This window comes from Aeromonas sp. TECH754, from assembly GCF_056279295.1.
In genome coordinates this window covers 4443515-4556469 of the sequence record NZ_JBWBRA010000001.1, presented here as the reverse complement: position 1 = coordinate 4556469, position 112955 = coordinate 4443515, and the positions used below count along the sequence as shown (strand labels likewise).

The following is a 112955-nucleotide window of genomic DNA, read 5'->3' as shown; positions in this document are numbered from 1 at the left end:
CATTGTGTTCAATTGTTACATTGACATGCTTTGCACCTGAATCAAAGCCATTGGCAATTAGCTCAATAATTGATTGAAACGGATCTTTCCTCCATTTAGTAAAATGCTTTTTAATACCCTCATGAGTAATATCAGCAGTACCACTTATTTTCACGTTACCCATTATTTAGTCCATTATGGCTAGTAGGTTCGATTAGCGAAGCGTAATCGGACGTTCGCGAAGGGATCATATTATATTGAGGAGAACGCTTCCGCTATAGATTTTTGAAAGGTGGTGCGGTGTCAACCACTTTCACTACATAGCTATATTTGAGCGGATTGATATGGGCATAATCCAAATGACAGAGGTTATCCACTTGCTCCCGGATCAGATGTAATCAGAAATCATACTGGTCAGAACCCCAGTTATCACGCTCGTCGTATGTGTGTTAGTTTCTGTTCTCGGCTTGGAATACCAAGAAAAATCGCACGAACGGGTGGCCAATAAAAAACGGCAACCATTGGTTGCCGTTTTGTCTTCTATCTATCACGAATAGACCCGGTGCGGTATCAACCTGCCCGCTTGGCCAGACAGGCTTCGGCGGCGCCGAGGGCCGCATCCACCAGCTCGCGGGCGACGCCGCCCTTGGCGACCCGCTTGGCCAGGGTGGCTTCCAGCTCCAGGTTCGGGTAGACATCCTCTCCAACCACTGGGCTGAAGCGTTGGAACTCGGTCAGGGACAGCTCCTCCAGCGGCTTTTTCAGCGCGATGGCATGAACCACCACCTCGCCGACGATATGGTGCGCCTCACGGAACGGGATGCCCTTGGCCACCAGATAATCCGCCAGCTCGGTTGCGTTGGCATAGCCCCCCTGAGCGGCAGCCTTGGTGCGTTCGACATTGACCTTGAGATCGATCAGTACCAGCGCCGCCATGTCGAGGCAGTCGTGCCAAGTATCGAGCGCGTCGAACAGCCCCTCTTTGTCTTCCTGCATGTCCTTGTTGTAGGCCAGCGGCAGCGCCTTGAGGCTCATCAACATGCCCATCTGGGCGCCGACCACTCGGCCAGTCTTGCCACGAATAAGCTCCAGCGCGTCCGGGTTCTTCTTCTGCGGCATCAGGGAGGAGCCCGAGGTGACCGCATCAGACAGTTCGACGAAGCCCGCCTCACCGGTGTTGTAGAAGATGAGATCTTCGGCAAAGCGCGACAGGTGAGCCATGGACAAGGACGCCACGTGCATCAGCTCCACCACGTGATCCCGGTCCGACACCGAATCCAGGCTGTTGCGGGTGGCGCCGCTGAAGCCCATGTCCAGCGCCAGCGCCTCGCGGTCAATGGCGTAGGCAGTGCCCGCCAGGGCGCCGCAGCCGAGTGGACTGGTGTCGAGGCGCTTGAGCGCATCCTGCAGACGGGAATAGTCCCGCTCCAGCATCTCCACATAGGCCAAGGCCCAGTGGGCGAAGGTGACCGGCTGGGCACGCTGCAGGTGGGTGTAACCCGGCAGCACAGCGGCCTGATTGGCACGGGCAGAGGCGACCAGCCCCTGTTGCAGCGCAGTGATGGAGCCGAGCAGCAGCTCCCCCTGTGCCTTGCACCAGAGTTTGAGGTCGGTGGCGACCTGATCGTTGCGCGAGCGGCCGGTGTGCAGCTTCTTGCCGAGCGTCCCCACGGCATCGATGAGCTTGCCCTCGACCCAGGAGTGGATGTCTTCCGCATCCGAGCTCAGGATCTGCTGCGGATCCTGCTGCACCGAGGCCAATAGCTCGGCCATCGCCTGTTGCAGCTGCGCCTGCTCGTCACTGGTCAATACGCCGACCTTGACCAGGGCGCGGGCCCAGGCCATGGAGCCCTGGATATCCTGCTCCGCCAGCCGGTAATCGAAGCGCAACGAGTCGTTGAACTGCTTGAATCTGCTGTCTGCGCCCTGACTGAAGCGTCCACCCCAAAGTGCCATGCTGCTCTCCTTGAATGCGTTGCCGGCGGCGCCTTTGCGCCTGCCGTACTCGCGCGACCCCTGGCCTGCGCGACTGAATTCTGCCTTGTTATCTGCTGCGTGGTTATCTCACAGCCGCGGCCAAGGCGCTGCCGCTTTCGTCACATCCCGCCGCTTATAAGTGAGGGGGCCAAGCCCCCTCACCGGTTTTCTGCGGCTTGACACCTCAAGGCTTAGCCGTGGGTGTGGTCGCCACCGATGGCCTGATGCTGCTCCTTCATGGCGCGGATCCGGCTCGCCAGGGTGTAGAGGCGGATGAAGCCTTCGGCGTGGCTCTGGTCATACACTTCGTCGGCACCGAAAGTGGCGAAGTCTTCGGAGTAGAGGCTGTTGGGCGACTTCTTCTGCACCGCGGTGACCTGACCCTTGTACATCTTCAGGATCACTTCGCCGTCGAGATCCTCGGCGATGGCGTTGGCGGAGGCGACAATGGCCTTGCACAGCGGGGTGAACCAGCGACCGTCATAGACCAGATGGGAGAACTCGGCCCCCAGCTTCTCGCGCCATGCGCGGGTCGGCCTGTCCAGCACCAGCTCTTCCACGGCACGCAGTGCGGCGACCATGACGGTACCACCCGGAGTCTCGTAGCAACCACGGGACTTCATGCCCACCATGCGGTTCTCGGTGATGTCGATGCGGCCCACGCCGTGCTTGCCGGCACGCTCGTTCAGGGTGGTCAGGATCTGGTGCGGGGTCAGCGGCTGGTCGTCAACGGCGACAACTTCCCCTTGAGCCACGGTCAGCTTGACGTATTCCGGCTCGTTCGGTGCCTGCTCGGCGGAGACAGTCCATTGCCAGACCGCTTCGGACGGCTCGTTCCAGGTGCTCTCCAGCTCGCCACCCTCGGTGGAGATGTGCCAGGCGTTGGCATCGCGGCTGTAGATCTTCTTCAGGGTTGCCTTGCAGGGGATGTCGCGGGCTTCCAGATAGGCCAGCAGATCTTCACGGGAGCGCATGTCCCACAGACGCCAGGGGGCGATCACTTTCAGTTGCGGGGCCAGGGCCGCCACGGCGCCTTCGAAGCGCACCTGATCGTTGCCCTTGCCGGTACAACCGTGGGAGATGGCATCGGCCCCTTCCGCCAGGGCCGCTTCCACCATGGCTTTGGCGATGATGGGACGGGCCATGGAGGTGCCCAGCAGATAGGTGCCTTCGTAGACGGCGCCGGTCTTCAGGGTCGGGTAGACGTACTCTTTGACGAACTCTTCGCGCAGATCCTTGACGATGCACTTGCTGGCGCCGGAGGCGATGGCTTTGTGCTCGATCCCTTCCAGATCGTCACGCTCCTGGCCGACGTCGGCGACGAAGGCGATGATTTCCGCGTCATAGTTCTCTTTCAGCCAGGGAATGATGGCCGAGGTATCCAGTCCGCCCGAGTAAGCCAGTACGATCTTGTTGATTCCGCTCATTTACTTCTCTCCATGATGATTCGATAAGGTGTTTGATTCAGGCTCGGTTGCCGCGTCACTTGTGCCCAAGCAGGGTCAGCAGCACGGCGTTCTGGATATGCATCCGGTTTTCTGCCTCATCCATGATGAGGGAGGCTGGGCCGTCCATGACCTCCGAGGTGATCTCCAGCTCCCGGTGCGCCGGTTGGCAATGCAGCACGTGCTGGATGCCGGTCCGGTCGAGCAGGGCTTGGTTGATCTGATAAGGCATGAAGATATCTTTTACCTGCTCCATTGGCGTGTTGTCACCCATGGAAACCCAGGTGTCGGTATAAACCACGTCAAACCCTTCGATATCTCCGACATCGTCGCTGATGTGGATGGTGGCGCCGGAATCGGCCGCCAGCGCCTGGGCCTGCAGGAAGATCTGGGTATCCGGGCCGTGACCCTTGGGGCAGATCAGGGTCACGTCGGTGCCCAGAGTTGCCCCCAAGAGCAGCAGGGAGTGGCTGACGTTGTTGCCATCGCCGAGGTAGGCGAGCTTCACCTTCGACAGATCGTCATAGTGTTCGCTAATGGTCATAAAGTCGGCCAGCCCCTGGCAGGGGTGGTAGAGGTTGCACAGGCTGTTCACCACCGGCACGCTGCCGTGCTCCGCCAACCCCACCAGGGTCTGATGGTCGAACACTCTAGCGACGATGGCGTCACACCAGCGCGACAGGTTGGCGGCGAAATCCTGCACCGATTCGCGCTTGCCGAGTGCGCCATTCTGCTGATCCAGGTAGACGCTGTGGCCGCCGAGCCGGGCGATGCCGATGTCGAAGGTGACCCGGGTGCGCAGGGAGGGCTTCTCGAACAGGGTGACCACGCTCTTGCCCGCCAGTGCCTGGCCGTACTTCTTGGGATCGGCCTTGACCGATTTGCCGAGCGCGATCAGCGCCTCGATCTGGGCCTTGCTTAAATCGCTGTCTTTCAGAAGGTGTTGCATCGGATTGTCCTTTTCCCGGTGAATATCAGTGCGAGCCGTTGGGGGCACTCGTGACCTGCGTGCCCACGGCGCCGCCCGCCAGCAGCTTGAGCAGCTGATCCGGGTAGCGCCAGCTGGCGACACAAACTGGCTTGCCCAGGGTCTGGGCGGCGTGCAGCGCGGCCTTCACCTTGACCGCCATGCCGTCGCGGATAACGCCCTTCTCCATCAGGTCCAACGCGCTCTGCTTGTCCAGTTGCGGCACCAGCTTGCCCTTGCCATCCAGGATGCCACTCACGTCCGACAGCATCACCAGATCGGCGCCCAGGGTCTCGGCAATGGCGGTGGCCGCCTGATCCGCGTTGACGTTCATCAGCTGGCCGTCGGCGGTGATGCCGATGGAGCTCACCACCGGCAGGAAGCCCTGGGCCAGGATGCCCGCCACCAGTGCCGGGTTGCCCTGCTGGCAGTCACCGACCGCACCGAGCTCGGGATCGAGCGGGGTCACCTGACAGAGGCCGCCGTCGGCCAGGCAGAGCCCCACCGCCGGGATGCCGGTGGCGATGGCCTTGGCCATCATCATCTTGTTGGCGGTGCCAGCCAGCGCCCCGGCGATGAAGGGGATCTGCTCGAACGGGGTCACCCGCAGGCCGTTCTTCTTGGTGGAGGTCAGTCCCAGCCCCTTGAGCAGATCGTCCACCAGGCAGCCGCCGCCGTGCACCAGCACCAGGGGTCTGTGTTGCTCGTCCAAAAAGCTCTTGAGGGTGGCGAACAGGGCAGTCAGCGCCTCGTCATTCTCGATCAGGGCGCCGCCCAACTTGATTACCAGTGTCTGCTTGTCCATCTCTCGATCCTTCCTTAAATCAGGCCGCTGGCCGGTTCAAACCCAAACTTGATATTTATGCACTGAATGGCCTGGGAGGCAGCCCCCTTGAGCAGGTTGTCGATGGCGGAAACCACCACCAGCATGTTGCCCTGCTGCTGCCAGGCCAGATCGCAATAAGGAGTGTTCGCCACCCCGCGGATGGAGGGCATCTGGCCGGTGAGACGCACCAGCGGCTTGCCTTCGTAAGCCTTGAGATAGGCCTGATCCACCTGGGCCTGCGTCACGCCGTCCGCCAGCTGCACATAGAGGGTGGCCAGGATGCCGCGCACATAGTTGCCAAGGTGAGGCTGGAACAGCACCTCCTTGCCGAGGTGGTGGCTGATCTCCGGCTGATGCCTGTGGTTGAAGGTGCCATAAGGGCTGAGGCTCACTTCGCAGAAGCTGGTACCGATGGCCGCCTTGCGGCCGGCCCCGGAGACGCCGGAGACCGCATTGATGATGGGCTGCCAGCCGTTGGCGATGAGACCGGCCTGCTGCAGCGGCTTGAGAGCGCACAGGGAGGCAGTCGGGTAGCAGCCGGGCACCGCGATCAGCTGGGCGGCCTGGATGGCATCGGCATTCCACTCCGCCAGGCCGTAGGCGGCCTTGTCCAGCCACTGCTCGCTCTGGTGGGTGAAGCCGTAGAAGGAGGAATAGAACTGCTGATCCTTGACCCGGAAGGCGCCGGAGAGATCGAACACCGGCAGCCCCTTGGCCAGGAACTTGGGCGCGAGCTCCGCACTCACCTCGTGGGCGGTGGCCAGCAGCACCAGATCGGCCTGGGTCAGGATCCGGCTCATGCCGTCCTTGTCCAGGGGCAGCAGCGGCTGATCCAGCGCGCCGACCCACTGGGGATGCAGGGAGGAGAAGCGCTTGTGCGCATCCTGACTGCCCGCCGACACATAGAGGCCGGCCAGCTTGAGGTGTGGATGGTTCTGGACCAGTGCGGCCAGTTCGGCTCCCGCGTAGCCACTGGCACCGACGATAACGGTGTTAAGCATTGTTGAATATTCCAAGTCTGGGTTCGAAGTTCACAGCATGGTGCTGTGGTGCAAGGGGTGATCTATCGCCCCTTTGACGCAGCGTGTGCGGAGGGGCAATCAGGCGGGTGTGTGTCGTCGGTTACAGATCAGGTGACAGAACATTAACTTTCCCTTACAACTAGAAGCCTTGTCGATGAGCGCCTGAAAAGAATATTCATGCACTCACTTTGCATTTGTATTTTCTAACAGAAACATTCCGGGGACGCAAGGAGCAGCTGATGGCCAATCTGGATTTTTTTTCACTTTATAAGAATATTATTGCGATTCCCTCGATCAGCAGCACCGATCCCCGCTGGGATCAGAGTAATGAGGCGGTGATCCGGCTGCTGGCGGACTGGTTCGGCCAGCTCGGCTTTCACTGCGAGGTGACGGCGCTGCCGGACTTGCCCGGCAAGTTCAACCTGGTGGCGACGATCGGTCAGGGGGAAGGCGGCCTGCTGCTGGCGGGTCACACCGACACTGTGCCCTTCGATGAGGGGGGCTGGAGCAAGGATCCCTTCAAGGTGACCGAGCAGGGCAACCGCCTGTACGGGCTTGGCACCATCGACATGAAGGGCTTCTTCGCCTTCATCGTGGAGGCGCTCAAGGAGATCGATCTCAAGACGCTCAGCAAGCCGCTGCGCATCCTGGCCACCGCCGACGAGGAGACCACCATGGCCGGCGCCCGCGCCATCGCCGCAGCGGCCGAGATCAAGCCGGACTACGCGGTGATCGGCGAGCCGACCGGGCTGGTGCCCGTGGTGGCCCACAAGGGACACATGTCCGAGGCCATCCGCATCACGGGCAAGAGCGGCCACAGCTCGGATCCCGCCAACGGCGTCAATGCGCTGGAGATCATGCACCAGGCCATGGGCCAGGTGCTCAAGCTGCAGCACAGCCTGAAGGAGCAGTACGCCGACCACCGATTCGCGGTGCCCCAGCCGACCCTGAACCTGGGTTACATCCAGGGGGGCGACAGTCCGAACCGCATCTGCGGCTGCTGCGAGCTGCACATCGACATGAGACCCACTCCGCAGGTGGGGCCGGACGAGCTGATGGGCATGCTGAAAGAAGCGCTCTCCCCCATCGAGATCCACCAGCCGGGCTGCCTGCACCTGCAACACCTTCATGAACCGATCCCCGCCTACGCCTGCGCGGACGACTCGGATCTGGTGCGGGAAGCCGAGTTGGCGAGTGGCCGGGCGGCCGAATCCGTGAACTATTGCACCGAGGCCCCCTTCATCCAGCTGCTCGGCTGTGAAACCATAGTGCTGGGACCCGGCCACATCGCCCAGGCGCACCAGCCGGACGAGTATCTGGATCTGTCGTTCGTCAAACCGACCACGGCGGTGTTGCAGCATCTGATCCGGCGTTTCTGTGTTTAGGACGAGGGGATTGTAAGTAAGTTACATGACATGCCGGGGCGGGACAGGTGAAGGAAATACATGTTCTGAATCGGCTTGTTATTTGACCTTGCGCAGACAATCTGGCTAGATTGTCCCCCTAAGATGACGGAGCATATGTTGTAATCGCACAACAATAAGTGAGGCTGCCTCTCACCGAGGAAGGTTGAGGCACCAACAAAAATAAGGATGTGGAATGAACGAAAAGTACGCCGCGCTACGCGCCAACGTAGGCATGCTGGGCCAACTGCTGGGCAAGTCCATCAAGGATCATCAGGGACAGGCCTTCCTCGACAAGATCGAGACCATTCGTCAGCTGGCCAAATCCTCCCGCAAGGGCAATGAAGCAGACAGGGAACGCTTGCTCGAGACCCTGCGCACCCTCTCCGATGACGAGTTGCTGCCCGTGGCACGCGCCTTCAGCCAGTTCCTCAACCTGGCCAACGTGGCGGAGCAGTTCCATACCATCTCCCGCCGCTGCGAAGAACAGGTCTGCACCCCGGATCCGCTGGAGCAGATGTTCGCCAAGCTCGAAGCCTCCAACCTGTCCAAAGAGGCCATCATCCAGGCCGTGCGCGAGCTGGACATCGATCTGGTGCTGACCGCTCACCCCACCGAGGTGACCCGCCGCACCCTGATCCACAAGCACGTGCAGCTCAACGACTGCCTGGAAGCGCTGGAGCTGTCCGATCTGCTGCCCCGCGAGCGGGACAAGATCCTCAATCGCATCGAACAGCTGGTCAATCAGGCCTGGCATACCAACGAGATCCGCGAGCAGCGGCCGACCCCGGTAGACGAAGCCAAGTGGGGCTTCGCCGTGGTGGAAAACAGCCTCTGGCCCGCCATTCCCGAATTCATGCGCAACCTGGACGAGCGCCTGCAACACCATCTGGGTGTGCGGCTGCCGCTGGATGCCGCGCCGGTCAAGTTCACCTCCTGGATGGGGGGTGACCGTGACGGCAACCCCTTCGTCACCGCCAAGGTGACCGCCGAGGTGCTGGAGCTGGGCCGCTGGATGGCGGTGAGCCTGTTCAACAAAGACATCCGGGAGCTCACCTCCGAGCTTTCGATGGCCGACTGTACCCCCGAGCTGCGCGAGCGGGTCGGCGACAACCCCGAGCCCTACCGCGCCCTGGTGCGCGAGCTGCGCGAGCAACTGCGCGAGACCCAGGAATACCTGACCGCCAAGGTGCAGGGACAGGTGAGCGAGAGCCGGGATCTCATCAAGACCACGGCCCAGCTGCGTGAGCCGCTCGAGCTCTGTTACCACAGCCTGCACGCCTGCGGCATGGGCAACATCGCCGACGGCATGCTCTTGGACGTACTGCGCAAGCTGGCCTGCTTCGGCATCCATCTGGTCAAGCTCGACATCCGCCAGGACGGCGAGCGCCACGGCCAGGTCTTCTCCGAGCTGACCCGTTACCTCGGCATGGGTGACTACGCCGAGTGGAGCGAGGACGACAAGCAGGCCTTCCTGCTCAATGAACTGAACTCCCGCCGCCCGCTGATCCCGACCGACTGGGAACCGAGTGCCGAGACGCGCGAGACCATCGACACCTGCCGGGTGATCGCCGAGCACGACCCGGATGCATTCGGTATCTACATCATCTCCATGGCCGGCGCCCCGTCCGACGTGCTGGCGGTGCAGTTGCTGCTCAAAGAGGCCGGTTGCAAGTTCCGCATGCCGGTCGCACCGCTGTTCGAAACCCAGGAAGATCTGATGGCGGGCACCGCCGTCATGGAACGCCTGCTGTCGGTGGACTGGTATCGCGGCTACATCCAGGGCCGCCAGTACGTGATGATCGGCTACTCGGATTCGGCCAAGGATGCGGGCATGATGGCCGCTGGCTGGGCCCAGTACGCCGCCATGGAATCCCTGGTGGCGCTGGCCGAGGCCAACAACCTGCGCCTCACCCTGTTCCACGGCCGCGGTGGCACCGTCGGTCGCGGTGGCGCCCCCGCCCATCAGGCGATCCTGTCCCAACCACCGGGATCCCTGCGCGGCGGCCTGCGGGTGACCGAACAGGGCGAGATGATCCGTTTCAAGTTTGGACTGCCCAAGGTCGCCCTCAACAGCCTGAACCTCTACACCAGCGCCGTGCTGGAGGGGAATCTGCTGCCACCGCCGAAACCGAAAGAGAGCTGGCGCGCCGTGATCGAACAGGTGGCCGAGGCCTCCTGCGAACACTATCGCAGCATAGTGCGCGGCCATCCTGACTTCGTGCCCTACTTCCGCGCCGCCACCCCGGAGATGGAGCTTGGCAAGCTGCCGCTCGGCTCCCGTCCCGCCAAGCGCAAGCCGAACGGCGGCGTCGAGAGCCTGCGCGCCATCCCCTGGATCTTCGCCTGGACCCAGAACCGGCTGATGCTGCCGGCCTGGCTCGGCGCCAACAAGGGCCTGCAGCAGGCCATCGACGATGGCCACAAGGCCGTGCTGGACGAGATGAGCCGTCAATGGCCCTTCTTCCGCACCCGTCTCGAGATGCTGGAGATGGTGTTCCTCAAGGCCGACCTCTGGCTGGCGGAGTACTATGATACCCGTCTGGTGCCGCGAGAGCTGTGGGCGCTCGGCACCCAGCTGCGTCAGGAGCTCTCCGACTCCATCCGGGTAGTGCTGGAGCTGCGCCCGCAGGGCGACCTGCTCGATGACCAGCCCTGGATCCAGGAGTCCATCAAACTGCGCAACCCCTACACGGATCCGCTCAACGTGTTGCAGGTCGAGTTGCTCGGTCGCTCGCGCAACCACGCCGAGACCCTGCACCCCGAGCTGGATCAGGCGCTGATGGTCACCATCGCCGGCATTGCGGCAGGCATGCGCAATACCGGTTGATCGCTGGCTCGTATCAGACGCAAAAAGGGCGCCACTGTGGCGCCCTTTTTATTTCCGTGCATATCCCCACCCAATGCCCGACAAGTCTTAGGCGATGCGGTTGCGGCCGAGACGTTTGGCCTCGTAGAGGCGCAGGTCGACGCATTGCAACCAGTCATCCACCCGTTGGTAGTCCGGCTGATAGAGGCTGATCCCCACGCTGATGGTGACGGTGATTTCCCGCTCCTGATACAGGAAGGGATGGCACTCTATCTGCTGGCGGATGTGATCCATCAGGGCGTGAGCATCGTCGAGGGTAACGCCGCGCAGCAGCATGATGAACTCCTCCCCACCGAAGCGCGCCACCAGATCGCTGCCGCGCATCGCCTGCATCAGCAACTGGGCCAGCGTCTCCAGCACCACATCCCCGGCGAGATGGCCATGTTCGTCGTTGATCTGCTTGAAGAAGTCGATGTCGATCAGGGCCAGACAGCAAGTTTCCCCTTCGGCCGGATGCTGCAGAAAACGTGCGAGCAGGAGATTGGCCTGGCTGAAGAAGTGACTGCGATTCGGCAGCTTGGTGAGGAAGTCGTGCTCGGCGTTGAAGCGCAGCACCAGCTCCATCCGGCTGCGCTCATCCTCCAGGTTGCGGGCGTGGACCAGAGTGCCGAGGGCCGTGGTGAGCGGCTCAAGCAGGGTCACCAGGGTCTCGTCGAAACCACCCGGGCGATTGGCCAGGGCGATCATGCCGATGGCCTCCCCCTTGTGGCGCAGCGGGATGCCGAGGAAGCAGTCCAGATGGGGATGACCGCGGGGGGAGGTGCCACGGCTCGCCGGATGGTGCGGCAGATCGTTGCAGCACACCAGGGTGTTGTGGGTCACCACATGGCCGAACAGGTTGTCGAGTTTGCTGAAGATGAGCCCGCCCCGGCTCTGGCGCTGCTGTTCATACCAGGCGTGGGTGGCCTCGTCCCAGGAGAGATTGGAGATGGAGGGAACGTAGAGGCTGGGCTGCCCGTCTTCGTACTGGACGATGCCGATGAAGCCATAGGCACTCCGGCTGACGCTGAGCAACCGCTCGAACACGGTATCGCAGGCGGAGGCGAGGTTGCGATCGAGCAGAAAGCCCTGATGGGCGGCGACTATGATGTCGAACAGCTGGCCCTGCTGCTCGACGCGCTGCTCGGCCAGCACCTCGGGGGTGATGTCGTGGGCCAGCTTGATCACCCCGAGCAGGGTGCCCGCCTCGTCGGTGATCGGGGTGTAGGTGGCGTGGATCCAGACGCTCCTGCCACCACGGGCGACACGCAAAAAGGCACCGGTCTGGATCTCGCCGCAGAGTACCCCCTGCCAGAAAGCATCGTGCTCCCCATGCAGCTCGGGAGGGAGCAGCAGCAGGTGGGACTGACCGATCAACGCCTCGGGCTGATAGTCGAGGATGGTGCAGAACAGCGAGTTGACCGAGACGATGCGGCCAGCGAGGTCGAACTCGGCGATGCCATAGGCGCGATCGAGGGCGGTCAATCGGGCGAGGGCGTCATAACGGCCGAGAGCGTCAATATCGAGAGTGCTGAACACTGGGGTATTCATGGCTACGATTCCTTTCGTATCGCCAACAGATAGCCACATCCAGTGTAGACATGCGGGATCAAGATCTCCGCTCATCGGTACGTGCATTTTCAGCCGCGCTCGGAAAATCATGCCTCACACGCAAGCCGGATCGGGGCGCCTCTTGCCACGCCAGTGGACTGGGCGCAGACTGTCTGGCCTTGTTCCGGCTCGAGGAAATCTGATGACACCCGCTATCAACCTGCTGAAAAAACTCAAGATCCCCCACAAGCTCTACCCCTACGAGTGCGAGGCCCACGACGATTTCGGCAAACATGCCGCGACCCAACTGGGCCTGCCTGAGGCGCAGGTGTTCAAGACCCTGATCGCCCATCACGACAAACAGGCGGTGGTGGCCATAGTGCCGTCATCGGGCCTGTGCAGCCTGAAGCAGCTCGCCAAGGCGGCGGGGCTCAAGAAGGTGGAGATGATGAAACCGGCGGAGGCCGAGAAGCTGACCGGTTACAAGGTGGGGGGCATCAGCCCGCTGGCCCAGAAGAAGCTGCTGCCGACCGTGCTGGACGACTCCGCCATGGCCTTCGACGAGATCCTGGTAAGCGGCGGCAAGCGCGGCCTCTCGGTCGGGGTGGCGCCGCAAGACATGCTCACCTTGATGAAGTGGATTGCCGCCCCCATTGGCGAGCACCATGACTAGGCAGCAGAGTGAATAGAAAGAGGCCCCGCAATTCGGGGCCTCTTTCGTTTTAGCTAGCCTCACCAGCCATGGCGCCGACCGACGATCCGGGCATTTAGTCTGCCTGAGCGCGGCAGGCGGCGGTGAGATCGGAGAGCCGCAACCGCTGGCGCCCCTGCCCATCGAAGTTCTCATCCGCCAACCAGCGCTCGAAGCTGGCACGCAGCGCGGGCCACTCGCCATCGATCACCGAAAACCAGGCGGTATCCCGATTGCGGCCCTTGTCCACCCGCGCCTGACGGAAAGTACCCTCGTAGCTGAAACCGAGCCGCAGCGCCGCATGGCGCGAGGGCCAGTTGAGCGCGTTGCACTTCCACTCGTAGCGGCGGTAGCCGAGCCCGAAGGCATTGTCCATCATCAGCGCCATGGCCGCAGTTGAGAGCCGGGTCCGCTGCATGGCCGGCGAGAAGTGCAACCAGCCCACCTCTATGCTGCCGGCGGCAGGGTCGATGCGCAGATAGCTGGCGAGCCCCAGCGCCTGGCCGCTCGCCTCATCGACAATGGCATAGAACTGGGGATCGGCCTTGGCGGCGCACTGCTGCAACCAAGCCAGCATGGCCGCCTCATCCTCGAAGGGACCGCTGGTGAGATAGGTCCACATGGCCCCGCTGTCGGCAGCAAACGCCTGCCAGAGCGCGGCGCTGTGGCGCTCGGGATTGAGCGGTTCCAGCCGGCAGCCCCAGCCATTCAGCTCGCGATGGGGAGGAAACTCGGCACCGCGCCAATCCGGCACGGGAACCCCTGTGGGTTGGCCAAATTCATTGATGATTTCAACAGGCACAGGCAACCCCCCCTTCCAGCAAGACACCGGCCTCACTGCCGGTGGCCACGGCGAAGCCGTCCTGGCGCCACCAGTGCAGGCCGCCGATCAGCTCCTTCACCCGAAAGCCCAGCGCCGCCAATTTGCAGGCCCCCTGGGTCGAGCCGTTGCAGCCGATGCCATCGCAATAGCAGACATAGACCTTGTCTCTCGACAGGGCCGCGGTGCTGGCCGGGCTCATGGTGCGATGGGGGAAGCTGATGGCCCCCGGGATATGGCCCTCGGCGTAGTGCGCGGGGGAGCGGGTGTCGATGACCACTATCCCTTCCTCCCCGCTCAGCAGATCGGCAGCCAGATCCGCCGGATCCGTGCGAAAGGCCAGCTGGGCCTCGAAGAAGGCGCTGGCCTCGACGGGGCTCGCCACGCCTGTGCTCAATACCTGACTCATGTGAGATCTCCTTGTGATTAAGCCACGACTTCCGTGGTGACGACTGTCCTGACCGAGTTCGCGATGAAACACTCCTCATGGGCCTGATGGTGCAGCCGCTCCAGCTCCACCAGGCCTGGCTGGCGTTCACCGCCAAACAATACCTGAGGACGCAGGGTGACGCGGGTGATTGACTGGCGACCCCGCTCGTCCGCCTCCATGACGCCGACCGCCTCGTCCCGGTAGCTCTCCACCCGATAGCCCGCCCTGGCCACCAGCCAGAGGAAGGTCAGCATGTGGCAGCTGGAGAGGGAAGCGACAAAGGCCTCCTCCGGATCGACGTGCTCCGCCACCGAATAGGGCAAGGGCACCACGTGGGGAGAGGAGGAGGCGGGCACCCGCACGCCACCGTCAAATTCCCAGCGATGGGCCCGACTGTAACGCTGATCCACGAAGGGCTCGTCGCTCCCCCGCTGCCAGCTGATCACCGCACCAAACTCCGACATCCCGACTCCTTGTGATGGACAATATCTGCTCCGTTCACTCAATGTAGCGAGAAAATGGCCTTGCCACGCCAACCAATTTCGCCAAGATAGACAGACCAATTATGTGACCCCAGTTAGCCCCGGAGAGAACCATGACCGCCCTGCCGACCCTCTTCGCCGACCAGCAGCAAAACGACCTGCCCCTGCACGAGCAACTGGTGCGGACCTTGCGCGGCGCCATGCTGATGGGGGGTCATCTGCCCCAGTCCACTCGGAGGCTGCCATGACCGCCCTGCCGACGCTCTTTGCCGCCCAGCAGCAAAGCGAACTGCCCCTGCACGAGCAACTGGTGCGGACCTTGCGCGGCGCCATCGCCATGCTGATGGGGGGTCATCTGCCCCAGTCCACTTGGAGGCTGCCATGACCGCCCTGCCCACCCTCTTCGCCGACCAGCAGCAAACCGATCTGCCTCTCCATGAACAGCTGGTCCGCACCTTGCGCGGCGCCATACTCGCGGGTCACCTGCCCCAGCACAGCCGCTTGCCCGCGAGCCGCATGCTGGCGCGGGATCTCGGCATCTCCCGCAGCACGGTGGAGCTGGCCTACGGTCGGCTGGAGGCGGAGGGCTATCTGGTGCGCAAGGTGGGGGCCGGCAGCTTCGTGGCGCTGGCGGCAGTGCGCCCGACCCGGCGGCCACCCCAGTCGGCGGCGGGACTCTCCCGTCGTGGTCAGGAAATGGCGGCGGGGGGCGCCTGTCACGACGTGCCGCAAGTTGGCAGCTCGTTCGCCTCCAGCCAGCCGGATCCCCGCCTCTTCCCCCAGGCCATCTGGGGTCGGCTGATGCAGCAGCAGTGGCGCCAGAATGCCGGTGACTGGATGAACTACGGGGATCCCCAGGGGCTGGAAGCCCTGCGCAGCGCCATCGCCAGCTATCTGGTGCAATCGCGCGGGGTGCAGTGCGAGCCGGAGCAGATCCTGATCCTCACCAGCTCCCAGCAGGGGATCATGCTGGCGACCCAACTGCTGATCGATGCCGGTGATACGGTCTGGGTAGAGGAGCCGGGCTATCCGGGGGGGCGCACCGCCATGGAGAGCGCCGGTGCTCGCCTTCATCCGGTAGCGGTGGATGAAGAGGGAATGGATCCCATCGGCGACCACCCGAAGCCACGCCTCATCTACTGCACCCCGGCCCACCAGTATCCCCTCGGGGTGCCCATGAGCCTGCCGCGCCGGATGGCCTTGCTGGCCGAGGCCGAGCGCCACGGCGCCTGGATTTTGGAAGACGATTACGACGGGGAATATCAATACGATCAACGCCCCCTGCCCGCCCTGCAGGGGCTCGACAGCCAGGGCAGGGTCATCTACGTGGGCACCTTCAGCAAGGTGCTGTTTGGTTCCTTGCGTCTCGCCTATCTGGTGCTGCCACGCCCCCTGATGGAGGCCTTCAGCCGAGCCCGCGCCGCCGTCGACGGTCACAGCAACCAGTTGCAGCAGGCAGTCACGGCGGACTTCATCCGGGCCGGCCACTTCGCCGCCCACCTGCGCCAGAGCCGGCTGATCTACCAGAGCCGGCGGGACCTGCTGCTGGCCGAGCTGGCCCTGCACTGCCCCGAGCTTACCCCCATTCACAGCGGCGCCGGCCTGCAGTGTGCCGTGCTGCTGCCCCCCGGCGGCGAGGCGCGCTGGACGGATGGCGCCAACGCCCTGGGGTTGGGGCTGCGCCCCCTCGGCCAGTTCTACCTTGGCACGCCGACCCGGGAGGGCTGGCTGCTGGGCTTTGGCTGCCTCGACAACCAGACCCTGCGCCGACTCTGCCGCCAGCTGGGGGAGCTGATGAGGAGCTAGCCGCCCGACCCCGCATTGTCAGGTTCGGAGGGATCCGGCGAGGGCATGCCCAGGCTCTCCCGGCACAGCGCGAGCCAGGCCTCTGCGGTGCGGGAGAGGTAGCGCTGGCCCGGCCAGATCACCCCTAGCCGCCAGCTCAGTTCGGGCAGCAATGGCCGCAACACCAGACCATCCGGGGTCAGCCGCCGGCAGATGGGCTCGGGCAGGAAGGCGACCCCCATGCCACTGCGCACCATGGCGGTGAGAAAGTCCCACTGGCTGCTGCGCGCCGCCACCTGGGGGGTGAAGCCCGCCTGTTGGCACGCCTGCTCCAGCCGCTCGCTCAGGGTGAAGGCCTGGGTGTAGAGCAGGAAGGGCTCCTCTCGCAGATCCTCCAGCCGGATATCGGCGCAGGCCCGCCAGCGCGGCAGATCCGGCAGCACCACCTGGATCGGGTACTGATCCAGCTCCAGCGCACTCAAGGCTCCTTCTTCTTTGGTCGGCAGCATGGTGATGGCGAGATCCAGCTCCCCCTCCAGCACCGCCTGCTCGATGCGCCGTCCGCCGTATTCGACGATGGAGAGCTCCACCCTGGGATAGCGGCTGCGGTAGGTGCGGATGAGATCCGCATAGACGTGCCCCACCATGGGCGGGATACCGAGGGCGAGGCGCCCGTGCTGCAGGCTCTGCAAGTCGGCGAGCTCGGCCTCCAGTTGCTGCATCTGGGCCAGGATGAGCTGACCGCGGGCGAACAGCACCTGGCCGCTGTCGGTCAGGGTGAAGCTGTGCCCCGATCGGTTGAGCAGGGGCTGGCCGAGCTCCTCCTCCATGCTGCGGATCATCTTGCTGATGGTGGGTTGGGTGACGAACAGCTTCTCGGAGGCGCGGGTGAAGCTCTGCTCCCGCACCAGTTCGACGAAGTAACGCAGGGCTCGGATGTCCATGGCGGGGCTCGTGGTGGTGGAATTTAAATAATGCCAAATTGGCATATTTTTCATAATTTAAATTCATTTTTTGCAGGTTTGCCAGCCTCCTATACTGTGACCAGATTCACAGAAAGACCTGCATCATGAAAACCTTCTGCCTGCGCTGGCTACAGACTCCCTTCCAAATCGTCCTGCTCTCCGCCATCTGGCTGCTGGCGGACACAGCGGTACGCACCTTCCACCTGCCCCTGCCCGCCAACCTGACCGGCATGCTGTTGCTGCTCGCCTGCATCCTGCTCGGGGTGGTCAAGGTCCGCTGGTTCAGCGCCGGTGCCCGCTGGCTGCTGGCGGAGATGCTGCTGTTTTTCGTGCCCGCCGTGGTGGCCGTGATCAACTACCAGGATCTGCTGCTGCAAGACGGGTGGCGCATCATGTTGGTGCTGGTGATTAGCACAATCTTGGTGCTTGGTACTACCGCACTGGTGGTGGACAGAGTCTATCGCTTCGAACTGATGCTGGCTCGCCGGAGCCGTCGCCATGTCTGACACCCTGCTCGGCCTGCTCTGCTTCGCCCTCACCCTGCTGTTCTACTACGCCAGCAAGTGGCTCTATGGCCGCAAGCGCATACTGCCGCTGATGCCGCTGCTGCTGGCCCCGGCCCTGCTGGTGGCGGTGGTACTGCTGTTCCACATCCCCTACCACGACTACATGGCCCAGTCCCACTGGCTGCTCTGGTTGCTGGGGCCGGCCACCGTCGCCTTCGCGGTACCGGTCTACGAGAACCGTCAGCTGATGCGCCGCCACTGGTTGTCGCTCTCGGTGGGGGTCATCGCCTCGGTGGTGATGGCGGTGGGCAGTACCGTGCTGCTGGCGCGCTGGCTGCACCTGCCCGATCTGCTGCAGCGCAGCATGGCCATGCGATCCATTACCACCCCCTTCGCGGTGGAGGCGACCCGCTCGGTCGGCGGCAATGCCGATCTCACCGCCCTGTTCGTGGTGCTGACCGGGGTGATCGGCATGGCGGTCGGCGAGAGCGTGCTGACGGTGCTCGCCATCCGCAGCCGGCTCGGCAAGGGGGCGGGCTTTGGCGCCTCGGCCCACGGTGCCGGCACCGCCAGGGCCTACCAGATGGGCAACGAGGAGGGGGTGGTCTCCAGCATGGTGATGATGGTAGCCGGCATGGCCACCGTGCTGCTTGCCCCCCTGCTGGGCCAGCTGTTCTGGTAACGTACTGCTGCCATTTGATCTGCCACACAAGCAGAAGAGGCGCCCTAGGGCGCCTCTTCTCATTTTCTGCCGCAATCCAGCCTACAGGCTGGCGCAGATCTGCCACAGATCGTACTGGATCGCCGCCGCCGTCACCTCGCGACCCGCCCCCGGTCCCTGGATCACCAGCGGATTGGTGCGATAGCTGTCGCTCTCGATGGCAAACACGTTGTCACAGGGCAGCAAATTGGCGAATGGGTGGTGGGGCTCCAGCGCCTCCAGCCCGACCCGCGCCTTGCCGTCGTGCTCGAAGCGGGCGACGTAGCGCAGCACCTTGCCGACCCGGCGTGCCCCCTCGAACGCGGTCTGGATGGGATCATCCAGCGCGTTGAGGCGGTCCATGAACTGATCCGTGGTGACCTTGCGCAGGGGCACCGGCACCAGGTTTTCCAGCTCGATGTCGGCGGAATCCAGCTCGAAACCCGCTTCCCGCGCCAAGATCAGCAGCTTGCGACGCACGTCCTGACCGGAGAGATCCTCGCGGGGATCCGGCTCGGTCAGGCCGTGCTGCCAGGCCTCGTCCACCAGCTCGGAGAAGGGGCGGCTGCCGTCGTACTGCTGGAACAGCCAGGAGAGGGTGCCGGAGAAGATGCCGGAGACCCCCTGGATGCGATCGCCGCTCTGGCGCAGCATCTGGATGCTGGACTGGATGGGCAGGCCCGCCCCCACGGTGGCGTTGTAACGCCACTGCACCTGATGATCGCGACACGTCTGTTTGATACGCAGGTAAAACTCGCTCTCGGCGGCGCCGGCAAACTTGTTGGCGGCGATGATGTGAATGCCGAGTTGGGCGAAGTCCGGGTAGTAGCGGCTCACCGTTTCGCTGGCGGTCATGTCGAGGGCGATCAGGGTATCAAAGCTGTGTTGCTCCAGCTGGGACAGCAGCTCGGGCCAGATCAGCGGCCTGGGATCGAACCTGTCCCGCACCTTGAGGGGATCCAGCCCCTCCTCGTCCAGCAGGCCGCCCTTGGAGTCGAACACCCCGTACAGGGTGAGCGCCAGATTGAGCTCGTGCTCGAGGCGTGCCTTCTCGCGGCCATAGAGGCTGAGCCAGTGGCCGCCGATGTTGCCCTTGCCAAACACCACCAGACCGACCCGGGTCGGGCGGCTGAACAGGGCGCTGTGCAGGGCGATGAGCAGGGGTTCCAGCACCACCTGGCGCAGCACGGCCACCAGGCTCAGGCCATCTCTGGCCACCTGCACGAACGCCAGGGGTTGATCCGCCAGCAGCTGATAGAAGCGGTGGCACTGTTCGGCGTTGTCAGTCACCCCGGCGCCGACCAGAGCCACCAGGCTGAAGCCCTCCTTCTGAATGAGGCCGGTGAAGCTGCCCTGCAGCTGGAAGTCTCGCAGCACCTCGAAGGCCCCTTCCGCTACCTCGAGGGTGTAGGCCAGGCGCAGCACCCGCCGATCCGGCTGGCGTTGCAGGGTGAGCGGGTGGAGGCGATGACGGGCCAGATGGGCCTCTATGGTCGCCACCGTCTGCTCATAGCTGGTCTGGGGCAGCACTTTGAGCTCAATCAGCGCAATCTGATCCACCGAGGAGACGATGCGGGCGCCGCCGGAGCGCGGTGCCCGGCGCAGTATGTGGGTGCAACCCTCGTCCGGGTTGTAGCTGCAGCGCAGGGTGAGGCGCTGGCGGCTGTCGGCCACCGGCTGCAGGGTGCGCGAATGCAGCACCGAGGAGCCGAGGCGAGCGAGCTCGTTGGCCTCCGCCAGGCTCAGCCGCTCCAGCAGGCGCGCCTCCTTCACCCGGCGCGGATCCGCGCTGTAGACCCCGGCCACGTCGCTCCAGATGGTGGTGGACTCGCCGTCCGCCAGCGCCGCCAAGAGGCTCGCGCTGTAGTCTGAACCGTTGCGACCGAGCAGCAAGGAGCGCCCTTCCAGATCCGCGGCGATGAAGCCGGTCACCACGATGCGGCCGGGGTGCTCCGCCAGACGGGCCTTGAGCAACTCGCTGGAGATGGCGGTATTGACCTTGACCAGAGCGCCGTCCTCGGCACGCAGGAAGCTGCGGGCATCGAGCCAGATGGCGGGCTCACCGCGGCTGCTGAGCAGGGCGGCCAGCAGCCGTGCCGACCACACCTCACCGAAGGCGAGCAGGCCGTTGCGCGCGAAGCGATCGAACTGCCCCTCCAGGGTCTTGGCAATCAGCTGGGTGTCGTCGGCGAGCTGCTTGCTCAAGTCGAGCTGCAGTTCCCCCTCCAGCAGACCGTCGATCAGGCTCTGCTGATAGGCGTGCAGGGCGGTGATGGCCTCACCGGCGGCTTCGTCCCCCGCCTCGGCCAGCTCCACCAGCTGGATCAGCCGGTTGGTGGTCTTGCCGGCGGCGGAGACAACGATGAGCTCCTGTCCGCCGACCTGCTGCTCGACAATCGCCGCGACCCGACGATAACAGACCGGATCCGCCAGACTGCTGCCGCCAAACTTGTGCACATGGCGCCGTTTCAACCCTGCTTCTGTCGCCACCGCTCTCTCTCCTTGCTGCTGTTCCATTTCCTTCACCACCTGTTCCTGCATCTTGCTGCCGGCAGCCCGCCCGATCTGGCGTCGGTGAGCGGCTGCCGTGCCGTTGACTAGTTTGCCTGTTGCGCCAACTGCGCCTGCTCAAACCCGTTGGCCAAATCGGCCACCAGGTCTTCGCCGTGTTCTATGCCTACCGACAGGCGCAGCAACTGGGCGCTGATGCCCGCCGCCTGCTGCGCCTCCGGGGTCATGGCCCTGTGGGTCATGCTGGCCGGATGGGCCACCAGACTCTCCACCCCACCGAGGGATTCCGCCACCGAGAAGAGGCTCAGCGCTCCGAGGAAGGCGCGCAGGCCCGCCTCGTCACAATCGAGTTCAAAACTTAGCATGGCGCCGAAGCCGGACTGTTGACGGCGCGCAATCTCGTGACCCGGATGGTTCGGCAGGCTGGGGTGATAGATTTTTTTCACCAGCGGTTGCTGCTGCAGGAAGGCGAGGATCCTGTCCGTGTTCTCCTGATGGGTGCGCAGGCGCGGCGCCAGGGTGCGCAACCCGCGCAGGGTGAGGTAGGAGTCGAAGGCACCCGAGGTCAGCCCCAGGCAATTCGCCCACCACACCAGGGAGTCGGCCAGTGCGGCTTCCTTGGCAATCGCCACCCCGCCCACCACGTCGGAGTGGCCGTTGATGTACTTGGTGGTGGAGTGCACCACCACGTCGGCGCCAAGGGCCAGCGGTTGCTGCAGCAGTGGCGAGAGGAAGGTATTGTCCACCGCTACCTGGGCGCCCACCTCGTGGGCCGCGGCGGCGATGGCGGCCACGTCCACCACCCGCAGCAGCGGGTTGGAGGGCGTCTCGACCCACACCAGCGCCGGTTTCTGCGACAGCGCCTCGGCCAGGGCGGCTTCATCCCCCTGATCGACGAACTGCACCCGGTAGTGGCCCTTGGCCGCCAGATATTCGAACAGGCGCCAGGTGCCACCGTAGCAGTCGTGGGGGGCGATCAGCAGATCGCCGGCCTTGAGCAGGGCGGTGGTCACCAGATGGACGGCGCCCATGCCGGTGCCGGTCACCACCGCGCCCGCCCCCCCTTCCAGCACGGCCAGCGCATCCGCCAGGTTGGTGCGGGTCGGGTTGCCGGAGCGGGCATAATCGTATTGACGGGGTTCGCCAAAATCGGCAAAGGTGTAGTTGCTGGAGAGGTAGATGGGCGGCACCACTGCGCCGTGCTGCGTATCTGTCTCAATCCCGGTGCGAACCGCCAGGGTGGCCTTGTGGGTCATGTCTCTCTCCTTGATCTGTCGCTGGACGGTGGCCACTGTTGCCCTGCCACACCCGCCTTCTGCCATTGCTGGCCCATGGTGCACCACCTTACGCCAGCCCAAAAAAGCCGTCAACACTTCTAGACGTCTAAATGGCTTTGCTGTTGGATTGCCATCTAATTCCGTAAGGGTTAAAATCCGCGCTCACGGCAAAATGAGAACAGGTGAATCATGGGTACAGAGTGGAACGGCGACTACGTCAGCCCCTATGCGGAACACGGCAAGAAGAGCGAACAGGTCAAGAAGATTACTGTCTCGATTCCGCTCAAGGTGCTGAAGGTGCTGACCGATGAGCGCACCCGTCGTCAGGTGAACAACCTGCGTCATGCGACCAACAGCGAGCTGCTCTGCGAAGCCTTCCTGCACGCCTTCACCGGCCAGCCGCTGCCCGGTGACGACGACCTGCGCAAGGATCACCCGGACAGCGTCCCTGCCGAGGCGCGCGCCATCATGGAAGCGCTCGGCAAGGAAATCGAAGATTTCGACGCAGAATAACCCTGGCAGCATTGCCTATGCCCAATAGCAATCTTCCTTCGATGACGCGGCCCGGTGCCGCGTCATCGCTATCTGCTCCCCCGTCGGCACCCACGCCCTCGTTCAGCCTGCGCCGCTATCAGCGCGACATCAGCAGTCACAGTCACGACTTCAGCCAGCTGGTTGTTCCTCTCGATGGCCCCATCGAGATCGAGGTGCAGGGCCAGGCTCGTCGCCTGTTACCCGGTTTCGCCTGCGTCATCGCCCCCGGCGAGCGCCACGACTTCGCGGCCGATCCGGCCCTCTCCTTCCTGGTACAGGAGAGTCACTGGTTGCCCGAGGCGCTGGGTGAGCGCCCCTTCATCGAGCTGGACGAGTCCCAGCGTCATTACCTCGCCTTCCTGCGCCAGATGGTGGCCGAGGGTCGCCAGGTGGCCGGCATGGAGCAGGTCTGGCTGAGCCTGCTGGCGGAGGGTCAGGGCATGGGCCCCGCCATCGCCCCCCGCATCGCCCGAGTGCAGCGCCATATCGAGGCCCACCTCGCCGAGCCCCTCACCAACGAGCGCCTAGCCGCCATCGCCTGCCTCGGCCAGAGTCAGTTCAAGCATGTCTTTCGCCAGCAGTTGGGCATGAGCGTCTCCCACTATGTCAGGGCGCGGCGCATGGCGTTGGCCCGCACCCTGCTGACCCAGACCATCTTGCCCATCGGCGAGCTGGCCTGCCGGGTTGGCTACCAGGATCAGGGGGCCTTCGCCGAGCGCTTCCTGGCCGAGACGGGGCTGACTCCCTCACGCTGGCGTCAACAACACGGCCAGTTGCCCTAACCCATCGGCTCCTCACCGAAGACAAGACAGGCACTTGTCGGGCATGCTGGTGATCAGACACAGCATGCAGATTAGAGGAGCAAAGATGCAGACCATAAGCTGGCAGGAATTCGAGATGGTGGAGCTCAGGGTGGGCACCCTGGTGCGGGTCGAGCCCTTCCCCGAGGCGCGCAAGCCCGCCTACAAGCTGTGGGCGGATTTTGGCCCCGAGCTTGGCGTGCGCAAGAGTAGCGCCCAGATCACCGACCTCTATGACGCCGAGGCACTGGTGGGCCGCCAGATAGTCGCAGTGGTGAACTTTCCCCCCAAGCAGATTGGCCCCATCCAGTCGGAGTTTCTGCTGACCGGTTTCTACCGGGCGGACGGCGCCGTGGTGATGGCCATCCCGGAGCAGGCGGTGGAGAACGGCGCCAAGCTGAGCTGAGCCAGCGGCTAGCACGAAAAGCGCAGGCGGCTAAAACAAGAGAGGCGACCCCCGGGTCGCCTCTTTGCGTTCACGCATGCCCGAGCGGCTTATTTCAGCAGGCTGAACAGCAGCGCCGAGACCGCCAGGGCGCCGGTCAGCAGGATGAAGCCATTGGTCCAGCCCTGACGGAAACGGGCCAGCGCCTCCACCTTGTAGATGGCCACCACCGGCATGATGAACAGGATCATGGCGATGACCGGGCCGGAGAGGGTCTCCATCAACCCGAGGATGCCGGGGTTGATCACCGCCGCGCCCCAGATGGCGAAGAACATCAGGGCGATCCCCAGCCTGTCGGAGCTTGCCAACGACAGACCGGTGGGCTTGGCGATCAGACTCTTGAGGCTTTCCCGCGCCCCCAGGAAATGGCCGAGGAAGGAGGAGCTGATGGCGATGAAGGCGATGAGCGGCCCCAGAGTGATGATCACCGGATTGTCTGTGATGTTGGCGAGATAGGAGAGCACAGAGACGTTCTGGGCCTTGGCCTCGGCCAACTGCGCCGGGGAGAGACTCAGCACGCAGGAGAAGACGAAGAACAGCACGAAGCCCACCAGCATGACGGTGGTATTGCGCAGGATCAGACCGCTCCTGGCCTCCGCCTGCTCGCCATATTCACGGCGTTGTACATTGGCAAAGCCCGAGATGGCGGCGGCATGGCTGAAGGCAAATACCGTCACCGGCAGCGCCAGCCAGAGCGTATTGAAGAAACTGCCCCCCTCGAACGCAACCATTTCGGGCCACTGCCACTGGGGGATCAAATAAAAGGAGAGCGCCGCCAGAATGGCCGCCAGGGGGTAGACCATGACGGCGAAGGCACGCAACATCGCCTTCTCGCCGGCCATCATCACGGCGATCATGGCGAACACCAGCACGCCGGAGAGCATCACCCGATTCGGTGCCGCCATGCCGAGCTGATTGATCATGAAGCTCTCCACCGTGTTGGTCAGCCCCACCCCGTAGATCAGCAGGATCGGGAAGATGGAGAGGAAGTAGAGCGCCGAGATGAGGCGACCGGCCATCTTGCCGAAGTGCTCCTCCGCCACCTCGGTGAAGTCGGCATGGGGACGGGAGGAGGAAAGCACGAAACGCGCCAGGCCACGGTGGGCCAGGAAGGTCATGGGGCCGGCCAGCACGGCGACGATGATCAGCGGCCAGATACCGCCGAGCCCCAGGTTGATGGGCAGAAACAGGATGCCGGCGCCGACGGCGGTGCCAAACAGGCTGATGACCCAGTGGGTGTCGTGACGGCGCCAGCCGGTGTGGGCGATGACGGATGGGGAACCGGACAGCTCCCGTGTGACCTCTGCAGATAAACTCATCGTTAATTCACTTTTTGTCAGTATTTAAATCTGAGATTATTGTGCTATTTCAGCATTTAATTCTCAAAAGTCGACACTGGCAGATCCCACTGCCAAAGCCCGGCTCGGCCAGTGAGATTGGGCTTCGGATCTCTTCCTCATAATTCTAAAAATCTGAATTATTGAGTAATTTCGATATATAAGACCAAAATATTACTGATGATTAATTTTTTATTTTGGCAGATGCCGAATTTTCAGAATTACACCATTAATCATCCCGCACCAGAGAGGCTGACAGTGATGATCCACTGCATTTATCGCTACTTGCCAGCGGATATCCCTCTACACCTCCACCAATCCAGCGAATAACACCAAGCAATAAGGCGACCCTGAGGCCGCCCTATGGTGTCGAGACAGCGAGATCCGGGCTTGATCACTGAGCCAGGATCTTGCCCCAGGCCAGCGCCGGATCTCCCATCACGATGAAGTCAGGGTTCTCCAGCGACTCCGTTTCGTTGTAGCTCAGGGGTTGCAACGCCAGGCTGAGGATGCGACCCCCCGCCGCCTCCACGATGCACTGGGCGGCGGCGGTATCCCACTCGCCGGTGGGGCCGAGCCGCACATAACAATCTGCCGCCCCCTCCGCCACCAGGCAGGACTTCAGCGAGCTGGAGCCAAGCGGGATCAGCTCGTAGTTGATGGCCGGATTGAGCCGACGGGTCAGCATCTCCAGCTTCTGGCGACGGCTGATGGCCACCACCAGCGCATCCGGCTGATCGTGTTCGTGGTGCATGGCGCTGATGGGGTAGATCTCGCCAGCGGCCTCCTTGAAGGCGCCGTGGCCGCGCACCGCCCAGTAGAGCACGTCCGACTCGGGGGCGTAGATGACCCCGAGTACCGGCACATTGTCCTGCACCAGGGCGATCAGGGTGGCGAAGTCACCGCTACCGGCGATGAACTCGCCGGTGCCGTCGAGCGGGTCCACCAACCAGTACTGGCGCCAATTGGCACGCTGACTGAAGGGCACATCGGCCGCCTCCTCGGTCAACACGGGGATATGGGGAGTGAGCGCCGACAGCGCTCCCTTGAGGTAGGCATCGGCAGCAAGATCGGCACTGGTGACCGGGGTCGCATCCTCCTTCAGCTGACGCTCGAACTGACCGCCGTGATAGATCTCGTGAAGGATCCTGCCTGCTTCGCGGGCGATCTCCTTGACCCCAGGCACCCAGGCCAACAACTCCTGCATATCGCTACCCTCTGTCTTTGATTATCTTTGCACCCCAAGGGGCTATTTTGCCTGCTCCGCCAGCCATTTCTGGGCCAGCAGCAGGGCACTGATGCTGCGCGACTCGGTAAAGTCCGATCGTGCCAGCAATTCGTCGATGCGGTTCAGTGGCCAGGGGATTACCTCGAGGGGCTCCGGCTCATCGCCGATGCGCTGCTCCGGGTAGAGATCCCGAGCCAGCAAGATGTCCATCCGGCTGGAGAAGTAACCGGGGGCAAGCGACACCTGCTTGAGGGGAATGAGGCTGTTGGCCCCGAAGCCCGCCTCCTCCATCAGCTCCCGGTTGCCCGCCTCGAAGGCGTCCTCGCCCGGATCGATCAGTCCCTTGGGAAAGCCCAGTTCATAAGAGTGGGTGCCCGCCGCGTATTCGCGCACCAGCAGCAGGTGATGGGCGTCATACAGCGGCACCACCATGACGGCGCCCCGATTGCCGCCCCGCATCCGCTCGTATACCCGCTCTTCCCCGTTGCTGAATTTCAGGTGCAGGGATTCCACCTTGAACAGTCGGCTCTCGGCCACGATTTCGGCCTTGAGGATCTCCGGCTTGCTCTTGTCCTGAGCCAGGGTCTCGACACTGAGGTGTACGGGTTTGCGCTTGTGGGGGTCACTCATCGGGGCTGACTGCTCGTTAAAAAATCGTGCTTCAAGAGTAAACGACTCGCACCGCGAACACCACGGGGCCGAGGCGGGAAAGCGGCCTTAAAGATCCACTGGAATGCCGCTCTCCCATGCTCGACCACTCGTGGCACCCAGCTATCACGTGCCCACCTCGAGGCCGCCGGGCGCTGCCCTCTTGCCGCCCGAGCCGGCCGCGAAGTGCGCCCCCGGTGGAGGGCGCCTCGCCATCAGGGGCGTTGCACCAGGTGATACTGCTTCTTGCCCCGGCGCAGCAGCAGGAAGTGGTGGCAGCGCCAATCCTGCTCGGACAGCGCGTCGCCTTCGGCCGGGCGGCCGTTGAGGCTGATGGCACCGGCGGCCAGCAGCTCGCGAGCCACTCTCTTGGAGCCGGCGAGGCCGCTGGCCACCAGCAGTTCCACCAAATCTCCCTCCCCCCGCCACTCGGTCGTCGGCAGGCCGCCACCCGCCAGCTGCCGCAGTTGCGTCTCGTCTAGCTCCCCCACCCGGCCGCTGAACAACAGCGCGCTGATGGTGCGTGCCCCGGCCAGCGCGGCTTCTCCGTGCACCAGGGTGGTCAGCTCGTCCGCCAGCACCTGCTGCGCCCGCTTACGACCCTGGCGGCCTGCGTCTTCAGTCTCCAGTGCGGCAATCTCGGCCAGCGGCAGGAAGCTGTAGTAGCGCAGGAAGCGGTAGACGTCCTCATCCGCGCAGCCGAGCCAGAACTGGTAGAAGGCGTAGGGGGAAGTGAGGGCTGGATCGAGCCAGATGGCACCACCCTCGGTCTTGCCGAACTTGGTGCCATCGGCCTTGGTGATGAGCGGCAGCGTCATGCCATAGACCTGGGCCTGATGCAGGCGGCGGGTGAGATCCATGCCGCTGGTGATGTTGCCCCACTGATCGTTGCCGCCGATCTGCAGGGTGCAGCCGAGCCGCTCGTGCAAGACGGCAAAATCCTGGGATTGCAGCAGGGCATAGGAGAACTCGGTGAAGGAGATGCCCTGATCCGGCCGGGCCAGGCGCTGGCGCACCGATTCCCGCGCCAGCATGGCGTTGACCGAGAAGTGCTTGCCGACGTCGCGCAGGAAGTCGAGGGCCGACATCTGTCCCATCCAGTCGGCGTTGTTGACCAGTTGCGGCGCCGCCAACCCCTCCCCCGCGGGCAGCAGGGCGGCGATCTGGGCCGACAGGCCGGTGACCCAGCCTCGCACCGTCTCGGCACCGTTGAGGCTGCGTTCGGTCGCCTTGAAGCTGGGATCCCCGATGAGCCCGGTGGCGCCCCCCACCAGCGCCACCGGTCTGTGGCCGGCGAGCTGGAAGCGGCGCAGCATCAGCAGCGGCACCAGATGGCCGATGTGCAGGCTGCCGGCGGTGGGATCGAAGCCACAATAGAGGGTGCGCGGCTCGGCCAGATGGGCGGCCAACGCCTGGGGATCGGAATTCTGGGCGATGAGGCCGCGCTGGGTCAGCTCATCGAGCAACTGGGGGTCTGTCATGGGATCTCCGGGGTGCGGGGAAAAGCCCTCATATTCCCGTCGGGACAGTCCCACGGCCATGTCCCTCTGGGGACAGTTTTAGCCCCTCGTGCTAGCATGCCGCCGTACGGGGCAATGCCGCTCCTCGACGGGAACCCGCCCATCATGATCAACCCCTCGCTCACCCGCGCCCTGACCGCCGCCGTCGACGCCCTGCACGGCAGCGCCTTCCCGGCCACCCTGGTGCGGCTCGTCCAGCAGCAGGTCCCGTTCGATTGCGCCCTGCTGCTCGGAGTCGGCCAGCGCCCCGTCTATCTCTACGACAACCTGAGCCATCAGCGGGCGCTGCTGTTCGATCGCTACCTCGCCGGCGACTTCGGTCAGGATCCCTTCATGCAGGCGCTGGCGAATGGTCTGGCGGCCGGGGTCTGGACCCAGGCAGAGGTCGGGCCGCTGGATCCGGACTACCAGCGGCGCTTCTATCAGGCCACCGGCTGGCAGGAGGAGGTCGGACTGATCCTGCCCATTCGTACCGGGCTGACCCTGGTGCTGTTTCTGGGGCGCCTCGGTAAACGTCGCCCTCTGAGCACGGCGGAACGGGCCAGGCTGGAGGAGCTGTTCCCGCTGGTGCACTCCCTCTGCCGCCAGCATTGGCTGCGGCTCCAGCCTGTCTCGGTGGATCACCCCCTGCTGGCGGAGAGCGCCACCGGGCTGGGAGGAGCCGACGTGAAAGAGGCGGTGGCGCAGGCGATGGCCAGCGTCGGTGGGGATCTGCTGACCCGCCGGGAGCGGCAGGTGGCCGGCCTGCTATTGCAAGGGCTGGATACCGAAGCCATCGCCGCGGCGCTGGGGATAGGCAGCGGCACCGTGAAGAATCACCGCAAGCACCTCTATGGCAAGCTGCGCGTCGGCTCACAGGCCGAGTTGTTCGGTTTCTTCCTCAATCACCTGATCACCTCACCCGCCGGTGGCGCAACCCCTGCCGGGCTTCCCCCAACCCCATAACACAACACCCCGCCGAGGCGGGGTGTTGTGTATCGACATTTGTATCAAATGCGGCCCTGATAACGCAGCGGGAAGCGGCCCTGCCCGTCGGGCTGACCGAGGAAGGGCAGCCCCTGCTTCATCTGATCCGGCAGCTCGGGGCCCGGCTTGAGAGTCCCCTGGAACAGGTACTGACGGTTCGCCTGCAGCTCCAGCTTGCCCTGCACCTGCACCGCTTCCGAGCCCTGTTTGAGCTCGGCCACCAGCCTGGAGTCGAGACAGGTCAACTTGACCTCCGGCTCCCCCAGTACCAGCTTGCCCGCCGGGGTATCGGCCTCGGCGCCATACCAATAGAGGTTGCCATAGAGGTTGTCACACCAGGGATTGCCCTGGACGAACTGATCCACCTTGAGCTGCAACTGGCCCGCCGCCGTCAGCGGGAAGGGCAGGCGCATGGGCACCCGCTCCAGCAGCCAGGGTGCGGGCACGTTGAGGGTGATGTCACGGCCGAAGGCCGCGCCATTCCAGCCGATCACCCCCTGACCATTGAGACCGCTGCGCTCGCCGAAGCGCACCGAGGCCTCGGGGGCAAAGCGCAGCAGCGACCAGCCGTTGAGATCCCAGCGCAACTGGGTCAGCGACTCGCTGGCGTATTGCAGCCGTGCCACCTGACCGTTCCAGAGCGTGCCGCTCACCCCCTCCAGCCGCACCATGTTGGCGGGCAGCGGCAGATAGCGCACCACCAGAGTCGCGGGCAACTGCACCAGCAGGAAACCTAGATAGGCCACCAAAAACAGGATTGCTATCAGAATGTTACGTTTCATTGGGGACGACTCAGTTGCAAACGCCTGACCTTGACCAGACCCGGTGCCAGATTCTCGCGGGCCACTTCGATGACTTGAACCTGCACTCCGTGCTGATCGGAGAGGGTCGCCAGCCAGAGCAGCAGCGCATCGAACGGCACTGTGTCGATCCATACCTGCAGCTCCTGCCCCTGGGGTTGCAGGCGGGCGATCTTGATCTTCTGGTTGAAGGCGGTGCGGTTCACCACCCCGTCCAGGGTGCCGCTGGTGTCAATCTGGCGTCCGCTGCTGCCCTGCATGGCCAGCACCTCCTGCCCTTTCTCCTTCAACCAGGCCAGCGTCTGCTGCTGATTGATCACCTGCCGCTCCCGCTCGGTGATGCGGTTGGCGACGGGCTGCCAGATGGCCCAGTAGCAGAGCCCGATCAGCAGGCAACTGCCACCCACCCCTACCAGCCGTTGTTCACGGGTACTGATGCCACGCCACCAGCCTTGCAGTTTGTCCATCATGATGATTTACCCTTGAGCACCAGCGCCCCCTCGACCTTGCCCTCGGTGCTGCGCACCTCCCCCTGTTGCACCTCGAAGCGCTTGCCCGCCAGTTCGCGGAAACGCTCTATCTCGGTGAAGCCGGGCGCCGTGACCTGCAGCCGGAGCTCACCCCGCGCCGCGTCGAAGCGCAGCACCTCGGGTTTGAGACCCGGCACCTCGGCAAACACCGGTGCCAGCTCGGTCAGCAGCAGCAGGATCCCGTCCTGAGGCGCCTGGCCCAGCGACTTGAGGTGCTGGGTCATCTGGCTGCGGACGTTGACGATGCGGGTCTCCCCCGGGAAGATCCGGGTATAGACCTGCCGGACCTCGGCCTTGAGCGCCTGATCCTGCTCCGCCAGCTGATAGAGATGCACGCCGCGCTGGGTCAGGGCGACCAGCAGCAGGAGTCCGGCCACCACCGCCACCTTGCGCCACTGCAGCCAGTAGCGGGAGTATTCGGTCTGCGGCCGATAAGGCCCCTGCAACAGGTTGGCCTGGCAGCCGAGCGCCCCCTTGGCCAGCAGCAGCATGGGCAGCTCGGGATCCGCCGCCAGCCAGTTGGCACCGGCCATGGCGGGCGGCGGGGTATGGCTGTGAATGGTGACGGGCTCGGGCTGGGTCGCCAGCAGCATGGCCAGCAGGGGCTCCTCGGCCACTATGCCCTGGCGAGGGCCCTGGCGCAGCAGCCACTCCTCACCGAGCTGCAAGGCGGACCAGCCCTCGCTGGCCAGCGGCAGAGTCAGCACATCGGGAAACAGTTGCAGGCTCTTGAGACCGGCCTGCTGCAACCAGCCGAGCCAGGTCTGCATCTTCGCCTTGTCCACCGCCATCAGGTCCACCTCATTGCCCTGGTGACCCAGCACCACCAGATGCAAGGCGTCCACGTCGGAGGCGATCTGCTCTTCCAGCAGATAAGGTAGCGCCGCCGCGGCCTGACGGCTGTACTTGCCCGGCAGGCTGACCCGCCGGAAGATAAGATCGCTGCCGGGCACCAGGGTCACCACGGGGCGGCCGCCGGCACGCTCCTGCAGCTCGCCGAGGGCATGGGCCGAGGCCAGGGTGCCGGAGGCGATGATCTCCTGCTCCTGCGTCGACCACACCAGCCACTGCACCGGCTGCTGCGCATTGGTCCCCAACCGGATGACCAGACTCTCGCTCACAAATAATTCTCCTGCCATGGCCGCCAACATCCATGTCGATGGGCGGGGTCGCAGCCTCGGCTGCTATGTTGGTAAGGGGGCGGACAAGCGGGGCCTTGGGCCAGCCGTCTCCCTGTTATTCGGCGCCGTCGTTCAGACGGCGCAACATCACCAGCTTGTTCTCTTTGCTGCGCTGGAACACCGTCTTCAGGCGGGCCCGCGCATCCCCCACTTCCGCCAGCAGACTGGCCTCGAAGTAGTCGCTCTTGATATCCAGGGCCTTGTCGAGATCCACGATCGAGCTCGAGGCCACCGGCAGCTCATCCGTCATCTCCTTCTTCTCCTTCCACCCCTTCTTGGGGCGGCGAGTCAGCACCTGCTTGGCGTCGTCAAGATCGATCTTGCCCTGATAGAGGCCGACCAACAGCGCCGCCCGCTCGGGCTTGATGGTGTTGATGTTCACCAACAGCTTGTCATTTGGCAGGGCACAGACGTAGGGGGCCAGCCGGGCATAGAGTTCGCCGCTCATGCCGCGCACCGCCCTCAGTTCATCGGTCCCCAGCATCCACTGGTTGGCCGCCAGATAGGGGGGATTGAGCCCTTCGTAGTAGGCATCCTCGGCCCCGTAGCTGGAGACCAGCTGGGTATCCTTGTCGGTCCAGTCGCGGATGGCATCGGTCAGTTGCACCGCCTCGAACTCCTCGACCTCCAGCGCCTCGAGCAGGGCCCGGAACGCCTTGACCGCAAAGGGCTGCTTCTCCAGATCATCGCCGCTCTCTCCCTCTTTCAGGGGGACGCTCAGGCTGTTGAGGTTGAAGCAGGACTGCAGATCCCGCACCCGTCCGGACAGGGTGCCGTCATCCACCGGGAAGACCCCGTCCTCACGGGCCCAGTTCTGATTCAGGTTCACCACGTCCTTGTCGTCCTTGAAGTCCTGGTTGAGCACCTTGATCACCAGTGCCTCCGCCGACATGGCGTACCACCATGCCTGTTTGCCGATGGTGAGGTTGCTGGTACGGCGCAGCTCGAGCTGCAGCCGGCCGCTCATGTTGCTGGCGACGATCACCATCACCGACAGGATGAGCAGCACCACCAGCAGGGCCATGCCCCCCTGGCGGCCGGGACTGGTACGACGATCAGCTGCCATTGTTGGCCCTCTGGCCGCCGGCCACGATCAGGCACTGATGACGACGGATGGTACCGTCATCCTCAGTGACGGTCAGGGGAAAACGACGATCAGCTGTCATTGTTGGCCCTCTGGCCACCGGCCCCGATCAGGAACTGCCGGCGAATGGTACCGTAATCCTCCAGATCCAGCTCCACCGCCAGCCCATAGGGCAGCAGCTCGCGCTGGGTCCACTCCTCCTTCCACTGTCCCTTGTCGTAGAAGTAGAGCCGCAGCGCCGTCACCCCGGTCAGTACGAGCTGAATGCGGGGTTCGGTGCCGATCACCGGATCCGGGTAGAGGTAGCTGAGACGCTCCAGGGTCTGCTCCTTGAGCCGCCAACCGACCCGCTGCAAACCGGAGCGCGGCAATATGCCGTCCGGATTCAGCCAGCCACCGCGAATGAAGGCCATGCCCCAGTCATCGCTCTGCTGGCCGAAACGGGAGGCCGCCAGCAGCACCTTGTTGTTCTCGCCGTCGATGCGCCCGCTGCGGGGCACCATCTGGCTGACGTCCCGCTCCAGCAGGCTGAAGGCGAGTTGCAGCTCGGACAGCCGCGTCTCTTTCTTCTTGGCCACCTCGTCGCTGGTGAGCACCCCCTGCAACACCTGGTAGGCGCCCATGCTCAGGCTGGCGAAGATGGCGATGGCCACCAGCATCTCCAGCAGGGTAAAACCCGCCTGACGGTTGCTTAAATTCAGATGAACTTTCATCGACTGATATAGGTCCGGATCATGGTCACGGGGCTCTCGGCCTTGGGTGCGGTGCGCACCTCCATGTCCAGCGCCTTGAAGTTGTTGTCTGCGGTGGCGACACCGCGATAGCGCCAGTACCAGGTCTGCCCGGCCAGCTCCTCCTCCCCTTCCACCCAGCTGTCTCCCGGCCACTTGGACTCGAGCTTCTGTTGCACCAGCTGGTTCTCCACCACCCAGGTCGCCAGGGTCTTCTCTTCCAGATAGTTGAGGCCGGACAGGTGCTCGCTGGCGGTCTTCATCACCGCGAGCCCGGCGATGGCGAACACCGCCAGCGCCACCATGACTTCCAGCAACGTCATGCCACGGGCATTGTGCCGCCCCAGGCCACGGACGCTCACTCTTCTTCCTCTTCGTCTTGCAGCAGGGTCAGACGGCCGAACTCGTCCCCCTTGACCGTGCGCAGGTAGGGGGTCTCGTCATCCTGCTGGGTCAGGCTCAGCACGAAGGGGGTGAGTTCTCCCCCCGGGAAGATGAGGATCTGGGGGGTACGCTCCCGCTCGTCACGTCCCTGCTCGGTCTTCTCGTCCGAATCGGTGCGCCAGCTGAAGCCTTCCAGTTCGACGCTCAGGGTCATCTCCTCCGGCAGCTCTACCGGCCCCAGGATCTTGTCGCCGGTCAGCGCCTGCCATTTTCTGTCTTTGGCCGCACGGGACATAAACTGCCAGCCATGGTCCTCGAGCCGTAGCCCCAGCAGACGGCCATCCATCACCGCATACTCCTGCGCCTGCTGCAGGGTCGCCATGAAACGGCGCGCCTGTTTGTCCAGCTCCTGATCGCCCCTGACGCCCCCCATGCTGAGGACGACGGCGGTGGCCACCAGCCCCATCAGCATGGCGACCAGCAACACCTCCAGCAGGGTAAAACCCGCCTGACGATGTGCCTTCATGGAGACAGGCTCGGTAGCGTGACGACAGCAGACTGCGGCCCCTTCTGCTTGGCGGCACTCAACAACGCCTCCAGCAGGGTGAAGCCGGACTGGCGAGACGGGGCCTGCCTCATACGGACAGACTCGGCAGGCGGTTCAGCATCAGGGCGCCATCACGCACTTATTGGAAATCCTTCAGATTCCAGTTGCCGATGTCGTCATCGGTACCGGCTTCGCCATCCAGCCCGCTGCTGAAGATGTCGATCTTGCCGAACTGACCCGGGCTCAGCAGCTGATACTGGTTACCCCAGGGATCCTGCGGCAGGCGCTTGATGTAACCCCCTTCCCGGTAGCTGCGCGGCTCGGGGGATGCGGTCGGCTTGTTGACCAGCGCATCCAGTCCCTGCTCGGTGGTCGGGTAGCGGTTGTTGTCCAGCTTGTACATGTCGAGGGCATTTTCCAGCGCGACTATGTCGGAGACCGCCTTCTGTTGATCCGCCTTCTCCTTGTTGCCCATCAGGTTGGGCACTACCAGGCTGGCCAGGATCCCCAGGATCACGATGACCACCATGACTTCCAGCAGGGTAAAACCGGCTTGACGACGCTTGTGCATGACTACTTACTCCTAACGAATTGAGACGGCCCGTGCCATCAGAGATTGACCATATTGTTGAGTTCAAGCGGATTGACGGCAGGAACGACCGGGGTCAGCTGCACGTCCGCCTCATAAATTCACCATATTGTTGAGCTCGAGGATCGGCTGCAGGATCGACATCACGATAAACAGCACCACCCCGGCCATGGAGACCACCAGCATGGGCTCGAACACCCCGAGGGCGATGTTCACCTGGGTTTCGAACTCCCTGTCCTGGTTGTCCGCCGCCCGCTCCAGCATGCTGTCGAGCTCGCCGCTCTGCTCGCCGGAGGCGATCATGTGCAGCATCATGGGCGGAAAAATTTTGGTTTCAGCCAGCGCCTTGCGCAGGCTGGTGCCCTCGCGCACCCGCTCGCTGGCCTCGCCGATGCGAGTACGGGCGAAGTCGTTGGAGAGCACCTCCCCCGAGATCTTCATCCCCTCCAGCAGTGGCACCGCGCTGGCATTGAGGATGCTCAGGGTGCGGGCGAAGCGGGCGGTGTTGAGACCGCGACTGACCCGGCCGATGACCGGCAGACGCAGCAAGATGCCGTGCCAGTGGCGGCGCCGCCCCTCGTCGGTGAGCCACCAACGCCAGACAAAGCCCGCCAGCCCCAACGCCAGCAGGAACCAGAGCCCGTAGTGCTGCATCAGTTCGCTGGTGCCGATGAGGAAACGGGTAGTCGCCGGCAACTGCTGGCCCATGTGTTCGAACTGGGCCACCACCTTGGGCACCACGGCGGTCAGCAAGATGGAGATGACCCCCACTGCCACCAGGGTGAGGACGATGGGGTAGATCATCGCCTGCAGCAGCTTGGTGCGCATGTGCTGGCGCTGCTCGGTGTAATCGGCGAGCCGGTTCAGCACCTTCTCCAGGTGGCCGGACTTCTCGCCTGCCGCCACCATGGAGCGAAACAGCTGGTCGAACACATGGGGGAAGGCGCCGAGGGAGTCGGCAAGGGAATAGCCCTCCACCACCTTGCTGCGTACCGTCGCCACCAGGCTGCGCAGATGGGCCTTCTCGCACTGCTCGGCCACCGCCTTGAGCGCTTCTTCGATGGTGAGCCCGGCACCGACCAGGGTGGCCAGCTGACGGGTGATCAGCGCCAGCTCCGAGGTGGAGGCGCCGCGACGGAACAGCACGAAGCGATTCGCCTCCCGCTTCGCCTTCTCGGTGGTCTCGTTCACCTCGAGCGGGGTCAAGCCCTGCTCGCGCAGCAACTGGCGCACCTGGCGGGCGGAGTCGCCCTCCATCACCCCGGATTTGTTTCTGCCCCGGCCGTCGAGAGCCTTGTATTCGAATGCTGCCATCTTAGTCTTCCCGGGTCACGCGCAGCACTTCTTCCAGACTGGTCTGGCCCTTGAGCACCTTGTCGATGCCGTCGCGACGAATGCTGGGGGTATGGCCGCGGATCAACCGCTCGATGGCGAGCTCGCCACTGGCGCTGTGAATCGCCTCGCGCACCGCATCGTCGATCACCACCAGCTCGTGGATACCAGTTCGGCCGCGATAACCGGTGTGGTTGCAGTGCTCGCAGCCAACCGGGCGCCACATCTGCTGATCCGGCGCCAACTCCATGCCCATGGCGAGCCGCTCCTGCTCGGTGATGGGGTGCTGGGCACGGCAATCCGGGCAGAGGGTGCGCACCAGCCGCTGGGCCAGCACAGCGAGCAGGGATGAGGAGAGCAGGAAAGGCTCGATCCCCATGTCCCGCATCCGGGTGATGGCGCCGATGGCGGTGTTGGTGTGCAGGGTCGACATCACCAAATGGCCGGTGAGGGATGCCTGCACCGCAATCTGGGCGGTTTCGAGATCCCGGATCTCCCCCACCATCACCACGTCAGGATCCTGACGCAGGATGGCGCGCAGGCCACGGGCGAAGGTCATGTCTACCTTGCTGTTGACCTGGGTCTGACCGACCCCTTCCAGGTCGTATTCGATGGGATCTTCCACCGTCAGGATGTTGCGATCCCGCGAGTTGATCTCGGACAGCGCCGCATAGAGGGTGGTGGACTTGCCCGAACCGGTCGGGCCCGTCACCAGGATGATGCCGTGGGGCTTGCGGATGAGTTCGCTGATGATGTTGCGGTTGGCCAGCGTCATGCCGAGCTGCTTGAGCTCGAGCCGCACGTTGTTCTTGTCGAGCAGTCGCAATACCACTCGCTCGCCGTAGCTGGAGGGCATGGTCGACACCCGCACGTCCACGGCGCGGCCGCCGATGCGCAGGGAGATGCGGCCATCCTGGGGCACCCGCTTCTCGGCGATGTCCATGCGGGACATGACCTTGATGCGCGACACCAGCAGGGAGGCGAGCTTGCGATGGGGCCGCAGTATCTCCCGCAGCACGCCATCGATGCGGAAGCGAATGACCAGCACCCGCTCGAAGGTCTCGATGTGGATGTCGGATGCCTCTTCTTTTATCGCCTCGCTCAACATGGCGTTGATGAGGCGAATGATGGGGGCATCGTCGTCGGCGTCGAGCAAGTCCTCACTCTGGGGCAAGCTCCTCCGCCAGGGCGAAGAAGTCCATCTCGTTGCCAAGATCCTCCATCAGCTGGCGTGCCTCGGAGGAGTCGCGCTGATAGTGGGCCATCAGCAGCTCCTCGAATGCCTCGCTGTCGAGCTGCTCGATGGCAAAGCCGCAGCCCGCCACCCGCCGCACCTCCAGCAGGGTCTGGGGAGTGACCCCCTGACGACAGAGCAGCACGGGCGCGCCTTGCCGCTCGGTCAGGATCACCCCGAAGTTGCGGGCGAAGGCAAACGGCAGCTCGGGCAGCTCGGCTGGCAGTTCGCTGTCATCGAGTTGATAGGCTGCCATCAGGGCTGCCCCTGCACGAAAGGTTGCCCCTGCGCCGGCGCCTGGACTTGCACCTGGGGCTTGACCCCGTTGGCAGTCGCCTGCTGCTGCGCCTTCATCTTCTCGATCTGTTGCTGTACCTCGGGGGACATCATCACGTCCTGACCATAGGCGGGCAGCACCTGGCGAGCGGGCGAGGTGGCATAACCCTCCTCGGCGGCCAGGTTCAGCTGTTCGGCACGGAACAGGGTGTATTTGTTGCTGGAGACCCCGGAATAGACGTTGGCATCACGCAGAATGGTCGGTCGGATAAACACCATCAGGTTGCGCTTGGAGGTGGTGTTGGAGGTGGAGCGGAACAGGTAACCCAGTACCGGGATATCCCCGAGCAAAGGCACCTTGGAGATCTGCTCCTTGGTCTGTTCGTCCATCAAACCGCCCAGCACCACGGTCTCGCCGCTCTTGACCAGCACCGCGTTCTTGACGGTACGGGTGTCGAAGGTGGGGCCGAGGTTGGCGGTACCGGCCGCCTGGGCCTGGGCCACACTGGACACCTCCTGCTCGATGTTGAGCAGCACCGAGTCCCCTTCGTTGATCTGCGGCGTCACCACCAGCTTGGTACCCACCGTCTTGCGCTCTATGGTGTTGAACACCTGATCGCTGGTGGTGGAACTCTGGGAGCCGCTCTGCACCGGCACTTCCTGGCCGACGTTGAAGGAGGCTTCCTTGTTGTCCATGGTGACGATGCTCGGGGTCGACAGAATATCGTTCTTGGTATTAGTCGACAGCGCCGTCACCAGCATGGCCCAGTCGCCCTTGTAGAAACCGGCGGCCATGCCGCTGAAGTTGCCAAGCAGGTTCTCGAGTCCGTCGGTGTTGCCGTTGTCCTTGTAGTCCTTGCCCGCGATGATCGCAGGACCAATGGGCAGACCGGTGTTGGTGAACTGGGTGCCGCCGCCGTTGGCATTGGCCCACTGCACCCCGAGGTTGAGGCCGTCACCGTCGGAGATCTCGACGATGATCGCCTCCACCAGCACCTGGGCACGGCGGATGTCGAGCTTGGCGATGACCTGCTCCAGCTCGGCCATGACGTCCGGCTGGGCGGTGATCACCAGCGCATTGGTGGTCTCATCCGCGGAGATGGCGAGCTGGCCGCCGCCGATGCTGGCGCCGCCCCCGGTGTTGGTTGCCGCACCGCCGCCCTTCTTGTCGGCCGCGATGCTGGAGCTGACGCCCTTGAGCACATCCACCAGATCCTTGGCCTTGCCGTATTTCAGGTAGAAGACCCGGGTGTTGCCCTGGCTCTGCAGATCCCGGTCAAGCTGGCGCACCATCTGGATGATGCGGGCCCGCGCCTTGGGTTCACCACTGATCACCACCGAGTTGGTGCGCTCGTCCGCCACCACCTTGGGGGAGAGCAGCAGGGAGGCGTTGGCGCCCTGGTTGCTGCCATCCTTGTTGAGGTTGGTCACCAGCCGCACCATCTCGCCGGCGGAGGCGTATCTCAGCTTGATGACATCCATATCCTGATCGCCCGCACGATCCACCCGGCGTACCACTTCCACCAGTCGATTGACCACGGCGGCACGCCCGGTGATGAGCAACACGTTGGACGGCTCGTAGTGCACCACGTTGCCGCCGCCGGCGTTGTCGTTGAGCTGGCGCAACAGGGGCGCAAGTTCACGCACCGAGACGTTGCGCACCGGTACCACCCGGGTCACCATCTCGTCGCCCACGCCAGGGTTGCTATCATCCACCACCGGGATGGCGGAAGTCTTGGCATCCTTGGCCCGCACTACCTTGAGCACCCCGTTGTTCATGGGCACCACGGCGAAACCGTAGACATCGAGCACGCTCAGGAAGAACTGATAGTACTGATCCTCGTTGAGCAGATCGTAACTGCGGACGTTGATCTTGCCGCGCACCGAGGGCTCGATGATGATGGTCTTGTTCAGATTCTTGCCGACCGTGTTGATGAACTCTTCGATGTCGGCATTCTTGAAGCTGGCGGCATACTCGGTGGCCCAGGCTGAGCCTGCCATCATCAAGGCTGCCGCGACCGTGGCAAAGCGCCAGCCTTTCCCTTTATTTATCATTCTTGGTGCTACTCCAATTCATTATTCTGACAAGCCGATATAAACGTCGTAGGGCTGTCCTTGCCGCTCTACGGTGACGGTCATTTCCGTGGCACCGGCCATCTGTTGCATGGCCTGCATGGCCTGGGCGTTATCCCGCAGATCCAGACCATTGATGCTGACCGCCAGATCTCCTGCGACCAGCCCGAGTTGATTGAACACTTCCGGATTGCTGCCCGGGTTGAGGCGATAGCCGACCATGCGACCATCCACCCGAACCGGGGAAATATTGAGGTAATCGGTGATCTTGCCCGGGTTGCCCATCAGCTCGCCGCGCACCGAGGAGAGCTTGTTCTCCTTTGGCGGTGCCACCTTGGGCAGGGGTTTGCCGTACTCTTCCCCGTCCAGCATCAGGGTCTCGTCACGACCGTCGCGCAAGATGATGACCCGATCCGCGAATATCTGGCGGATCTTGGCCTGGGTACCGTCGATGTAGTCGTCGATGCCGTAGGAATTCTGCAACCCGTTGTGGGCGATGATGGCGATGGATTTGGCAGGATCCGAGCTCGCCAGCACCCCGTTGAGCTGGGCGCTGAGCTGAGTCTTGGGGGCATCGGCCGCGACCACCTGGGCCGCCTGATCGGCTTGCAACTGCTGCGCCTTGCCAAACAGCGAGAGACGGCTGAGGCCGCTGAGATCGAGACGGGAGGCGCCCGCCCCCTGGCTGGTGGTGATCGACGGCTGCCAAGGCTGGCTCTGGGTGACTTGGGTCAGGCTGAACAGACGCCAGGTCAGTCCGGCGCACTGCTGCGCCAGCAGCAGCAGCAACAGCCAGAACAGCGGCTGGCTGAAACGGGAGAATGGCACGCGCTTGCAACGGGCCAGAAGGGGGCTCAACAAATCATCCCTGAACGGTAGCGGCATGGTTATCAACATGTTCTGGCATCCAAATCGGTTGGCTATTGTGTACGGCAATGGCCCCAGAGACAACCAACCGGATGGGATGAAGCGGCGAAAATCCAGATTCCGTCACACCACAAGGCCCCCTGTTTCTATCCCGGGGCCCGCCTCTGGTATAATCAGGCTCCTCTTTTAGCCATCCCGGAGCCGATCCATGCCGAATCCAGCAGAAAGCAGCACTCAGGTCCGCCTCGACAAGTGGCTGTGGGCGGCGCGTTTTTACAAGACTCGCAGCCTGGCCCGCGATCAGATCGACGGCGGCAAGGTGCACTACAACGGCCAGCGCAGCAAACCGGGCAAGGTCGTCGAAACCGGTGCCCTCATCCGTGTCTGGCAGGGCCAGGACGAGCGAGAGATCAGAGTGCTGCAAGTCAGCGAACAGCGCAAGTCCGCTCCCCTTGCCCAGTTGCTCTATGAAGAGACCGAGCAGAGTCTGAAGAAGCGGGCCGAGAACAGCGAGGCGCGGCGCTTCAACAGCCAGTTCGCCCCGAGCCCCGAGCGTCGCCCCGACAAGCAGGAACGGCGCCAGCTGCTCAAGGTCAAACAATACTAATCCGCCCGGATGGCCATTTTATGACGGCAGCGGTGCGGATAAGTTCCTAACCCGCTGTTTAACAATGTTTTTATCTTTTTCCCCAAAGAAAACCCTAGGAATGCATGATGAGTAACCAAGATCTCCTGTATCGCTATCTGTTCGAAGAGTACGAAGTGCGGGGGGAGCTGGTCCAGCTGGATCGTACCTACCGTCACATAGTCGAAGCCCAGAATTACCCGGTACAGGTGCAAAAACTGCTGGGTGAGTTGCTGGTTGCCACCAGCCTGCTGACCGCCACCCTCAAGTTTGAAGGCTCGATCACGGTACAGTTGCAAGGGGACGGTCCGGTGCGTCTGGCAGTCATCAATGGCGATCACAACCAGCAACTGCGCGGCGTGGCACGCTATGAAGGGGAACTGCCGAGCGACGGCAAGCTGCAGAGCCTGGTCGGCAACGGCCAGCTGGTGATCACCATCACCCCGGATCAGGGGGAACGCTATCAGGGCATCATCGCCCTCGAGGCCGACACCCTGGCAGGCTGCCTCGAGCAGTACTTCGCCCAGTCCGAGCAGCTCGCCACCAAGCTCTGGATCCGCACCGGCCATCACGAGGGTTCCCCCCGCGCCGCCGGCATCCTGCTGCAGGCACTGCCAGCCCAGAGCGAGGATCACAGCGAAGATTTCGATCACCTGACCCAGCTCACCGCCACCATCAAGGATGAAGAGCTGTTCGGCCTGGAAGCCGAAGAGATCCTCTACCGTCTCTATCACCAGGACAAGGTGCGGGTATTCGATCCACAGGGCATAGAGTTCCGCTGCACCTGCTCCCGCGCCCGCTGCGAAGGGGCGTTGCTGCAGATAGAAAAGGAAGAAGCGGTGGCCATGGTGCAGGAGCTCGGCAAGATCGACATGCACTGCGACTATTGCGGCGCCGAGTACCAATTCGATGGGATCGACATCGAAACCCTGTTCAGCAGGGCTCCCGATAATGATGCAAACAAGTTACACTAAATGAAGGCGGGCAAAACCCGCCTTTAACTTAAATAACAAAAAAATGCCCTATTTTATAAAGTTTGATGGCGATCGCTAAAAACTACCACCTAGGTAGTAGTATGGACGTCAGATAGAACCCTACAAAACCTCTGAACCCAGGAGAATATAATGACTATCGTGGTAGAACCCGCCCTGGCCCAACAACTGAAACTGGACCAGTACGGCATCAAAAACAGCCAGGAAATCGTTCGCAACCCCTCCTACGAGCAGCTCTTCGCAGAAGAGACCCGTCCCGACCTGGAAGGATTCGAACGTGGCGTCGTCACCGAACTCGGCGCCGTCAATGTCAATACCGGCATCTTCACCGGTCGTTCCCCGAAAGATAAATATATCGTCAAAGACGCCACTACCCAGAATACTGTGTGGTGGTCTGACCAGGGTAAAAACGATAACAAGGCAATCACCCCGGAAGTCTGGTCACATCTGAAATCCCTGGTGACCAAACAGCTCTCCGGCAAGCGTCTGTTCGTGGTGGATGGCTACTGTGGCGCCAACCCGGACACCCGCCTGGCGGTGCGTATCATCACCGAGGTAGCTTGGCAGGCGCACTTCGTGAAGAACATGTTCATCCGCCCGAGCGAGGAGGAGCTCAAGACCTTCAAACCGGACTTCGTGGTGATGAACGGTGCCAAGTGCACCAACCCGGACTGGCAGGCACAGGGCCTCAACTCCGAGAACTTCGTCGCCTTCAACATGACCGAGAAGATGCAACTCATCGGCGGCACCTGGTACGGTGGAGAGATGAAGAAGGGCATGTTCTCCATGATGAACTACTTCCTGCCCCTGCGCGGCATCGCCTCCATGCACTGCTCCGCCAACGTGGGTCAGGACGGCGACGTGGCCATCTTCTTCGGCCTGTCCGGCACCGGCAAGACCACCCTCTCCACCGATCCCAAGCGTCAGCTGATCGGCGATGACGAGCACGGCTGGGATGACAACGGCGTGTTCAACTTCGAAGGGGGCTGCTACGCCAAAACCATCAAGCTCTCCGAGGAGGCCGAGCCGGACATCTACCACGCCATCCGCCGCGACGCGCTGCTGGAGAACGTGACGGTCGCGGCCGACGGCACCATCGACTTCGACGATGGCTCCCGCACCGAGAACACCCGGGTCTCCTACCCCATCTATCACATCGAGAACATCGTCAAGCCGGTCTCCAAGGCGGGTCATGCCACCAAGGTGATCTTCCTGACTGCGGATGCCTTCGGCGTGCTGCCCCCGGTCGCCAAGCTGACCAAGGATCAGACCAAGTACCACTTCCTGTCCGGCTTCACCGCCAAGCTGGCCGGGACCGAGCGTGGCATCACCGAGCCGACACCCACCTTCTCCTCCTGCTTCGGTGCGGCCTTCCTCAGCCTGCACCCGACCAAGTACGGCCAGGAGCTGGTGAAGCGGATGGAAGCGGCAGGTGCCGAGGCCTATCTGGTCAACACCGGCTGGAACGGCACCGGCAAGCGCATCTCCATCAAGGACACCCGCGCCATCATCGACGCCATCCTGGATGGTTCCATCGAGCAGGCGCCCACCAAGGTGCTGCCGATCTTCAACCTAGAAGTACCGACCGAGCTCCATGACGTGAACCCGGGCATCCTCGACCCGCGCGACACCTACGCCGACAAGGCGCAGTGGGACGCCAAGGCGGTGGATCTGGCGGGGCGCTTCATCAAGAACTTCGAGCGCTTCACCGACAACGACGAAGGCAAGGCGCTGGTCGCGGCGGGCCCGCAGCTGTAACCCGACTCCGCCATTTCGTTGCATTGCATACCGGTCAGCCTCGCTGGCCGGTATTTTTTTGGCCGATGCGCGGCATATGACGCCCCCCAAGCCTTGCCTTGCGGGCAGTTGCGCGTTAGATTCAGCCAAACTTTATACAATATACAATTTTGCAACCTACCCCGTGACCCGAGCATGAACCCACCCTACAAGACCCGCACCCAGATGGTGATGGAGAACCTCCGCAGCCGGATCCTGCGCGGCGAGTTTGCCGCCGGCGCTCCCCTGCGCCAGGATGCCATCGCCAAGGAGCTGGCGGTGAGCCGCATCCCGGTGCGCGAAGCCCTGATGCAGCTGGAGGCACAGGGGCTGGTGAAGTTCGAGGCCCATCGCGGCGCCGTGGTCACCATGCTGGACGCCTCGGCCATCGAGGAGCTCTTTTATTTGCGAGCCTTGCTGGAAGCCGATACCCTGTTCCACGCCGTCGACCTGATGACGGAGGAAACCTTCGCCAAGGCACAAGCCATCCTGGCCCAGTTTGATCTGGCGCTCGAGTCCGGCACCCAGATAGAACACTGGGCAGAATTGAACCACCGTTTTCACGCCACCCTCTATCAGGCTGCCAACCGCCCCCAGGCGCTGGAGCTGATCGCCCAGATCAATCTGAGCTGTGATCGCTATGTACGTTTCGAGCTGCTGTTCGCCCAGGACGGGGTGGACAAGGCCGAGCGCGAACACGCCAAGCTGCTGGAACTGTGCCGCGCCCGCCGCAAGCACGAGGCGGTGGTGCTGCTCAAACAACACATCGAGGCGGCCGGCCAGTCGATCCGACAGATCCTGGCAGGCAGCCACCATCAGTGAACACTCACATCACCACAATCTGGCAGTAACGACATGAATCATTTCGAGATTATTGAAAGCCGCGTCGCCCAGGTCAGGGTCACTCTGGCCAGTCAAGAACTGGACGCCTTCATCGTTCCCCACGACGACGAGCACCTGGGGGAGTACATTCCCGCCTATGCCGAGCGTCTGGACTGGATCACCGGTTTCAACGGCTCCGCCGGGCTCGCCATCATCTTGGCGCAGCGGGCGGCTCTGTTCATCGACGGTCGTTACACTGTGCAGGCCCGCATGCAGGCACCGGCCGAGTTGTTTGAGTTTCTCCACCTGAACGAAGATCCCCATGTGCAGTGGCTGGCGGAACAGCTGCCATCCGGCGCCCGGGTCGGTTTTGACGCCCGCCTGCACAGCCTGGCCTGGTATCAAAATGCCAAGGCGGTGCTGGCGGATCGCGGTATCGAACTGGTACGGGTCAAGCAAAACCCCATCGATCAACACTGGATCGACCGCCCCGCCCCCACCAAGACTCCGGTCATCCTCTACAGCGAGGCACTGGCGGGACAATCGAGCCAGGCCAAGCGCGAGCTGCTGGCCAGCGATCTGCGCAAGCGCGGGCTGGATGCGGTGCTGCTGACCCAGGCCGAGCCCATCAACTGGCTGCTCAACCTGCGTGGCCGCGACGTGGAGCGCCTGCCGGTGGTGCTGGGCTTTGCCGTGCTCTACGCTAACGCCAGCATGGATTTCTTCGTCGACACCGACAAGATCGACTGCATCGCCTTCAGCCGTCACGTGGGCCAGGACGTATCCGTCTATCCCATCGACAAGCTGGGTGACGTGCTGCGGCGCATCGGTGAGGATCAGCAGAGAGTGCTGGCCGATCCGAACACCGCCAACGCCTGGACCCAACTCATCATGGAGGAGGCCGGCGCCATCCTGGTGGCGGGTCAGGATCCGACCATGCTGCCAAAAGCCTGCAAAAACGAGGTGGAGCTGGCCGGCATGCGCGCCGCCCACCTGCGCGACGGTGTCGCCGTCACCCGCTTCCTCGCCTGGCTGGATCGACTGGTCGCCAGCGGCGCGTACGAAGGGGTGGATGAAGGGACTCTTGCGGATCAGCTGGAAGCCTTCCGCCACGAGCAGGAGCACTATGTCGAGCCGAGCTTCGACACCATCTCGGCGCTGGGTCCCAATGCCGCCATGTGTCACTACCGTCACACCAACGGCGTGCCGCGCACCTTCGGCCAGGACAGCATCTATCTGGTGGATTCCGGTGCCCAGTACATGGATGGCACCACCGACATCACCCGCACCGTCAAGATCGGTGAGGTGAGCGAGGAGCACAAGGCGATGTTTACCCGGGTACTGCAAGGCCACATCGCCCTGGATCAGGCTCGCTTCCCCCGCGGCACCGCCGGCATCCAGCTCGACGTGCTGGCCCGCATGCCGCTGTGGCAGGCCGGTTACAACTATGACCACGGCACCGGTCACGGCGTCGGCCACTTCCTGAGCGTGCACGAAGGCCCGCAGCGCATCGCCCCCAAGGGCAGCCTGGTGGCGCTGCAACCGGGCATGGTGCTCTCCAACGAGCCGGGTTATTACAGAGAAGATGCGTTCGGCATCCGCTGCGAGAACCTGGTGATAGTGACCGAGCAGGAGCCACGCGGCGAGTTGCCGATGCTGGGCTTCGAGCGGCTGACCTATGTGCCGTTCGATACGCGCCTGATCGATCGCAGCCTGCTGAGCCAGGACGAGTTCCGCTGGATCAACGACTACCATGTCGAGGTGTTCCGCCGCCTGAGCCCGCTGCTGGAAGGCGAGGATCTCGCCTGGCTGGAGCAGGCGACCAGCCTCATCTAAGCGCAGACAATCGAGGTTGTCCGGTGAAACAGGGCCTGCGGGCCCTGTTTTTCATCCCCGTTTTGACCTGTATCAACGCCCCTCCCCCTCAGGTCAGGACAATGGCCGCCATGAACTCCGAACAACCCGGCACTCGTCGCAGTGCCCGTGCCAGCCAGGCACCCGAGCACCCCAGGCTCAGGCGGGAGCAGTTGACGGTCAGCGCCATGATCCGCCTCTACTGCGACCACCATCATCAGGATCCCGACTGCCGGCACTGCCGCCAACTGCGGGACTTCGCCCACCAGCGGCTGCGCCGTTGTCGTTACGGCCAGGGCAACAAGCCGACCTGCGCCAACTGCGACATTCACTGTTATGCCCCCGCCATGCGCAGGCAGATCCAGCAGATCATGGGCTGGAGCGGCCCGCGCATGCTGTGGCATCACCCCTGGCTCGCCCTGCGCCACCTGCTGGACAGCCGTCGCAAGGCCCCCAAACGACCCCAGGGCAGACCGCTGCCGCCCTGAGTCATTCCCCTCTTGCACAGGCCCGCATCGCTCACTACCCTGTGGCTCCTTATGACTGCCACCCGGCAGTCCCTATCCAGCGACAGGAGCCCGGATGCACCCGCCCCCCATTTTGAGAGTGGCCCGCCACGCCGACATGCACGCCATAGGGCGGCTCGACGCCGACGTCTTCGGGGAGGAGGTCTATCCCGCCTTCTTCTTCCGTCAGGCCATGGATCTCTGGCCCGAGCTGCTGATCGTGGCGGAGCTGGATGGCAAACTGCTCGGCTATGCCCTGGGAGGAATGGGACAGGATCGGTCGCAGGGCTGGCTGCTGTCGCTGGCGGTACTACCCGAGGCGCGCGGCTTCGGCCTGGCCGAGCAGATGATGTTGCGGGTCGAGCAGGCGCTGACCGCCTTGCAGATAGCGCGGGTCAGACTCACCGTAGACCCTGCCAATCCGGCCCAGCGGCTCTATTTTCGCCTCGGTTATGCCTTGCTGAGCGAGGAGCCGGGCTATTTCGGCCAGGGCGAGGATCGTCTGCTGCTTGAAAAATCGCTGGCCTGACCCCAAACAGGACTCTATCAACACCTTAATTTTATAATTGGTTACACTTTGCGGGTTTAATGCGCAATCCGGTTGGCGTAAAGTTGAACGCAACAACCAGATTAACCCGATGCCCGCCCAGGAGGCTCATCATGTTGAAACGTATCACTCTCGTCACCCTGCTGGCCGCGACCACCGCTATCACGGGCTGTGCCAACAGCGACGTCTACTCCGGCGATGTCTACACCAAGGATCGCGCCAAGCAGGTACAGACCGTCAGCTACGGCACCATAGTCTCCACCCGCGCGGTCAAGATCCAGGGTGAGGACAACGCCATCCTCGGCACCATAGGTGGCGCCGTGGTCGGTGGCCTGCTCGGCAGCACCATAGGTGGCGGCACGGGGAGCGACATCGCCGCCGCCGGGGGCGCCATCGCTGGTGCCGCCGCGGGCAAGGCGGCCGGAGACAAGTTGAACCAGGTCGATGGCGTCGAGCTCGAGATCAAGAAAGAGAACGGCGAGGCCATAGTGGTGGTGCAAAAAGCCAGCCCCACCTTCGTGCCGGGCGCTCGCGTTCGCATGACCCAGGGCAATGGCAGCATCAACGTGGCCGTGGTGAACTGACGCCCGCTAGCTGATTCGTTCGAACATAAAAAAGGTGAGCCAAGCTCACCTTTTTTCATTTCTGTCATCCGCTGGTGCCGCGTATCAGGCGCCCAGATGCAACCAGGCCGCGATCGCCAGTTGCAGTCGCACAAACGCCGCCTGCTCGAACAGCGCCATCAACCGCTCCTCTCCGTCCTCCGCCGCCTGCACCAGCGAGGCCTGCTGGATCAGCAGCTCTGGCAACCAGGAGGGAGCGAGGGCGCCTGCCGCCTCGACCATCAGAGTACAAGCCTGCAGGATCCCGAGGCAGGCCTGCTGCCGCGTCACTCCCTCGCTCTCCAGCCAAAGCTGCTCGTGATGCTGCCAGTGCTGCAGGCCGAGGCTGATGCAGGCCCCGGCGTCGAGTCCGCTCACATCCGGCAGGGGTTGCGGCGCCAGCGCCTTGCCAAGGCCCGCCAGCCGGTAGCCGCGCTGGGCCTTGGATTGGGCACCCAGCCTGATGCCGTCCAGCTCCGCCAGTCTGGTCGCCAGCCCGAACAGGGCGCTTGCGTCGCCGCTTTTCAGCTCCAGCTCGAGCTCGTCGATGGCGGTACGGCCCAGGGGGCCCACTATCTCCCCCCGATCCCAGGCCAGCTCGATCTCGGCACTCTCTCCGGCACTCTCAAACGCGATCAGCCAGTGCTGACGCACGAAGTCGGTTCGAAACTGGGCAGCCAGCCCGGACTGGATCTCGTCGCGCACAGCCAGACCCGGCCAGATATCGGCGGGGAAGCTGGCCAGGGTCGGTAATTCGCCCGTCACGGGGACGTTGTATTCGGGGCGGGCGTGCAATCCACCCACCGCCTGCCCCCGACATTTAATCGTCTGCTCAGAAAAATTATCGCTGCGGCGGATCCGCAATCCCATGTCGAGCCGACGCAGGGCAAGGTCCGACGTGTCGAAATAGACATTGCCGAGTTCCAGTCGACCATGGGATATAATGTCGAGTTTATTCAGTAGGTTGGATATTTTCTCTTGAATGTCGCGCACGACAAAAAACTTTATCTCGATCTCAGTTTGCATAGTCATTCCGGGCGGCAGGCAACTTTGGGGGGCATGATCCCGATCGCGAGGATATAATGCCAGCGAATCATCAGGATTAATTCGCGGTTTTAATAAGGGCATAGTTCGGTTATCCTGCGCCCCTCCTAAAATCGTATCGAGTGTTTTTTCACCGACACAGGTTTGGCCATGCCAGTAAATACTATCTTGGGGCTTTTCGCCAAGTCCCCCATCAAGCCGCTGCAGAAGCATATCGTCAAGGTTCACGTGTGCTGCGAGCAGCTCATTCCATTCTTTGATGCCGTTGCCGAAGACCGTTGGGACGATGCCGAGAAGATCCGGCAGCATATCGCCCAGCTGGAAAAAGAAGCGGACATCCTCAAACGTGAAATTCGTCTGAAACTGCCTCGCGGCCTGTTCCTGCCGGTCGCCCGTACCGACCTGCTGGAGTTGCTGACTCAACAGGACAAGATTGCCAACCGTGCCAAGGATATTTCCGGCCGCATGCTTGGTCGTAAAATGGAATTCCCCTCCGAGATGCGCGCCGACTTCATGGCCTATCTCAAACGTTGTATCGATGCGACCGCCCAGGCCGAAAAAGCCATCAAAGAACTCGATGAGCTGCTCGAAACCGGCTTTAAAGGACGTGAAGTTGAAATGGTTGCCGAGATGATCCATCAGCTGGATCTCATCGAGGACGATACTGACACCATGCAGATCGGGCTGCGCCAACAGCTGCAAGCCGTTGAGCAAAAATACAATCCGATCGACGTTATGTTCCTCTACAAGATCCTCGAATGGGTAGGTGACCTGGCTGACCAGGCCGAGCGCGTTGGCGCCCGTCTGGAACTGATGCTGGCTCGTTCGTAATCGACTGACTGGGTAGACACTACTAATGGACATTATCGCAAATTACGGCACCACCCTGGTGCTCGTGGCGGCCTTGTTCGGCTTCTTGATGGCCTGGGGCATAGGGGCGAACGACGTCGCCAATGCCATGGGCACATCGGTCGGCACCAAGTCCCTGACCATCCGTCAGGCGATCATCATCGCCATGATCTTCGAGTTCGCCGGTGCCTATCTGGCTGGCGGCGAAGTCACGGCGACCATCCGCAACGGCATCATCGACACCAATGCCTTTGTCAATACACCAGACGTGCTGGTGCTCGGCATGATAGCCTCCCTGCTGGCGGCAGGTCTGTGGCTGATCCTGGCCTCCTACTTCGGCTGGCCCGTCTCCACCACCCACTCCATCATCGGGGCCATCGTCGGCTTCGCCGTGGTGAGCGTCGGCCCGGAAGCGGTGCAATGGAGCAAGTTTGGCGGCATCGTCGGCTCCTGGGTGGTGACCCCGGCCATCTCCGGCATCATCGCCTACTTCATGTTCATCAGCGTGCAGAAGCTCATATTCAACACGGACAACCCGCTGGCCAACGCCAAGCGCTATGTCCCGTTCTACATGTTCCTGACCGCGCTGGTCATCTGCCTGGTGACCATCAAGAAAGGGTTGACCCACGTCGGTCTGCACCTGAGCGACGGTGAGGGCATACTGCTCTCCATCGCCATCTCGGTAACCCTCTCCATCGGTGGCTGGTTCTATATTCGCGGTCAGCAGTACAACCCGCAAGATGACAGCAAGATGCACTTCGCCAACGTGGAGAAGGTGTTCGGCATCCTGATGGTGATCACCGCTTGTGCCATGGCTTTCGCTCACGGCTCCAACGACGTGGCCAACGCCATAGGTCCGCTCTCCGCCGTGGTCTCCACCGTGGAAAGCGCCGGCCAGATCACCGGCAACTCCCACATCGCCTGGTGGATCCTGCCGCTAGGCGGCATCGGCATCGTCATCGGCCTCGCCACCATGGGTGAGAAGGTGATGGCGACCGTGGGGACGGGTATCACTCACCTGACCCCGAGCCGCGGCTTCGCCGCCCAGCTCGCCACCGCCGCCACCGTGGTGATCGCCTCCGGTACCGGCCTGCCCATCTCCACCACCCAGACGCTGGTGGGTGCCGTGATGGGGGTGGGTCTGGCCCGCGGCATCGCGGCCCTGAACCTCGGCGTGCTGCGCAACATAGTGATCTCCTGGGTCATCACCCTGCCCGCCGGCGCCATCCTGGCCATCGCCATCTTCTACGTGCTGCAGGCCTGCTTCTCATAAGCTTCCAAGCACAGGATCCCGATGACAAAAAGCCCGAGTCACTGACTCGGGCTTTTTTTGCTCCCAGCTCCCCTGCGGGAGAGGGGCCGGGGATGTAGGGGAGAATAAGCCCCTGCGTTGGGCTCCTGATCAAGGTAGGGCTTCGCTGCACTCAGCACCAACCTACGCGCCAACCCGCTTCCCTATTCCTCGATAAAGGTCCAGTCATCGCGCACCCGGCTGATGGCATCGAGCCGCAGTCTGGCGAGTTGCTCGCGGATCGCCTCCCCCTTGAAGCCTGCCGCCACTATCTCCTTGACCGGTACCGCCTGCGCCGCCTCGAGCGCCTGGGCCACATAATCCGGCTGGCTGTAGACCTTCTCCTCAAACCCTGTACGACCGTGGAAGTCGGCGCGGCAGGTGTCCAGCAACTGGGCGAAACGTTCCGGCCTGCGCCAGGCATCCGCCTTGTCGAACAGCTTGAGCAGGGTCGCGGGCTTGAGTTCGAAGGCGATGTGGATATGGGTGTGCAGATCGCTCACCAGCAGCGCCAGATCCCGGCAGTCGTTCGGCACCCTGAACCGCTCGCAGAAATCCCGGATGAGCGGCAGCCCCTTCTGGCCGTGGCCGTGATGGCTCGGCCAGAACGCGGGCGGTGTCAGCCCCTTGCCAAAGTCATGGCACAGCGCGGCAAAGCGCACCGCGAGCTCCGGGGAGAGCCGGCACGCCTGATCCAGCACCATCATGGTGTGGATGCCGGTGTCGATCTCCGGGTGCCACTTGGCCGGTGCCGGCACCCCGAACAGGGCGTCCAGCTCGGGGAACAGCGCCTCGAGGGCGCCGCATTCCCGCAATACCTCGAAGAAGACTCGGGGGGTCTGCCCCAGCAACACCTTCTCCAGCTCCTTCCAGACCCGCTCCGGAGTCAGGTGGGCGAGTTCACCGGCCTCTGTCATCTCACGCATCAGGGCCAGGGTTTCGGGTGCCACGGTGAAACCCTGGGCATGGAAGCGGGCGGCGAAGCGGGCGACCCGCAGGATGCGCAGGGGGTCCTCGGCAAAGGCCGGGGAGACGTGACGCAGCAGCCGTGCCTCCAGATCCCGAATGCCGCCATAGGGATCATGCAGTTGCCCGGCATCATCCTCGGCGATAGCATTGACGGTGAGATCCCGGCGCAACAAATCTTGTTCGAGCGTTACCTCGGGATCCGCATGGCAGACGAAGCCGGTATAACCCTGCCCCTGCTTGCGCTCGGTGCGCGCCAGTGCGTACTCCTGCTGGGTCTTGGGGTGGAGAAACACCGGGAAGTCACGGCCAACCTGGGTGAAACCGAGATCCAGCATCTGTTGCACGGTGGCGCCGACCACCAGATGATCCCGGTCCCCCTGTGGCAATCCCAACAGGCGATCCCGGACCGCCCCCCCAACCAGATAAGTTTGCACGCGCACTCTCCCTCGATAAACCTGCACCTATGATACCGCTTTTGCCCGCCATAGACGACGATACCCTCGCTCATGTCCCTCGGATCGGGGCAATGCGCCGGGCCAGACAAGCACAGAATGCCTCCTGCTCATCCACTTCTTCTTTCAATAATCCGAGCCCGATCACCCCCGTCGTTTTAGCCGCTGGGCAGGATGCCCCTCTTATGGTATCCGGGTCTTTGACATCCCCGTGGGGAGGCTTTAACCTGCCGCCCATAACAATGGAATGGATCCTTATGTACACACAGTTCTTCGGTCTGTCGGAGCCGCCGTTCTCCATCTCGCCCAACCCCAAATATCTCTATATGAGCGAACGTCACGGGGAGGCCCTGGCCCACCTCAACTACGGGTTGCAGGACGGGGGAGGCTTCGTGCTGCTCACCGGTGAAGTGGGCACGGGCAAGACCACCGTCTCCCGCTGCCTGCTGCAGCAGTTGCCGGCCGACACCGAGATCGCCTACATCCTCAATCCGTCCCTGACCGAACGCGATCTACTGGCGGCCATCTGCGACGAGTTCCAGTTGGCCTATGACAAGGACGCCGGCCTCAAGCTGCTGTTCGATCTCATCCGCGATCACCTGCTGGCCAACCTGGCGGCGGGCAAACGCAGCGTGGTGCTGGTAGATGAAGCCCAGCACCTGCTGCCCGGCGTGCTGGAGCAGTTGCGGCTGCTCACCAACCTGGAGACCGACGAGAAGAAACTGCTGCAGGTGGTGCTCATCGGCCAGCCCGAGCTGCAGCAGATGTTGCGCCAGCCCCTGCTGCGCCAGCTGGCCCAGCGCATCACCGCCCGCTATCACCTGCTGCCGCTGTCGCGTCAGGACGTGGACGCCTATGTGCGCTTCCGGCTGCAGGTGGCCGGCTGTATCCAGCCCATCTTCAGCCCCAAGGCGATACTGACCCTGCATCGCCTCTCCGGCGGCATCCCGCGGCTCATCAACCTCATCTGCGATCGCGCCCTGATCGCCGCCTTCGCCCGTGGCAGCCACAAGATAGTGCACGGCGACATCAGCCAGGCAGCCTATGAGGTGAGCGGCATCCGCGACGAGGGCAGCTGGCAATCCGGCCTCACCGTGGCCCTGGTGGGGGCCCTGCTGGTTGCTACCGGCTGGTGGGGCTGGCAGTTGTTCGGGGTCTTCCCCGCACGTCCTCTGGTCAAAGTGGAGGTACCGGTCAAGGTGGACGAGACCCCGGAGCAGCAGGAGCAGCTGACCCACGCCATCAATCAGGCGCTGGAGCCCGATAGCGCCATGCAGAATCTCTACAAGGTGTGGGGCTACCAGACCGAGCTGGAGGAGGCAACCTGCGACAACGCGCCACGCGCCGGTCTGCGCTGCCAGGAGGGCGACGCCTCCCTGGCGGAGCTGCAGGCGCTACAACATCCGGCCCTCATCAGTCTGACCGACGAGACCGGCGGTCTCTACTACGCCACCCTGGTGAATCTCGGGCCGGACAAGGCCAACCTGCTCATCGGCAATCAGAGCTGGCAGGTGGACCGCCAGTGGCTGTCGGACGTCTGGGGAGGCAGCTACACCCTGCTGTGGCGCATGCCCAAGGGCGGGGTGACCCTGATCGGCAGCAATGCCGGTGCGACCCAGGTGCAGTGGCTGGACAATGCGCTGAACCGCGCCATGCAGCAACCGGATCGCAAGGTCAGCCGCTTCGATGCCGAACTCAAGAACAAGCTGCAGCAGTTCCAGCGCGAGCAAGGGCTGACCCCGGACGGCATCGCCGGCAGCAATACCCTGCTGCGGCTGAACGTACAGGCCGGTGAGCCCATGCCCAGGCTGGAAGATGACTCCCTGCGCAACAGCGTACCGGTCGATTTGGACACCATGGCCGCCGAGCCCATGGACCCCCTGGTGGAGGAGGCTTCCTGATGTCTACCCTGCTCAAGGCCCTGCGCCGGGCTGATCAGCCCCAATTTACCCCCCACATGCCGCTCATGGGCCTGCCAGTGAGTCAGGAGGAGGAGCCGAACCGTCGCTGGATCTGGTGGCTGCTGGCCCCCCTCGCCCTGCTCATGGGCGCGGGCGCCAACTACGGCTGGCACCTCTACCACCTCAAACCCATAGAACAGCGGGTCGAGATAAAGGAAGTGGTGACACCGCCCTTCGTGCGGATCGAGCCCAAGCCGCTGGTCACGCGGCCCCTGCCCCCACCGCTGCCGGAACCCGTGGTCGTTCCCAAAGCCGCCGCACCGGCCCAGGCCCCGGCAACCTCGGCCGCCAGCAATGGCAGCCAGAGCCTGGCCGAGCGCATCATGCAGGCGCTCAACAACACGCCGCTGCAGGAAGAACCCAGTCCGGCACCGGCGGCCAGCAGCCCGCAGGCCATGCCCCTCGGCGCCCTGGATCCGGCCCTGAAACAGCAGGTGCCGCCGCTGTCCTACGGGGCTCACAACTACTCCTCCGATCCGGCCAAGCGGGCCGTGGTGATCAACGGGCGGGAGCTGCGCGAAGGCAGTGAGGTCGCCCCGGGGGTGACCCTGGTCGCCATCGCCCAGGATTACATCATCCTGCAGATCGGCGGCCAGCACGCCAGTCTCAAGGCGCTGCAGGACTGGCGCGGATAACCCGACTGGCCAGCCTCGCTGGCCAGTCATTTATTGCAAGAGGGAGCCCGAGAGCTCCCCTTTTTAATCGATCAAACGAACACAATATGAGCACAACGTGAGCAACTCAGACAACGCGACTTTCGCCACCCGGGCGTTGCACTGGTATCAGCGTCAAGAATGCTACACGTTAGCCGTTTTTGTTTTAAATCAATAATATGAGCATAATGTGAGCAACTCAGACAACGCGACTTTCGCCACCCGGATCCTGGACTGGTACCAGATCCACGGCCGCAAGACCCTGCCCTGGCAGCAGGACAAGACTCCCTACCGGGTCTGGATCTCCGAGATCATGCTGCAGCAGACCCAGGTCGCGACGGTGATCCCCTATTACGAGCGCTTCATGGCGCGCTTCCCCGATGTGGTTGCTCTGGCCGACGCCCCCGTCGACGAGGTGTTGCACCATTGGACCGGGCTCGGTTACTACGCCCGCGCCCGCAATCTGCACAAGGCCGCCCAGACTATCCGCGATCAGCACGCCGGCCTGTTCCCGGAACAGCTGGAGGAGGTGATGGCGCTGCCCGGCATCGGTCGCTCCACCGCCGGGGCCGTGCTCTCCCTGTCGCTGGGTCAGCCCCACGCCATCCTGGATGGCAACGTGAAGCGGGTGCTCACCCGCTGGCTGGCGCTGCCGGGCTGGCCCGGCCAGAAGCAGGTGGAAAACGATCTGTGGGAGCTGGCGACCCGCCTCACCCCCCGGCTCGGCGTGGCCCAGTACAACCAGGCCATGATGGACATGGGGGCGACCGTCTGCACCCGCAGCAAGCCCGCCTGCGAGCGTTGCCCGGTCCAGCTCGATTGCCAGGGGCTGTCGCAGGGCAAACCCACCGCTTACCCCAACAGCAAACCGAAGAAGAGCATCCCGGCCCGCGCTGGTATCATGCTGATCATTCGCCAGGGGGAGCAGCTGCTGCTGGAGAAGCGGCCGCCACAAGGGATCTGGGGCGGGCTCTATTGTTTCCCGCAGGTCGAGTCGCTGGCCGAGGTGGAAGGACGCTTGCAATCGCTGGGGCTGGACGAGACCGACTATCGAGAACTGACTGGCTTTCGCCACACTTTCAGTCACTTTCACCTCGATATCCGGCCTTTGCTGATCGAAATGGCTGCCCCGCCGCCCCCGCTGCTCATGGAAGCGGATTCCCGACTCTGGTATAACTTACGCCATCCTGCCGAGGTGGGGCTGGCGGCCGCCACGGCCCGTCTGCTCGCCTACCCGGACTTACAACCCTGACTCGCAACCATAGAGGTCAACATGAGCCGTACCGTATTTTGTCAGCGTCTGAATAAAGAAGCGCCGGGTCTGGATTTTCAACTCTACCCCGGTGAACTCGGCAAGCGGATCTTCGATAACATCAGCAAGGAAGCCTGGACCGAGTGGCAGAAAAAGCAGGTGATGCTGATCAATGAGAAGAAGCTGAACATGATGAATGTCGAGCATCGTCAGCTGCTGGAGAAGGAGATGGTGAGCTACCTGTTCGAGGCGGGCGAAGTGGCCATCGACGGTTACACCCCTCCCAGCCAGTAAGCGCTATCGGTGAGCAAGGCGCAGAGTGCCAAAGCGTGGTCATGGACCATCATCCCTCTGCTGGCGCAGCCAACGGGGGATGAGCACGCCGGCAAGTGGTCATCGGCGACCCTCTCTCTCCTTGCCCGCAGCCAGTGAATTTTACCTGTGAGCAGGGTGACGCATTCTCACTCCTGGCCCTCGATGGCCCTATCTCCCCTGACTCACAACCGATGAATGACGGGCGGCCTCGCCGCCCAGCTTGAGGATCTTATGGGTCGAATTTTTTGGCTGCTGTGCGCCTTGCTGTTTCTCTCTGCCTGCTCCTCCTCTCCCAAACCCGGTGCAGAGGACGAGGATCTGGTCGACGGCAAGGACGTGCGCGGCTTCGAACACATGATCAGTGCGCTATCCCATAACGTGAACGAGATCTGGGGGCGTGAGGCGCTGTTTGCGGGCAAGTTTGACTACGTCAAATACACGGATCAGTACAAGAGCCGGGCCCACATCGACTTCGCCAGCGGCCACATCATGGTGGAGACCGTCTCCGGAATCGATCCTCGTGCCCACCTGCGCCGCGCCATCATCGAGACCCTTTTGACCCCGGACGATCCGGCGGAAGTGGATCTCTACTCGGATCGGGAGATCATGCCCGGCGGCGAGCCCTTCCTCTATGGCCAGGTACTGGACAATCAGGGACAGCCGATCCGCTCCGACTGGCGCGCCGAGCGCTATGCCGACTACCTGCTTACCACGGCCATGAAGAAGCGCACCCTCGGTATCCGCACCATCTTCTTCGTCGACATGCCCATGGTGGCGAACCACGAGGACAGGCGCGGTTACAAGTACGCCAGCATCATCCGCGATGCCTCCCGCAAGTACGGCGTCGCCGAGAGCCTGATCTATGCGGTGATAAAGACCGAGAGCAGCTTCAACCCCTACGCGGTCAGCCACGCCAACGCCTATGGCCTGATGCAGGTGATCCCGGCCACCGCCGGGCGGGATGTCTATGTGCGGGTCAAGGGCAAGAATGGCCAGCCGACCCGGGAGGACCTGTTCAACCCGGCCTACAACATCGACGTGGGGACCGCCTATCTGCATCTGCTGCAGACCGTCTATCTGGCAGATATCCAGGATCCCCAGTCCCGTCGCTATGCGGTGATCTCCGCCTACAACGGCGGGGCCGGCGGGGTGCTCAACACCTTCTCCAGCAACCGCAAGGCCGCCCCGGACATGATCAACCGGCTCTCCCCCGAGGCGGTCTATCAGGTGCTGACCGAGCAACATCCCAAGGCGGAGGCACGCCGCTACCTCTACAAGGTCAATCAGGCCGAGAAGGGGTTCAAGCGCACCGTCGCCAGCCGGGCCGGCTGACCGGATGCAAGAAGGGCGCTCATGGAGCGCCCTTCTCATTGCCAGTCGTCTGCCGGCTTACTTGGCGATGAAGCCGCCCTTGCTCTGGGGCGCCGCGCCAACCTTCTCCAGGCTCTCGACCTCGACCTCGGTCTTGTTCCAGCTGTGGTCAACCTCGCCACGGATGCGGATCACATCGTCCGGGCCCACCTCGGTACCACGCCACACATCCTGATCCACTTCCACTTCCACCTCGCCAGTGGCGTCGCTGAACAGGTAGTTCTCACCGCCCAGATGCTTGACCAGCTTGCCCTCCAGCGTCACCCAGTTGTCATCGGCCACGTCTTTCAGCTGTGCGACCGACACCTTGTTCTGCTCCTGCGGGCCGGTATAGGCCGCCATGGCGAAAGAGGATACGGACATCAGGGCCACCAGGCCGATTACGCTTGCTTTGTTCATTTCATGCTCCTGTTCGTTGCGGTATGAGGTCATCTTGCTCCTTCCTGCGTGAAACAAACGTGAAGCGTCCCCCATCTGGGGGAGCCGAGTGTGACCGTAATCGATTTAATCGACATCGCCTGCTGCAGAATTTTATTCGGCCAAATACTCTGCTATGTGGCAAATGGGTCCCCAGCCCGTCATGCCATCGAGGAACAGCCCGCAGGCACGCCCTGCTTCCAACTCAATGAGAACGACAACATGAAAAAATGGCTTCTATGCGTGGTGGGACTCCTGGCGCTGAGCGTTCAGGCTGCCGACAGTCGCCCCGCCTTCTCCCGCATAGTGATGTTCGGTGACAGCCTGTCCGATACCGGCAAGATGTACGACAAGATGCGCGGCTATCTCCCCTCCAGCCCACCCTACTATCAGGGCCGCTTCTCCAACGGGCCTGTCTGGCTGGAGCAACTGACCCAGCAGTTCCCGGGACTGAAGATCGCCAACGAGGCGGAAGGGGGCGCCACCGCGGTGGCTTACAACAAGATCTCCTGGAATCCCAAGTATCAGGTCATCAACAACCTGGACTACGAAATCACCCAGTTCCTGGCAAAGGACAGCTTCCAGCCCGACGATCTGGTGATCCTCTGGGTCGGTGCGAACGACTATCTGGCCTACGGCTGGAACACCGAGCAGGATGCCAAGCGGGTGCGCGATGTCATCAGCGACTCGGCCAACCGCCTGGTGCTGAATGGCGCTAAACAGATCCTGCTGTTCAACCTGCCGGATCTCGGCCAGAACCCGTCGGCTCGCAGCCAGAAGGTGGTGGAGGCAGCCAGCCATGTCTCGGCCTATCACAACGAATTGCTGCTGAACCTGGCTCGCCAACTCGCCCCCACCGGCCTGGTCAAGCTGTTCGAGATCGACAAGCAATTCGCCGAGATGCTGCGCGAACCGCAGCACTTCGGCCTGAGCGACACCGAGAATGCCTGCTACGGCGGCGGCTACGTATGGAAGCCGTTCGCCTCCCGCAGCGCCGGCACCGACAGCCAGCTCGCCGCATTCACCCCGCAGGAGCGGCTCGCCATCGCCGGCAACCCCCTGCTGGCCCAGGCCGTCGCCAGCCCGATGGCCCGCCGCAGCGCGAGTGAGCTCAACTGTGAAGGCAAGATGTTCTGGGATCAGGTGCATCCCACCACCGTCGTGCACAACGCCCTGAGCGAGCGGGCCGGCGCCTTCATCGAGCAGGAGTACGAGTTCATCTCCCGCTGATGACCTCCATGACAACAGGCCGACATCCGTCGGCCTTTTTGCTCGTCGCTCTTGCCATCAAAAAGCAACCCATATGACACCCGCCACAAATTGGAGCCATATTGGCCCCTTCTCCTTTCAACTCCTCTATGATGCGAATAGTTATCACAATATGTTTTATATCAGTTGCTTGTGATTAAAAAGAAACGGGCTACGTTTAAACATGTTGTGACTGGACACAGGCTCAACCCAAAGAGGTGAGGCGATACGAGTTCGATCTCTCCACAGATAAAATTGCAGAGGCTTCATATGAACAAAACACTGATTACCTTGCTGGTCTCAGGCTTGCTTGCGGCCAACGCTCAGGCGGCCGGACAAGACAATACCTGGTATGGCGGTGCCAAATTGGGTTGGTCCAATTTCTACGGTGTCGATGAAAGCAACGCCATCCTCTCCACCGATGAAGACAACGATGAAGTGGGGGCAGGTCTCTTCGGCGGTTACCAGATCAACCAGAACCTCGGGATCGAGCTGGGTTATGACTACCTGGGCAAATACAAGTACAGCGGCACCCGCAACGCCGCTGTCTTCAATGACTCGGTCGAGGCGCAACTCGCCCAGCTGACCCTGAAACTCGGCTTCCCGGTCGCGGATAATCTGGATCTCTACGGTCGCCTCGGCGGCGGCTACGGTTGGACCAGCAGCGACGCACTGGACAACGATGGCCGTGCCGTCTTCGTCGGTGCGCTCGGCGCCGAGTATGCCCTGAACCTGGACTGGGCCGCCCGCCTCGAATACCAATACAGCACCCCTTACGGCAGCAGAGAAGATACCGGCCTGCGCATGGACAACGGCCTGCTCTCGCTGGCGGCCGTTTATCGCTTCGGTCAGGTCGCCGCAGCCCTGCCGGTCGCAGCACCGGCTCCGGCCCCCGAGCCCGTGATGGTCGACAAGCAGTTCACCCTGAGCTCGGACGTGCTGTTTGACTTCAACAAGGCCACCCTCAAACCGGAAGCCGGCCAGGCACTGGATACCCTCTACAGCCAGATCGAGGAAGCCAGACCCAAGGATGGCTCTGCCACCGTCATCGGTTATACCGACCGTATCGGCTCCGATGCCTACAACCAGAAGCTCTCCGAGCAGCGGGCACAAACCGTGGCCAACTACCTGATCGGCAAAGGCTTGCCTGCTGGCAAGGTGAACGTGGAAGGGCAAGGCAAGAACTCCCCCGTCACCGGCGACAGCTGCACCAGCAAGTCCAAGCGCGAGCTGATCGTCTGCCTGGCCCCGGATCGTCGGGTCGAGGTCAAGGTACAAGGGGTCTCGGAGGTTCAACAATAACCTCAGCCCATAGCAAGCAGATAACAAAACGGGAGGCCTTGGCCTCCCGTTTTTCATTTTGCATCATCAGCTCGTCTTGCGCACTTCCGTGGCGATCTGGTCGAGCAGTTGCTGCCAGCCCTGCCCCAGTTCATCCACCAGGACACCGTAACCATCAGCAGGCAACACCCGCTCCTGCTGGAAAGGGACATCCCGCAGCACGACTCCTTCCTCCGTCAGCAGCCGCCAGCGGCCACTCAACAGGGCACGGCCATCCTCCCTGCTGTGGAAGCGCTCCACCGAGATGCTCAGCACGGGTCCTTTGCGGGCCCCATCCTGGCGCACTACCCAACCCGGCAGGCGGCTGGAGAGGCCGTTCAGGGTCAGCTGGCTCAACTGGGCGTCAAGGGATCCCGCCCAGCGATGGTATTCGGCAAAATGCAGCTCGTTGCCGGCTAGCTGATAGACCAGGCTGATCCTGTCCAACTGGCCGGACAGGGTAATGGGTCTCAGTACCAGCTGGTGCTGTGGCTGCACCACGGCGGTGCCCATCGGCTCGCTGCCGGTATCGAGCGAGTAGTAGTGCAAGCTGGTCGGGGTCGAGCTACAGCCCGCCAGCAGCCCCAGCAAGGCCAGGGTCATCATCCGTTTTTTCATCATTTTCCTCGCTTGGGCTCGAGATCCTGGGGGAATGGATGCGATCGAAGATCAACGAGCTTGGCCTCTTGATCAAGGGTTGGCAAAGTCAGGGACATCATCATTTTCCTCGCTTGGGCTCAGGATCCTGGGGACGGGAGCGATCGAAGATCAGCGAACTCGGCTGCTCATTCAGAGAATGGACCAGAGGCTGCAGCTCGCTCATCAGCTGGTTGAGGGACTGCACCGACTGTCGCAACTCCTGATTGGTCTGGGAGCTGGCATCATAGGTCTGCAGTGTCTCCTGCAACTGCTTGAGGCTCTGATTCAGGGACGCTGGCAGCTGCTGGGTTGAGTGCTGGCCGGTAAACTGCTCCAGATTGGCGCTCACGGCGCTCACGTGCTTGAGCGTCTTGTCCAGGGTCGCCAGGGTACTGTTGACCTGTGTCAGCGTGGTCGCCATGTCCATGTCGACGAACTTGTCGAGGATGAGGTTCACCTTGCGCTCAATCTGATCCAGCCCGGCCTGCACGGTCGGGAACACCTGATAACCCGCCAGTTTGGTCGGCTGATAGGCAGGGGCATCCGGATAGAAGTTCAGATCCACCACCTTGCCACCGGTCAGCAGACTGGAGGTCTTGAGCGCCGCGCGTAGACCCTCCTTGAACTGCTGGCCGAACAGGGCCCGCCACTGCTCTTTCTCGGCGTTGGCATAGCGGTGGGACAGCCGCTGCACCTCGATACGCGCCAGCACCGGGATCTGGCGGCTCTTGAAGATCTGCACGCCCTTGTCGTCGATGAGGTATGGGGCCGAGATGACGGTACCGACCCGGATGCCACGGTACTGCACCGCCGCGCCGGGGTGCAGCCCCCCCACGTTGTCCTCGAACAGGAAGACGTAGTCGATGAACTGGTTCAGGCTACCGGCCAGCACGCTCGCCTCATCCTGGAACAGCACAAACTCCTCCTGCTGCTTGACCGGCTCGCCGGGCGACCAGCCGGGCGGCAGGCCCATGGTGATGCCGCCATCGAGCAGACTCTCGAGGGAGTCCATCTTGACCTTCATCCCCTCGCTGCTCATGGAAACCTCAAAGCCCGGGGTCAGCCAGAAGCGGGAGTTGCTGCTCACCAGAGTGTCGTAGGGCGCATTGATGAAGAGCTGATACTGCATCTCGCTCTTCTCGGGCAGGAACTTGGCTTCCTCCACCTGACCTATGGTGAAGCCCTGATAGTTGATGGGCGACCCCACCCCCAGCGCACGCGCATCACGACTGCTGAGAGAGAGCCGCAGCCCCTTGGCATCCAGCGACGCCAGCGGCGGCCTGTCCAGCATGGCGTATGAGCCGCTGGCCCGCCCCTTCTTGCCGGGGGAGAGCTCGATATAGGCGCCGGAGAGCAGAGTGCCGAGGCCGGAGACCCCCTCCCGGCCGACTCTGGGTTTGACCACCCAGAACTGGCTGTCCTTCTTGAGCATGCCGGCGGCGGCATTGGTCAGCCGAGCCTTGAGCACCGCATGACTGTAGTCATCGCTGAGCTCCACCGCCTCGATGCGACCCACCTCCACTTCCCGGGAGCGGATCACCGTCTTGCCCGCCACTATGCCCTCGGCTGTCGCCACGGTCAGGGTGAAACTGGGGCCCTGTGAATACCAGTGCTGGAACAGCATCCAGACTCCGATGAACAGTGCCAGCAGGGGCACCATCCAGATAGCGGCGGCCGAGCTCAGAAAGTCCGAGCCGGGTTTCCACCTTTTCTTACGCTCACTCACGTTCGCGCTCTCCTTGTTGTAAATCCCAGATCAGGCGGGAATCGAAACTCATGGCGGCCACCATGGTGATCAGCACGACCCCGGCAAAAGCAACGGCCGCGGGGCCTGGGTAGATGGTCATCAGATTATCGAGCCGGATGAGGCCAGCCAGAATGGCCACCACAAAGACGTCGATCATCGACCAGCGTCCCACAAATTCGGTCATGCGGTAGAGCTTGAGCTTGCCGAGGGGTGAGCTGGCATGACCGCGCTGCACCATGAAACACAGCCACAGCAGCGCCAGGATCTTCACCATGGGCACCACCACGCTGGCAATGAAGATGACGGCGGCGATGGGATAGGAGCCCATGGCCCACAGCAGTATCACCCCGCCCAAGATGGTCGAGGGGCTGTCATCCCCCAGAAATACGGTGTCCATGATGGGATAGAGGTTGGCAGGGATATAGAGGATCACCGAGGTAATGAGCAGCGCCCAGGTACGGTTCAAGCCGCCCGGTTTGCGCGGATGCAGATGATCGCCACAGCGCGAACAGGTGTCGGCACCGGCCTCGCTCAGGGCGCCGCAGATATGGCAGCCCACCAGCCCGGATTGCAGGGCACTGGCCTCGGGATCCAGCGCTCTGGCCTCTGTCGGGCCGAACAGCCGTTGCCACAGCCACATTCTGTCCAGCGACGAGATCATCTTGATCAGCAGCAGGGTGTAGCCGACGAAGGCCCAGAACGACAGCCCCATCTTGATGTCGGCCATGCCCATCAGCTTGACCAGGGAGATGAGCACCCCGATCAGGAAGACATCCACCATCAGCCAGGGCTTGATCCGGCACAGCAAGCGGCCGAGGGAGCGCAGGGCGTTGCTGTGCATGTCTTTGTCGAGGCGCCACAGCACCAGCATGATGGAGCCGATGTAGACCAGCGGCAGGCCAATCAGGGTCAGGCTCAGCACGGCCCCGAGAAACAGGTAGCCCTGATCCACCAGGGTGGTGATGCACTGCAGGAAGCTCATCTCCTGCCCGAGCCCCTTGGCCGAGAACGACATGAAGGGGAAGACGTTGGAGAGCCCGAACATGATGAGGGCAGCAAAACCGTAGGCCAGCGGCCTGCGCTCCTGCTCAGGCAGATAACGGCTCAGGACGTGGCCGCAACGCGGGCAGCCGCTCGCCTCTCCCACCGCGAGCGTCGTCGCCGGCACCAGCAGATCGCACTCTTCACAGGCCGTCGCGTCATGGGTATAGGTGGTTGGGTGTTGGTGTGAAACCGAATGCAAGATAAGACCCCAGCAGGAGGCCGCGAACGACCAGAGTCGCCAATTATTGCAGCCACCGCCATTAACCACCAGCCCTGTTCATGTACAGAACCTTAAGCACTGCGAGATACATTGGCATGAGACGCCACCGGGCAAAGTTGGCCGTTGGGCCGATTCGGCCCGGCATCAGGGGATCCAAGGGCATATTTATCCGCCGTTTTGCTCAAGCCCCCAAACATCCAGCCCTGTTCGCAAGCGCTTTCGTGGCGGGGTAGAGAATGACTTTGACAAGCCAGTGACCATTTAGCACAATCAAACGCCACTTTTTTCCGCGGGACAATAATTTATGACAACTGAATCCCCAAGCTACTCCACCATCGAGCAGGCCTTCTCCCTTGGGAATGGGCAAGATTCTGCCCTCAACTGGTTGCGCAAGAATCGCAGTCAGGTCGCCATCTTCCTGGTGAGCGGCATCAAACTGGAAGGGACCATCAGCGGTTTCGACCAGTACAGCGTGCTGCTGACCGACGCCCATGGCAATCAGCAACTGGTCTACAAGGCCAAGATTTCCACCATCGCCATGCACTCGGGTCGTCCTGCCGTCAGCATCCAGCGGGCTCGCAAGCCACGCGTCTCCATGGCACCGCGTCCCCACGGCACCCCTGGCCGTTATGACGACAATCAGGGCGGTAGCAGCGAGCAGTAATGCCCGATCTTCGTCATCCTGCAGCCCGTTGCTGCGTCAGCCGATGACCGACGCCCATCCCCACTCTCATGTTTATTGCCTGTCCCGGATGAGAGTGGGGCTTTTCTCTGCCCCGACTCGATGACCCGCTAATCCAGCGAGCCAATCTCAGTAGCTCAATCCGACCGGTTTTCCTTCCTTGATCATGCACACCTGCATGCTGGCGGCCTCTCCGGCCTGGGCACCTATGCCCGTGTCCTCGAACACCAGACAATTGCCAGGCTCAACCCCCAGTCGGCTCGCGACCAGCAGGAAAGTATCCGGATTGGGTTTGTGCAGCTCCACATCGTCGGCGGTCACCACCACGGGGAAGTAACGATCCAGACCGGTGTTGCGCAGCACGGCTTCGGCATTGACCCGGGGGGAACCGGTCCCGATCCCCATGGGGATCTGGCCGTGGTAGCGCTTGACCAGCTCCAGCATGGCCGGGAAGGGGCTAGCCTTGTGCAGGTTGGCCACGTAGTGTTCGGTCTTGCAGCGCGTCACCAACAGGGGATCCAGTGCAATCTGCTGCACCTCGGCCACCAGCAGCGCTATCTTGCGGCTGGGCATGCCACCCAGTTCATAGAACCAGTCAGCATCGAACTTGAAACCAAACTCGCGGGCGGCATGCTCCCAGGCGGCCAGGTGCAGCGGCATGGAGTCCACCAGGGTGCCGTCGAGGTCGAAAACCAGGCCTTGAAATCCGGATAGGGTCATGGTGCGGGATCTGTCTGTCGAAAATGGGCCCCCATTCTAGCCAGACCCATGCCTCATCGCCATGCAGCAGATGACGAGAAACGCTTGCTCCCGCATTTATATCGGGCAGTCCCCTGCCGATGGCCGGAGCGCCCCTGATAAAACCGCCGGTAAAGGTGGCCGGCAATCCCCAGCACGGGCTCAGCGGTAGGCCAGGGTGCAGGCCCGCCCCTGCGACTTGGCGTGATAGAGCGCCTGATCCGCCTGATCCGTCAGGGTCTGCCAGCCCTTGTCCGAAGAGGGGATGAGATAACTGAAGCCGATGCTGACCGTGAGCACCTCCGCCACCCGGGAAGCCGGATGGGCGATGTGCAGCTCGCCCAGCGCTAGATGGATCTGCTCCGCCAGCCGCTCAGCCTCCCCCGGCTGCGGGGCGCACAGCAGGATCACAAACTCCTCGCCACCATAGCGGGCCACCAGATTGGTGCGACGTCGCTCCGCCTCCTGCAGCATGGCTGCCACCCGTTGCAGGCATTGATCCCCCTTGCCGTGGCCGAAGTGATCGTTATAGGACTTGAACTCGTCCACATCGATCATCAACACCGCCAATACCCCTTGATGACGGCGCGCCCGCTCCCATTCCCGCTGCATGGTGATGTCCCACTGGCGGCGGTTGGCGATGCGGGTCAGGGGATCTTCCAGCGATAGCAGGGAGAGCCGCCGATTGGCCTCCTCCAATGCCCGGTTGCTCTCGGCCAGCTGGCGGGTGCGCTCCTGCACCCTCTGCTCCAGCTCCCGGTTGAAACGCTCCAGCTTGGCTTGCGTGCGTTGACGGATCAGCAACTGGGAGAGTACGGCGGCATATTGTTTGAAGATCTCGCTCTGATACGTTTTGAGCGGGCGACGCCAGAGCAGGTTGTCGGCGGCAATCCAGCCGATGGGGGTGGCCCCGTCCCACAGCGACACCATGGCATTCCAGCCGCGGCCCACCTCCTGCTTCTCGTAATAGAGCGGGGCATCTTCCAGCACCAGCACATAATCCTTGCGTCGCAGCGCCTGCTGCACCGTGGAATGATCGGGAATGGGGCTGATGAAATGGCGCTCATCAACCAGCTCACCCGCCTCGTTGGTACCCCAGGTGCCGTGCATGGTCTTGAATTCGCTGTCGACGAGGAAGATGGCGATGCGATCAAACTGCAACTCCTGGCGAGCCAGCGCCACCGCGTCGTGCAGCAGCTCGTCCTCGCTGTCACAGCGAGAGAGCTGGACCCCGACCCGGTGCAGCGCCTGCAACAGGCCGAGAAAGGAGTCCTGCAAGGCCTGGCTGCGGACGAGATCGGCCTGGGTATGGAGCCGTTTATCCCGCTCCATGTCGACCTGGCTGGCGAGCCGTCGGCTCTCCAGCTCGGCGGCGAGATAGTGCATCAGCAGCTGGATGCTCTGCTGCTGGCGCCTCGGCAGGCGATCGAGCCGGCGCCGGGTCTCCAGATAGACCACGGCCTCCAGCCCCTGGTGACGCTTGAGCGGGAAACAGGCGCGCAGACGCGGCGACTCGGGTTCGACGCTCTCCCAGAGCGCATTGGCCGCCGCCAGCGGCTCCACCAACAATTGGCCAAGATCGAGGGAACGTTCGATGAAGATATGGGGCAAGGCGAGGGTATCGAGGGCATCCGCATGCAGGCAGAGCAATCCCAGCTCGGGCCTATAGCTGTAAAGCTGGGGCGTCGGCGCACGCAGCCACAGGTAGATCTGCTCGGCCTCGGTCTTTTCCCTGACCGCCGCCAGCGTCACTTCACAGAGTTGCTCAAAGCTGGTGAAGTGCTCCGGAGCCCATTCTTGCATGCCAAATCATCCTTGAATTGTATCCAAGCGAGTATATCGGCAAAGCCAGGCCATTCATTGACCTGGCACTCAAAAGCGCGATCCAGAGCCCAGTTTTTACAACAGATTCAATGCCTGCATGGCGCTGCGGATCCGCTCGCGGGTCGCGTCCGACAGCGGCATCACCGGCAGACGACACTCCTCGCTGCACAGACCCAGCAGGGAGACCGCATACTTGGCACCCGCCGGGCTCGGCTCGACGAACATGGCCTGGTGCAGCGGGATCAGTTTGTCCTGCAGCTCGCGGGCTGCCTGCCACTCACCGGCCAGGGTCAGGCTCTGCACCTCGGCCACCAGCTTGGGGGCCACGTTGGCGGTCACCGAGATGCAGCCCTGACCACCGCCGATGTTGTAAGCCACGGCGGTGGCGTCTTCGCCCGAGAGCCAGGCGAATGGCTTCTTGATGAGCTGACGCTCGGTCCAGGGACGGGCCAGATCGCCGGTGGCATCCTTCACCCCGACGATGCGTGGCAGCTCGGCCAACCTAGCCAGGGTCGCCGGCTGCACGTCGACGATGGCGCGCGGCGGAATATTGTAGACGATGATCGGCTTGGTGGTGGCGTCATGCAGCGCCTTGAAGTGGTGGAACAACCCTTCCTGACTGGGGCGATTGTAGTAACCGGCCACGTGCAGGGTTGCATCCGCGCCCGCCTGCTCGGCATGACGGGTGTATTCAATGGCCTCGACCGGATTGTTGGAACCCGCCCCGGCGATGACGGGCACACGACCCGCCACCTGCTTGACCACCAGCTCCACCACCCGGCAGTGCTCGTCATGAGTCAGGGTCGGGCTCTCTCCCGTGGTACCGACCGGCACTATGCCGTGGGTGCCCTGTGCTATGTGCCACTCCACCAGACGAGCCAGTGCGGCCTCATCCAGCTGGCCCTGACGAAACGGGGTGATCAGGGCAACTATCGAACCTTGAAACATGGGATTTCCTTCTCCTGAATAGGGTTAACGGCCAATAAAAAGCCCCGGCACGAGGGTCGCTACCGGGGCTGGAATCGTCTCAGGGATGAGAGGTTACGCGCGCACGTCAGCAGGCCCATGGGTCAGGCTTTGTTTATGCTTTCGTTTCGATACGCGCAGCCGCATTGCATCATCTCTGGGTAAATTGGGTGTCTTGGCATATTTCGGGAACACGGCATAAATGTCAAGGCGAAAGCGGCCATGTATAATGGCCGCCCAAAATTGTGTGGAGAGACCCAATGAGCCGTCCTGCCGGAGCCATCAGCCAGAAAAACAGTGCCGTCAGCCAGATGCTGGAACGCAACCAAGCCCTCTTTGTCGGCAAGCGGCTCCTGGTCTGTGGTGCCCTGGAGGATGACTATCCTCGCCAGCTGGCCGAGCTGACCGACTCCCTGACGGTGTTCACCACCGATTATTGCTACTACCTCAGCCAGCAGAAGGCGCTGGGTGACAACATCCTGTTCGATCACCAGCTCGGCGGCGCGCCCCGCTTCGATGCCCTGCTGCTGCTGATGCCCAAGGCCAAGGCCGAGGCGCAATACCTGCTCGCCATGATGACCCCCCTGCTGGACGCCGGTGCCGATCTGCTGCTGGCGGGCGAGAACCGGGGCGGCATCAACGGCGCCGACAAGCTGCTGGCGCCCTATGGCGGGCAGCCCATCAAGCGGGACTCTGCACGCCGCTGCTCCCTCTATCACGGTGAGCTCAGCAAGCCGGTCGCCCCGTTCGAGCTGGATGCCTGGTTCAGCCGCTATGAGTGCCAGGCCGGAGACACGGATCTAACCGTGATGGCGCTGCCCGGAGTCTTCAGCGCCGATGGCCTGGATCTCGGCACTCAACTGCTGCTGGCCAGCCTGCCACCCATGACGGGCAACCTGCTCGATTTTGGCTGCGGCGCCGGGGTCATCGGCTCGGTACTGGCCAAACGCAACCCGACCCTGGCCGTCAACATGGTGGACATCAGCGCACTGGCGCTGGAATCCAGCCGCCGCACCCTGGCCATCAACGGTCTGCAGGGGCGAGTCTATGCCTCCGATGTCTATTCCAACGTTGCTGAAAAATTCCAGCATATTGTCTCGAACCCTCCCTTCCATGCCGGGCTCAAGACCTTCTACACCGCCACCGAAACCTTCCTGGCCAGGGCCCCCGAGTTCCTGACCGCCAACGGCGCCCTGACCATCGTCGCCAACGCCTTCCTGCGATACCAACCTATACTGGATACTCACTTCAAACAGACCGAAATCATCGGCAGTGACTGCAAATTCAAGGTGTATCTGAGCAAAGTATAAATAAATGTAACGGCTGTAATAAAACGAGTAGAGAGTGCCATACGGGATCTGTTAAGGTACCAGAAAAACGTTTACCACCCCTTAAGGGGTGTTTTTTTGCAGCAAGCTGAAAACCTTTTCACGCAGGGAGAGAAATACGATGGCAGGCATATTGACCATGATTCTGGCAGGGGGCGAAGGCACTCGTCTCCAGCCACTGACCACCACCCGCAGCAAGCCTTCGGTACCCTTTGGCGGCAGTTACCGCCTGATCGACTTCGTCCTCAACAACTTCGTCAACGCCGACTTTCTGCGCATCTACGTGCTCACCCAGTTCAAGTCCCAGTCCCTCTATCTGCACATGAAGAAGGGCTGGAACATCGTCGGCATCACCGATCGCTTCATCGATCCCATCCCCGCCCAGATGCGAATGGGCAAGCGCTGGTATGACGGTACCGCCGACGCCATCTACCAGAACCTGCGCTTCATCGAGACCTCGGATCCCGAGCACGTCTGCATCTTCGGCTCCGATCACATCTACAAGATGGATGTGAGCCAGATGGTAGCTTTCCACAAGCAGAAGGCCGCCGCCATGACGGTCGCCGCCTTGCGCATGCCCATCGAGGAGGCGAGCGCCTTCGGGGTGATCGAAGTGGATCAGGAAGGACGGATGATCGGCTTTGAGGAAAAACCCAAGCATCCCAAGCATATCCCGGGAGATCCCAGCCAGGCGCTGGTCTCCATGGGCAACTACATCTTCGAGACCGAGGCACTCTATCGCGAGCTGAAGCGGGATGCCGCCGAGGAAAATTCCAGCCACGATTTTGGCAAAGACATCATCCCCAGCCTCTACCCGCGTACCCCTGTTTATGTCTATGACTACAGCGGCAACCGGATCCCGGGGGAGAAGCCCAATGTCTACTGGCGCGACGTGGGGACGCTCGACTCTTACTGGCAGGCGCACATGGATCTGGTCGCCGACGATGCCCCTTTCTCCCTCTACAACCGCAAGTGGCCGTTGCACACCCACTACCCGCCGCTGCCACCCGCCACCTTCATCGACACCGATGATTGCAAGGTCAAGATCGCCAACTCGCTGATCTCGGGCGGTTGTTTCATTCAGGGGAGCCAGATCCAGCGCTCGATTCTGGGGTTCAGCTGCAACATAGGCCCCTGCAGCCACATCAGTGAATCCGTGCTGCTGGGGGACGTAAAAATAGGGGAAGGCTGCTCAATTCGACGCGCCATCATCGATAAAAACGTTGAAATTGCACCCGGCACCGTGATCGGTGAGAATCTGGACCATGACCGAGAGAGGTTTACCGTATCTGAAGGCGGTATCGTCGTGGTACCTAAGGGAGCAAGAGTTGGCTATTAACCCACTGAAAATCCTGTTTGTGGCCTCTGAGGTTGAGGGGCTGGTGAAGACCGGGGGCCTGGCGGATGTGGCCAGGGCCCTACCACTGAACCTCGCCAGAGAGGGTCACGACGTTCGCATCATCCTGCCCTTCTACAAGACCCTCAAACGACGGGATGAGGCCAAGCTCATCGCCTCGCGCTGGCTGCCGACCCCGCCAGACAAGGCTGACATCAGCTATCGCATCCATCAGTTGGAGCTGGACGGGATCTGTGTCTACCTGCTGGATTGCCCTCAGTACTTCGAACGCCCCCAGCTCTACGCCGAGAACAATCAGGCCTATCCCGACAACGGTGAGCGGTTTGCCTTCCTGGCGGCGGCAGCCCTGCACGCCTGCGAGCAGCTTGACTTCGCCCCCGATATCGCGCACTGCAACGACTGGCACACCGGCCTGCTGCCCCTGCTGCTCAAGACCCGCCATGCCCGCAACCCGTTTTTCCAGCGCACTCGCTCGGTGATCAGCATCCATAATGCGGCCTTCCAGGGCGTGTTCGATCGCGCCCAGTTCTGGGCCGTGCCCGAGATCGCAGACTACGAGCAGCGCATCAACTACGACTACGGCCACATCAACCTGCTCAAGTGCGGGGTGCTGTATGCCGACAAGATCAATGCGGTCAGCCCCAACTATGCCAGCGAGTTGCTGACCCACCTGGGGGCACACGGCATGGCCAGCGTGTTCCAGCAGCGGGCAAGCGACCTGCGCGGCATTCTCAACGGCTGCGACTATCAGGACTGGGATCCCGCCTTCGACCCCCTCCTGCCCGCCACCTATGACGGTGACGACCTCACCGGCAAGCAGATCTGCAAGCAAGTGTTACAACAGGAAACAGGTCTTCCCACTGATAATTTGCCAATTTATGGCATGGTGTGCCGCCTGACCGAGCAAAAGGGGGTGCACCTGCTGATCCCGGCGCTGGACAAGTTCCTGCAGCATCAGGTGCAGGTGGTGATAGTGGGCTCCGGCGATCCCTCTCTCGCCAGCCAGCTGCAGGCCATCGCCCAACAGCACCCGGACAAGTTCGCCTTTATCAATGCCTATGACGACCGGCTGGCGCATCTGGTGGAAGCCGGCGCCGATTTCTTCCTGATGCCTTCCCTGTTCGAGCCCTGTGGTCTCAACCAGATGTACAGCCTGGCCTATGGCACCCTGCCGCTGGTGCGCGCCGTCGGTGGCCTCAAAGACACTGTGGTGGATTGGGATGCCGATCCTGCGCTGGCCACCGGCTTCTGTTTCAACGATCCCACCGCCAGCACCCTGCTCGATGCCATGCGCCGCAGCCTGCTCCACTACCTGCAAGAGCCCGCGCGTTTCGCCCAGGTGCAGCACAACGCCATGCAGACCCGTTTCAACTGGGCCGACTCCGTCATTCAGTACGAGAAGATGTACCGCGATGCGCTGGCCTCAGTTTGACGCCGATTGCTGAAGTTTTGCGCCCTTAATACGGCTTTATCCGTCAACAGCGAAAAAAGTCCCCTTTGGCTGTTGACGCCCCTCCAAAACTCTATAAAATCCCCGACCGCAGTGATGCGAAGGTGGCGGAATTGGTAGACGCGCTAGCTTCAGGTGTTAGTGTCCCACGGATGTGAGGGTTCGAGTCCCTCTCTTCGCACCATACTGCAACATGCTCCATCGATGGCATGTAAAACAAGATTGATGACAATGTGCGAAGGTGGCGGAATTGGTAGACGCGCTAGCTTCAGGTGTTAGTGTCCCACGGATGTGAGGGTTCGAGTCCCTCTCTTCGCACCATGCTTTTATCAGACAGCATGTAAATCCAGACTGATAACCCAATGTGCGAAGGTGGCGGAATTGGTAGACGCGCTAGCTTCAGGTGTTAGTGCCCCCCGGGTGTGAGGGTTCGAGTCCCTCTCTTCGCACCATGCTTTTGTCAGACAGCATGTAAATCCAGACTGATAACCCGATGTGCGAAGGTGGCGGAATTGGTAGACGCGCTAGCTTCAGGTGTTAGTGCCCCCCGGGTGTGAGGGTTCGAGTCCCTCTCTTCGCACCATGATTCTGACATGTTAAAACAGAGCGATGCGCCCAACCGCATTTAAAAACCAGATGGGAAAAACAGTGTGCGAAGGTGGCGGAATTGGTAGACGCGCTAGCTTCAGGTGTTAGTGTCCCACGGATGTGAGGGTTCGAGTCCCTCTCTTCGCACCATCTATTATGCAAAAGGCCCATAACGCGAGTTATGGGCCTTTTGTTTTTGTCGGCGTCATGGCTATGCTCTTGATAACGCTAGGCCACCGTAGGGACGACCCATGATCCTGGATACCGACATCCACAACTTCTATGAACATCTGGTGCTCAAGGAGATAGAAAAGCAGGGACTGGGGCAGACACTGACCTCTCACCAGCTGGCCGATCTCTGCTGCCTGACCCTCAATCAGCTTCCCTCTCACTACATCCGCCACAACGTCGACATGATCTATTTCACACCCGATGCCAAGCGCGCCGAGATGGAGCAGAAGGTAGTGGAGTCACTGCGTCTGGCCCACGACAAGATCCAGACCACCCCCTCTCGCTGACGACGACCCGCACGCTACAGCCAGCTCTGCTGCCAGAGCAGGGCCACCACTCCCGTCATGCCGGCGACGGGCAGCAGGATCAATGCCGGCCTCAGCCTGGGCTCCAGCATGACCCAGGCCGCCAACAAGAAGCTCAGGCTCCAGATGCCATATTCTTTCTCCTGGCCCCAGGCCAGCACCGCCAACAGTCCCGCCAGCAACAGGCACCGTACTATCCAGATCATGATGAACATCCCTATCGCACACTTTGATAATAATTATCATTTGTATTTTATATCTGTGCAATCGGATTTTTCTATGGGTCTTCCTCATTTCCGTGGCATCTATCAAGGCTCAAAAATAAGTTATGAGATCAACTAATCTGTGAGTTTTTCAATCAAATCTGCCTTTTTGCTAAATATGTTGGAATTTACCGCCCCCGGTTTATGGTAGATTGCGGCTCTTTTTGGGTGAGCCCCTCGGGATATGTGTATCCACAGGACGAGAGGAGCTGACCTTGGCGAGCAAGAGTTTAGGAAGTATCTATGCAAAACCAACACATTCGACTACCGGGCATGGCGCAGGTCTTCGCCTGCCTTGCCATTTTCCTGGCCCTGGCCTTCTCCTTCACCAGCCTGCTCGATCTGCCGATCCAGCTGGCACTGTTCATCGCCTGGTTCGTCATCATGGGGCTCGGCATCCGGCTCGACCATGACTACAAGTCGCTGGAGCAGGCCGCCGTCGATGGGGTTGCCAAGGGGATGGGGGCTATCCTGATACTGATCTCCGTCGGGGCCCTGGTCGGCACCTGGATCGCGGGGGGCATAGTCCCCAGCATCATCTACTTCGGGCTCAAGGTGATACACCCGTCCATCTTCCTGCTGGCAACCCTGGTCATCTGCTCCCTTACCTCGCTGGCGACCGGCACCTCCTGGGGCTCTGCCGCCACCGCCGGCATCGCCATGATGGGCATAGGCCACAGCCTGGGGGTACCTGCGCCGCTGGTGGCCGGCGCCGTGCTCTCCGGCGTCTACTTCGGTGACAAGCTCTCCCCGCTCTCCGATTCCGTGGTGCTGGCCTCCACCATGTCCAATGTCGACGTGGTGGAGCACATCAAGGGCATGCTGCCCATCAGCCTGTTCTCCTACGTCATCACCGCCGCCCTGTTCACCCTGGCCGGCCTGCAGTATTCCGGCAACGTGAGTCTGGAGCAGGTCAATCTGGTGATGGAAGCCCTCGACAGCCAGTTCAACATCACCCCGCTGGCCATAGTCCCCGTGGTGCTGGTGCTGGGGTTGCTGGCCAATCGCAAGCCGGCCTTCCCGGTGATCAGCTTCGGGGCCTTGCTGGGGCTTATCTGGGCCATCGCCTTCCAGGACATGGATCCGGTCAAGGCGATGCACTCCGCCTACAGCCCGTTCGCCATCGTCTCGGGGGTCGACTTTATCGACAACATCCTGGGCCGTGGCGGCATGGAGTCCATGCTGGGCTCGGTGGCTGTCATCATCTTCGGCCTGGGGTTCGGCGGTTTGCTGGAGAAGGTCGGCATTCTGGCGGTGATCGCCAGCGCCTTCGAGAAGCGCATCAACAGCGTCGGCAGCCTGACCAGCCACACCATCGGCACCGCCTTCCTGGCCAACGTGTTCGGTTCGGCCATGTATGTGTCGCTGATTCTGACCCCCAAGATCATGGCCAAAAACTACGACCGGCTGGGACTGGCGCGCAAGAACCTCTCCCGCAACGCCGAGTTCGGCGGCACCCTCACCTGTGGCATGGTGCCCTGGAGTGACAACGGCATCTTCATGGCCGGGGTACTGGGGGTGGCGACGCTGGATTACCTGCCCTACATGTGGCTCAGCTTCACCTGCATCATAGTGACCATCACCCTCGCCTATCTGGGCAAGGCGGTGAACCGGCTCCCGGTGATCGAGGCGGCCAGCTCCCGCTAATCGTTGCGAGATCAATGACAAAGGCGCCGTCACGGCGCCTTTTATTTGAGCGGGATTCGAGGTTAAGCTGGCAGCCAACCCAGTTGCTCGTGGCAGGATGCCCAGATGAACTTCACCTTTCGCCAGATCCGCTATTTCGTGGCCGTGGCCGACAGCTTCTCGGTGAGCCGCGCCGCCGCCGAGCTGCACATCTCCCAGTCAGCCGTCACCAGCGCCATCCGCGAGCTGGAGACCGAGCTTGGCGCCGCCCTGTTCGAGCGCAATCCGCGCGGGGTCAGCCTCACCGCCCAGGGTCACCAGTTTCTACTGCACGCCAGGCGTATCCTCGGTGCCATGACGGAGGCGAGCCAGTCCCTCAAGGCGGTGGCACAGCAGGATCAGGGCCAGCTCACCATAGGTGTGACCACGCTAGTCGCCGGTTACTACCTGTCGGAGGCGATCGGCCGCTTTCGTCGCGCCTTCCCGGCGGTGCGCATCGAGGTGAAGGAGGACGAACAGCCATTTCTCGAACACCAGATCGTCAACGGCGAGATAGACGTGGGGATCCTGATGACCAACCGTACCATCCGTCAGGAGGCATTCGATACCGAGCTGCTGACCCGCTCGCCACTGCGGCTCTGGCTCGCCGCCAACCATCCCCTCTGCGCCGAATCGACGCTCTCCCTCAAGGCCCTCGGCGACGAGCCCATGATCTCCCTCACCGCCGATCAGCTGGATCAGATCATTGGCTCCGGCCTTCGCCGCTATGGCATCTCGCCCCGCATCGTGCTGCGTACCGCCTCGGTGGAGGCGGTACGCAGCCTGGTGGCCAGCCAGCTCGGCATCGCCCTGCTACCGGATTTCGCCTATCGTCCCTGGTCGCTGGAACAGGAGCGGGTCGAGGCTCGCCCCATCAAGGAACCCATCCCCGCCATCGACATCGGCCTGGTATGGCGCAGGGGCTCACGACTGGAGTGGACCGCCCGCGAGTTCATCGACATAGTGCGGGATCAGAGCCGATTGCGAGTCCGTCAGCAGGCCAGTCGCTAGCGATACAGACAGCCTGACCCGCTCACCCCACAGAAATACAGATTCATATGCGATCGATATCGATTTAACTGATACCCAAGCCGTTAAAAATTGAAATTCTCATTACTGCCCGCGTCTCCTAGGCTCATAACTGGTTAACAGGATGTTAATTGCCATTGTGCTATCGCCATGGCCCCAGATCATGCAAGGAGAGCAAGATGAAACTGACCCCCCTGACCCTGGCCCTGATCCCCGCCCTGCTGGCAGGCCAGACCCAGGCCGCCCCCACCGAACTCGGCAAGGGCGAAGGCCAACTCAATATCGTGGCCTGGGCCGGCTACGTCGAACGTGGTGAGACCGACAAGAGCTACGACTGGGTGACCGGCTTCGAGCAGGAGACCGGCTGCAAGGTCAGCGTCAAGACCGCCGCCACCTCGGACGAGATGGTGGCGCTGATGAACGAGGGGGGCTTCGACCTGGTGACCGCCTCCGGCGACGCCAGCCTGCGCCTCATCGCCGGTGGCAAGGTGCAAGCGCTCAACCTGGCGCTCATCCCCAGCTACGGCAAGATAGATCCCCGCCTGCAAAATGCCCTCTGGCACACGGTCGATGGCAAGCATTACGGCGTGCCCTACCAGTGGGGTGGCAACATCCTGATGTACAACACCAAGGTGTTTCCCAAGGCACCTGACTCCTGGAGCCTAGTATTCGAGGAGCAAAAGCTGCCGGACGGCAAGTCCAACAAGGGGCGGGTGCAAGCCTTCGACGGGCCCATCCACATCGCCGATGCCGCCCTCTATCTGATGAGCCACCAGCCCGCGCTGGGCATCAAGGATCCCTACGAGCTGAACGAGGATCAGTACAAAGCCTCCCTCGAGCTGCTGCGCCAGCAACGCCAGCTGGTAGGCCGCTACTGGCACGACGCCTCCGTCCAGATCGATGACTTCAAAAATGAAGGGGTGGTCGCCTCCGATTCCTGGCCCTATCAGGCCAATGCTCTGATCGCCGACAAGCAACCCATCGCCACCACAGTGCCCAAGGAGGGCGTCACCGGCTGGGCCGACACCAGCATGGTGCACAGTGAGGCCAAAAACCTGACCTGCGCCTACAAGTGGCTGGAGCATTCCCTCAACAACAAGTTGCAGGGGGATCTCGCCTCCTGGTTCGGCTCGGTGCCCGTGGTACCCGCCGCCTGTGAAGGCAATGCCTTGCTGGGGCCAGAGGGCTGCAAGACCAATGGCATCGACAACTTCGACCGGGTTCACTTCTGGCGCACCCCGGTGTCCCAGTGCAAGAGCCAGGGTACCTGCGTGCCTTACTATCGCTGGGTGTCGGACTATATCGCCATCCTGGGCGGGCGCTGATCCCCTTCAGGCAAACAACTCCTGACATAGCCCTCTTGCGGGCCGGGGGGAGACCCGGCCCGGTTCGATGACAAGGACGTACCATGACAGCCGTACAATTTGACCGGGTCAGCCGCCACTACGGCGAGGTGAAGGCGGTCGACGATATCTCCTTCCAGATCCCGTCCGGAGAATTCTTCACCCTGCTGGGCCCGAGCGGTTCCGGCAAAACCACCTGCCTGCGGATGATCGCGGGCTTCGAATATCCGAGCCTGGGCGAGATCCGGCTGTTCGGTGAGCCCTGCTCCCAGGTGCCGCCCTATGATCGCAACCTCAACACCGTGTTTCAGGACTATGCCCTCTTCCCCAACATGGATGTACGCGACAACATCGGCTACGGCCTGATGATCAGGGGGGTGGCCAAGGCGGAGCGCTATCGCAAGGTGGACGAGATGCTGGAGCTGGTAAGGCTGCCCGGTGTCGGCAATCGCCGCCCCGGCCAGCTCTCCGGCGGCCAGCGCCAACGCATCGCCATCGCCCGCGCCCTCATCAACCAGCCGCGCATCCTGCTGCTGGACGAGCCGCTCGGCGCGCTGGATCTCAAGCTGCGCGAGCAGATGCAGCTCGAGCTGAAGGCGCTGCAGCGCCAGCTCGGCATCACCTTTATCTTCGTCACCCACGATCAGCAGGAGGCGCTCTCCATGAGCGACCGCATCTGCATCTTCAATCAGGGCAAGATCGAGCAGATCGCCCCACCCGATGAGGTCTACGACGCCCCCGCCACCCCCTTCGTCGCCCGCTTCGTCGGCACCGTCAACCTGTTCGAGGGGGAGCAGGCCAAACGCCTGTGCGGCGATAGCCAGCAGATGATGGTTCGCCCTGAGCGGATCCGGCTCGGCGAGGCCGGCAGTCCCGGCTGGTCGGGAGAGATCCGCGAGGTGGAATATCTGGGGGCCTTTGTGCGCTATCGGGTCGACTTGGGGGAGCGGCTCGAGATCATCGTCAACCACCCCAACGAGGGGCAGGAGCGTCTCCCCCGTGGCAGTCGGGTCAGCCTCAACTGGCCGGAGCAGGCCATCCACCGCCTGAGTGTCTCAGGATCGGGGACTCAGCCATGAGCCTCCCCCACAGTGCGAGTCTTGCCATGAGCCACGCCCTTAACCCTCGACCCAACCCGCTTCGACGTCTCTCCACCCTGCTCTACGGGCGGCCTGGCCTGCTGCTGGGGATCCTGCTCGGTCCGCCCCTGATCTGGCTCGGGGTCATCTACGTGGGCTCCCTGCTGATGCTGCTCTCCAACGCCTTCTTCGGGCTGGACGAGTTCAGCGGTCAGGTACGCCATGAGCTGGGCCTGCAAAACTTCGTCGCCCTGCTGCGGGTGGAAAATCTGGACGTCATCGCTCGCACCGTCAGCATGTCGCTGCTGGTGACTCTGGCCTGCGCCCTGCTCGGCTTCCCCATCGCCTACTACATGGCGCGCTACACCAGCGGCAAGACCCGGGCTCTGTTTTACCTCGGCATCATGTTGCCGCTCTGGTCGAGCTATCTGGTACGGGTCTACGCCTGGAAGCTGATCCTGGCCAAGGAGGGAGTCATCAGCTGGCTGGCGCACGGCCTGGGGCTGGACTGGTTGCTGGACGGCATTCTCTCTCTGCCGATGATCGGCGGCCCCTCGCTGTCATTCTCGCGGCTCGGCACCTTCATCGTGTTCGTCTACGTCTGGCTACCCTTCATGATCCTGCCGATCCAGGCGGCGGTGGAGAGGATCCCGCGATCCTTGCTCGAGGCGAGCAGCGATCTCGGCGCCACCCCGGCCCAGACCTTTCGCACCCTGATCCTGCCGCTGGCACTGCCAGGGGTGGTGGCGGGATCCATCTTCACCTTCTCCCTGACACTGGGGGACTACATCATCCCCGGCATCATAGGCAACTCGACCATGTACATAGGTCAGGTGGTCTACATGCAGCAGGGCACGGCGGGCAACCTGCCCTTTGCCGCCGCCTTCTCGCTGGTACCGATCCTCATCATCGCCATCTACCTCACCATCGCCAAGCGCTTAGGAGCCTTCGATGCGCTCTGATACTGATCTCTCGCTCGCTGCCTGTACGCGGGTGCCCAGCCTGATCACGATTATCCACCTGACAACCGCCAAGCGTCTGGGGGCCTTCAATGCGCTCTAATCCCTCTATCAATCAGAACCATGACCAACGCCCATCCCGCCTGCTGAAATATGCCGCCATCGGGGGCTTGCTGTTCCTGCATATCCCGATCCTGTTCATCTTCCTCTACGCCTTCACCAGCGAGAGCAAGAGCTACCAGTTTCCACCGCCCGGTCTGACCCTGAAGTGGTTCGAGGTGACGCTGAACAGACCCGATGTGTGGCGCGCCATCCAGTTGTCGCTGGAGGTGGCGGGGCTCGCGACTCTGGCAGCCATGGTGCTCGGCACCCTGGCGGCGGGGGCGATTGCCCGCAGTCGCTTCTTCGGCCAGGAGGTGGTGTCGCTGCTGCTGGTGCTGCCCATCGCCCTGCCCGGCATCGTCACCGGCATAGCGCTGCGCTCCGCCTACGGCCTGCTGGAGATCCCGTTCAGCTTCTGGACCATCGTCATCGGCCACGCCACCTTCTGTGTAGTGGTGGTCTACAACAACGCCCTGGCGCGGTTTCGCCGCACCAACCAGTCGCTCATCGAGGCATCCATGGATCTCGGTGCCGACGGCTTCCAGACCCTGCGTTACGTGATCCTGCCCAACCTCGCTACAGCTCTGCTGGCGGGGGGCATGCTGGCATTCGCCCTGAGCTTTGACGAGGTGATCGTCACCACCTTCACCGCAGGCCAGCAGACCACGTTGCCCATCTGGATGTATCAGGAGCTGATCCGCCCCCGGGATAGGCCCGTCACCAACGTGGTGGCCCTCATCATAGTGGCCTTCACCACTATCCCCATTCTGCTTGCCTACTACCTCACCCGCGACAGCCAGGATGTCGCTGGCAGTGGCAAATAACGACTCAACGCCCGTGCAAGGATGCCACATGAAGCTCAATACCCAACTCTTGATCGACGGCCAGTTTGTCACCGGTGACAGCCAGGCCGAGCCCATCCTCAACCCGGCTACCGGCGAACTGCTTGCCTCGGTGCCCGAAGCCTCGTTCGAGCAGGTAAACCGCGCGGTAAACGGCGCCCAACGCGCCTTCGCCCAGTGGAGCCGCACCACCCCGGCCCAGCGCAGCAACCTGCTGCTACGCCTCGCCGATGCCATCGAGCGCCACGCCGAGGAATTCGCGGCGATCGAATCCCTCAACTGCGGCAAGCCCTATCTGGCGGTGTTGAACGACGAATTGCCGGCGGTGGTGGACTGCTTCCGCTTCTTCGCCGGCGCGGCCCGCTGCCTGCAGGGGCCGCTAGCAGGGGAGTATATTGAGGGGCACACCAGCATGATCCGCCGGGATCCCATCGGCGTGGTGGGCAGCATAGCGCCCTGGAATTACCCGCTGATGATGGCGGCCTGGAAGATGGCGCCGGTGCTCGCCGCCGGTAATACTGTGGTGCTCAAACCCTCGGAGCAGACCCCGCTCACCGCGCTGCGGCTCGCCGAGCTCGCCAGCGAGATCTTCCCCCGTGGCGTCATCAACGTCCTCTGTGGCCGTGGCGAGAGCGTGGGTGCGCCGCTGGTGGAGCACCCGCTGGTGCGCATGGTGTCGCTCACCGGTGATATCGCCACCGGCCAGAAGATTTTGCAGAGCGCCGCCCGCACCATGAAGCGCACCCACCTCGAGCTGGGAGGCAAGGCGCCGGTGATCATCTTCGACGATGCGGATCTGGAGGCCGTGGTGGCGGGCATTCGCACCTTCGGCTTCTACAACGCCGGCCAGGATTGCACCGCCGCCTGCCGCATCTATGCCCAGGGCAAGATCTACGACAAGTTCGTCGCCGCCATGACGGATGCCGTGGCCTCCATCAAGGTGGGCGGTCAGCGCGAGGAGGGGGTGGAGATGGGGCCGCTCATCTCGGACCGGCAGCGTAACCGGGTTGCCAGTTTCGTGGAGCGGGCCCAGAGCAGCGGCCACGTGGAGGTGACGACGGGGGGCAAGATCCGCCCCGGCAACGGCTTCTTCTTCGAGCCGACCCTGATCGTCGGCGCCCGCCAGGAGGACGAGATAGTACGGCGCGAGGTGTTCGGCCCCGTGGTGTCGGTGACCCGCTTCAACGACGCCGAGCAGGTGGTGCAGTGGGCCAACGATTCGGACTACGGCCTCGCCTCCTCGGTCTGGACCCGGGATCTGGGCCTCGCCAGCAAGGTGGCGAGCCACCTGCAATACGGCTGCACCTGGATCAACACCCACTTCATGCTCTGCTCGGAGATGCCCCACGGCGGCATGAAGATGTCCGGTTACGGCAAGGATCTCTCCCTCTACGCGCTGGAGGACTACACGGTGCCGCGCCACATCATGGTCAAACTCTGAAAAGCACAAGGCTGGCCCTCGGGCCAGCCTTGTCGCCTCAGCAATTCCCCCTCTCCCCTCTGAATGCCCCAACACCTGCCCCTCATGCCAGGCGGCAAATGTCTGTGCTTATGACCATCGCCATAACCAGTGGTGATCCAGGATCAGCAAGCCAAACAGCAGCATCAGGTGATAGATGGAGAAGCGGAAGGTACGCATCGCCTGAGCGGGGCGATCAGAAACCTTCAGCAACCAGCCATGCCAGCAGAACCAGAGGTTCAGCACCAGGCTGCCGACCAGATAGATGAAGCCAGACATGCCGATCAGGTAGGGCAACAGGCAGATCAGGGTCAGCACCAGCAGATAGAACAGGATGGCCGTCTTGGTGAACGCGATGCCGTGGGTGACCGGCAGCATGGGAATATTGGCGCCGGCATATTCATCGCGCCTGTGGATAGCCAGCGACCAGAAGTGAGGCGGTGTCCAGGCGAAGATGATCATCACCAGCAGCCAGGGCTCGGCCGAGAGCTGCCCCGTGATACAGGTCCAGCCGAGCAGTGGCGGCATGGCTCCTGCCAGCCCGCCGATGACGATGTTCTGCGGCGTAGCCCTCTTCAACAGCAGGGTGTAGACGACCGCATAGCCAAACAGGCTGGCCAGGGTCAGCCAGGCGGTCAGGGGATTAACGCCCCAATAGAGCAGGGCAAACCCCAGCAGTGCCAGCCAGAGTGCGAAGCTCATCGCCGATCGGGTAGCGATCCGTCCCCTGGCGACCGGCCGCCAGCGCGTCCTGCGCATCCGGGTATCAAGATCACGATCCAGAACGTGGTTCATGGCGGCAGCGGCGGCCGCCAGCAATCCTATGCCCAGCAACCCCAGCACCATGTTGTCCAGAGAGGCGATCGTCGGCTCGGCCAGCAGCATGCCGACCCAGGCCGTCAGCAGCAGCAAGGCCACCACCCTGGGCTTGGTCAGCTGGTAGTAATCTCGCAGCAAGAGGGGGTCGAACAGCGGTGACAGCGGCTTGTCGTTCATATCCGGCTCCTGATCGCCTCGTGCGACGGCAAGGAAAGGGTGGAGGGGTGAGAAATAGATCGACGGGACAGCACGCAGAGCACCAGCAGATGCGCCGCCACCAGGTTATGGGCGAGGGCATTGGCCAGTGGCAGGGCGAGGTGGATGTTGGCCAGCCCCAGCACTATCTGGATGAGCAGCAAGGCCAGCAGCAGGATTCCCAACAGACGCAAAGGGGAACGCAAGACAGCCCCCTGACGGATCAGCCCAAATGCAAACCCTCCTACCAGCAAGGCGGTCACCAGGGCCCCCAGACGGTGGGCTATCTGGATTGTCTGGCGCGCCTCCTTGCTGAGCACTCCGAACTCGTAGCTGGTATGGCCCAGCGGCAGATGGAAGGCCTCTCCCCACGCCAGTTGATCCTGCCAGCCAGCCTGACAAACCGGCAGCTCCACGCAGGCCATGGCGGCATAGTTGGAGGAGGTCCAGCCACCCAAGGCTATCTGGATCAGCAGAGCGCCGCAGGCCAGATTGCCCAGCCAGGGCAAGCCCTGGCCGCAGGTAATGGGCGGGCTCTCGCGCATCAATTCGACCCGATAGAGCCACAGCAGGGTCAGCAGCATGAATCCTCCCAGCAGGTGCATGGTCACCACCAGGGGATGCAGTGCCAACGTCACCGTCCACATGCCAAGCGCCGCCTGTCCTATCACCAGCATCAGCAGCGCGCCCGAGAGGTGGCGCATGCGACCGCCCTTGCCCCAACCCAGTACAAACAAGATGACAATCACGGAACCCAAGGCACCGGCAAAGTAGCGATGCACCATCTCGCTGCGCGCCTTGTGGGGCTCTAATGGACTATCCGGATAGTGCAGGGCCGCCTGCTCGGCGTGCGCCGCCTGGGGAATGACCAAGGAGCCGTAGCACCCGGGCCAGTCGGGGCACCCCAGCCCTGCATCGGTCAGGCGGGTATAGGCACCGAGCAGGATAACCAGCATCGCCAGGGCGATGGCCGTCGACGCCAGCCTCTTTTGTATATTCATTCGGCGCCTCGCTGATACTTGAGCAACTGTTGCAGATCAGAGAGCACCGCCTTGCCAAATAGGGGCCACTGGGTCGTACTGGCTGGTACCTCGTAGCGCAGTATGGCCAGCCCTTGCGGATCGACCAGCATCAGATCTCCCGCCTCTCCCCCGACGCCGACCTCGGGGGGCTGTGCGTCGAGCCGCACCAGATCGAGCTTGTCCAGATTGCGACCAAGGGCACTCTGGATCCGCTGCATCAATACCGGCACCTGCTGGCAGGGCACCTCACAGCGCCCTGCCTCCAGATACACCAACCGCCATCTGGCCTGGCTTGCCGGCAGTGGCTGCAGCAGATAGATCTCCCGGCTCAGCCACTGTCCCTTGTTACGGGTGCCGGGTTCGAACCACCCCTGTCTCAGGGTCAGCGAAGCCAACGCCACCGGCAGCAGGATCACCAGCGCGAAGGCGGCAGGGATCTTCCATCTGGCCCACTGGTTCATGGTGACTCCCTCCTTGTCAGCACCAGTCCGCCCACCAGCACCACCAGCGCCAACCCTAGCCACTGCAACGCATAGGCCCTGTGCTTCTGTGGTGGCATGACGTTCTGTTGGTAGTGGTAGATAAATGGGGAATGCTGTTGATAAAAGACGGCATCGGCGAGCGGCAGACCGATGACCTGACGGATGGAGTCCGTTCTGACGGACTGCAACCGGTTTGGATAGGGGCCAGCCTCTATGTTCTGGCCAAGCAACATGCCTCCGGGTTTGACTCGCAACAGCCCCTCGAATTCGAGGGTTGTAGGGATCACGGGTTGCGGCAGTTGCTCCCGGCGAGCAGGCGCGGGCAGCCAACCCAGGTTGACCAGCAGCAAGGGCGCCTGTGACGAGGAAGCCGCGCCGCTGGCACGGACCGGGATGATCACGTCATAGCCGATTTTTCCCGCCACTATCTGATTGTCCAGCAACCAGACATAAGGAGAAACCCACTCAACCCGCCCTTGCAGCGGCATGCCATCGAGCCGCTCCGGGGCTTGCCAGTCAATCTGCGCCAGCGTCAAGGGGGTCACCAGTTGAGCCGCCGCCGTCTGCTCCAGCCAGGCCTCCTTATCTGCCGCCCGTTGCCACTGCCAGAGCGCCAGCTTGCACAAACCGGCAGCCACAACCAGAGTCAATATCGGCACTATCCAGCGCCGGTGATGGAAGGGTCGTTGCTTGTGCCATGTCGCCATTTCACGCATATAACGGAGGGCCCTAACATGTTGATCAAGATAGTGCTGGTGCTCATGCTGCTGCTCATTATCGGGCAGCTGTTTCATGCTCTCTGGCTGATGATGATCACGGGCCAAACCCAGAAGATGTCTGCCCCTCTGGGGCGCCGCGTGTTCTTCTCATTGCTGGTGATCGCCATCTTGCTGCTCTCCCTCGCGATGGGCTGGCTGGAGCCCAATCCCAGGCCCTATTAAAAACCCCCTCAGAGCAGGTAGACAAAGACAAAGAGACAGAGCCAGACCACGTCGACGAAATGCCAGTACCAGGCAGCCGCCTGGAAGGCGAAGTGGCGTTCGGCGGTAAAGTGGTCTTTCAACACAATACGCAGCCAGATGATGCCGAGGAATACCGTTCCCAGCGTGACATGCAGGCCGTGGAACCCTGTCAGGATGAAGAATGTGTTGCCATAAATACCCGAGTCAAACCGCAGGCCCAGTTCCCGGTAGGCATGCATGTATTCGTAGCCTTGCAGCCACAAAAAGGTCAGTCCGAGCAATACGGTGGCAAGCAGCATCCACTTGAGGCGATTGCGTTGGCTATTTTCCAATCCCGTATGGGCAAACAGCAGTGTCACCGAGGAGCTGAGCAGGATCAGGGTATTGATGAGGGGGATCCCGTGCCAGGGCATCGCCTGGGTTTGGGTGCCGCCAGGGGTATTGAGCATGGGCCAGTGCGCGGAAAAGTCCGGCCACAACAGTTGCGCCGTCATCGCCTTGTTGCCGGCGCCATCCAGCCAGGGCATGGCCAGTTGCCGCGCGTAAAAAAGCACCCCGAAAAACGCCAGGAAGAACATGACTTCGGAGAAGATGAACCAGGCCATGCCCTGCCTGAAGGATCTGTCCATCTGGGCGCTGTATAACCCCGTCATGGACTCGTGGATGATATGGCGAAACCAGCCAAACAACATGAAAACCAGCAAGGCGACACCGGCCATCATCAGATATCGACCAACACCGGCTTGCTGGCTGGCGATCTCATTGACCAGATGGCCAGCCCCGAAAGCCAGCAGGAACAGGGCCATGGCACCCATGATCGGCCAGCGACTCTGTTCAGGGACATAATAAGTCTGGTTCACCTTGGCCATGGTTATTTCCTCTGTGCAAGAACTGGCGTCGGCTTGGACTGAGTGACGTCATAGAGTGAATAGGAGAGCGTGATGGTGTTGATGTCATCAGGCAGGTCAGGGTCGATATAAAACTTGAGAGGCATCAGCTTGCTTTCCCCTGCCTGCAGTTCCTGGCGGTTAAAGCAGAAACATTCCACCTTCTTCAAATAGGCGGCGGCAAGACCGGGCGACACCGAGGGGACGGCCTGGCCAATCATGCGGCGATCGGTCGGATTGAACACCCGATAGTTGACCTGCTTCATCTCGCCCGGTCGCACCGACAGCCGCTGCGTCTCCTGGCTGAATTGCCACGGCATCTGGGTATCGGCATGAGCCAGGAACTCGACCTGGATGGTACGCTTGTCATCCATCACCGCGCGTTCGGTCGTGGCCGGTTGTCCGGCCGTCTTGCCATTGAGACCGGTGATCCTGCAGAAGACGTCGTACAGGGGCACCAGTGCAAAGGCGAACCCGAACATGGCTAGGATGACCAACGCCAACTTGCGCAGCAGGGGACCGTGATTGACCTGGGTCATATGACCTCCTTACTTCACTTCCGGTGGAGTCTTGAAGCTGTGGTAAGGAGGGGGGGAAGGGAGAGTCCACTCCAGTCCTTCAGCTCCTTCCCACACCTGGGCGCTCGCCTGCTTGCCCCCTCTGATGCACCGGATCACGCCCCAGACGAATAACAGTTGCGACAACCCAAAGGCAAAGCCGCCGATGCTGATGAACATGTTGAAGTCGGCGAATTGCAGCGCGTAATCCGGGATGCGACGAGGCATACCCGCCAGGCCGACGAGATGCATGGGGAAGAACAGCATGTTGACCGAGACCAGCGAACACCAGAAATGCCACTGCCCCAGCCGCTCGTCATACATATGCCCCGTCCATTTCGGCAACCAGTAATAAGCGGCGGCGAGGATGGAGAAGACGGCGCCAGTGACCAACACATAATGAAAATGGGCCACGACGAAATAGGTATCATGATATTGAAAATCGGCCGGGGTCATGGCCAGCATCAATCCTGAAAACCCACCTATGGTAAACAGGGTAATAAAGGCGATGGCGAATAACATCGGCGTTTCGAAGGTCAAAGAACCCCGCCACATGGTGGCAATCCAGTTAAATACTTTCACCCCGGTTGGCACCGCAATCAGCATGGTGGTGTACATGAAAAACAATTCGGCCACCACCGGCAATCCGGTGGTAAACATGTGGTGCGCCCAGACCATGAAAGACAACAAGGCGATGCTGCTGGTGGCATAGACCATGGAGCGATAGCCAAACAATTTCTTGCGGGAGAAGGTGGGTATGATGCTGGAGACGATGCCGAAAGCCGGCAATATCATGATGTACACCTCAGGATGACCGAAGAACCAGAAAATATGCTGGAACATCACCGGATCTCCACCGCCCGCCGCATCAAAGAAGCTGGTGCCGAAATATTTATCCGTCAGCACCATGGTCACCGCAGCCGCCAGCACCGGCATGACCGCAATGAGCAGGAAGGCGGTGATGAGCCAGGTCCAGACAAATAGCGGCATCTTCATCCAGCCCATGCCCGGGGCCCGCAGATTGAAAATGGTCACGATGACATTGATGGCCCCCATGATGGAGGAGATGCCCATGATATGGATGGAGAACACGAACAGCGCCGTGCTGTTGCCACTGTATTTGGTCGACAAGGGCGCATAGAAGGTCCAGCCCGAACTCGGGCCACCGCCATCCATGAACAGGCTCGACAACAGGATCAGAAAGGCAAATGGCAGTATCCAGAAACTCCAGTTGTTCATCCTGGGCAATGCCATGTCAGGTGCCCCGATCATCATCGGGATCAACCAGTTGGCCAAGCCGGTAAAGGCGGGCATCACGGCACCAAAGACCATGATGAGGCCGTGTACCGTGGTCATCTGGTTGAAGAACAGGGGCTCAACCAGTTGCAACCCCGGCTGGAACAGCTCGGCCCTGATCACCATGGCCATGGTGCCGCCGGTGAAAAACATGGTCAGGGCGAACAGCAGGTAGAGGGTGCCGATATCTTTGTGATTCGTGGTGTATAACCAGCGTCTCAGGCCCGTTGCGGGTCGGTGGGAGTGGTCTGCGTGCAAGGTATCCGTGATTCCATCACTCATGCCGACTCCTATTTTTCCTGCTTCATAAGAGACTGCACTTCTGCAGCCTGAATGACATCACCGGTATTGTTACCCCAGGCGTTGCGCTCGTAGGTCACCACGGCGGCGAGCTCCTGCGCCGTAAGCTGCTTGCCAAAAGGCTGCATCGCCGTTCCGCTCTTGCCGTGCATGACCAGATCCAGATGATGGGATTTATTCTCTGCAAGCGTGGTGATCTTGCTGCCCTTGAGCGCCGGGAAGATGCCCGGCAAGCCGGTTCCGGCGGGCTGATGGCAGGCGGCGCAGTGACCCAGGAAGATCTTCTCCCCCATTTCCATGGCCTGAGGCAGCGTCATGACGACGCTGGCCAAGTCTTGCTGCTGCGCCTTGGCCGCAGCCTGGGTCTCGGCGGTCTTGGCAATCCAGCCATCAAAATCTTCGGCCGTTTTTGCCACCACCACTATGGGCATGAAACCGTGATCCTTGCCGCACAGCTCCGCACATTGGCCCCGATAAATACCGGGGGTGTCTATCTTGGTCCAAGCTTCGTTGATGTAGCCGGGGTTCGCATCCTTCTTCACTGCGAAGGCGGGAACCCACCAGGCATGAATGACATCATCGGATGTCATCAGAAAGCGAATTTTCTTGCCAACGGGTAATACCAGCGGTTGATCGACCTCCCGTAAATAATGCTCCCCCTTGGGAACCTCACCCGATATTTGTTTTTTATCTGTCGCCAGCAAGGAATAAAACTCGACGGGATGCTCCAGATATTTGTAATGCCACTTCCATTGCGAACCCGTGATAAGCACCGTCAGATCGGCTTTCGACGTGTCTTCCATCTTCAATAATGTCGAGGTGGCCGGTACCGCCATCGCCACCAATATCAGCACGGGAATGGCAGTCCACAGCAATTCAATGCGGATACTTTCATGGAATTGGGCCGCCTTGGCACCACGGGATTTACGATGATGGATGATCGACCAGAGCATGGCACCGAACACGAGCAAGCCGATCAGACAGCAGATATAAAAGATCGTCATGTGCAAGTCATAGACCCGCTGACTGATGGCGGTCGCCCCGCGCGTCATGTTAAAGGTTATTTCACTGGCAGAAACGCCGCTGCTAGCGAGCCACATTGGCCATAAGCCATGGTTAATTGCATTTTTTCCCACATTGCACTCCCTGTGCACGTTAGAAAAGATGGCAGACATTCACCACTGACAATGCTAACCATCTGAAAATAATGCATTTATTAAAATCAAACTCACATTCAAGTATTAGTCCATATTCTGAAAAAACCAAAACCGGCCTGGCTGACCACTGCACATCACTGGAATTTCCAGCAGTCTTGAGGCCGCGCGAGAAGTCGACCCGACCACAGGGACTGATACATGACACAGCTCTAAACCCTTAACTGCCAGACCAGCCAGAGAGCCATAGTCAACTTCTATCACCCCCCCATCACAGATGAGCAAGGGGCCATTAAGGCCCCTTGTTGTTTGATACCACCCCCTGCTACAGCATGCTGACGACATGATCACCTGGCGTGATCCCCCTTGTTGGCCTCCTTGTCCAGCAAGTGGGCCAGCAGCTCTCGCAGTGCCTTGATCAGCGCTGGCTTGCCCGCCAGTCGCAGCATCTTCACCAACTCGGCCCAGGGGGAATACTGCCAGATGGTGGCGATCAGCAACCGACGCTCGTCAGGGGTCAGTTCGCCCAGACTGTTCACCCGAGTGGCCAGCCAGCGTTGCAGGCTGTACTGGCACAGCTCGAACGGCTTGTGATGATGGGCAAAGCATGTCAGCTCCTGCCATTCATATTTCTCCAGCGCTGGCATCTTGCTGGCTGCATCCCCGCTCAGGCATTGCCAGACCAGCTCCGTATCCAGCTCTTTGAGTTCTCCCGCCAGCAGGGTCGGCAACTGGCGCACAAAGCACTGCCGCCATTGGGCCAGCTCCGGCTCCCACTCTGCTTTTAGCGGTTTTAGCAACAGGGCCGCATGACTACCGCTAGCCGCATCCCGCTGCAGGCCGACACGCAGTACCCTCAGCCCCGCCTTGCGCCAGAATGGCAGCAAATCGGTACTGGCAGAAAAGGCGGACCCCAGATAATCCATTCCCTGAGCGCGATAATGTTCCTCCAGCTTGCCCAGTAACAGGGACCCCAACCCAAGGCGATGCAACGCTGGATGAATGGCGATGCGCATGACCCTGGCATAGCTGCGATCCCCTGCCGTGGTGAATCCGGCATGGGCCAGCAGTGACTGGGGCAGCAGATGGCCGCGAGGACGTCGTCGTCCGGCCCAGATATCCTGAGCCAGCGCCGGAGCTATGTTGCCCTCGCGCGCCACCAAGGCCACCCCGAGCAGACTCTGCTCCTGCTCCAGCAGGTGGATGTCGAGAACGGGGCTCTCCAGCAGATACCTGAGATCGCTCGGGCTGGTCTGATAGTGTGCCAGCACCAGCAAGCCGAACACCTGATGGAGCTGCGCTTCATCCTCTGCCAGCTCATCTTGTCCAATCTGCCGCCAGTTGGGTGCCGTGGGGTATTGCGGTGGCTGGACCTCGGCGTCGAGACCGAGCAGTCGAAACACCAGAGGCTCCAGCGGATCATGCCGACTCCAGCGGATGGGTTCAGCCAAGTGCAGCTCCTGCCAGCCCGGCGTCTGCTGATCCAGCACCCGCTTGAAGCGAAGATGGAAGCCGCGCCCCGTTCCCTCATAGCCGTGCTCGGTCGTCGCGAAGACGATGCGGCTGTGGCGGGCCAGCATGACCTCCAGCAACGGGGTTGGAATGGCGGCAGCCTCATCCACCAGCAGCAGATCCGGTTGCAAACTGCCCTGCACCAGTCTGTCTGGTGACACATATGACAGCCTGGCCAGCGCGTCAGGACTATCCACCAACGCGGTGGCCGCATGGGCAAACAGCGTGGCAACGGTAGCCTGGGAGGGCGCCGTCACCATTATCTGCAAGGCGGGATCCTGCTGCAGCAAGTCGGCAGCGGCGAGGCCAAGCAGCGCACTCTTGCCACGGCCACGATCCGCACTGAGCACCAGGGGGCGCCGACGATGGCCATGCAACACCTTGTGAATGGCAGGCAAGGCAAGGGACTGATCGGTACTCAGTGGCCGACTCGCTCCCAGAGGTTGCCAAGGCTTATCGAGCGGTGGGAGCAAGCCAGTGGATGGAGGCAAGGAGAGCGCGGGATCCCCCGCCAGCAGCCGCACCAATCGGGTAATAAAACCGTTCCCCGCCCGCTCAACGTCCTCCGGCTGGGCAACCAGTCGCAACTTGTCCGGATCTGGATAGGTGGTCCACTGTGCTCGCGGCGGAGTCAGCAGCAGCAGCAAACCACCGGCGCGCAGGGTGCCGGCCAGCGCACCAAAGGCATCGGGATGAAAGCCGCTGAATGCGTTGAACACCAGGGTGTCGCATTCCTGACCTAGGCGTTGCAAAGCCTTGGCGGCAGGCAGTGGCGAATACTGGGCAGGGCCATCCCCCAGCCAGAAGACGGCCTCGCCGAGCAGAGGCTCGGCACGGATGATACAATCGACCTCATCCCCCTCCAGCCAGATCAGACGCCGCTCACCGCGTTGGGTGAGATACTGGCGCAGCGCACCCTGCTCGACAGTTGTCATGAGGCGCGATGATCGCCGGATTTAGTTCGAGGTTCGAACATCCCCTCCCCCATCTGATCGATGAAGGTATGGGCCTTCTGCACCATGAAGCGCTCGGCATCCGCCGGATTGACAAACAGATCGGAACGAATGAAACGGTGGGTCAGCAGGACACCGTCCACCTCTTTGGTGATGCGGCCCGCCAACCTGTATTGACCCCCTTCTGCCGCAGGCTCGGAGTAGATGAGATAGCCCGCATACTCGGTGGGCGTCACCTCGGGAGTTGGCGGTGTCTGGCTGTTGAACAGGGAACTTAATAGTTTCTTGAGCATGATCATCTCCTCTCTGATGGCCGCATTGTCCCCAAGGGGTGAATGGCTGGCAAGCAAGGGATCTTATTACTAATTGTTATTTGCACTGCAAACCATTCTCATTTAGATTTCATCTCATTCCAGTATGAGGTCAGTATTATGTACGTGTGTTTGTGCCGCGGCATCACAGATACCCAGATCCGCAAAGCGGTACAGGCAGGCAAGACAGAGTTCAGGCAACTGAAACAGTCACTGGAAGTCGGTGCTCAATGTGGCAAATGTGTGCGAATGACCATGGAGATCATCTCCACCGAACTCGACAAGATTGAATCGGATCAGGCGCCACTCTATTACGAAGTGGCCTGACCCCCTCTTCTCCGCACTCTGATCCGTCAGCCGGATCCCAGCATGTTCAGGCGAGCGAAATCGTCAGCCCCCTTATTGTCATCTTTCTGGACTAAGCTCTAGTGATCGATGCCCAAGGCTCAGCCACAGGCACGAACATAAGGAGTAATGTCGATGAAAGGAGATTCCAAAATCATTGCCCACCTCAACAAGGTGCTGGCCAATGAGTTGGTTGCCATCAACCAATACTTCCTGCACGCCCGCATCTACGATGACTGGGGCCTCAAGGGGCTCGGGCACAAGGAATACCATGAGTCCATCGATGAGATGAAACATGCCGATGAACTGGTCAAGCGGGTGCTGTTTCTGGAAGGACTGCCCAACTTGCAGGATCTGGGCAAATTGCGCATCGGTGAGACGGTAGAGGAGATGCTGCGCTGCGATCTTTCGTTGGAAATGGATGCCATTCCCGACCTGAAAGTGGCCATCAACTATGCCGAATCCGTCCATGATTACGTCAGCCGTGACCTGTTCCAGGACATTCTGGAAGACGAAGAGGAACACGTGGACTGGCTGGAGACCCAGCTCGACCTCATCGAACGCATCGGTCTGGAAAACTATCAGCAATCCCAGTTGCACTCTGAGTCATCCTGAATAGTTATGCCATGGAATATCCGCTTCCCAACCCGCTCCGGCGGGTTTTTTCATCTTTGAACGCATAGCTTTTCACCATGTTTATCCATATGAAATATAACGTTATTTTTGTTAAGTGAGTCGCAAAAGGCGGCAGTCTTAAGGTGCACTATTGGAACCCCTTCGTGGGACTCAAAATAACAAGGCATTAAAGGACTAAACCATGCACTTCTCACTCGACAAGGTGGCGCTGGGTTGCGCCATCGCCCTCTCCCTCACCGCCTGCAACGACAACAGTTCCCAGGCACCCGCGGATCCCGTTGCCACCAAGGCGACCCTGATGCAAACCATGAACGATGCCCTGCGCGAGAGCCAGGCGCTGGATCCCTACGGCTTCGCCATCGACGAGCAGAGCATCGCCAAACGCAAGGCGCTCGATACCTCCCTGCTCAAGCGACTGGATGCCCTGGATCCGAGCGTACTGAGTGAGCGGGACAAACTGTTCTACGACATGATCCGCTGGGATCTGCAGATCAATTTGACTGGCTACGACCTGCCCCAATCCCAGATCCCCATCCACCACTTTCGCAACAGGGTGGTGGATCTCGCCGATGAAGTCGGTGCAGCACCCGCCAGCGGCAGGGCCGCCCGCACCGTCAGCGGCGGCTTCGATTATTTCGCCCAGAGCTCGGCCGAACGGGTGGCGCCGGGGGATGCAAGCTGGCGACGGGATCTTGACCGCACGGCCGCGACCCCAGCGCAAACCATCAAGGCACGAGCAACGACGGCGCCGCTGGCCTGGTATCAGGAGCATCTCAGCTGGCTCAAGGCTTATGACGCCTATCTGGCCGAGGTGAAACACCAGTTTGAGCAGGGCAGTGCCCGGGGCAACACCCTGCCGGATGAGCTGGTGGACCGGCTGCTGGCTCAACTGAATGGCAAGCTGGATGGCGAGGCGATCGCCGACTCCTACCTCGGTTGGCAGCAGTTTCCAGGGGATGCCGACGAGGCGTTGCGCACCAACTACAAGGCCGTGCTGGACAGCATCAACCGCCGCTATCTGGCGCTGCGGGACTATCTGGATTACCAGCATGGCGGTGCCTACGGGGTGCGTCTGGGCAGCGGCGAGTGCGATGACGGCTTCTGCGGCATGACGGATGGCCGCGACTGGTATCGCTGGCTGCTGAAGAAGCACACCACCACCGAGATGACACCGGAAGAGGTGCATGAACTTGGGCTGGCCGAGGTGACCCGGATCTTCGGCGCCATGGTCAAGGTCTGCCACACGGTCGGCAAGTGCGACAGCGAGGATGTGGCCCAGAGCAAGCAGAGCGGCCAGATCTACGCCTTCTTCCAGTACCTCAACGAACCGGCTTTCTTCTATCGGAACCCGCTGGCGGCCTGGTCTGCCGGCCTGAACCCGGACAGCACGGCCGGGGCCGCACTGAGCGAGCCCCAGCAGCAGGCGCTGGCCGAGCATGAGCGGGCACTGCGGGAATACAACGCCTTCAAGAGCAAGGCGGCGCAGGTGCTGCCGGACTTCTTCGATGCCGAGCGCACCATTCCCAAGCTGGATTACGAGGTCGTGCCGGTCGCCTATGAGGATGCCCCCTACGGCGGCGTCGCCTGGTATCAGGATGGCAACCCCCAGACAGGTCGCAAGGGCCAGTTCTTCCTCAACACCTACTACCCCTATGGCCTGCAGAGCTGGAACATCAGCACCCTGCTGGCCCACGAAGGCGCCCCCGGCCACCATTTCCAGATCACCATAGCCCAGGAGCTGGCAGCCAAGGATCCCAACTTCCCGCAATACGTGGCGAACGCCTCCTACACCGCCTATGCGGAGGGCTGGGCGCTCTACACCGAGTACCTGGCGGATCACGATATGGGTCTCTATCAGGGGCATGGTCTCTATAATCCGGCGGTGGGGGATGTGAAGGTCGAGGGCTCGCCTGCCTTCAACAACCAGCTGCAGTACTTCGGCCGCCTCAACGAGGAGATGCTGAGGGCCATGCGGCTGGTGGTGGACACCGGCATCCACTGGTATGGCTGGAGCCACGACAGGGCCGTCGGCTACATGCAGGAGAACTCGGCGCTGGGGGCGGGCGACATCAGCTCGGAGGTGCCACGCTACATGGCCTATACCGGCCAGGCCACCTCCTACAAGGCGGGTCAACTGGCCCTGATCCGGATGCGGGAATCCGCCGAGCAGGCCCTGGGCGGCAGTTTCGATCTCAAGGCCTTCCACCACCAGGTGTTGGAATACGGCATGCTGCCCATCTCGGTGCTGGAGCAGAAGAACCGGCAGTGGATAGAAGAGTCGAAGTGATCACAGATACGGCGCCCGGCAAGGCAGCGGGCGCCGCTTTCGATTAGGATACGGCTTAATTACCTTCACATTGCTACGGAAGACCTCCATGGAACTGATTGCACGTGAGATGGCACCCCACAAGCGGGTAGCCCTGGTTGCTCACGACAACATGAAGACCCCCTTGCTGAACTGGGTGCTGCGCCGCAAGGAGGAGCTCAAGCTCCACCATCTCTATGCGACCGGCACCACTGGGACCCTGCTCGGCAAACAGGCACAGCTGCCCATCACCTGCCTGTTCTCCGGCCCCATGGGCGGCGACCAGCAGCTCGGCGCCCTCATCGCCGAGGGCAAGATCGACGTGATGATCTTCTTCTGGGATCCCCTCAATGCCGCGGCCCACGATCCGGACGTGAAGGCACTGCTGCGTCTGGCGGCGGTGTGGAACATCCCGGTCGCCACCAACGAGGCGACCGCAGACTTCATCATGGACAGCCCCCACATGCAGCGCGCCTTCAGCATACAGGTGCCGGACTACGCCGGTTACCTCAAGGCACGCACCGAGTAACCAGCGCCAGACAGCAAAGAGCCGGGCAATGCCCGGCTCTTTTTATTTCAGAATGACGAGAGGCTTAACGCTGCAGGCTCTTCTGGGCGAACTTGGGCCTGGCGTTCATGATCTGCTCCACCTGCTCGTCGCTCATCTTGCCGCGCGACAGCCCAAGCACCTTGTAGGTCAGCAGCGGCCGCGCCGGCAGCGCTATCATCAGGGCGCGGATCTGGTTCTCGTCTTCCTTCTCCCGCACCGGTTTGCCATAGGCATAGGTCAGCACGCCAGCATCCATCAGGTTTTTGACGGCGGGCTCGGTGATCGGCAGGTTTATGACGCTTTTGCGCTGCAACACGAACTCGCGCAGCACCGCCTTCTCGTTGAAGTCGAGGAAGCCGATCATCTGGGCCAGCTGATCCTGCTGACGACGGGACTGCCACTGGTCGCAGGCCCACTCCCAGGCGATCAGGAAGGCCTGGCTGCAGAAGTAGGAGATGGCGAGCAGCATGCCGACCCCGAGCCAGGCGGCATGGACCGTGGCCCATTGGCTGACCGCGCCCTTCATCAGGCCGGCCGGGAACAGCAGAATGATACTGCAGCAGAGCAGCAGCCAGACCATGAGCCAGTTGAGGCGGTTCAGCTGATAGAAATGTTGGATCCACCGTTTCATCGTTCATCCTTCCCAGAGCATTGTGGACAGTAGTCAATCCATAGCAATGACTGTGCCAAGGCTTGGGTCATGAAAAACGGGAGGCCTGAGCCTCCCGCTGGATCCATCCCATGTCGGGCTTAGAACTGCTGGAACCAGCGCTGGATCTGCTTGGGATCCTTGCTCTGGGTCAGGGAGAGCATCAGCAGGATGCGCGCCTTCTGCGGGTTCAGGGTGCCGGCGGCCACGAAGCCGTACTTGGCATCGTCGATCTCGGCGTCCAGAGTGGTGGCGCCGGTCGGTACGCGCGCGGAACGCACCACCCGGATGCCGTCCTCGCTGGCCTTGGCCAGGGTGTCGAACAGGCTGTGATAGAGATTGCCGTTGCCCACCCCGGCGCTGACGATGCCGTCAAACTTGGCATCCACCATGGCCTTGGCGGGCAAGTCGGTCGCATTGGCATAGTTGTAGACGATGCCCACCTGCGGCAACTTGTCGAGCTTGCTCACGTCGAACGGGGTCTTGCTGGTGTGCAGCCGAGCCGGACTGCGCTGGTAGTCGATCTTGCCGTTGTGGATGTAGCCGAGCGGGCCGAAGTTCGGCGCGGCAAAGGTCTGCACCCCTGTGGTATTGGTCTTGGTGACGTCGCGGGCATCCAGCACGGTGTCGTTCATGGCGACCATGACGCCACGCCCCTTGGAATCGGGATCAGAGGCGGTGACCACGGCGTTGTACAGGTTGAGCGGACCGTCGGCGCTCATGGCGGTGGAGGGACGCATGGCGCCGACCAGCACCACCGGCTTGTCGCTCTTGACGGTGAGGTTGAGGAAGTAGGCGGTCTCTTCCATGGTGTCGGTGCCGTGGGTGATGACGATGCCATCCACGTCATCCTTGGCCAGCAGCTCGTTCACCCGCTTGGCGAGCGTGAGCCACACCTCGTCGTTCATGTCCTGGGAGCCGATCTTGACCACTTGCTCCCCCTGCACCTCGGCCACGTTCTTCATCTCGGGCACGGCGGCGATCAGGGTCTCGATGGCCACCTTGCCGGCCTCGTAGTTGGACTGGGTAGCAGACTGCCCCGCCCCGGCAATGGTGCCGCCGGTCGCCAGTATGTGCACGCTGGGCAGCGCCATGGCCAGGGGGGAGAGGGTCATGCCGAGTACGGTGGCGAGCAGGGTCTTGCGGATAGGGAGGGTCATGCTGCAATCCTTCTGATAGTTGACTGCAGCATTTTTATTCTTTTTAAACCGAATTTAAGTGATCACTCTCACCATTAAAAACAAGCAAACAGAATATTAGTCTGTTTTTTACCTCTATGGTGTTAGTTCACTCTACCGAGAAGCCCTTGGCCTCGATCAGGGCGACGATCTCGGCCTTGCTCAACTCGCTCTCGACAACGGCCTTGCGGCTGTCGAAGTCGACGCTGGCCTGGGTGACGGCGCTCTGGGCCAACAGCGCTTTTTGCAGGCTGGCAGCGCAGCCACCGCAAGACATGCCGGATACGGTGAGTTCGATAGTCATGATGGCTCTCCTCTGTGGGTGTGATCTCAGCCTAAAGCTGTCGCCAGCGGCAAGGTCAAGTCACCGATCGTGAACAGCGCCTCAGCGTGCCACCACGGACTCGCGCACGATGAGACGACCAGGGAACTTCTGCCGTTCATCGACCGGGCGCAGGCTCTGGGACAGCTGGGCTTGCAGCAACCTGATGCTCTCCTGCGCCAACAGCTCGCTCGGGTATTCGATGCAGGTGAGCGGCGGCGTCAGCTGATCCGCCAACGGGGATCCTTCCAGGCTGATGACGGAGACATCCTGGGGGATGTTGAGGTTGAACTCCCGCAGCAGGCGCATGGCCTCGGCGGCCAGGGTGTCGTGCTGCACCACCAGTGCGGTAAAGGGCAGGTAGCGGTTGAGCAGGCCGAGCAGGGCCTGCTGGTTGCCGGTGCCATCGATCACCAGCTGGCCGTTGTAGGGCAGGGATTGTTGCTGCAGCGCCTGCTGATAGCCCTGGATGGCATGCTTCCCGGCCGGGGAGTGCTTGTCGTCCAGCATCAACACCAGCTGGCGGTGCCCCTTGCCGAGCAGAAAACGACAGGCGCTCTCGGTGGCGAAGGTCAGGTCATAGCAGAGGTTCAGGTTGTCCGAGTCGCCGACGCCATCGAGCTGGATCAGCCGCTCGTCCGCTTGCAGCGGCTGCTTGGCACCGATCACCAGCACGCCGTCGCAGCGCCCTCCCAGCAACTCGTCGACCGCTTGTTGCTGTTGGGCCACCCCTTCGGCGAAGCGCACCAGCATGCTCTTGCCCGCTCCGGTGAGGAAGCCGTCGATCAGCGGCAACATGCTGGCAAGGTGCCCCCCCAGCTGGGGAGAAAGGATGACACCGATGCAATCGGTCGCCTGGGTGGCGAGAGAGCGGGCGGTCGCATTGGGACGGAAATTCAGTTGCTCGGCCGCCTGCAACACAGCCAGCCGGCTCTCCTCACGCACGCCGCGCGAGCCGCTCAGGACGCGGGAAACGGTGGCTTTGGACACATTTGCGAGACGCGATACATCGGTAATATTGGCCATGGCTTCATCAACGGTAACCGGTTAACAGAATGTCATCCTAGCACAGCCAGGCAGCGCCCGGTACGGTTTGCATCACGGGCCAATGGAAAAGGGTGGCCGTGGCCACCCTCTGCAGGAGAGATCCCGTCGGATCAGAAGAAGTACTTGAAGCGCACGCGGCCACCGTAACGGTCCATGTTGTCTACCTCGCCGCTGTCGACATTCAGCTGCGACCAGTAGGCCCCCAGATAGATGTCGAAGTTGTCCAGATCCAGCACGCTCGGGATCTTGTAGGAGGCGTAGACGGTGTTGATGCTGTGCTTGCCGATCATCTTGCTGAAATCGGCGCTGTTGTTGCTCAGGTTGGCGCTGGTGATGTCGTTGATGGCGTAGATGTAGCCAAGGCCGGCGTTGTGCCAGAGCAGGTTGGCGCCGAGGGTGGTATCGGTTTCATCTTCGGCGTCCATGCGGGCCGCGTTGGCGTTGATGACCAGGGCATCCTGGGTCCAGCTGGTGGTGATGCCGTAACCCATGCGATCGGACACCGAGACATCGTCGCTGGTGACGATGGCGTCGTTGATCACGTTGCCCTCGGCCCCCAGCGCCACCTTCAGGTTCTCCCCCTTCCAGGCGACGACCGGACGCACGATGATGGAGTCCTTGGCCTTGGTCAGCTCATAGCCATGGTACTGCTGGCCCGCAAACAGGTTGGTGCGATCCCCGATCAGGGTGGAGAGCTCCAGATACCAGTTGCCGGTCTCCTTGTTCAGCAGCAGCTGACCCCCCTTGCTCGCCCGGCCGCGACCTTCCTTCAGCATGTAGACGTAACCGTTGCCATCGGAGTAGAGGTCGTTGGCGCTGTCCCCCGAGTGTTCGACGAAGATGTCCTGACCCAGCGGGAACATGTCATAGGCCTCGAAGCGGCCGACCTTCATGCCCCAGTTGCTGCGCTGGCCGAAGCCCAGATAGGCGTCATCGGCACCGGCACCACCGTTGGTGCCGATGGTCGGCTGGATCTGGATCTGGCCGTAGCGGCCATCTTCCAGCTCGCGCACCCCTAGGAAGTTCAGCAGCAGGCGACCGTCCTCGTCCCAGCGGTCGGTGCGGGTCTCGCTGGTCTGGCCCAGCACGTTGCCACGGGTGGTGTTGGAAGCATTGAGGTTGATCTCCGCATCGCCTCCCAGGCTCAGGCGCCCGAAGTCCGTGTTGGTCTCCACCACGGCATTGGCCATGAAAGGGGTGCTCAGAGCCAGGATGGCGATCAGCTGGGCGGACAGGTTCGTCAGTTTCATTATTATCATTCCTTGAGTTTTATGATTTTGATAAATAAGCGTTTTATTTATTTGTCTCTCCGGGGAGAGGGCAAATTCGGGCATGCCTTTTCCCCATCGCAGGGCGATGTGAGACAAGGAGCATGGGTGGTGCGGGCGGGCATCAGTGCCCTGCCCGCGTGCTAACTCAGAGCGGGCATCGACGCCGGCCCCTGCGACGGGGGATCAGAGGGCCCATGTCGCGGCCCCTTCACTGCAACTGGGCAACCAGGCGGCGCCCCGCACCCCGCTGCTGTCGCCGTAGCGGGCGGGCAGCAAACGGGTGATGCAACGATCCGAGAACAGGTAAGGCTCCAGCGCCGCGGGCAACTCCCGATAGAGGGCATCGAGGTTGGAGAGCCCGCCGCCGAACACGATGACGTCCGGGTCCAGTACGTTGATCAGGCTGGCCACGCTGCGGCCGAGGGCGCCGATGAAGTGCCGGTAGTGGGCGTGCGCCTCGGGGTTGCCCAGCGCCGCCGCCGCCATGATCTCCGGTGTGCTCATGGCGACGCCATGGGCCTGGTTGAAGCGGGTGCTGAAACCGGTACCGGAGACGAACCGCTCGATGCAGTTGTGGCGGCCGCAGTAACAGGGCTGAGCCGGGCCATCCAGGGCTGGATCGTAGCCAGGCAAGGGGTTGTGACCCCACTCCCCGGTGATGGCATTGGGGCCGACGATGAGCTGGCGGTTGACCACCAGCCCACCACCGCAGCCGGTGCCGAGTATGATGCCGAACACCAGTCGCCCCGCCTCCCCGGCCCCGTCGACGGCCTCCGACAGGGTGAAGCAGTCGGCATCATTGGCGATGGCAACCGACTGACCCAGCCCCCGCGCCAGATCGCCCTCGAGATCCTGGCCGTTGAGAAACAGGCAGTTGGCATTCTTGATGCGACCGGTCTGCGGGCTGACCGCCCCGGGCAAGCCGACGCCGATGCTGAAGGGGCGATCCAGCTCCTGGCGTATGTCCTCCACCAGCTGGGTGATGGCGGCGAGGAAGTCGGCGTAACCCGTGGTTGGGGTCGGGATGCGCTTGCGCAGCAGGCTGACGCCTTCATCATCGAGCAGCTGTGCCTCTATCTTGGTGCCTCCGATGTCGAGTCCGAGTCGCAACATGATGGTGTTCCTCAGGCGGCCAGCTTGCGGTGCAGCTCGATGAGCTCGGTGACCAGCTCCCGGGCGAGCATGGCGGTCATCAGGTGATCCTGGGCGTGCACCAGGATCAGCTTGACCGGGATCTTGCCCTCCCCCTCATCCGCCTCGATCAGCCGGGTCTGTACCCCGTGGGCGACGTTGGCGGCCTCGGTGGCCTGGCGCAGCAGATCGTCGGCCTCCGTGAACTGGCCAGCCCTGGCCTGGCGCAACGCCTCGAAGCAGAGGCTGCGGCTCATGCCGGCATTGATGATGAGACCCATGACGGTCTCTTCCAGATCGAACATACACACTCCTTGGTGATGGGCGCCGGCCCTTGGGCTGGCGCGCTTTCTCTATACGGGTCGGATGACGGAATAATCAGTCGAAGCCATTCTCGCGGGCGGCGGTGGCGAACCACTGGCCGCTCTTCTTGATGCGCCGGGTCTGGCTCTCCAGCTCCAGCTCGATGAAGCCGTAGCGATTCTTGTAGGCGTTGCTCCAGGACCAGTTGTCGATGAAGGTCCAGAGGTGATAACCCCGGCACTGGCAGCCCTCTTCCAGCGCCTTGTGCAACCAGATGAGGTGATCCCGGATGAAGCCGATGCGATAGTCATCCTGGATCTGGCCATCCTCGCCCTTGAACTTGGCCTCCCCCTCGACCCCCATGCCGTTCTCCGAGATGTAGCTCGGGATGTTGCCGTAGTGGTCGCGCAGGTTGGTGAGGATGTCGTAGACCCCCTGCTCGTAGATCTCCCAGCCCCGGTGCGGGTTCATCTTGCGGCCCGGCATCTCGTAGTAATCGAAGAACCACTCCGGCATGAAGGGGCTGGCGGGGTTGATCGCATTGCTGCGCGCCTTGATCCGGCGCGGCTGGTAGTAGTTGACCCCCAGCAGATCGATCTTGCCGGCCGCCAGCAGGGCCTTGTCCCCCGGCTCGCAGGCCGGCAGCTGGTCATACTCCTCGAGCAACGCCACCAGCTCGGCCGGGTATTCCCCCTTGACCGCCGGATCCAGGAAGCTGCGGTTGAACATCAGGTCGGCGATGTTGGCCGCCTTCAGATCCGCCGGGTGTTGCGAGCGCGGATAGGAGGGGGTCAGGTTCAGGATGATGCCGATCTGGCCATCCTGGCCGAGTGCCCGGTAGCGCTGCACCGCAGCGGCATGGGCCAGCATGGTGTGATAGGCCACGGTGGCGGCGCGGCGAAAGTCCACCACGTTCGGGTAGTGGAAGTCGTAGAGATACCCCCCCTCCACCGGCACGATCGGCTCGTTGAAGGTGAACCAGTGCTTGACCTTGTGACCGAACAACCGGAAGCAGGTGTCGGCAAAGTCGGCATAAGCGGCGATCACCTCCCGGCTCTCCCAACCCCCCAGTTCCTGCATGCTCATCGGCATGTCGAAGTGGAACAGGCAGATGAAAGGCTCTATCCCCTCGGCCTTGAGTTCGTCGAGCATGGCGTCATAGAAGGCGACGGCCTCCGGGTTGGGTTCTCCCCGTCCCGCCGGGATCAACCGCGACCAGGCGATGGAGGTGCGGAAACTGTTGTGGCCAAGCTGGCGCAGCAGGCGAATATCGTCGCGAAAATGCTCATAGAAACCGGACGTCTGCGCCGGCCCAATCTGCTGATGGAAGCGATGGGGAGACTGCTCGAACCAGTGATCCCAGATGGTGGGCGCCTTGCCCCCCTGCTGGCTGGCACCTTCCGCCTGGGCGGCGGACGAGGCGCTGCCCCACCAGAACTGTTCAGGAAAACGATATTGCATCTCTTGTTACTCCAGACTTGAAAAAAGAGGCCGCCAGGCAGCCCCAACAGACAATCAACGGCTGGCAGCCGCCGCCAGCGGACGTGCTTCCACGCTATCGGCTTGCTCTTCCTGTTTGAGCAAGGTGCGCTCATAGGCCTTCAGGAAGGGGTAATACATGGCCGCGGCACTGCACATGCAGAGCAGACTCAGCACCATGGGGCTGATGGCCCAGTTGGCGGCCCAGGAGGCACCGATGGGGCCCGGCGTAGTCCAGGGGGTGAGGGATACCACCCGCTCGACCAGACCGAAGTCCAGGGCAAACCAGGCCAGGGTGGCGTTGATCATGGGCACCAGGATAAAGGGCAGGAAGAAGACCGGGTTCATGACGATGGGGGCACCGAACAAGATAGGCTCGTTGATGTTGAACAGGCCCGGCACCACCCCCATCTTGCCGATGGATCTCAGGTGCGCGGCCTTGCTGCGCAGCAGCAGGAAGGCCAGCGGCAGGGTGGAGCCGACGCCGCCGATCAGCAGGTAGTGATCCCAGAAGCCCTGCAGGAAGATGTGGGGCAGCGCCTCACCCGCCGCCATGGCGGCCTGGTTGTTGGCCAGGTTGGCCATCCAGAACGGGTTCATGATGCCGGTGACGATCAGGGCACCGTGGATCCCGGCGAACCAGAGGATCTGGCACACCAGCACCGCCAGCAGCATGGCAGGCAGGGAGTCGGAGGCGGCCACCAGCGGCTTGACCAGGGACATGATGGCTTCCGGCAGGATCATGCCGGTGGTGTTTTCCAGCAGCAGGTTGAGGGGATGCAGGGTCAGGATGATCACCAGCACTGGGATCAACACCTCGAAGGAGCGGGCAACGCCGGTCGGCACCTGGGGCGGCAGCTTGATGGTGATGTTGTTGCGCTTGAGGAAGGCATAGACCTCGGCCGCATAGATGGCGGTGATCAGGGCCGTGAAGATCCCCTGGCCGGAGAAGTACTGCATCGAGATGGCGCCATCCTTGACCGGCGCGGCCACCAGCATGAAGGACATCAGGCAGAGCAGACCCGTGGTGACCGGATCCAGTCCGTTCTGGCGGGCCAGGCTGGCCCCTATCCCCACCGAGATGAACAGGGTCATCAGCCCCATGCTCAGCTGGAACGGCAGCAGCAGCTGCGGCTGATAGGTGGCCGAGAAGTCGAGCCAGGCGCGGGCGAAGCCCCACTGGGTCTGGGGTGAGAAGGGCGGGAAGATGAACACCAGCATGAAGCTGCCGACGATCATGAAGGGCAAGGCGGCGATGAAGCCATCACGGATTGCCTGCACATATTTTTGCTGGCCAATCCGCCCGGCCAGGGGACTGACCCTGTTCTCTATGGTACTGACAAAGCGTTCGTAAAGGGTATTCATGAAGGTTTCCTTGTGACTTTCACTGGTGGGTGTTGCTCATCAGCCGATCAGGGTGAGGGCGTGGTCGAGGACCTTGTCACCCCGTTGCATGCCGTAATCCATCATGTTGATGGTGTCGACCGGTACGCCGTGGGCCGCGGCCCGCTGCTGCAGCTCGGCCTGCATGTATTTGACCTGGGGCCCCAGCAGCACGACCTGGTAGTGGGGCATCTGCAGATCGAACTCTGCAGCCCCGAAGGCCTGTATCTCGGCGCTCAGCCCCCGCTTGTCCGCTTCCTCTTTCATCTTCTTGACCAGCAGGCTGGTGGACATGCCAGAGGAGCAGCACAACATGATTTTTTTCATTTCCCGATTCTCCAGACGTTCGTAACAGACGGGGCATTCTTGATCGATGGATTTGATTTGGAAACCGGTTTCCGCTAATCATCCATCGATGTGTGAGCGGGATCGGTTATTTCCGCTCAGAAGCGGCTGGAAGTGTGAGCGAAGTAATGAAATGGCAAAATGGTCGCGGATCTTACGGAAACGAAACAGCAAAGTCGTCAGAATGGAGCCAAAGCCCCGTGATGACAGGGGATGAAAGCTCAAAGGGACGGAAAATAGAGTGATGAATCTGCAATGGATGGCAATGCTGGTCGGCATGATTGAGCAGCGCATGGTACCGTTTGCCAATTGGCTGACCCGCAGTCGCCATGTGCTGTCGTTACGGGACGGTTTTCAACTGGCCATGCCCTTCGTCATCGTCGGCAGCCTGCTGGTGCCCATACTGTTTCCTCCCATCTCCCCCGACACCCCGCACGCCTTTGGCCAGTGGCTGCACTGGCTGGCGCGGGAGCTGCACCCCTTCCTGTTTCCGGTCTACTCCCACACCCTGGGGCTGGTGGCGCTGATCATCGCCTTTGGCTCGGCCTCTAGCCTCGCCAAGGCCTATGAGATGCCGGAGCGGCTGTGCGGCCTGGGGGGCTGCATGGCGTTTCTGATGCTGATCGACTTTCGCTCGCTGCAACCCGGAGTGTTTGGCTATCTGGGGGGCGCCGGGATCTTCACCGCCCTGCTGATGGCGTTCTACTCGGTGGAGGTGACCCGCTTCTTCTATCGCCGTGGCTGGTATATCAAGATGCCGGAGGAGGTGCCGGTGATGACGCGGCGAGGGTTTCAGCTGATAGTGCCGCTGCTGTTCATCATGCTGTCCCTGAGCCTGCTGCGGCTCTGGTTGCAGCAGCAGTTCGGGATCAGCCTGCCGGATTTCATGGCCTCCCTGTTCAAGCCACTGATCGTGGGGGCCGACACCCTGCCCGCCCTGCTGATCACCTTGCTCATCGCCCACCTACTCTGGTTCATGGGGATCCACGGCGCCCTGATCGTGACCGGCTTGCTGTCCCCCTTCTGGATGGCCGGGGTGAGTGCCAACCAGGCGGCGCTGATGGCGGGAGAGCCCCTGCCCCACATCTTCCTGCAGGGCTTCTGGGACTATTACCTGCTGATCGGAGGCATAGGCACCACGCTGCCGCTGGTGTTCATGGCCATGCGCAGTCGCTGCCATTCCATCCAGTCGGTGGGCAAGCTGGGCTTCATCCCCTCCATGTTCAACATCAACGAACCCCTGTTGTTCGGCTTCCCCATCATAATGAACCCGTTGTTTTTCCTGCCCTTTATCGGTGTGCCGCTGATCAATGCGGTGATCGCCTGGCAGCTGACCCAGTGGGGCTTCCTCGACCGCTTCATCGCCCTGCTGCCCTGGTCCATGCCCTCTCCGCTTGGCGCCGCCTGGGCGGCGAACGGCAGCTGGAACAACGGCCTGATGAGCCTGGTCTGCATCCTCAACAGCTATGTGCTCTACCGTCCCTTCTTCCTGGCCCACGAGAAGATGGTGCTGGAGCAGGAGCGCGAACGGCTGGGCTGAATCCCGGCAGTCGGGACGAGCGTATTGATCGATGCGGCCTGTGGCTGCCCTTGAGGGCGGGGGAGAAGGAATAGGGGGAGGAATGGCGCGCCAGAGCCGTTGTCATGTCGATATCGACGGCAGACTGGCTAGCCCATCAGCCCGAGATAGTTCATCAGCGCGGCCCCCAGGCTGGTGCTTACCAGCGAGCCGAGAGTGGTGGTGGCGATGATGTTGGCGGCCAGCACGCTGTCGCCGCCCATGGCGCGGGTCATCACATAGCTGGCCGCCGCCGTCGGGGTGGAGCTGATGAGAAACAGGATGCCGAGGGCCTGGGTGCTGAAACCGAGCGCCCAGGCCCCCGTCACCAGCAGCACCGGGATGCAGAACAGCCGGTTGGCGGTGGCCCAGCCGGTCAGGGTGGCGCCGCCGCGCAGAGCCTTGAGATTGAGGCTAGCGCCGGTGCAGAGCAGGGCCAGCGGCAGCGTCATGTTGGCGAAATAGTTGCCGGTGTTGATGACCAGCTGCGGCAGCTCGATGCCGAGCAGACCGAACGGCAGCGCCGAGAGGATGGCGATGATGAGGGGGTTTTTGACTATCCCCTTCAGGATGGGCTTGATCCCCCGCCCGCCCCCCAGACTGCGGGTGAGAGTGATGACCGCGAGAATGTTGTAGAGCACGGTGACCGCCCCGACCAGCAGGGCCGCGGCGCCTATGCCCTCGGGTCCATAGGCATTTTGCACATAGGCCAGCCCCATGATCCCCATGTTGCCGCGAAAGCTGCCCTGCACGAAGATACCGCGCAGTTTCTGCTCGCTGATGAAGCGGGCCGCCAGCAGCTCGAGCACCAGAAAACCGGCCAGGGTCCCCAGCAGGCCGTAGAGGATGAGCCAGGGGCTCGGCATGGTGGAAAAATCGGTGCGCACCATGCTCAGGAACAGCAAGGCTGGCAGGGTGACCTGGAACACCAGACGAGAGGCGGATTCGACGAAGCTGTCTGGCAACAGGCCCAGACGCTTGAGCCAGATCCCGAGCAGCAGCACCATGCAGATGGGGCCTGTGATGGAGAGGGAGAAGTGCAGACTTGCCAACAGATCCATGATGCGCGTCCTGTACGAAGCGAGCGGCGGGCCGCCAGCCGGAATGGAGAGGCCATTCTAGCGTCATGGGCTTGTATTCACAGGGGTTAATCACAACAATGTGGTCAATTCCCTGCCTGAGCACCCGATATGGAAAAGAAACTGACCATCCTCGACATCGCCCGCCTCTCCGGCGTCGGCAAGTCGACCGTCTCCCGGGTGCTCAATCAGGATCCCAAGGTCAAGCCCCAGACCCGGGAACGGGTGGAACGAGTCATCGCCGAGCACGGCTTCGTGCCGAGCAAGTCGGCCCGAGCCATGCGCAGCCAGAGCCAGCAGGTGGTGGGTATCATCGTCTCCCGGCTCGACTCGAGTTCGGAAAACCAGGCGGTGCGCGGCATGCTGGAGACCCTCTACCGCCACGGTTACGATGCCGTGCTGATGGAGAGCAAGTTCTCCCCCGCCAAAGTACACGAACACCTGGCCGTGCTGGAGCGGCGGGGGGTAGACGGCATCATATTGTTCGCCTTCAACGATCTCGACTATGCCGCCATGGCACCGCTTAAGGAAAAGCTGGTACTGATGGCGCGGGAATATCCGGGCTTCTCCTCGGTCTGCTTCGATGACGCCGGCGCCGTGCACGCCATGATGACCCAGCTGGAGCTACGTGGCGCCAGGGATATCGCCTATCTGGGGGTCGATAGCTCGGACCTCACCACAGGCCAGCGCCGGCTCGACGCCTATCTGGCTCACTGCGCAGAGCGGGGACTGAAAGCACGCAGCGCGCTCGGGGATCTCAGCCTGCAGAGCGGCTATCGACTGGCCGCCGATCTGCTCACCCCCGGCACTCAGGCGCTGGTCTGCGCCAGCGATACCCTCGCCATGGGCGCGGCCAAGTACCTGCAGGAGCAGGGCCGCGGCGAGGTGCTGGTGACCGGCCTGGGCAACAACCCCCTGCTCACCTTCCTGTTCCCCAATGCCCTCAGCCTGGATCTCGGCTACAAGGGCGCCGGTGAACAGGCCGCCCGCCAGCTGCTCGGCCAGATCGAACAAAACCGAGCACCACAGGCCACCATAGCCCCCTGTCAGCTGCTGTGAGCCCCATCACTACGCATTGAGCAAAATTCACCCGTTTTGTGATGGCTGCCACGAAATGGGAACGTTCCCATTTTGATCGAAAAAAATTGGTAGCATGCTAAATAGGAACTATACCGAGAACGCTCGGGTCGGCAGATTGGCCCCGAAGGGCGATGCATACCAAACTCACTGGAGTCACAGAGGGAAGACTCATGTCAAAGATCAACGCACAACACCTGGCCCAGCTCATCGACAAGATCGGTGGCAAGGAAAACATCGCTACCGTCAGTCACTGCCTGACCCGACTGCGCTTCGTGCTCAATGACCCGGCCAAGGCCGACAGCAAAGCCATCGAGAAGATCCCTTCGGTCAAGGGAAGCTTCACCCAGGGCGGCCAGTTCCAGGTGGTCATCGGCACCGAGGTGGAGGATTGGTACAAGGCGCTGACCAGCGAGATCGGCGTCAGCGGGGCCAGCAAGGACGCCGCCAAGAATGCCGCGCGTCAGAACATGAACCCGCTGGAGCGCGCCATCTCCCACATGGCAGAGATCTTCGTCCCCCTGCTGCCCGCCATCATCACCGGCGGTCTGATCCTGGGTTTCCGCAACGTCATCGGCGACATCAAGATGTTCGACGATGGTACCCATACCCTGGTTGAGATCAGCGCATTCTGGGCGGGGGTCCACTCCTTCCTCTGGTTGCTGGGTGAGGCCATCTTCCACTTCCTGCCGGTCGGCGTCTGCTGGTCCACCGTGAAGAAGATGGGGGGGTCCGAGATCCTGGGGATAGTGCTGGGGATCACCCTGGTGTCGCCGCAGTTGATGAATGCCTATGGTATCGGTGGCTCTATACCCGAGGTATGGGACTTCGGACTCTTTACCATCCAGAAGGTCGGCTATCAGGCTCAGGTTATTCCCTCCATCCTCGCGGGTGTGGTGTTGGCCTGGCTCGAAACCAACCTCAAGCGCATCATCCCAGCCTACCTCTACATGGTCATAGTGCCGTTTGTTGCCCTGTTGGTGACGGTGGTGCTGGCCCACACCCTGATAGGCCCGTTCGGTCGCTGGATTGGTGAAGGCGTAGGCTATGCCGCCAGAGCCGCCATGACAGGTTCCTTCGCCCCCATTGGCTCCGCCATTTTCGGCTTCCTCTATGGTCCCCTGGTCATCACCGGTATCCACCACACGACGAACGCCGTGGATCTGCAGTTGATGAAGGACATTGGCGGCACCCCGATCTGGCCGCTGATCGCACTGTCCAACATCGCCCAGGCGTCTGCCGTGGTCGGTATCATCCTGATCAGCCGCAAGGCAAATGAGCGCGAAATCTCGGTACCTGCCGCCATCTCTGCCTATCTCGGCGTGACCGAGCCAGCCATGTACGGCATCAACCTCAAGTACAAGTTCCCCATGCTGTGCGCCATGATCGGCTCGAGCTGTGCGGCCCTCATCTGTGGCTTCGCTCATGTGATGTCAAACGGCATAGGGGTGGGTGGTCTGCCAGGTATTCTCACCATCAAGCCAGAGTTCTGGGGTGTCTACGCCATCGCCATGCTGGTGGCCATCGTCGTCCCCATCGTGCTGACCATGCTGCTCTACAAGCGTCATCAAGCGACCGGCAAGCTGGCCGTGGATGAGGCCTGATCCCGCACGTCAATAGCAACAGCACGGCGCAGCCCCAGGGTTGCGCCGTTTACATTTCAAGTCCATTCATACGCAACACGAGGAATGACTCATGAGCCAGACTCCTTGGTGGCAAAGCGCCACGATTTACCAGATCTATCCCAAGAGCTTTCAAGACTCCGGCGCCCGTGGCACCGGCGATCTCAAAGGGATCATGGCCCGCCTCGACTATCTCAAGACACTGGGG

The 112955-nt window shown here is 62.1% G+C and carries 109 protein-coding genes, 5 tRNA genes and 1 pseudogene (2 of these 115 running past the window's edge); 55 read left to right on the top strand and 60 right to left on the bottom strand.

From position 1 onward, the window contains the following. From ACZ9IL_RS20935 to argC, 6 genes are all read right to left on the bottom strand, one after another. Positions 1-163 carry the 5' portion of an ATP-binding protein gene (locus ACZ9IL_RS20935; protein WP_476005169.1) on the bottom strand. The gene continues 1850 nt to the left of window position 1, outside the view, so the window shows 163 of its 2013 coding nt (coding positions 1-163); the start codon lies at positions 161-163; its stop codon lies off the left edge, out of view. A 386-nt stretch (positions 164-549) separates the two neighbouring features. Continuing rightward, positions 550-1935: an argininosuccinate lyase gene (argH, locus tag ACZ9IL_RS20930; RefSeq protein WP_476005168.1), complete on the bottom strand. Its 1386-nt coding sequence runs from the start codon at positions 1933-1935 to the stop codon at positions 550-552. A gap of 212 nt (positions 1936-2147) precedes the next feature. Further along, positions 2148-3383, bottom strand: coding sequence for an argininosuccinate synthase (locus ACZ9IL_RS20925; protein WP_476005167.1), 1236 nt, complete (start codon positions 3381-3383; stop codon positions 2148-2150). Between the two features lie 55 nt (positions 3384-3438). Continuing rightward, positions 3439-4350: an ornithine carbamoyltransferase gene (locus ACZ9IL_RS20920; protein WP_476005166.1), complete on the bottom strand. Its 912-nt coding sequence runs from the start codon at positions 4348-4350 to the stop codon at positions 3439-3441. Between the two features lie 25 nt (positions 4351-4375). After that, positions 4376-5173, bottom strand: a complete 798-nt coding sequence (gene argB / locus ACZ9IL_RS20915) for an acetylglutamate kinase (protein ID WP_476005165.1) — start codon at positions 5171-5173, stop codon at positions 4376-4378. A gap of 14 nt (positions 5174-5187) precedes the next feature. Next, positions 5188-6195 carry an N-acetyl-gamma-glutamyl-phosphate reductase gene (gene argC, locus ACZ9IL_RS20910; protein WP_476005164.1) on the bottom strand — a complete coding sequence of 336 codons (1008 nt, stop codon included), beginning with the start codon at positions 6193-6195 and terminating at the stop codon, positions 5188-5190. A 260-nt stretch (positions 6196-6455) separates the two neighbouring features. Here argC and argE point away from each other — a divergent pair, with 260 nt between their 5' ends. Together argE and ppc are read left to right on the top strand one after the other, a co-directional pair. Next, positions 6456-7601, top strand: a complete 1146-nt coding sequence (gene argE, locus ACZ9IL_RS20905) for an acetylornithine deacetylase (RefSeq protein ID WP_476005163.1) — start codon at positions 6456-6458, stop codon at positions 7599-7601. Positions 7602-7815: 214 nt separating this feature from the next. Then, on the top strand, positions 7816-10449 hold the full coding sequence (ppc, locus tag ACZ9IL_RS20900) for a phosphoenolpyruvate carboxylase (protein WP_476005162.1): 2634 nt from the start codon (positions 7816-7818) through the stop codon (positions 10447-10449). Positions 10450-10536: 87 nt separating this feature from the next. Here the strand turns inward: ppc and ACZ9IL_RS20895 are convergent, their stop codons facing one another. Then, positions 10537-12018: a sensor domain-containing diguanylate cyclase gene (locus tag ACZ9IL_RS20895; RefSeq protein WP_476005161.1), complete on the bottom strand. Its 1482-nt coding sequence runs from the start codon at positions 12016-12018 to the stop codon at positions 10537-10539. Between the two features lie 202 nt (positions 12019-12220). Between ACZ9IL_RS20895 and ybaK the strand changes: the two genes are divergently transcribed. Next, the gene (gene ybaK / locus ACZ9IL_RS20890) at positions 12221-12691 is read left to right on the top strand and encodes a Cys-tRNA(Pro) deacylase (protein WP_476005160.1); all 471 of its coding nucleotides are present in this window, start codon (positions 12221-12223) and stop codon (positions 12689-12691) included. A 94-nt stretch (positions 12692-12785) separates the two neighbouring features. On the opposite strand, the gene ACZ9IL_RS20885 is transcribed toward ybaK, so the two are convergent. Genes ACZ9IL_RS20885 through ACZ9IL_RS20875 form a run of 3 tightly spaced genes read right to left on the bottom strand, consistent with a single transcriptional unit; the run spans position 12786 to position 14423 of the window. Then, positions 12786-13511: a GNAT family N-acetyltransferase gene (locus ACZ9IL_RS20885; protein WP_476005159.1), complete on the bottom strand. Its 726-nt coding sequence runs from the start codon at positions 13509-13511 to the stop codon at positions 12786-12788. Next, entirely contained in the window at positions 13501-13938 is a 438-nt protein-coding gene (locus ACZ9IL_RS20880; protein WP_476005158.1) for a rhodanese-like domain-containing protein, read from the bottom strand. Before ACZ9IL_RS20880 ends, ACZ9IL_RS20885 begins: the two co-directional genes overlap by 11 nt. Positions 13939-13955: 17 nt before the next feature. Next, positions 13956-14423, bottom strand: coding sequence for an OsmC family protein (locus ACZ9IL_RS20875; protein WP_476005157.1), 468 nt, complete (start codon positions 14421-14423; stop codon positions 13956-13958). Positions 14424-14554: 131 nt separating this feature from the next. Between ACZ9IL_RS20875 and ACZ9IL_RS20870 the strand changes: the two genes are divergently transcribed. Genes ACZ9IL_RS20870 through pdxR form a run of 3 tightly spaced genes read left to right on the top strand, consistent with a single transcriptional unit; the run spans position 14555 to position 16247 of the window. Beyond that, positions 14555-14689, top strand: coding sequence for a hypothetical protein (locus ACZ9IL_RS20870; RefSeq protein ID WP_476005399.1), 135 nt, complete (start codon positions 14555-14557; stop codon positions 14687-14689). After that, positions 14686-14826 carry a hypothetical protein gene (locus tag ACZ9IL_RS20865; protein WP_476005156.1) on the top strand — a complete coding sequence of 47 codons (141 nt, stop codon included), beginning with the start codon at positions 14686-14688 and terminating at the stop codon, positions 14824-14826. Before ACZ9IL_RS20870 ends, ACZ9IL_RS20865 begins: the two co-directional genes overlap by 4 nt. Continuing rightward, positions 14823-16247, top strand: a complete 1425-nt coding sequence (pdxR, locus tag ACZ9IL_RS20860) for a MocR-like pyridoxine biosynthesis transcription factor PdxR (protein WP_476005155.1) — start codon at positions 14823-14825, stop codon at positions 16245-16247. Before ACZ9IL_RS20865 ends, pdxR begins: the two co-directional genes overlap by 4 nt. On the opposite strand, the gene ACZ9IL_RS20855 is transcribed toward pdxR, so the two are convergent. Further along, a complete protein-coding gene (locus ACZ9IL_RS20855) occupies positions 16244-17170 on the bottom strand; it encodes a LysR substrate-binding domain-containing protein (protein WP_476005154.1) in 927 nt (308 codons plus the stop codon). The two genes, pdxR and ACZ9IL_RS20855, sit on opposite strands and share 4 nt — an antisense overlap. 125 nt (positions 17171-17295) lie before the next feature. On the opposite strand from ACZ9IL_RS20855, the gene ACZ9IL_RS20850 reads away from it, so the two are divergent. Beyond that, entirely contained in the window at positions 17296-17697 is a 402-nt protein-coding gene (locus ACZ9IL_RS20850; protein ID WP_476005153.1) for a CidA/LrgA family protein, read from the top strand. Continuing rightward, complete coding sequence (locus tag ACZ9IL_RS20845; RefSeq protein ID WP_476005152.1) at positions 17690-18379, top strand: LrgB family protein; 690 nt, start codon at positions 17690-17692, stop codon at positions 18377-18379. Before ACZ9IL_RS20850 ends, ACZ9IL_RS20845 begins: the two co-directional genes overlap by 8 nt. 81 nt (positions 18380-18460) lie before the next feature. On the opposite strand, the gene ACZ9IL_RS20840 is transcribed toward ACZ9IL_RS20845, so the two are convergent. Further along, positions 18461-20914, bottom strand: coding sequence for a bifunctional aspartate kinase/homoserine dehydrogenase II (locus ACZ9IL_RS20840; protein WP_476005391.1), 2454 nt, complete (start codon positions 20912-20914; stop codon positions 18461-18463). 80 nt (positions 20915-20994) lie between these two features. After that, positions 20995-22164, bottom strand: coding sequence for a cystathionine gamma-synthase (gene metB, locus ACZ9IL_RS20835; protein WP_476005151.1), 1170 nt, complete (start codon positions 22162-22164; stop codon positions 20995-20997). A gap of 210 nt (positions 22165-22374) precedes the next feature. Between metB and metJ the strand changes: the two genes are divergently transcribed. The 3 genes from metJ (at position 22375) to ACZ9IL_RS20820 (ending at position 23925) form a co-directional block, all read left to right on the top strand. Further along, complete coding sequence (metJ, locus tag ACZ9IL_RS20830) at positions 22375-22698, top strand: met regulon transcriptional regulator MetJ (RefSeq protein ID WP_042643753.1); 324 nt, start codon at positions 22375-22377, stop codon at positions 22696-22698. A gap of 41 nt (positions 22699-22739) precedes the next feature. Then, positions 22740-23501: a helix-turn-helix domain-containing protein gene (locus tag ACZ9IL_RS20825; RefSeq protein ID WP_476005390.1), complete on the top strand. Its 762-nt coding sequence runs from the start codon at positions 22740-22742 to the stop codon at positions 23499-23501. Positions 23502-23586: 85 nt separating this feature from the next. Next, positions 23587-23925, top strand: coding sequence for a tRNA-binding protein (locus ACZ9IL_RS20820; RefSeq protein ID WP_476005150.1), 339 nt, complete (start codon positions 23587-23589; stop codon positions 23923-23925). Between the two features lie 89 nt (positions 23926-24014). On the opposite strand, the gene ACZ9IL_RS20815 is transcribed toward ACZ9IL_RS20820, so the two are convergent. From ACZ9IL_RS20815 to tyrS, 4 genes are all read right to left on the bottom strand, one after another. Then, the gene (locus ACZ9IL_RS20815; RefSeq protein ID WP_476005149.1) at positions 24015-25283 is read right to left on the bottom strand and encodes an aromatic amino acid transport family protein; all 1269 of its coding nucleotides are present in this window, start codon (positions 25281-25283) and stop codon (positions 24015-24017) included. Between the two features lie 412 nt (positions 25284-25695). Then, positions 25696-26508, bottom strand: a complete 813-nt coding sequence (gene cysQ, locus ACZ9IL_RS20810) for a 3'(2'),5'-bisphosphate nucleotidase CysQ (protein WP_476005148.1) — start codon at positions 26506-26508, stop codon at positions 25696-25698. Between the two features lie 42 nt (positions 26509-26550). After that, positions 26551-27159 carry an ADP compounds hydrolase NudE gene (gene nudE, locus ACZ9IL_RS20805; protein ID WP_476005147.1) on the bottom strand — a complete coding sequence of 203 codons (609 nt, stop codon included), beginning with the start codon at positions 27157-27159 and terminating at the stop codon, positions 26551-26553. A 233-nt stretch (positions 27160-27392) separates the two neighbouring features. Beyond that, positions 27393-28658, bottom strand: a complete 1266-nt coding sequence (gene tyrS, locus ACZ9IL_RS20800) for a tyrosine--tRNA ligase (protein ID WP_476005146.1) — start codon at positions 28656-28658, stop codon at positions 27393-27395. 144 nt (positions 28659-28802) lie between these two features. On the opposite strand from tyrS, the gene ACZ9IL_RS20795 reads away from it, so the two are divergent. Then, a complete protein-coding gene (locus ACZ9IL_RS20795; RefSeq protein ID WP_476005145.1) occupies positions 28803-29642 on the top strand; it encodes a helix-turn-helix transcriptional regulator in 840 nt (279 codons plus the stop codon). 44 nt (positions 29643-29686) lie between these two features. Here ACZ9IL_RS20795 and exeN read toward each other — a convergent pair whose 3' ends face one another. The 12 genes and pseudogenes from exeN to exeC all read right to left on the bottom strand — a co-directional run bounded on the left by exeN (position 29687) and on the right by exeC (position 41285). Next, positions 29687-30445, bottom strand: a complete 759-nt coding sequence (exeN, locus tag ACZ9IL_RS20790; protein ID WP_476005144.1) for a GspN family type II secretion system protein ExeN — start codon at positions 30443-30445, stop codon at positions 29687-29689. Further along, positions 30442-30933: a GspM family type II secretion system protein ExeM gene (gene exeM, locus ACZ9IL_RS20785; protein ID WP_476005143.1), complete on the bottom strand. Its 492-nt coding sequence runs from the start codon at positions 30931-30933 to the stop codon at positions 30442-30444. Before exeM ends, exeN begins: the two co-directional genes overlap by 4 nt. Beyond that, positions 30930-32114, bottom strand: coding sequence for a GspL family type II secretion system protein ExeL (gene exeL, locus ACZ9IL_RS20780; protein WP_476005142.1), 1185 nt, complete (start codon positions 32112-32114; stop codon positions 30930-30932). Before exeL ends, exeM begins: the two co-directional genes overlap by 4 nt. Before the next feature lie 115 nt (positions 32115-32229). Then, on the bottom strand, positions 32230-33240 hold the full coding sequence (gene exeK, locus ACZ9IL_RS20775; RefSeq protein WP_476005141.1) for a GspK family T2SS minor pseudopilin variant ExeK: 1011 nt from the start codon (positions 33238-33240) through the stop codon (positions 32230-32232). Positions 33241-33329: 89 nt separating this feature from the next. After that, a complete protein-coding gene (gene exeJ / locus ACZ9IL_RS20770; protein ID WP_476005140.1) occupies positions 33330-33971 on the bottom strand; it encodes a GspJ family T2SS minor pseudopilin variant ExeJ in 642 nt (213 codons plus the stop codon). Beyond that, positions 33968-34336 (bottom strand): GspI family T2SS minor pseudopilin variant ExeI, encoded by a 369-nt coding sequence (exeI, locus tag ACZ9IL_RS20765; protein ID WP_476005389.1) that lies wholly within the window; start codon positions 34334-34336, stop codon positions 33968-33970. Before exeI ends, exeJ begins: the two co-directional genes overlap by 4 nt. Before the next feature lie 11 nt (positions 34337-34347). Beyond that, positions 34348-34899 carry a GspH family T2SS minor pseudopilin variant ExeH gene (gene exeH, locus ACZ9IL_RS20760; RefSeq protein WP_476005139.1) on the bottom strand — a complete coding sequence of 184 codons (552 nt, stop codon included), beginning with the start codon at positions 34897-34899 and terminating at the stop codon, positions 34348-34350. A gap of 160 nt (positions 34900-35059) precedes the next feature. Further along, the gene (gene exeG, locus ACZ9IL_RS20755; protein ID WP_476005138.1) at positions 35060-35491 is read right to left on the bottom strand and encodes a GspG family T2SS major pseudopilin variant ExeG; all 432 of its coding nucleotides are present in this window, start codon (positions 35489-35491) and stop codon (positions 35060-35062) included. A 111-nt stretch (positions 35492-35602) separates the two neighbouring features. Then, on the bottom strand, positions 35603-36823 hold the full coding sequence (gene exeF / locus ACZ9IL_RS20750) for a GspF family T2SS innner membrane protein variant ExeF (protein ID WP_476005137.1): 1221 nt from the start codon (positions 36821-36823) through the stop codon (positions 35603-35605). Between the two features lies 1 nt (position 36824). After that, a pseudogene (exeE, locus tag ACZ9IL_RS20745) lies at positions 36825-38331 on the bottom strand (GspE family T2SS ATPase variant ExeE). Then, on the bottom strand, positions 38331-40406 hold the full coding sequence (gene exeD, locus ACZ9IL_RS20740) for a GspD family T2SS secretin variant ExeD (protein ID WP_476005136.1): 2076 nt from the start codon (positions 40404-40406) through the stop codon (positions 38331-38333). Before exeD ends, exeE begins: the two are co-directional and overlap by 1 nt. Before the next feature lie 21 nt (positions 40407-40427). Further along, on the bottom strand, positions 40428-41285 hold the full coding sequence (exeC, locus tag ACZ9IL_RS20735) for a GspC family type II secretion system variant ExeC (protein ID WP_476005135.1): 858 nt from the start codon (positions 41283-41285) through the stop codon (positions 40428-40430). A 214-nt stretch (positions 41286-41499) separates the two neighbouring features. On the opposite strand from exeC, the gene hslR reads away from it, so the two are divergent. The 8 genes from hslR (at position 41500) to ACZ9IL_RS20695 (ending at position 48997) form a co-directional block, all read left to right on the top strand. Continuing rightward, positions 41500-41898 (top strand): ribosome-associated heat shock protein Hsp15, encoded by a 399-nt coding sequence (gene hslR / locus ACZ9IL_RS20730; RefSeq protein WP_476005134.1) that lies wholly within the window; start codon positions 41500-41502, stop codon positions 41896-41898. A gap of 107 nt (positions 41899-42005) precedes the next feature. Next, positions 42006-42890, top strand: coding sequence for an Hsp33 family molecular chaperone HslO (gene hslO, locus ACZ9IL_RS20725; RefSeq protein WP_476005133.1), 885 nt, complete (start codon positions 42006-42008; stop codon positions 42888-42890). Positions 42891-43040: 150 nt separating this feature from the next. Beyond that, a complete protein-coding gene (gene pckA, locus ACZ9IL_RS20720) occupies positions 43041-44666 on the top strand; it encodes a phosphoenolpyruvate carboxykinase (ATP) (protein WP_476005132.1) in 1626 nt (541 codons plus the stop codon). A gap of 174 nt (positions 44667-44840) precedes the next feature. After that, positions 44841-45506 (top strand): GntR family transcriptional regulator, encoded by a 666-nt coding sequence (locus tag ACZ9IL_RS20715; protein WP_476005131.1) that lies wholly within the window; start codon positions 44841-44843, stop codon positions 45504-45506. 33 nt (positions 45507-45539) lie between these two features. Further along, positions 45540-47342 (top strand): aminopeptidase P family protein, encoded by a 1803-nt coding sequence (locus tag ACZ9IL_RS20710; RefSeq protein WP_476005130.1) that lies wholly within the window; start codon positions 45540-45542, stop codon positions 47340-47342. Positions 47343-47443: 101 nt separating this feature from the next. Then, positions 47444-47848 (top strand): nitrous oxide-stimulated promoter family protein, encoded by a 405-nt coding sequence (locus ACZ9IL_RS20705; protein ID WP_476005129.1) that lies wholly within the window; start codon positions 47444-47446, stop codon positions 47846-47848. A gap of 94 nt (positions 47849-47942) precedes the next feature. Next, positions 47943-48395, top strand: a complete 453-nt coding sequence (locus ACZ9IL_RS20700) for a GNAT family N-acetyltransferase (protein WP_476005128.1) — start codon at positions 47943-47945, stop codon at positions 48393-48395. 131 nt (positions 48396-48526) lie between these two features. After that, positions 48527-48997 carry an outer membrane lipoprotein gene (locus ACZ9IL_RS20695; protein ID WP_042643795.1) on the top strand — a complete coding sequence of 157 codons (471 nt, stop codon included), beginning with the start codon at positions 48527-48529 and terminating at the stop codon, positions 48995-48997. An 84-nt stretch (positions 48998-49081) separates the two neighbouring features. Here ACZ9IL_RS20695 and ACZ9IL_RS20690 read toward each other — a convergent pair whose 3' ends face one another. After that, on the bottom strand, positions 49082-50041 hold the full coding sequence (locus tag ACZ9IL_RS20690) for a CYTH domain-containing protein (protein ID WP_476005127.1): 960 nt from the start codon (positions 50039-50041) through the stop codon (positions 49082-49084). 168 nt (positions 50042-50209) lie between these two features. Between ACZ9IL_RS20690 and ACZ9IL_RS20685 the strand changes: the two genes are divergently transcribed. Together ACZ9IL_RS20685 and ACZ9IL_RS20680 are read left to right on the top strand one after the other, a co-directional pair. Further along, complete coding sequence (locus tag ACZ9IL_RS20685; RefSeq protein ID WP_476005388.1) at positions 50210-50890, top strand: TIGR00153 family protein; 681 nt, start codon at positions 50210-50212, stop codon at positions 50888-50890. Positions 50891-50915: 25 nt separating this feature from the next. Continuing rightward, entirely contained in the window at positions 50916-52181 is a 1266-nt protein-coding gene (locus ACZ9IL_RS20680) for an inorganic phosphate transporter (RefSeq protein ID WP_476005126.1), read from the top strand. Positions 52182-52363: 182 nt separating this feature from the next. On the opposite strand, the gene ACZ9IL_RS20675 is transcribed toward ACZ9IL_RS20680, so the two are convergent. Next, entirely contained in the window at positions 52364-53602 is a 1239-nt protein-coding gene (locus ACZ9IL_RS20675) for a multifunctional CCA addition/repair protein (protein WP_476005125.1), read from the bottom strand. 275 nt (positions 53603-53877) lie between these two features. On the opposite strand from ACZ9IL_RS20675, the gene ACZ9IL_RS20670 reads away from it, so the two are divergent. From ACZ9IL_RS20670 to mltC, 5 genes are all read left to right on the top strand, one after another. Continuing rightward, positions 53878-55521 (top strand): ExeA family protein, encoded by a 1644-nt coding sequence (locus tag ACZ9IL_RS20670; protein WP_476005124.1) that lies wholly within the window; start codon positions 53878-53880, stop codon positions 55519-55521. Then, positions 55521-56216: a GspB family T2SS assembly factor variant ExeB gene (gene exeB, locus ACZ9IL_RS20665; protein ID WP_476005123.1), complete on the top strand. Its 696-nt coding sequence runs from the start codon at positions 55521-55523 to the stop codon at positions 56214-56216. Before ACZ9IL_RS20670 ends, exeB begins: the two co-directional genes overlap by 1 nt. A 208-nt stretch (positions 56217-56424) precedes the next feature. Continuing rightward, the gene (gene mutY, locus ACZ9IL_RS20660; protein ID WP_476005122.1) at positions 56425-57486 is read left to right on the top strand and encodes an A/G-specific adenine glycosylase; all 1062 of its coding nucleotides are present in this window, start codon (positions 56425-56427) and stop codon (positions 57484-57486) included. Between the two features lie 21 nt (positions 57487-57507). Then, positions 57508-57780 carry an oxidative damage protection protein gene (locus ACZ9IL_RS20655; RefSeq protein WP_476005121.1) on the top strand — a complete coding sequence of 91 codons (273 nt, stop codon included), beginning with the start codon at positions 57508-57510 and terminating at the stop codon, positions 57778-57780. 252 nt (positions 57781-58032) lie between these two features. Beyond that, a complete protein-coding gene (gene mltC / locus ACZ9IL_RS20650; RefSeq protein ID WP_476005120.1) occupies positions 58033-59133 on the top strand; it encodes a membrane-bound lytic murein transglycosylase MltC in 1101 nt (366 codons plus the stop codon). Between the two features lie 57 nt (positions 59134-59190). Here mltC and ACZ9IL_RS20645 read toward each other — a convergent pair whose 3' ends face one another. Then, the gene (locus ACZ9IL_RS20645; RefSeq protein WP_476005119.1) at positions 59191-59571 is read right to left on the bottom strand and encodes a YgiW/YdeI family stress tolerance OB fold protein; all 381 of its coding nucleotides are present in this window, start codon (positions 59569-59571) and stop codon (positions 59191-59193) included. Positions 59572-59811: 240 nt separating this feature from the next. On the opposite strand from ACZ9IL_RS20645, the gene ACZ9IL_RS20640 reads away from it, so the two are divergent. Beyond that, positions 59812-60819 (top strand): SGNH/GDSL hydrolase family protein, encoded by a 1008-nt coding sequence (locus tag ACZ9IL_RS20640; RefSeq protein WP_476005118.1) that lies wholly within the window; start codon positions 59812-59814, stop codon positions 60817-60819. 288 nt (positions 60820-61107) lie between these two features. Then, complete coding sequence (gene ompA / locus ACZ9IL_RS20635; RefSeq protein WP_476005117.1) at positions 61108-62139, top strand: porin OmpA; 1032 nt, start codon at positions 61108-61110, stop codon at positions 62137-62139. A gap of 66 nt (positions 62140-62205) precedes the next feature. Here the strand turns inward: ompA and ACZ9IL_RS20630 are convergent, their stop codons facing one another. From ACZ9IL_RS20630 to ACZ9IL_RS20620, 3 genes are all read right to left on the bottom strand, one after another. Continuing rightward, the gene (locus ACZ9IL_RS20630) at positions 62206-62775 is read right to left on the bottom strand and encodes a PqiC family protein (RefSeq protein ID WP_476005116.1); all 570 of its coding nucleotides are present in this window, start codon (positions 62773-62775) and stop codon (positions 62206-62208) included. 100 nt (positions 62776-62875) lie between these two features. Next, positions 62876-64522, bottom strand: a complete 1647-nt coding sequence (gene pqiB, locus ACZ9IL_RS20625) for an intermembrane transport protein PqiB (protein ID WP_476005115.1) — start codon at positions 64520-64522, stop codon at positions 62876-62878. Next, complete coding sequence (locus ACZ9IL_RS20620; protein WP_476005114.1) at positions 64515-65786, bottom strand: PqiA/YebS family transporter subunit; 1272 nt, start codon at positions 65784-65786, stop codon at positions 64515-64517. The genes pqiB and ACZ9IL_RS20620 overlap by 8 nt, the downstream gene beginning before the upstream one ends. 325 nt (positions 65787-66111) lie before the next feature. On the opposite strand from ACZ9IL_RS20620, the gene hfq reads away from it, so the two are divergent. Beyond that, entirely contained in the window at positions 66112-66471 is a 360-nt protein-coding gene (gene hfq / locus ACZ9IL_RS20615) for an RNA chaperone Hfq (RefSeq protein WP_476005113.1), read from the top strand. Between the two features lie 147 nt (positions 66472-66618). Here hfq and ACZ9IL_RS20610 read toward each other — a convergent pair whose 3' ends face one another. The 3 genes from ACZ9IL_RS20610 to dapA all read right to left on the bottom strand — a co-directional run bounded on the left by ACZ9IL_RS20610 (position 66619) and on the right by dapA (position 69999). Beyond that, entirely contained in the window at positions 66619-67209 is a 591-nt protein-coding gene (locus tag ACZ9IL_RS20610; RefSeq protein ID WP_476005112.1) for an HAD family hydrolase, read from the bottom strand. 180 nt (positions 67210-67389) lie between these two features. After that, the gene (locus ACZ9IL_RS20605) at positions 67390-69030 is read right to left on the bottom strand and encodes a GGDEF domain-containing protein (protein ID WP_476005111.1); all 1641 of its coding nucleotides are present in this window, start codon (positions 69028-69030) and stop codon (positions 67390-67392) included. Positions 69031-69126: 96 nt separating this feature from the next. Beyond that, the gene (gene dapA, locus ACZ9IL_RS20600; protein ID WP_476005110.1) at positions 69127-69999 is read right to left on the bottom strand and encodes a 4-hydroxy-tetrahydrodipicolinate synthase; all 873 of its coding nucleotides are present in this window, start codon (positions 69997-69999) and stop codon (positions 69127-69129) included. A gap of 299 nt (positions 70000-70298) precedes the next feature. Here dapA and rsmC point away from each other — a divergent pair, with 299 nt between their 5' ends. The 9 genes from rsmC to ACZ9IL_RS20555 all read left to right on the top strand — a co-directional run bounded on the left by rsmC (position 70299) and on the right by ACZ9IL_RS20555 (position 75258). Beyond that, positions 70299-71327, top strand: a complete 1029-nt coding sequence (rsmC, locus tag ACZ9IL_RS20595; protein ID WP_476005387.1) for a 16S rRNA (guanine(1207)-N(2))-methyltransferase RsmC — start codon at positions 70299-70301, stop codon at positions 71325-71327. 106 nt (positions 71328-71433) lie between these two features. Continuing rightward, a complete protein-coding gene (gene glgC / locus ACZ9IL_RS20590; protein ID WP_476005386.1) occupies positions 71434-72684 on the top strand; it encodes a glucose-1-phosphate adenylyltransferase in 1251 nt (416 codons plus the stop codon). Continuing rightward, a complete protein-coding gene (gene glgA, locus ACZ9IL_RS20585; RefSeq protein WP_476005109.1) occupies positions 72674-74134 on the top strand; it encodes a glycogen synthase GlgA in 1461 nt (486 codons plus the stop codon). Before glgC ends, glgA begins: the two co-directional genes overlap by 11 nt. A gap of 116 nt (positions 74135-74250) precedes the next feature. Further along, positions 74251-74336, top strand: a tRNA-Leu gene (locus ACZ9IL_RS20580). A 51-nt stretch (positions 74337-74387) separates the two neighbouring features. Further along, positions 74388-74473: transfer RNA gene (locus ACZ9IL_RS20575), tRNA-Leu, on the top strand. Between the two features lie 45 nt (positions 74474-74518). Beyond that, positions 74519-74604 (top strand) — tRNA-Leu (locus ACZ9IL_RS20570). Positions 74605-74649: 45 nt separating this feature from the next. Then, positions 74650-74735: transfer RNA gene (locus tag ACZ9IL_RS20565), tRNA-Leu, on the top strand. A 69-nt stretch (positions 74736-74804) separates the two neighbouring features. Further along, positions 74805-74890: transfer RNA gene (locus ACZ9IL_RS20560), tRNA-Leu, on the top strand. 101 nt (positions 74891-74991) lie between these two features. Further along, entirely contained in the window at positions 74992-75258 is a 267-nt protein-coding gene (locus tag ACZ9IL_RS20555; RefSeq protein ID WP_476005108.1) for a late competence development ComFB family protein, read from the top strand. Between the two features lie 14 nt (positions 75259-75272). Here ACZ9IL_RS20555 and ACZ9IL_RS20550 read toward each other — a convergent pair whose 3' ends face one another. Next, positions 75273-75482 (bottom strand): hypothetical protein, encoded by a 210-nt coding sequence (locus tag ACZ9IL_RS20550; RefSeq protein WP_476005107.1) that lies wholly within the window; start codon positions 75480-75482, stop codon positions 75273-75275. 300 nt (positions 75483-75782) lie between these two features. Here ACZ9IL_RS20550 and nhaC point away from each other — a divergent pair, with 300 nt between their 5' ends. The 7 genes from nhaC to ACZ9IL_RS20515 all read left to right on the top strand — a co-directional run bounded on the left by nhaC (position 75783) and on the right by ACZ9IL_RS20515 (position 83999). Further along, entirely contained in the window at positions 75783-77186 is a 1404-nt protein-coding gene (gene nhaC / locus ACZ9IL_RS20545) for a Na+/H+ antiporter NhaC (RefSeq protein WP_476005106.1), read from the top strand. A gap of 105 nt (positions 77187-77291) precedes the next feature. Then, entirely contained in the window at positions 77292-78215 is a 924-nt protein-coding gene (locus ACZ9IL_RS20540; RefSeq protein ID WP_476005105.1) for a LysR family transcriptional regulator, read from the top strand. Positions 78216-78412: 197 nt separating this feature from the next. Continuing rightward, positions 78413-79558 (top strand): ABC transporter substrate-binding protein, encoded by a 1146-nt coding sequence (locus ACZ9IL_RS20535; RefSeq protein ID WP_476005104.1) that lies wholly within the window; start codon positions 78413-78415, stop codon positions 79556-79558. 83 nt (positions 79559-79641) lie between these two features. Further along, on the top strand, positions 79642-80655 hold the full coding sequence (locus tag ACZ9IL_RS20530; protein ID WP_476005103.1) for an ABC transporter ATP-binding protein: 1014 nt from the start codon (positions 79642-79644) through the stop codon (positions 80653-80655). Beyond that, positions 80652-81617 (top strand): ABC transporter permease, encoded by a 966-nt coding sequence (locus tag ACZ9IL_RS20525; RefSeq protein ID WP_476005102.1) that lies wholly within the window; start codon positions 80652-80654, stop codon positions 81615-81617. Before ACZ9IL_RS20530 ends, ACZ9IL_RS20525 begins: the two co-directional genes overlap by 4 nt. Positions 81618-81706: 89 nt before the next feature. Continuing rightward, complete coding sequence (locus tag ACZ9IL_RS20520; protein ID WP_476005101.1) at positions 81707-82540, top strand: ABC transporter permease; 834 nt, start codon at positions 81707-81709, stop codon at positions 82538-82540. A gap of 28 nt (positions 82541-82568) precedes the next feature. Further along, on the top strand, positions 82569-83999 hold the full coding sequence (locus tag ACZ9IL_RS20515) for a gamma-aminobutyraldehyde dehydrogenase (protein WP_476005100.1): 1431 nt from the start codon (positions 82569-82571) through the stop codon (positions 83997-83999). Positions 84000-84107: 108 nt separating this feature from the next. Here ACZ9IL_RS20515 and cyoE read toward each other — a convergent pair whose 3' ends face one another. From cyoE to ACZ9IL_RS20495, 4 genes are read right to left on the bottom strand one after another with little or no spacing between them, the layout of a single operon-like run. After that, positions 84108-85013 (bottom strand): heme o synthase, encoded by a 906-nt coding sequence (gene cyoE / locus ACZ9IL_RS20510; protein WP_476005099.1) that lies wholly within the window; start codon positions 85011-85013, stop codon positions 84108-84110. Beyond that, positions 85010-86032 (bottom strand): COX15/CtaA family protein, encoded by a 1023-nt coding sequence (locus ACZ9IL_RS20505; protein WP_476005098.1) that lies wholly within the window; start codon positions 86030-86032, stop codon positions 85010-85012. The genes cyoE and ACZ9IL_RS20505 overlap by 4 nt, the downstream gene beginning before the upstream one ends. Beyond that, positions 86029-86514 (bottom strand): hypothetical protein, encoded by a 486-nt coding sequence (locus tag ACZ9IL_RS20500; protein WP_476005097.1) that lies wholly within the window; start codon positions 86512-86514, stop codon positions 86029-86031. The genes ACZ9IL_RS20505 and ACZ9IL_RS20500 overlap by 4 nt, the downstream gene beginning before the upstream one ends. Beyond that, positions 86511-87242, bottom strand: a complete 732-nt coding sequence (locus ACZ9IL_RS20495; protein ID WP_476005096.1) for an SURF1 family protein — start codon at positions 87240-87242, stop codon at positions 86511-86513. The genes ACZ9IL_RS20500 and ACZ9IL_RS20495 overlap by 4 nt, the downstream gene beginning before the upstream one ends. Positions 87243-87269: 27 nt before the next feature. Here ACZ9IL_RS20495 and ACZ9IL_RS20490 point away from each other — a divergent pair, with 27 nt between their 5' ends. Next, on the top strand, positions 87270-87476 hold the full coding sequence (locus ACZ9IL_RS20490) for a DUF2909 family protein (RefSeq protein WP_476005095.1): 207 nt from the start codon (positions 87270-87272) through the stop codon (positions 87474-87476). A gap of 8 nt (positions 87477-87484) precedes the next feature. Here ACZ9IL_RS20490 and ACZ9IL_RS20485 read toward each other — a convergent pair whose 3' ends face one another. The 6 genes from ACZ9IL_RS20485 to ACZ9IL_RS20460 form a co-directional block, all read right to left on the bottom strand. Then, positions 87485-88366 (bottom strand): cytochrome c oxidase subunit 3, encoded by an 882-nt coding sequence (locus ACZ9IL_RS20485; protein WP_476005094.1) that lies wholly within the window; start codon positions 88364-88366, stop codon positions 87485-87487. A 2-nt stretch (positions 88367-88368) separates the two neighbouring features. Then, complete coding sequence (locus tag ACZ9IL_RS20480; protein ID WP_476005093.1) at positions 88369-88923, bottom strand: cytochrome c oxidase assembly protein; 555 nt, start codon at positions 88921-88923, stop codon at positions 88369-88371. Between the two features lie 9 nt (positions 88924-88932). Next, positions 88933-90519, bottom strand: a complete 1587-nt coding sequence (gene ctaD / locus ACZ9IL_RS20475; protein ID WP_476005092.1) for a cytochrome c oxidase subunit I — start codon at positions 90517-90519, stop codon at positions 88933-88935. A gap of 8 nt (positions 90520-90527) precedes the next feature. Further along, positions 90528-91673: a cytochrome c oxidase subunit II gene (gene coxB, locus ACZ9IL_RS20470; RefSeq protein ID WP_476005091.1), complete on the bottom strand. Its 1146-nt coding sequence runs from the start codon at positions 91671-91673 to the stop codon at positions 90528-90530. Positions 91674-92038: 365 nt separating this feature from the next. Further along, positions 92039-94138: a tRNA(Met) cytidine acetyltransferase TmcA gene (locus tag ACZ9IL_RS20465; protein ID WP_476005090.1), complete on the bottom strand. Its 2100-nt coding sequence runs from the start codon at positions 94136-94138 to the stop codon at positions 92039-92041. After that, on the bottom strand, positions 94135-94449 hold the full coding sequence (locus ACZ9IL_RS20460) for an HlyU family transcriptional regulator (protein WP_476005089.1): 315 nt from the start codon (positions 94447-94449) through the stop codon (positions 94135-94137). The genes ACZ9IL_RS20465 and ACZ9IL_RS20460 overlap by 4 nt, the downstream gene beginning before the upstream one ends. A gap of 138 nt (positions 94450-94587) precedes the next feature. On the opposite strand from ACZ9IL_RS20460, the gene ACZ9IL_RS20455 reads away from it, so the two are divergent. The 4 genes from ACZ9IL_RS20455 (at position 94588) to ACZ9IL_RS20440 (ending at position 98282) form a co-directional block, all read left to right on the top strand. Beyond that, positions 94588-94794, top strand: coding sequence for a bacterioferritin-associated ferredoxin (locus ACZ9IL_RS20455; protein ID WP_476005088.1), 207 nt, complete (start codon positions 94588-94590; stop codon positions 94792-94794). 153 nt (positions 94795-94947) lie between these two features. Next, positions 94948-95427 (top strand): bacterioferritin, encoded by a 480-nt coding sequence (bfr, locus tag ACZ9IL_RS20450; RefSeq protein ID WP_476005087.1) that lies wholly within the window; start codon positions 94948-94950, stop codon positions 95425-95427. A 202-nt stretch (positions 95428-95629) separates the two neighbouring features. Next, positions 95630-97735 carry a DUF885 domain-containing protein gene (locus ACZ9IL_RS20445; protein WP_476005086.1) on the top strand — a complete coding sequence of 702 codons (2106 nt, stop codon included), beginning with the start codon at positions 95630-95632 and terminating at the stop codon, positions 97733-97735. An 88-nt stretch (positions 97736-97823) separates the two neighbouring features. Next, positions 97824-98282: a methylglyoxal synthase gene (locus tag ACZ9IL_RS20440; RefSeq protein ID WP_033129472.1), complete on the top strand. Its 459-nt coding sequence runs from the start codon at positions 97824-97826 to the stop codon at positions 98280-98282. A 64-nt stretch (positions 98283-98346) separates the two neighbouring features. On the opposite strand, the gene ACZ9IL_RS20435 is transcribed toward ACZ9IL_RS20440, so the two are convergent. From ACZ9IL_RS20435 to ACZ9IL_RS20390, 10 genes are all read right to left on the bottom strand, one after another. Then, complete coding sequence (locus ACZ9IL_RS20435) at positions 98347-98934, bottom strand: superinfection exclusion B family protein (RefSeq protein WP_476005085.1); 588 nt, start codon at positions 98932-98934, stop codon at positions 98347-98349. A 119-nt stretch (positions 98935-99053) separates the two neighbouring features. Then, on the bottom strand, positions 99054-100112 hold the full coding sequence (gene ansB / locus ACZ9IL_RS20430) for an L-asparaginase 2 (RefSeq protein ID WP_476005084.1): 1059 nt from the start codon (positions 100110-100112) through the stop codon (positions 99054-99056). Between the two features lie 127 nt (positions 100113-100239). Continuing rightward, positions 100240-100434 (bottom strand): heavy-metal-associated domain-containing protein, encoded by a 195-nt coding sequence (locus tag ACZ9IL_RS20425; protein ID WP_033129475.1) that lies wholly within the window; start codon positions 100432-100434, stop codon positions 100240-100242. Between the two features lie 81 nt (positions 100435-100515). Further along, positions 100516-101478 carry a LacI family DNA-binding transcriptional regulator gene (locus ACZ9IL_RS20420; protein ID WP_476005083.1) on the bottom strand — a complete coding sequence of 321 codons (963 nt, stop codon included), beginning with the start codon at positions 101476-101478 and terminating at the stop codon, positions 100516-100518. A gap of 131 nt (positions 101479-101609) precedes the next feature. Then, positions 101610-102749 (bottom strand): carbohydrate porin, encoded by a 1140-nt coding sequence (locus ACZ9IL_RS20415; protein WP_476005082.1) that lies wholly within the window; start codon positions 102747-102749, stop codon positions 101610-101612. A gap of 204 nt (positions 102750-102953) precedes the next feature. Continuing rightward, positions 102954-103883 carry an ROK family protein gene (locus tag ACZ9IL_RS20410; protein WP_476005081.1) on the bottom strand — a complete coding sequence of 310 codons (930 nt, stop codon included), beginning with the start codon at positions 103881-103883 and terminating at the stop codon, positions 102954-102956. Between the two features lie 11 nt (positions 103884-103894). Next, complete coding sequence (chbA, locus tag ACZ9IL_RS20405; protein ID WP_476005080.1) at positions 103895-104206, bottom strand: PTS N,N'-diacetylchitobiose transporter subunit IIA; 312 nt, start codon at positions 104204-104206, stop codon at positions 103895-103897. Positions 104207-104279: 73 nt separating this feature from the next. Then, complete coding sequence (locus ACZ9IL_RS20400) at positions 104280-105665, bottom strand: glycoside hydrolase family 1 protein (protein WP_476005079.1); 1386 nt, start codon at positions 105663-105665, stop codon at positions 104280-104282. A gap of 54 nt (positions 105666-105719) precedes the next feature. Next, the gene (locus tag ACZ9IL_RS20395; protein WP_476005078.1) at positions 105720-107048 is read right to left on the bottom strand and encodes a PTS sugar transporter subunit IIC; all 1329 of its coding nucleotides are present in this window, start codon (positions 107046-107048) and stop codon (positions 105720-105722) included. 39 nt (positions 107049-107087) lie between these two features. Beyond that, the gene (locus tag ACZ9IL_RS20390) at positions 107088-107393 is read right to left on the bottom strand and encodes a PTS sugar transporter subunit IIB (RefSeq protein WP_033129482.1); all 306 of its coding nucleotides are present in this window, start codon (positions 107391-107393) and stop codon (positions 107088-107090) included. A gap of 262 nt (positions 107394-107655) precedes the next feature. Here ACZ9IL_RS20390 and ACZ9IL_RS20385 point away from each other — a divergent pair, with 262 nt between their 5' ends. After that, on the top strand, positions 107656-108951 hold the full coding sequence (locus ACZ9IL_RS20385; protein ID WP_476005077.1) for a PTS sugar transporter subunit IIC: 1296 nt from the start codon (positions 107656-107658) through the stop codon (positions 108949-108951). A 128-nt stretch (positions 108952-109079) separates the two neighbouring features. Here the strand turns inward: ACZ9IL_RS20385 and ACZ9IL_RS20380 are convergent, their stop codons facing one another. Next, positions 109080-110030, bottom strand: coding sequence for an AEC family transporter (locus ACZ9IL_RS20380; RefSeq protein WP_476005076.1), 951 nt, complete (start codon positions 110028-110030; stop codon positions 109080-109082). A gap of 129 nt (positions 110031-110159) precedes the next feature. On the opposite strand from ACZ9IL_RS20380, the gene treR reads away from it, so the two are divergent. The 3 genes from treR to treC all read left to right on the top strand — a co-directional run. Beyond that, positions 110160-111107, top strand: a complete 948-nt coding sequence (treR, locus tag ACZ9IL_RS20375) for a trehalose operon repressor TreR (RefSeq protein WP_476005075.1) — start codon at positions 110160-110162, stop codon at positions 111105-111107. A gap of 191 nt (positions 111108-111298) precedes the next feature. Next, entirely contained in the window at positions 111299-112729 is a 1431-nt protein-coding gene (gene treB / locus ACZ9IL_RS20370) for a PTS trehalose transporter subunit IIBC (protein WP_476005074.1), read from the top strand. Between the two features lie 91 nt (positions 112730-112820). Continuing rightward, positions 112821-112955: the 5' end (the start) of an alpha,alpha-phosphotrehalase gene (treC, locus tag ACZ9IL_RS20365; RefSeq protein WP_476005073.1), read on the top strand. It continues 1527 nt past the right edge of the window; 135 of the gene's 1662 nt are visible here — the first part of the coding sequence; it begins with the start codon at positions 112821-112823; the stop codon falls past the right edge of the window.

Bases quoted from the DNA above. Each gene is read 5' to 3' on its own strand.
- argH (WP_476005168.1), bottom strand. From the start codon at position 1,935: ATGGCACTTTGGGGTGGACGCTTCAGTCAGGGCGCAGACAGCAGATTC.
- ACZ9IL_RS20925 (WP_476005167.1), bottom strand. From the start codon at position 3,383: ATGAGCGGAATCAACAAGATCGTACTGGCTTACTCGGGCGGACTGGAT.
- ACZ9IL_RS20920 (WP_476005166.1), bottom strand. From the start codon at position 4,350: ATGCAACACCTTCTGAAAGACAGCGATTTAAGCAAGGCCCAGATCGAG.
- argB (WP_476005165.1), bottom strand. From the start codon at position 5,173: ATGGACAAGCAGACACTGGTAATCAAGTTGGGCGGCGCCCTGATCGAG.
- argC (WP_476005164.1), bottom strand. From the start codon at position 6,195: ATGCTTAACACCGTTATCGTCGGTGCCAGTGGCTACGCGGGAGCCGAA.
- argE (WP_476005163.1), top strand. From the start codon at position 6,456: ATGGCCAATCTGGATTTTTTTTCACTTTATAAGAATATTATTGCGATT.
- ppc (WP_476005162.1), top strand. From the start codon at position 7,816: ATGAACGAAAAGTACGCCGCGCTACGCGCCAACGTAGGCATGCTGGGC.
- ACZ9IL_RS20895 (WP_476005161.1), bottom strand. From the start codon at position 12,018: ATGAATACCCCAGTGTTCAGCACTCTCGATATTGACGCTCTCGGCCGT.
- ybaK (WP_476005160.1), top strand. From the start codon at position 12,221: ATGACACCCGCTATCAACCTGCTGAAAAAACTCAAGATCCCCCACAAG.
- ACZ9IL_RS20880 (WP_476005158.1), bottom strand. From the start codon at position 13,938: ATGAGTCAGGTATTGAGCACAGGCGTGGCGAGCCCCGTCGAGGCCAGC.
- ACZ9IL_RS20875 (WP_476005157.1), bottom strand. From the start codon at position 14,423: ATGTCGGAGTTTGGTGCGGTGATCAGCTGGCAGCGGGGGAGCGACGAG.
- ACZ9IL_RS20870 (WP_476005399.1), top strand. From the start codon at position 14,555: ATGACCGCCCTGCCGACCCTCTTCGCCGACCAGCAGCAAAACGACCTG.
- ACZ9IL_RS20865 (WP_476005156.1), top strand. From the start codon at position 14,686: ATGACCGCCCTGCCGACGCTCTTTGCCGCCCAGCAGCAAAGCGAACTG.
- pdxR (WP_476005155.1), top strand. From the start codon at position 14,823: ATGACCGCCCTGCCCACCCTCTTCGCCGACCAGCAGCAAACCGATCTG.
- ACZ9IL_RS20855 (WP_476005154.1), bottom strand. From the start codon at position 17,170: ATGGACATCCGAGCCCTGCGTTACTTCGTCGAACTGGTGCGGGAGCAG.
- ACZ9IL_RS20850 (WP_476005153.1), top strand. From the start codon at position 17,296: ATGAAAACCTTCTGCCTGCGCTGGCTACAGACTCCCTTCCAAATCGTC.
- ACZ9IL_RS20845 (WP_476005152.1), top strand. From the start codon at position 17,690: ATGTCTGACACCCTGCTCGGCCTGCTCTGCTTCGCCCTCACCCTGCTG.
- ACZ9IL_RS20840 (WP_476005391.1), bottom strand. From the start codon at position 20,914: ATGGAACAGCAGCAAGGAGAGAGAGCGGTGGCGACAGAAGCAGGGTTG.
- metB (WP_476005151.1), bottom strand. From the start codon at position 22,164: ATGACCCACAAGGCCACCCTGGCGGTTCGCACCGGGATTGAGACAGAT.
- metJ (WP_042643753.1), top strand. From the start codon at position 22,375: ATGGGTACAGAGTGGAACGGCGACTACGTCAGCCCCTATGCGGAACAC.
- ACZ9IL_RS20825 (WP_476005390.1), top strand. From the start codon at position 22,740: ATGACGCGGCCCGGTGCCGCGTCATCGCTATCTGCTCCCCCGTCGGCA.
- ACZ9IL_RS20820 (WP_476005150.1), top strand. From the start codon at position 23,587: ATGCAGACCATAAGCTGGCAGGAATTCGAGATGGTGGAGCTCAGGGTG.
- ACZ9IL_RS20815 (WP_476005149.1), bottom strand. From the start codon at position 25,283: ATGAGTTTATCTGCAGAGGTCACACGGGAGCTGTCCGGTTCCCCATCC.
- cysQ (WP_476005148.1), bottom strand. From the start codon at position 26,508: ATGCAGGAGTTGTTGGCCTGGGTGCCTGGGGTCAAGGAGATCGCCCGC.
- nudE (WP_476005147.1), bottom strand. From the start codon at position 27,159: ATGAGTGACCCCCACAAGCGCAAACCCGTACACCTCAGTGTCGAGACC.
- tyrS (WP_476005146.1), bottom strand. From the start codon at position 28,658: ATGACAGACCCCCAGTTGCTCGATGAGCTGACCCAGCGCGGCCTCATC.
- ACZ9IL_RS20795 (WP_476005145.1), top strand. From the start codon at position 28,803: ATGATCAACCCCTCGCTCACCCGCGCCCTGACCGCCGCCGTCGACGCC.
- exeN (WP_476005144.1), bottom strand. From the start codon at position 30,445: ATGAAACGTAACATTCTGATAGCAATCCTGTTTTTGGTGGCCTATCTA.
- exeM (WP_476005143.1), bottom strand. From the start codon at position 30,933: ATGATGGACAAACTGCAAGGCTGGTGGCGTGGCATCAGTACCCGTGAA.
- exeK (WP_476005141.1), bottom strand. From the start codon at position 33,240: ATGGCAGCTGATCGTCGTACCAGTCCCGGCCGCCAGGGGGGCATGGCC.
- exeJ (WP_476005140.1), bottom strand. From the start codon at position 33,971: ATGAAAGTTCATCTGAATTTAAGCAACCGTCAGGCGGGTTTTACCCTG.
- exeH (WP_476005139.1), bottom strand. From the start codon at position 34,899: ATGAAGGCACATCGTCAGGCGGGTTTTACCCTGCTGGAGGTGTTGCTG.
- exeG (WP_476005138.1), bottom strand. From the start codon at position 35,491: ATGCACAAGCGTCGTCAAGCCGGTTTTACCCTGCTGGAAGTCATGGTG.
- exeF (WP_476005137.1), bottom strand. From the start codon at position 36,823: ATGGCAGCATTCGAATACAAGGCTCTCGACGGCCGGGGCAGAAACAAA.
- exeD (WP_476005136.1), bottom strand. From the start codon at position 40,406: ATGATAAATAAAGGGAAAGGCTGGCGCTTTGCCACGGTCGCGGCAGCC.
- hslR (WP_476005134.1), top strand. From the start codon at position 41,500: ATGCCGAATCCAGCAGAAAGCAGCACTCAGGTCCGCCTCGACAAGTGG.
- hslO (WP_476005133.1), top strand. From the start codon at position 42,006: ATGAGTAACCAAGATCTCCTGTATCGCTATCTGTTCGAAGAGTACGAA.
- pckA (WP_476005132.1), top strand. From the start codon at position 43,041: ATGACTATCGTGGTAGAACCCGCCCTGGCCCAACAACTGAAACTGGAC.
- ACZ9IL_RS20715 (WP_476005131.1), top strand. From the start codon at position 44,841: ATGAACCCACCCTACAAGACCCGCACCCAGATGGTGATGGAGAACCTC.
- ACZ9IL_RS20710 (WP_476005130.1), top strand. From the start codon at position 45,540: ATGAATCATTTCGAGATTATTGAAAGCCGCGTCGCCCAGGTCAGGGTC.
- ACZ9IL_RS20705 (WP_476005129.1), top strand. From the start codon at position 47,444: ATGGCCGCCATGAACTCCGAACAACCCGGCACTCGTCGCAGTGCCCGT.
- ACZ9IL_RS20700 (WP_476005128.1), top strand. From the start codon at position 47,943: ATGCACCCGCCCCCCATTTTGAGAGTGGCCCGCCACGCCGACATGCAC.
- ACZ9IL_RS20695 (WP_042643795.1), top strand. From the start codon at position 48,527: ATGTTGAAACGTATCACTCTCGTCACCCTGCTGGCCGCGACCACCGCT.
- ACZ9IL_RS20690 (WP_476005127.1), bottom strand. From the start codon at position 50,041: ATGCAAACTGAGATCGAGATAAAGTTTTTTGTCGTGCGCGACATTCAA.
- ACZ9IL_RS20685 (WP_476005388.1), top strand. From the start codon at position 50,210: ATGCCAGTAAATACTATCTTGGGGCTTTTCGCCAAGTCCCCCATCAAG.
- ACZ9IL_RS20680 (WP_476005126.1), top strand. From the start codon at position 50,916: ATGGACATTATCGCAAATTACGGCACCACCCTGGTGCTCGTGGCGGCC.
- ACZ9IL_RS20670 (WP_476005124.1), top strand. From the start codon at position 53,878: ATGTACACACAGTTCTTCGGTCTGTCGGAGCCGCCGTTCTCCATCTCG.
- exeB (WP_476005123.1), top strand. From the start codon at position 55,521: ATGTCTACCCTGCTCAAGGCCCTGCGCCGGGCTGATCAGCCCCAATTT.
- ACZ9IL_RS20655 (WP_476005121.1), top strand. From the start codon at position 57,508: ATGAGCCGTACCGTATTTTGTCAGCGTCTGAATAAAGAAGCGCCGGGT.
- mltC (WP_476005120.1), top strand. From the start codon at position 58,033: ATGGGTCGAATTTTTTGGCTGCTGTGCGCCTTGCTGTTTCTCTCTGCC.
- ACZ9IL_RS20645 (WP_476005119.1), bottom strand. From the start codon at position 59,571: ATGAACAAAGCAAGCGTAATCGGCCTGGTGGCCCTGATGTCCGTATCC.
- ACZ9IL_RS20640 (WP_476005118.1), top strand. From the start codon at position 59,812: ATGAAAAAATGGCTTCTATGCGTGGTGGGACTCCTGGCGCTGAGCGTT.
- ompA (WP_476005117.1), top strand. From the start codon at position 61,108: ATGAACAAAACACTGATTACCTTGCTGGTCTCAGGCTTGCTTGCGGCC.
- ACZ9IL_RS20630 (WP_476005116.1), bottom strand. From the start codon at position 62,775: ATGAAAAAACGGATGATGACCCTGGCCTTGCTGGGGCTGCTGGCGGGC.
- hfq (WP_476005113.1), top strand. From the start codon at position 66,112: ATGACAACTGAATCCCCAAGCTACTCCACCATCGAGCAGGCCTTCTCC.
- ACZ9IL_RS20610 (WP_476005112.1), bottom strand. From the start codon at position 67,209: ATGACCCTATCCGGATTTCAAGGCCTGGTTTTCGACCTCGACGGCACC.
- ACZ9IL_RS20605 (WP_476005111.1), bottom strand. From the start codon at position 69,030: ATGCAAGAATGGGCTCCGGAGCACTTCACCAGCTTTGAGCAACTCTGT.
- dapA (WP_476005110.1), bottom strand. From the start codon at position 69,999: ATGTTTCAAGGTTCGATAGTTGCCCTGATCACCCCGTTTCGTCAGGGC.
- ACZ9IL_RS20555 (WP_476005108.1), top strand. From the start codon at position 74,992: ATGATCCTGGATACCGACATCCACAACTTCTATGAACATCTGGTGCTC.
- ACZ9IL_RS20550 (WP_476005107.1), bottom strand. From the start codon at position 75,482: ATGATCTGGATAGTACGGTGCCTGTTGCTGGCGGGACTGTTGGCGGTG.
- nhaC (WP_476005106.1), top strand. From the start codon at position 75,783: ATGCAAAACCAACACATTCGACTACCGGGCATGGCGCAGGTCTTCGCC.
- ACZ9IL_RS20540 (WP_476005105.1), top strand. From the start codon at position 77,292: ATGAACTTCACCTTTCGCCAGATCCGCTATTTCGTGGCCGTGGCCGAC.
- ACZ9IL_RS20535 (WP_476005104.1), top strand. From the start codon at position 78,413: ATGAAACTGACCCCCCTGACCCTGGCCCTGATCCCCGCCCTGCTGGCA.
- ACZ9IL_RS20530 (WP_476005103.1), top strand. From the start codon at position 79,642: ATGACAGCCGTACAATTTGACCGGGTCAGCCGCCACTACGGCGAGGTG.
- ACZ9IL_RS20525 (WP_476005102.1), top strand. From the start codon at position 80,652: ATGAGCCTCCCCCACAGTGCGAGTCTTGCCATGAGCCACGCCCTTAAC.
- ACZ9IL_RS20520 (WP_476005101.1), top strand. From the start codon at position 81,707: ATGCGCTCTAATCCCTCTATCAATCAGAACCATGACCAACGCCCATCC.
- ACZ9IL_RS20515 (WP_476005100.1), top strand. From the start codon at position 82,569: ATGAAGCTCAATACCCAACTCTTGATCGACGGCCAGTTTGTCACCGGT.
- cyoE (WP_476005099.1), bottom strand. From the start codon at position 85,013: ATGAACGACAAGCCGCTGTCACCGCTGTTCGACCCCCTCTTGCTGCGA.
- ACZ9IL_RS20505 (WP_476005098.1), bottom strand. From the start codon at position 86,032: ATGAATATACAAAAGAGGCTGGCGTCGACGGCCATCGCCCTGGCGATG.
- ACZ9IL_RS20500 (WP_476005097.1), bottom strand. From the start codon at position 86,514: ATGAACCAGTGGGCCAGATGGAAGATCCCTGCCGCCTTCGCGCTGGTG.
- ACZ9IL_RS20495 (WP_476005096.1), bottom strand. From the start codon at position 87,242: ATGGCGACATGGCACAAGCAACGACCCTTCCATCACCGGCGCTGGATA.
- ACZ9IL_RS20490 (WP_476005095.1), top strand. From the start codon at position 87,270: ATGTTGATCAAGATAGTGCTGGTGCTCATGCTGCTGCTCATTATCGGG.
- ACZ9IL_RS20485 (WP_476005094.1), bottom strand. From the start codon at position 88,366: ATGGCCAAGGTGAACCAGACTTATTATGTCCCTGAACAGAGTCGCTGG.
- ACZ9IL_RS20480 (WP_476005093.1), bottom strand. From the start codon at position 88,923: ATGACCCAGGTCAATCACGGTCCCCTGCTGCGCAAGTTGGCGTTGGTC.
- ctaD (WP_476005092.1), bottom strand. From the start codon at position 90,519: ATGAGTGATGGAATCACGGATACCTTGCACGCAGACCACTCCCACCGA.
- ACZ9IL_RS20465 (WP_476005090.1), bottom strand. From the start codon at position 94,138: ATGACAACTGTCGAGCAGGGTGCGCTGCGCCAGTATCTCACCCAACGC.
- ACZ9IL_RS20460 (WP_476005089.1), bottom strand. From the start codon at position 94,449: ATGCTCAAGAAACTATTAAGTTCCCTGTTCAACAGCCAGACACCGCCA.
- ACZ9IL_RS20455 (WP_476005088.1), top strand. From the start codon at position 94,588: ATGTACGTGTGTTTGTGCCGCGGCATCACAGATACCCAGATCCGCAAA.
- bfr (WP_476005087.1), top strand. From the start codon at position 94,948: ATGAAAGGAGATTCCAAAATCATTGCCCACCTCAACAAGGTGCTGGCC.
- ACZ9IL_RS20445 (WP_476005086.1), top strand. From the start codon at position 95,630: ATGCACTTCTCACTCGACAAGGTGGCGCTGGGTTGCGCCATCGCCCTC.
- ACZ9IL_RS20440 (WP_033129472.1), top strand. From the start codon at position 97,824: ATGGAACTGATTGCACGTGAGATGGCACCCCACAAGCGGGTAGCCCTG.
- ACZ9IL_RS20435 (WP_476005085.1), bottom strand. From the start codon at position 98,934: ATGAAACGGTGGATCCAACATTTCTATCAGCTGAACCGCCTCAACTGG.
- ansB (WP_476005084.1), bottom strand. From the start codon at position 100,112: ATGACCCTCCCTATCCGCAAGACCCTGCTCGCCACCGTACTCGGCATG.
- ACZ9IL_RS20425 (WP_033129475.1), bottom strand. From the start codon at position 100,434: ATGACTATCGAACTCACCGTATCCGGCATGTCTTGCGGTGGCTGCGCT.
- ACZ9IL_RS20420 (WP_476005083.1), bottom strand. From the start codon at position 101,478: ATGGCCAATATTACCGATGTATCGCGTCTCGCAAATGTGTCCAAAGCC.
- ACZ9IL_RS20415 (WP_476005082.1), bottom strand. From the start codon at position 102,749: ATGAAACTGACGAACCTGTCCGCCCAGCTGATCGCCATCCTGGCTCTG.
- ACZ9IL_RS20410 (WP_476005081.1), bottom strand. From the start codon at position 103,883: ATGTTGCGACTCGGACTCGACATCGGAGGCACCAAGATAGAGGCACAG.
- chbA (WP_476005080.1), bottom strand. From the start codon at position 104,206: ATGTTCGATCTGGAAGAGACCGTCATGGGTCTCATCATCAATGCCGGC.
- ACZ9IL_RS20400 (WP_476005079.1), bottom strand. From the start codon at position 105,665: ATGCAATATCGTTTTCCTGAACAGTTCTGGTGGGGCAGCGCCTCGTCC.
- ACZ9IL_RS20395 (WP_476005078.1), bottom strand. From the start codon at position 107,048: ATGAATACCCTTTACGAACGCTTTGTCAGTACCATAGAGAACAGGGTC.
- ACZ9IL_RS20390 (WP_033129482.1), bottom strand. From the start codon at position 107,393: ATGAAAAAAATCATGTTGTGCTGCTCCTCTGGCATGTCCACCAGCCTG.
- ACZ9IL_RS20385 (WP_476005077.1), top strand. From the start codon at position 107,656: ATGAATCTGCAATGGATGGCAATGCTGGTCGGCATGATTGAGCAGCGC.
- ACZ9IL_RS20380 (WP_476005076.1), bottom strand. From the start codon at position 110,030: ATGGATCTGTTGGCAAGTCTGCACTTCTCCCTCTCCATCACAGGCCCC.
- treR (WP_476005075.1), top strand. From the start codon at position 110,160: ATGGAAAAGAAACTGACCATCCTCGACATCGCCCGCCTCTCCGGCGTC.
- treB (WP_476005074.1), top strand. From the start codon at position 111,299: ATGTCAAAGATCAACGCACAACACCTGGCCCAGCTCATCGACAAGATC.